Origin of the sequence: Mesorhizobium sp. M7A.F.Ca.US.008.03.1.1, from assembly GCF_003997495.1 — a bacterium.
Taxonomy (GTDB): domain Bacteria; phylum Pseudomonadota; class Alphaproteobacteria; order Rhizobiales; family Rhizobiaceae; genus Mesorhizobium.
Map to the genome: position 1 here is coordinate 285,356 of NZ_RZRU01000001.1, position 114,800 is coordinate 400,155.

The window sequence follows — 114,800 nt, forward strand, 5'->3', positions numbered from 1 at the left end:
TCGCCGACATCGGTAAGGAGATGCGTCGTATGCAGCCCGAGCAGGAACCAGACGATCGATCCGTAAGCGTTCTGATCCCAGGAAATCCGCAGAGCCGGAAATTCCCAGATGCGAACGATCAGCGGAAGAATCCCGACGATCGACATGACGACCATGCCAAGGCGAACTTTCGCGAGATCCTGGCGACGTGCCCAAAACTCGATCATGTGGTTGGGCACGACGCTCGCAACCAGAATAGCCAGTACTGCCGTGCCCGGCAGCAGATCTGGCGCCGGGGCTCCAATGGGCCAATGCCGCGCCAGCACAGCCAGATAGAAGTAAGTTCCGATGGCCAAGGCAAAACCTGTTGCCTCGAGGGCAATGAAGGCAAGGGTTCCCCACCACATCGGGCTCGCCGACCCGAAATCGTATGTGGGCAGGTGGCTGATGTCGGCGACGGGGCGGTGCCTCACTCCTCGTCCTCCGGTTCGCCTTTCGGCCAGAACCAACAGATGAAGCCGATCGAAACCGGTATCGCTCCCCAGACCACCGCCCACGGCGTGTATATCGAACCGAAAAATGCGCCGCCGACCGCGATGGCCGACAGCAATGGCCAGATCGAGTTGTCTGCCGATGGCACCCTTACTTGCGGCACCGCATCGGCGACCGTGCCCGCGAGCACCTCGCGGGCGTCGACACGCAGACCTTCGACCACTGGGAGCACATCGGGCTCGGCCCAAAGGGGCTCGCGGTGAGTTACGACGGGCAGCCGCGAAAAATCGTAGGAGGGCGGCGGCGACGTCGTCGCCCATTCGAGCGTGCTCGCGCCCCAGGGATTGTCTCCTGCAATGCGGCCGTTGCGGAGGCTGAGCAGGAGATTCAGGAAGAACAGCGCAAAGCCGGCGAACACCACCAGCGAAGAGAGGCTGATGAAGAGGTTCATCTCGCCCCAGCCGCTCGCCGGCGGATACGTATAAACGCGGCGCGGCATGCCTTGCAGACCGAGAATATGCATGGGGAAGAAGGTGAGATTGAACCCGAGGAAGACGAGCCAGAAATTCCAGCGGCCGAGCCTCTCGGACAGCATGCGTCCGGTGATCTTGGGAAACCAGTAATAAACGGCGCCGAGCAGGGGGAAGACGGCGCCCCCGACCAGTACATAATGGAAATGGGCAACCACGAAATAGGTGTCGTGCACCTGCAGGTCGATCGGCACCGAAGCGACCATGACCCCGGTCAGGCCGCCGATCACAAAGGTGAAGATGAAGCCGAGCACGAAAAGCATGGGCGTGGCGAAGATCGGCCGCCCGCCCCAGATCGTCGCAATCCAGCAGAAGATCTGAATGCCGCTCGGAATGGCGATCATCATCGAGGAAGCGGTAAAGAAGCTCTCGCCGAGCTGCGGCAGGCCGGTAGCGAACATGTGGTGCACCCATAGGCCGAAGGAAAGAAAACCGATCGCGATCAACGACAGCACGATCCCGAGATACCCAAAGACCGGGCGGCGAACGAAGGTCGGCAGGATCGCGGAGACGAAGCCGGTCGCCGGAATGAAGATGATGTAAACCTCGGGATGACCGAAGAACCAGAACAGATGCTGCCACAGCAGTGCATCGCCGCCTGCAGCGGGATCGAAAAATTTTGTGCCGACCAGACGGTCCAAGATCAGCATTGTGCTCGAGACCATCACGGCGGGCATGGCGAACAGGATGACGAAAGCCGTGACCAGGACGGACCAGACATAGAGCGGGATGCGGTCGAGCGACATGCCGGGAGCACGTTGCTTGAACACTGTGGCGATGATCTCGACAGCTACCGCGAGTGCGGACACTTCAGTGTAGGTCACCATCTGCGCCCAGAAATCGGGGCGTTTGCCGATGCCATATTCGGGTCCGGCGAGCGGTACGTAGGAAAACCAGCCGGCATCCGCACCGGTTTCGAAGGCGAAGGCGATCCAGATCATCAGACCGCCGGAAAGATAGACCCAGTAGCTGAATGCATTGAGCCGGGGAAAGGCGACATTGCGAGTGCCGATCATCAGCGGCACCAGGTAAATGGCGAAAGCTTCCATCACGGGCACGGCGAACAGAAACATCATCGTCGTGCCATGCATGGTGAACAGCTGGTTGTAGAGATCGGGGCCGATGTGGCCGGCCTCAGGCTGGGCAAGCTGGAAACGCATGGCGAGCGCTGATAGACCCGCAAGGATGAGAAACAGGAAAGCCGTCACGATATAGCGCCGCCCGATCAGCTTGTGATCGACCGTGACCAGCCAGCCGTAAAGGCCTTTCGGCGTTCGCCAGGCAGGCGCCAGAAAGGTGCGCAGCCTCACCTCCTCGAGACCAGTGTCACGGATGCCTTTCAGGGCTTCCTGGGTATGCTCGGCCGGTTTTCCCGCAATGCCACTCATTCGAGGCTTCCGAGATAGGTGACCACTGCGTTGAGATCGTCGGCGCTAAGGGCAATGCGCGGCATCTTGGCGCCGGGCTTTATCGACTGTGGATCGGCAATCCAGGCGGCGAGCGCGCCAGGGGTCATGGCCAGCGTATCCGCGGCCAGTGCACGTCGGCTGGCGAGATGGGTAAGATCAGGTCCGACCGTTCCGCTGGCAGGCGTGCCTCTTATCGTATGGCAGAGCGCACAGCCGGTGGAAAGAAATGCCTGTTGGCCGCGGCGTTCTTCTTCGCCGCCAGGTGCGGATGCGACGGCGTTTTGCCTGGATTGCCATGCTTCGAACGCTTCGCGGCTTTCCGCGATGACGGTGATGGCCATATGGGCGTGCTGATAGCCGCAGAATTCAGCACATTGGCCACGATAGGTGCCGGGCTTGTCGGCGATGAGGGTAAGCTGGCTTGGCCGGCCCGGAATGAGATCGCGCTTACCGGCAAGGTTAGGCACCCAGAAGCTATGAATGACATCGAGCGAATCGAGTTCGACCTCGACCGGTTCGCCAACCGGGACATGAATTTCATTTGCCGTGACGATCGATTGCGACCGATCATCTCCGGGATACCGGACCTCCCACCACCATTGGTGCCCTGTGATCCGCACGGCAAGCGTTTCCGTTCCGCTCAGCGATGCAATGGATTTGCCGGCGAAAAAACTCGCTGTCGTCATCATGACGAGCGCCAGAACGGTCAACGCCATGGCGCTGCCGACAGCTTGGGCAAATCGGCGTTCCTGATGAGAATCGATCTCAAGCGGCGAGCGCGTTGTTTCGGACAGGCGGCGACGCAAAAGCGCTGCCGCCAGGACCAGCATGACAAGCAGCCACGTGGCCCCGGCGACTGCGCTGAAGGACCAGATCAGATCGAGGATTCTCCGGGCGTTCGCACCGTGTGCATGGAGGGCCGACTGCCGATCGCCGCATCCTGCCAAGACCAACATCGGCGCTGCGCTGACCCACCTTAAACACTGTTGCGCGGCCTTTCCCGGAACAATGCCGGTCAGGATTTGCGTTGGACAGGTAAAGGCAAGCGACATTCGGGGTCGTGTCAGCATGCGAGAGCTGGCCAACAGACTCATGCACCTCGCCATGAAGGACCCACCATCGTTGCCAAGGCCATAACGCGGCTGGGTGAAAAAGGATGCTTGGCCACACCGCCCGGCTGAAAACCGACGCGAAGCGGTGCGGTTAGACGATGCGCAACTCCGGGGAATCCTGTTGCCGCCGACTGCTCGTTTGAATCCAGAGAGCGACCAAGAGCAGTGCGGCTCCGCCATAGATCAGGCCGGCGGAATCCACGTGATCAAGCCTGCAAGTTGCTGGTCCTCGAGCGGGCCGAGCCCTCACAAATCCGAGCCGATGGCATTATCCGGATACCACAGTTTTGGCGAGACGACGAGCAACACCCCGAGCAGCCCGGTGTGGAGCGAGGTGAAGAAAAGATGCATCACGGCATTGCCGCAAGCGTGCTCGCGGCCAGGGCGATGCAACAGCACCACCAGAACAAAAGCCCGGTGCCGAGGAAACTCGCGTGCTTGGCATAGTGCAGGAAACCCTGCTGGAGGGCAGCCTCGAACAGCCGGGACATGCCAGATCGATATCGCGCTCCGTGCAGGACGGTCGCGACCACAGGACGGCTGATGAACGCCCAGATCACCCGGAGCACGTTTGCATGTCCCGCCGCTGCGAACGTCTGACGCAGCTGTACCGGCAGGGCCACATCATCGCGGCCGTCGGGCGGGAGGCAACCAGCATAGGCGCTGCGACCGCCATCAGCAATTCGTGCTCGATCATGTGCGCCGCAAACACATGTTCGCCCAACGCATGGATCGGGCCTACAAGCGGCGTCCGCGTCCGCTCCGTCGCCACAGCCGCCCAGCGCCGGCAACATACAGCAAAAGGATTGCCGCCAATGGTAATGTGATGGGGAGCGCCAGAGTCCAACCAGCCTGCAGAGCGCCGTTGCCGTAGCAAATCGAGGTCGAAAAGAGCGCGTCGAAGCTCACGACCCGCATCCGTCACCCGGAAGAGCACCGGTTCATTTGGAAAGATCCAGAATGAAGCCACTGAGGCGCGCTGTTCCACCTCCTAGCGCTGCCCCTAGGCGTCCATCATCGATTTCGCCGGCTCCCGGGCGATATTTTCCTCTATGCGTTCGTGTCCCGGTGTCCCCGGCAGGGCCTGGCGGAAGTTCTTGGCGTAATCCGCCGGCATTTTGGGCGGCATCAGCGGTTCATAGGCATCTACCAGCGCTTCGATCACGACAGGGCCCTCCGTGGCGAAAGCCTGGTCGAGAACCGTCTCGATCTGGTCGGCCCGCTCGATGCGAAAACCCGTTGCGCCCATCGCTTCCGCCGCCTTGGCAAAATCGATCGGCTGCAATTCGCAACCGAATTGCGGATTCCCCAGAAACATCATCTGCTCCCAGGCGATCTGATTGAGCATGTTGTTCTTGATCACCAGAACCTTCAGTGGAATCTTGTAGCGCACCGCCGTCGAGAATTCGCCGAGCTGCATGGCAAAGCCGCCGTCGCCGACGATGGCGGCAATCGGTCGACCGGGGAATGCTATGCCGGCGGCGATGGCGTAGGCGAGTCCGCAAGCCATCGACGCCAGCGATCCGGACACCCCAAATGCCTGGCCGCTGCGAAGATCGACATGGCGGGCGGCCAGCTCCGTGTTCTGACCGGAATCCGTGGCCAGCACCGTGTCGTCGGCCAATCTTCGTCCGAACGCCCGGGCAATCGCCTGTGGCTTCAAGGGTTGCGCCTGCATGTCTTCCGACTGCCGCATCATCTCGCGCCATCTTCTCATGGTCTCCTGGGAACGGTGCAGGAATTCATCGGAGGGCTTCTGCGTCAGACGTTGGTTGAGCGCGCGCAATGTCTCGGCCGCGTCGCCGACAAGGCCGGCCTCGACCGGAAAGCGCAAGCCGATCCGCTGCGCATCGCAGTCGATCTGGACGCCACGAGCTTGCCCGGGCTGCGGGTAGTATTCGATATAGGGAAAGGTCGAACCGACAATCAGCACCGCGTCACAGCTCTCCATCGCCTCTTGCGAGGCCAGGGTTCCAAGAATACCGATCCCGCCGGTGGTGTAGGGATGGTCGTCCGGCAGTACCGCCTTGCCCAGCAAGGCCTTCGCGACAGGCGCCTGCAGCAGGCGCGCCGTATGTTCGAGTTCGGCGGCGGCGCCGATGGCGCCGCGTCCGGCCAGGATCGCAACCCGCGAAGCGTCATTGAGAATGGCGGCGGCTTTGTCGAGCTCAACGTCCAGCGGTACGCTGTGACCGGCGAACATATCCTGCGGTGTGTGCGCCGGGCGATTGCGCTTGGAGCGCTGCGATGGATCGCGCTCCTGCTCCTGGATATCGCTGGCAATCGAAAGATGGGCGACGCCCTTGCGCGCCAGCGCGGTTCGGCAGGCAAGGCTGGCGACGTTTTCCATATGCGCGGCATCGGCGACATGGGCGTTATAAACGGAGACATCATTGAACACGCGCGTCAGATCGACATCCTGTTGCGTGAACGTCTCGATCAGGTCGTGGAACTGCATGCCCGTAATCGCCAGCACTGGAGCCTGGTCGAGCTTGGCGTCATAGAGGCCGGTCAGAAGATGTGTTCCGCCGGGACCGGACGTCGCAAGGCACACGCCCAGCTTTCCTGTCCACTTGGCATACGCACATGCCATGAAGGCAGCCGACTCTTCATGCCGAACCTGAACGAAGGCAATCTTGTCGCGCCGAGTCCGCAACGCTTCCATGACGCCGTTTATGCCGTCTCCCGGCAAGCCGAACACCACCTCCACGTCCCAGGCGACGAGTGTATCGATGAGAATTTCTGCTGCATTTGGCATGTCAGGGTAGCTCCGGTGGATGGTGTCCGAACCGGTGAATCCCGAGTTGGTTCCTTCGACACGAAAAATCGTGACAGGTTTCTGGAAGCGCTTTTCCAGGAGCGGTCTATTCGATCTGCTCGAACGTGCATTGCCGTGGCGCCTTGTCGGGGCGCCAGCGCAGCAGTTTGGTACCGTGGCGAAACCGATTGCCGGTGACGTGGTCGAAGCGGACCTCCACCACCAGTTCAGGTTTCAAAGGTTCCCATTGTCCGCTGCGCTCCGTGCTCCAGCGGCTCGGGCCGCCGGGCGCCTTGCCGGTGAATCCGGGCTCTGACCGCAGCCCTTCCAGCCGGCGCGTGAGCGCTCCTCTGTCGGCTCTGGCGATGGTCGACGTGAAGCCGACGTGATCGAGCTTGCCGTCGTCGTTGTTGTAGAGGCCGAGGAGCAGCGAGCCGACCTCACGACTATCCGCGAGATAGCGGAAACCGCCGACAACGCAATCGGCGGTGCGCCTCGGCTTAACCTTCACCATCGCACGTTCGCCGCACAGATAATGCTCATCCAGCACTTTGGCCACGATGCCGTCGGTCGAGGCATGGCCGGCGCCGTTTAGCCAGCGAGCCGCCGTGGCTGCATCATAAGTGCACTTCGACAGGCGAAGATCTGGATTATTTGAGGAGATCACGAAGTCCTCGATCGCTCGCCGCCTTTCGACAAGTGGTTTGCCCGTGATGACCTCGCCGCCCGGGCTGGCAAGCATGTCGAAGAGGATCAGGCTGGCAGGCGTCTGCGAACTCAGTTTGCGGATTCTGCTTTGTGCGGGGTGAAGGCGCATCTGCAGCGCCTCGAAGGAAAGCTCACCGTCAACCTCGATAACAATCTCGCCGTCGATGACGAAATGCCCGCGCTTGAGGTCACCCAAAATCCCCATGATTTCTGGAAAATAGCGGCCGAGCGGCTTGCCGGATTTGGCGCGCAGGTCAACGGTGTCGTCGCTCTTGAAAGCAAGGCAGCGAAATCCGTCCCATTTGGGCTCGTACTGCCAGCGGTTCCCGTCCCTGGGGATTTCATCGGCAAGCCTGGCCTCCATCGGAGAAGTGTCCAGCGGGAGCGGGAAGGCGTTTATTGGATCATGCACGGGTCCGGCCTCCAAAACCGGTTAAGGAACGGCTCCGGCTTTTCAACTTCCAGGACTGGCCCGCGTTCCATCTGACGGTTCATGCCTGGTTCTTCGCGATGGGACAATTTTATTTGCCACCGGAACCCGGATGACGGCTGGCCGCTTTGATGTCATCGGCAACGCGAGCGGAGATGTCCCATCGATCCCTCATTGTGGACAGCTTTTGTCGGAACCGTCATTCTCATGCAGGTGCCGCCAGGTCCCGACAGCATGCTGGTGATGGCCCGCGGCATCGGACAGGGCCGCGGCGTGGCGCTGTTCACGGTACTCGGCATGACGCTGGGCGCCGGACTGGTGCAGCTTCCGCTGATTGCATTTGGCCTGTCCTCGCTTGTCCACGCCTCGCCGCTGGCGTTCAATCTGCTTCGATGGGCCGGGGCGGCCTATATTGTGTGGCTGGGCGTCCGGCTGCTGCTTTCATCTTCGGCAACCATTCCCATGGGTCACCTCGATGCCCTGCGGCCGCTCGCCGCCGCCCGGGAAGGAATGATTGCCAATCTGAGCAATCCCTGGCCTTTGATGTTCATGGTTGCGTTCTTGCCGCAATTTGTGGATCCGCATAGGGGTTCCGTCACGTTGCAGCTGGTGCTGCTTGGAGCAACACAGAAGATAACCGGTGTGCTGGTGCTGGGGGCCTACGCCTTGGCATCGGGCGCGGTCGGCGCATGGGTCATGCGGCACCCTCGCGCAAGGCTTTGGCAGCAGCGGCTCGCGGGCTGCCTCATCATCAGCCTCGGCGTGCGGATGGTGATCGGCGGCGGTACGAGCCGCTGACGAAGTGGATGAACGGCCCGGGCCGAACACTCGACTTTGGCGCCGCTGGATATTCTTTCAAAGAATAATTTTGTGCCGCGTCGCCTGAATGACAGGCATCGACACAAGCATGCTCTTCTTCAGGGGAACGGAGCATTCGCTTCGATGTTCGGCTCCGCCGAAAGAACCCGCATCGGATGAGCCGCCGTCGCGGGCCGGGACTATGTCCAGGAACAAAAATCCTGACCAGAGGTTCGAGCCTCGATCTCAATGCGGCTTGAAACGCTGCTTCATCGGCATCCGATTGGAATGTTCGTCATGATTTCTTGCGTGGCCCCGGTAAAGACGCACCTTCAATGAACAAGCCGCCTGACAATGCCGGCCAAAGGGAAAGCAAGCGAAAAGACGGCAACGTCGTTCGGGCTCTCGGGCTTGGTCTGATCACCGGTGCGGCCGATGACGACTGCTCGGCCATCGGTACCTACGCGAGCGCCGGAGCCCGGTTCGGGCCCGACCTGCTGTGGACGGCACCTGTTACGCTGCCGATGATGTATCTCGTCGTCTATCTTTCATCCAAACTTGGCCAGGTTTCGGGTCGCGGGCTTTTCAAGGTCATATCGGACTTCTATCCGCGTTGGCTGCTATGGTCTGTGCTGGTGGGCGTGCTGATTGGCAACACGATCGAGGCAGCCGCCGACCTTGGCGCCATGTCGGCGGCCATCGTGCTGTTCGTTCCTCTGCCTGCTCCCTTGGTCGTCATTGTCGTCGCGATCGTCATTTTTGCCCTGCAGGTGTTCGGATCGTATAAATTGATCCGAAATGTGTTCCGGTGGCTGGCTCTGGCTCTGCTTGCCTATGTGGTCTCCGCGGTGCTTGCCAAACCGGATGCCGCCTCGGTCCTGCGCGGCACGCTGTTGCCAAACATCGAGTTCAGCCGCGAATACCTGTCCATCCTCGTCGCCATCGTTGGGACCACGCTCTCCGCATACCTTTACACATGGCAGTCCAATCAGGAGGTGGAGGAGGAGATCGCCAAGGGTCGTACGAGTCTCGAAGAGCGCAAAGGCGCCACCGAGGGCGAGCTGCGCCGATCCCGCCGCGATATCGTGATCGGCATGACGTTTTCCAATCTGATCATGTATTTCATCATCCTTTCGACAGGGTCGACGCTCTACAAGGCCGGGCAGACGCAGATCGAAACAGCGGCACAGGCGGCCGAAGCGCTGCGGCCGCTCGCCGGCGACGCTGCCGGCATTCTCTTTGCGGCCGGTGTAATTGGCGTCGGCTTTCTGGCCGTGCCGATCATGACCGCTGGCGCTGCTTTCGATTTCGCTCAGGCGATGGGATGGAAGAATGGCTTGCATGCCAAACCCCGGCAGGCTCCCAAATTCTACACCGTGATCGGGGTCATAACGTTGGTGGCGGTGGGCCTCAATTTCTTCGGTTTCAACCCGATGAAGGCCCTCGTCTGGTCTGGCATCGTGCAAGGATTTTCAACGCCGCCGCTGCTGCTTCTCATCCTCATCATGACCAACAACCGCAAGATCATGGGCGACAAGGTCAACAGCACCAGCACGAACATCCTGGGCGGCGTGACGACCCTGGCGATTTTTGCAGCGTCGGCGGGACTGGTGGCAAGCTGGTTGCTGTAGCTCGCATGTGAAGGATGTTCAGGCACGGTGGAACATCGGCGGTCAAATGTCGTTGAGACGCTTGCGGGAGAAAGGAGTTTGTCCATGTCAAAGTTGCAGGCCGCTACTCCGGATCGTTTAAGGCAACTCAGGCTTGAAGCTTCAGCACATTTCGCTCCGTTGATGCTGAACGAGGCCCTGTTGCGCCTTTCGCATGCCTGCGGAGGCGACAGCCTCGACCGCTTCGAGAAGGCCATGGTTGATCAAATCGAGGCGGCAAAGGACGATCGGGCCGATTTCGAATTGATCAAGGAATTCGCGATCGAGCAGCTTTACGCCCTGGTCCGGAACGCAAACGATTCGCCAAAAAAGAAACAGTCGCTTGAGAAGATAGACACGCGCAGAACGCCCGGCCGTTCCGAAGAACCACGCACGCTCGAGGACCAACTGCAGGCGGGGTTGGAGGATTCCTTTCCGGCGAGCGACCCGCCGTCGGTGGTGTCCACGACCATTTCAGGCGGAGCAAAAAAGCTGGTCGGGACCGACGAGGTCCTGGAAAAGCAGCGGCAACAAGCGTCTGGCAACGAAAGTAGCTCGTAGATCGCGGTGCCGGCTGGTTTGGCGGCAACCAAGGCCTGCGGGGACACGCCAACGGAAACAGCTGACGCATCGCATCAAAGCTTGACAGCCGCCTCCCGCGCCCAGAGCCGCAGTTTGCGACATGACTGCACAAACGCAGGTACCGAAGCTGCCGAATCCAGCCGCGTCAGCCCCTCATCGGCATCGGGAGCGACGCCTGCTTTGATCAGGAGCGGCTCGGCCCCCGGGGTGAAGCCAATGAACTTGCAATGCGCAAACGCATCAGACACGAAATCCTTCGCAGCGGCCTCCTTGACCAGCAGCTCGGCGCCCGCCTCGGAGAGGAGCAGCACCACCGCGTCGAACAAAACGGATGGACCGCCGTCGATCATGTACCTTGCCTCGATGTGGGTGCCGTCAGCGGCTTCGACGCCGCCCACCTTGGGCGCAACCACCTCCATCACCGCGCCCTCCGCTTCGATAGCGGAACGAAGTTCCTCGAACAGCGCGACATCGGCTCCATCGCTGAGCATGACACCGACTTTGCGGCCTTCGAAACTGTCGGGCCCGTTTTGGATGATGCTGAGCGCCGGCGACGGCGGCAAGTCATCGCGCGGCGGGACGGCGGCTTCGGCAGGTTCGGGCATGTCACGGATGCCGAGCTTGTCGGCCACCGTGGTCGCCAGCGTTTCATCGATGTTCAACAAATGCGAAACCATCCGCTCGCGGATCGCCGGTGCCTGGACCTTGCTCAATTCAAACGTCAGCGCCGTCGCGATGTGACGCTGCTCCGGTGGTGTCTGGCTGTTGAAGAATTGCCGGGCCTGGCTGTAGTGATCGGCGAAGCTCTCCGCGCGCAGACGTACTTTCTGCCCTTCTTCGGCATCGCCGAAAGAACGGAAGCCACGCTGCGGATCCTCGCGCGGTCCCAGTCCCCATGAGTTCGGCTCATAATTGGCGCGACCGGCCGGATTGCGCATGGCCATGTGCCCGTCCTGTTGAAAATGGGCGAACGGGCACTTCGGCGCATTGATCGGCAGATGGGTAAAATTCGGACTGCCCAGTCGCTTCAACTGGGTATCGAGATAGGAGAAGTTGCGGCCCTGCAGAAGCGGATCGTTGGAGAAATCGATTCCGGGCGGCACATTCTGCGTCATGAACGCAACCTGCTCGGTCTCTGCGAAGAAATTGTCCGGCATCCGGTCGAGCACCAGCCGACCGACCGGAATTGGTTCGAGGACCTCTTCGGGAATGATTTTCGTTGCGTCCAGGATATCGAAGTCAAAACTGTCGGCAAACGCCTGATCGAACAGTTGCACCGTCAACTCCCATTCCGGGAAATTGCCGGCCTGTATGGCGTCCCACAGATCGCGGCGATGGAAGTCGGGATCGGCGCCGTTGATCTTGACCGCCTCGTTCCAGACCACCGATTGCATGCCGAGCTTGGGTTTCCAGATGAACTTGACGAAGGTGGATTCGTCCTTCGCGTTGACGAGGCGGAACGTGTGCACACCAAAGCCTTGCATGAAGCGGAAGGAACGCGGGATGGCGCGATCCGACATGATCCACATCACCATGTGCATCGATTCCGGCATCAGGCTGATGAAGTCCCAGAAATTGTCGTGCGCCGTCTGTGCCTGCGGAAAGGCACGGTCGGGCTCCTGTTTGGCGGCGTGGATCAGATCGGGAAACTTGATAGCGTCCTGGATGAAGAAGACCGGGATGTTGTTGCCGACCAGGTCCCAATTGCCTTCCTTGGTGTAGAGCTTCACCGCAAAGCCGCGCACGTCGCGGGCGAGATCGAACGAGCCCTTGTTGCCTGCAACCGTCGAGAAACGAACGAACGCCGGCGTCTTTTCACCAGCTCGCTGGAAAATGTCGGCACGTGTGTGTTTGGCAAGTGATTCGTAAGTCTCGAAATAACCGTGCGCGCCATAGCCGCGGGCATGAACTACCCTTTCCGGGATGCGTTCGTGGTCGAAGTGGAAAATCTTCTCGCGAAAGTGAAAGTCTTCGATCAGCGCTGGTCCGCGCTCACCGATCCGCAATGTGTTTTGGTCGTCGGAGACAGGCGTTCCGAGCGCCGTCGTAAGGGCAGGCGTTTCGTCCCCCGCGACCTGGTGCAACTCGCCGCCATTTCCGCGCGCGCTATTCTGATCCAGTCCACTTGCCGATTGGCGAGCGGAGGGGCGAGCGGATTTGGCCATGACAGATCCTCGATCGATACCGGAAGGTTGAAGCGGTCAAGCCATCAAACTGCCGGTGAGCGGCTTTGTTCCCGGAAAAAATTGGACGCTGGAGACACCGCTGTCGGAGGAGCCGTGAGTGCTGCGGCGATGGTGTGCGTCAATCGGATGACAGATATCTCCGCCTGCGCAGAATTTATGAAGAGTTGTCTCCAGCACGAGGAACGAACCAAACTTCCATGCATTTAGCTGGGGCTGCGTTCACACACTCTTTCTTCTGGGAGCTGGACCATTGTCATCCGGAGGCTGCCTTTTGGCCGACCAGGAAACCAATGAAGTTTCCATCGTTGACCTGATACCTGCCCTGCGGGCATTCGCGCGCACCTTCTGCCGTGTCCCCGACGACGCTGACGATCTCGTGCAGGAGACACTGACCAAGGGTCTCGCCAACATTGACAAGTTCGAACCCGGTACGAGGATGAAGTCGTGGCTCTTCACCATCATGCGCAACACCTATTATACCCGGGTCAAGATCGCTGCCCGGGAGGCGCCAGGACTGCTCGATTGCGCGTCCTCAAGACCGATTTCGGAAGCCACCCAGGAATGGACCGTTCAGAGCAAGGAAGTTCACGGCGCCATTCAAAGGCTGCCTGAACACCAACGCGAAGTCCTGATGCTGATCGGCGTTTTGGGAGTGAGCTACGAGGAAACCGCCGACATATGCGGTTGCGCGGTCGGGACGGTCAAAAGCCGCCTGAACCGTGCGCGCGCCAACATCCTTGAGTTCCTTGGCGAGAGTTCGCTGGAGACATTGATGGAGAGAAGAAACCAGCTTTCGGACGGTCAGCTCGATGTCGAGGTTGGCAGCCGCAGATAGTCAGTTCCTCACGTCGCGCCGACGTTTCTCGACGAGTGCGTTCTGCAGGTCCATCGCCAGCTTGGTCAGGCGGTCTGGAACCTTTTCCTGCTCTATGGCGGCCAGCAGGGAAGCAATCTCCTGATCCACTGTCATCTCCACATGCGGATCCGTGGTATCGTCGCTCGAACGAGACATCATATTCTCTTGATAGCGGTCCCTTGATCCTAGTGTGGTGATAAGCGCTGGCATTACAAGGCGGTGTCCACCGCCGAGAAGCTCATCAGCGGACCCTTGCACAGGTTTATTCCTTGCTCCTTCGTCGCCGCCGGCTATGGATGCGGCGCGGTGGCGTTCAGTCCTTCGGCAATCGATTAGCGGCGTGATCCTGATATTGATCGGATTTGATCCGATTGCCGTCCAGCCCGCGCTCCTGGCCATGCTGCTTCTTGTCGCGATTCGACAAAACCGCGTTTTCTTCGATCTTGTCCTTGTCCAGGGAGGTCATTGCGCCGACGCCGACACTCTTGCCTTGGCTGCCGCGACCGAAATGTTTTTTACCGCCAGATGCCATGATATCCTCCTTCGAAGCGAGGACACCCGTCGGTGCCCCTTGTTCGACGTCCGAACTGGCAGCGCGCTGTAATGTTCCGTCTCACCGAGCGAGCAAAAAGGCGCTGCCATCCCATGACCGAAACGGCTTCTCACCGTCGATGAGGACCTGCAATTGATGAGCTTGCGCCAGACGGCCGATGTCGTCGCGGTCTGAGAAAAGTGATCCGCGATAGGAATAGTTCAGCAAGGCGAGCCAGCCCGGCCGTTTCAGAACGCGCGCAATTTCTTCGAAATGCCGCTCTGCCATGCCGGCCAGAACCAGATAGGGAAAGCTGTCGACCGCCAGCACGCAATCGAAACTGGCATTGTCGAAATCGGCGAGATCGAGACCGGAGGTTTGTCGCAACTCAACATTGCCGAGTGCGGCGCATTGCTCGGAGGCGATGGAGATCATCCGCGGCGATATGTCGATGCCGACCATCCGTTTGAAGGATTTGCACAGCGCACGCTCGAAACGGCCGATGCCGCAACCGATGTCGAGAATGCTCCGTTCCCTTCCGGCGAATTCTCGCGCTTCCAGCCATGCAACGATTTCGTTGGTCGTGGCTGTGAGCCTTTCCTCATCGCCGAGGGATGTCAGTTGGACACTCGCGGCTCCCGAAATCGCTGCCGCGGCATCGAAGCTGGAGGCCAGCCGCATGACGACAGCGGCATCGGTCTCGTCCTCATCGCGCTCATGCCGAACGGCGCCGCCCGTCGCTCGCAACATGGCAAAGACGTCTGGTCTGCAGCGCAGCAGTCCGGCGACCTTTCGCAGTCTTGCCGCGTTGCCGGTATCTGCCGGACGGACTTTCAGCACGACCTCCGCCAACTCCGCTGCTCCAATTGTGGACGGCAGGTGGAGCGCCAGCCTGACGAGAACACCTTCGGCGCAAATACCATCGGCCATGCAGTCTTCAACCGCCAGCCTGACCGATGTCCGGCGCTGGGCAGCTTTCGGTGCGGTTCCACTCATGGATCAACTCCGCGTCCAGACCCTGCGCATCGTCCACCTGTCGACGGCGCCCCAGCTATATTTGTAGGCCTCCTGGCCGCGCAGGAAATCGAACTCGCGCGCATCTTCGCGGATCGACTCGGCGATTGCGTGGCCAATCAGGATCGCGCCTGGACTCTCCTCGGCATAGGCAGGATCGAAGCCACCCAGATAAGCATAGGCACGGCCGCGGTGGTGAAATCCGTAGTAGGCGCCGACGGTCCTGCCTCCGATCGCGAATAGCCAGCATCGCACCAGACCGTGAGCATCGAGCAAGGGAAGTGAGAGCCGATGGAATTGCTCGACGGCGGCGTTGGCCAACACACCGCCTCCGTGTTCGGCCCAGCGCGCATTGTGCAGGCGGATCAATTGATCGAGGAAGGTTTGCGGACTGCCGCTTGCCGATGACAGCGCGATCCGGCCGCATCTTGATGCGGCCTGGCGCGCCCGACGCAACTGGCGTCTGCGTCTTGGGGGGACGCAGCCTGCAAGCGTTTCGTCGCCGGCGATGGCGAGCACGGGGCAGGCGGCATGGGCGGTCGGCCGATCCATCTCGGGATGGGTCATCGCAAGGGCGACGCTGTCCTGCGGCAAGTCCGACAAGATCCATTGCGCCCACCCGATCGAGAGGATCGACTCGAGGACAATAGTGACAACCTCGGCTTCGATCCCAGGGACAGCCAGAATGTCCAGATAGTCGCTGAGCGAAATGCCGACGGGAAGGAGCTTCGAACCGGCCGTCCCATGCTCGAGGTAAAGCGGCGCCAGACCGACCAGATCGCCGCCGCACCAGACCGCGACCGTCGCCAGTTCACCGGGTGCGAATGCGTGCCACCATGGCACCAGCCAGGCGGGAGATTGAAACGGCGTCGCCGAGGGACTCTGCTGCCACAGTTTCCACCAGTGCGGCGTCAAGGCGTCCAATTGTGCGAGGTCACCGATTATTTCGCTGCGCAGCACAGCTTGGCTCACGGCGTCGCTGCGAAGCGCCGGCGATCGGTGCCAAGCTGTGCCAGCGCCTGATAGGCATCCATGTAAGACGAGATCATCCGTTCCAGCGAAAACCGCCGGCGCGCTTCGGCCCTGCATGTCTCGGCATCCAAGCTGGGCGCCGCAAGAATGGCTCGGGCCATCTCGTCGACCGTGTCGACGAGAAAGCCCGTTCTGCCGTGCTCTATGACATCGGGAAGCGCACCCTTTGGGAAGGCGACCACCGGGGTACCGCAGGCGAGGGCCTCCATGGCCACAAGCGAGCTGGTCTCGGCTGCCAGGCTCGGAATGACCAGACAGCGCGCTGCGTTGAGAAAGCGTCGCTTGGCGGTGAAGCCGAGCGGACCAAGGAAGCGGCGGCGACCGGCGAGACGAGGTTGGATCTCGTCGTGAAAGTACCGCGTATGCGTTTCGTAGGGATAGACCTTGCCGCCGATGACCAGCGGCACGCCTGCCTGTTTGGCTGCATCGAGCGCCAGGTGGATTGCCTTTTCCGGGCAAACCCGGCTTAGAACCAGGGCAAAGTCGCGCTTCGGCTGCGGTAGGTTCAGCGCTTCGGTGTCAACGCCGTTCGGAATCGGTGCCGCCAGTCTGGCGCCAGGTGGCGCGGTTTTCTGCTGGCTGGGCGAGACCGCATGAAGCCAGAGGTCGCCGCGCGTCGGGCGCAATGCCGCGGCCGGATACCAATCCAATGGCAGGTGGAGGGTCACCAAGGTCGGACCATCGTCGGGAAGATAAGCGTCGAAATCGATGCCGTGCAGATGAACCACATCGATGGGCCATCGGGCGCGGGCAGCGGCGATCGCTTTGCGATGGGCCTGTTGCGCGCGGCTCTTCGCCGCCTCGTCGAGCACGCCGCTTTCGGCCGGTATTTCCACAAGCGTGCCGCTCGTGCTGGAGCCACGGCAACCAATGACGATAGATCGATGACCGGCGTGAACCAGTGCCCGATCGAGCATCGACAGAACCTGTTCTGCACCGCCGACAGCGTCGGGTCCGACGGGCGCGAGAGGGTAGGCGACATTGAGAACAGTGAGTGTCGCGCCTGGTCGCGTCCCGGTGCCCTGCGTCGCATCTCCACCTGTCAACGGTGTCGCGAAGTCAGGCATCTGATGCATGGGCAGCATGGCAATTCACGCCGCCGAGGCCCGCTGCGTGGGGAGCGAGGCGGATGTCATGCCAGGCGCATAGCGGCGGATCATGGTTGAGCAGAATTCCGCGAACTCCTCCGGCACCAGCGGCGGGCTGGTATGGTGAGGCATCATTCCGCGGTGCTGAGGTGTGAAGCAGAAGGTGACCGTCACGTCGAAATCGGCGAGTGCTTCCATCTGCCGGTCGAACCAGTCGAGCGCATTCGGCCGAAAGCTGTCCGCCCAGGAAAGTCCGGTACGCATATAGGTGACACCCAGCCGCTTCATCCAGGCGACGGCGTCGTCCAGCCGCGGATCTTCGAAATGAAACCACTGCACCAGTCCCATTGCGGGTGTATGGCGCAGGAATTCCTCCAGCGCGGGCTTTGGCGTGCCGTCCTGGCGCAGCAGCCCCATATGGAAATGGCGGTAATAAGAGGAGCCCTCGGCTTCGCGGTGACGCGTCGTTGCTTCCCATTCACGCGGAAGATCGTAGAGGCTGTACCACTGGATGCGTGGTGCGTTGCCGAGCAGCAATTCAGCTGTGCGCTTGAGCCCCCAGACTTGGATTTCCTCGGCGCCGAAGGTCGATACGCCGACCTCGCTGACCCAGATGGGAAGGTCGGTGACGGCCGCTATCTCGCCGATCTTCTGCGGCCATTCCTGGATCTGCCACAGGTTCCAGTCAAGGGGAAAGCCGTGCACGGCGACGGCATCGACATGATCCAGCACGCCGAATTCCTTCATGCGGGTGATGAACCCCGGGTCTATCGGCGAGATGCCACCGAGCACTTTCGTCAATAGCGGATTCTCGGACGCGATTGCGTCCGCCGCCAGGGTCGCCATCCTGGCAAAGCGGCTCCAATCGGGGTCGAGTTCGGGGTCCCAATGCGATTTGTTGTTGGGCTCGTTCCAGATCATCGCGGCTTCAATCATGGCGCTGTCCTTTCGAGGGGTAGACGGGACCCCCGCTGGCCGGGTCGCCGGCGGCGCGGCAGAAATAGACCTCCTGCTCCGGATGCAGGACGATTTCAAACCCGGCACTGCGCAGCATCGCTTCGGTGCAGGCGCGGTTTGGTATCCACCAGTTGGTCGGGTCATCGGCATAGCGGTGCTCGATGAAATGGAGCTTGGGAAATTCCGGCCGATCGAACAGGTCATGCGTCCAGAAATGATAGTTCTCTTCCATCTCGGGCAGATTTGTGCTGCCGCGCTGCATGGACTGGAAGATCATCAGGTCACCGGCGACATGCTCACGGATAAGGTCGAGCGCGAGCAAGGGGTGGCGCAAGTGATAAAGCACCCCCATGAACAGCACGACATCGAATGTTTCACGCAGTGCGCCGACGTCGTAGACCGAAAGTTTCTGGAATTCGATCTCGCAATCGGCGATCTCGGCGGCAAAGCGGGCCTGCGCCAGATAAGCTTCATCGAAATCGATGCCGAGGACACGGGCAGCACCTCGCCGTTTCATCTCGATGGAATAGAAACCGGCATTGCAGCCGATATCCAGCACTGTTTTGCCTGTCAGATCCGCGGGAATGGCCTCGGCGAATTTGCGCCATTTGATCAGCGGATAATTGCCGAGAAAATGGTTGGGAGCGGTTTCGACACCCGCCAGTTCCATGTTGTGGAACCATGGGCCGAGAGCATCGATACGGCGACGGATTTCGGCATGGGAATGCAGCATGATCAGGCTCCTTCGCCGGGAACGACAGGCACATGCGAACGGGCACTTGGCGTAATCGTGGCGGGTTGGTGATGGACGGGTGCGGCGCCTTCTTCGAGCAGCCGCAGAGCCGTGCGATAGCCGTTGAACGTGCCGACATCGACATAGGCGGACCCAGCCTTGACGCCATGGGCCTCACCACCGGCTGCCAGATAGGCATTGATCAGCGTACCGATATATTCGTCGCAGCAGTCCCGTTCGCGCCAGAGTGCCGCCAGCTGGTGCAAGGTCCGGCCCGGCATCTTGAATGCCCCCCAGATCCAGTTCGTGGCAGCGTCTTGCCGCTTGACCTGGATTTCCTTCACCCGATCTCTTTCGTCGAGAACCACGGCATCGAAAAATTCCGGGCGGTCCACCGGAAAGAGCAGGAACGATAGGGAACTGTCGGGCAAGCACGAGAAGCCATCCTCGGGGAACCAGATCGTATCGGGCAAACCAATCAAAGCCGTCTCGTCGGGCGCGACGAGAGGCGCTGCCCGAAAAATCGCATCGCAAAGTCCAACGGGATTGGGCTGCACCACGAAGAGAGCTGCGGCGTCACCATAGCCGGCGGCGTAATATTCGAGAATGTCGGATTTGCCCGATCCAATGATGAAACAGATCTTGTCGACGCCGGCACGCACCATCCGCCGCACCAGATACTCGCTCACAGCGCAGGGACGCTCGGTCTGGCCATCGATCCGACTGCCGACCGGCAGCAGCTCTTTCGAGAAGCCGAGCGGTTGAATGCGGCTGCCGCGCCCGGCAGCGGGCACGATGCCCAACATCAGACTGCTTCCATCATCGGTTCGCCGGGAGATCTTTGAAAGGCGTCGTTTAGAATGTGGTCCAGCTCCGCCGCGCGCCGGGCAGAGGTGTGTTCGTCGAGAACCCGTTCGCGTGCACGGGTTCTGATGGCATTGAGTTCTCCTGCGGGTAAGGCGAGCGCCGCGACCACGTCATCGGTGTCGTGGGCCAGCAGGATCTCGCTGTCAGGTTCGAAGAAGCTGCTTAGGCCCGGCCAGGTGTCGGTTATGATAGGCACTCCACATGCCGCTGCTTCGAACAACCGACCTGAAGGGCACCAGCCCTTTTGCGCCATCGCCTCGCGGGTGACATTCAGCGTCAGACGAGAGGATGAGAAAAACGCCGGGTGATCGGCCGGCGGAAGGTGCCTGACGAAGAAGATGTTGTCGCTCCACGGGAACTCCTGCGGGTATTGTGCGCCGCCGATGATGAAGCGCTGGTCCGGCAAGCGCGCAGCTGGGCGAACCAGCAGATTTTCGACCGCCGCCTGGCGATCTGGCGCGTAGGTTCCGAGATAGGACAAATCGGCCCTGAAATCGGCACGCGGCGCTGCCGGCCGGTGTTGGTCGGGATCGACATGCCCATAGAGCGGCACCACGTGACGCGCACCCAGCACCGTCTTCAGCGCGTCGATCGCCGCGCCGCCTGTGTAACTCAGGACGAGATCGAAATCTGCAAGACCCTCAGGGCCGAAGTAGGGTGGACGCTCACCCTGTTCGATGCGGGCAAGCGTGACCGGAGTGTCCAGATCGTAGAAGACACGCGTTCCGCGGCCTGCCTGCTGCGCCAGCCGCGAGGCGTCCACGGCGTCGGGACAATAAGAGGTGACGATCACGACATCCGATTGTTTGATCGTTTGCTCCGCGACCCGGCGGATGTCCTCCCAGTCCGGGTAGAGCACGACGTTGCCGCCGTCCAGATGATCGAGATCACGCGTTCCGGCATAGTAGGGTGTGTCGCGTTCGAAGAAGGTAATGGACCAGCCGCGCCGGGCGAGGGCTCGGATCAGTCCCCTCCATAGGGTGGCATGGCCGTTACCCCATGAAGACGTGACAGTAAGACCGAAAATGACCATCTGCATCCGGCAAATCCTCGTCAGGCGACTTCGTTCAATCGGATCAGCTTCGCTCCCCAGTCCCCCGACACGATCGTCGTGATCGAAGCGGGATCGATGTCGAAGCGAAAGCAGTCACCGGCCGGCAAGCCAAGGACGTTGCAAACGGCGGCCTTGATCACATCGGCGTGGCTGACCAGGGCGACGCATTGGTTCTGATGCCGCTCGCGGGCCGCGGTCATCAGCGACACAATGCGTTGCTGGACATCCTGCATGGTCTCGCCGCTTGGCGTCCTTGCCTCCTGCCGCTGGTCATTCCAGGCTCGCCAGCTGGCGTCGCCATTCAACTCATCGAAAGTCTTTCCCGACCAGTCGCCGAAGTCGACCTCGTCGAGTTCGGCGCAGATCGCGATTTCCCCGACACCGCAGGCTAGCGCGATTGGCAGCGCCGTCTCCCGCGTACGCTCACGCGGGCTGCACAGGATCGCGGCGATAGGTTCCCGGGCCATGCGGCCGCCAAGCTGCGCTGCCTGTGCCTTGCCGGCATCGCCGAGGCAAACGCCGTCCATCCGGCCTGCAAGATAGGAGCCAACATTGTCGTGTGCCGCATGGCGGATCAGAAAGAAGGTCGTCGTCATTCTGCAGCATCGAGCAAAGGCTCGTCCTTGCCGGCGATGAATGCAAGCGTGCGCTGCCGCGCTTCGGCGTCGGTGAACTGTTCGGGAGGCGACTTCATGAAGTAACTGCAGGGACCGGTCAGGGCACCGGCTATGCCGCGATCGAGCGCCAGCTTGGCGCAGCGTACCGCATCGATCACCACGCCGGCTGAATTTGGAGAATCCCAGACTTCCAGCTTGAGCTCGGCATTGAGCGGCACGCCGCCGAAAGTCGTGCCTTCCACCCTTATATAGGCCCACTTGCGATCGGTGAGCCAAGGCACATGGTCGCTCGGGCCGACATGGATGTTGCCCGGTTCCAGCGGAACATCGAACTGGCTGGCCACGGACTGTGTCTTCGAGATTTTCTTCGATTCCAGCCGCTCGCGTTCCAGCATGTTGAGAAAATCGGTGTTGCCGCCGAAATTCAGCTGATAGGTGCGGTCGATGCGTACGCCGCGTTCGCGGAAGAGATTGGCCAGCAACCGGTGTACGATGGTTGCGCCGACCTGGCTCTTGATATCGTCGCCGACCAGCGGCAGTCCTCGCTGCTCAAAGCGCCGGCGCCATTCCGGGCGTGAGGCGATGAAAACGGGTATGCAATTGACGAAGGCGCAGCCGGCCTCGAGTGCGCATTCGGCATAGAAGCAAGTCGCCTCCTCGGAACCCACCGGCAGGTAGGAAACCAGCACGTCAGCGTTGCTGTCGCGCAGGATCTCGCTGACATTGGCAACCGGCTCCGGAGCTTCTTCAATCTCGTCGCGCAAGTATTTGCCGATCCCGTCCAGCGTCGGTCCGCGCTCGACGCGAACGCCGGTTGTCAGCGCGTCGGCAAAGCGGAAGGTGTTGTTCGGGGCGGCGTAGATCGCTTCCGCGACGTCGAGGCCAACCTTGCTCTTGGCGACATCGAATGCGCAGACAATCTCGATGTCGTCGACATGGTAGCCGCCGAGGTCGGCATGCATCAGCCCAGGGATTGGTTCGTTGCTTTTCGCGTGACGGTAAAAGGAGAGGCCCTGCACGAGGGAGGATGCGCAGTTGCCGACCCCAACGATACCAACACGAACCTTTTTCGATCCCACGAAACCGCCACCCTATGTTGTTCAAAGGTAAGTTCCTGGCGCCGAACCATCAGCGTGCCGGAATGTTCCTCCGCCCCATCGAAAAATTGCGCGACACAGCATGGATCGAAGCTGCATTCGATGCGTTGCCGCACGGCAAGCATTGGAAAACCGATCGATGATCGTCTACGGCGACCACAAGCAGACGCGGAACGCACAACAGCTTCGCGAAGCAGCAAGCGAAATGGCCGAAAGCCTGGATCAGATGTCTCGTGGCGTCCAACGCCATGCTGCATTGGTCGGACTGTTCATCAGCGTGTCGGAACTGGTTCAGGCGCTTGCCGATGTCGATTTTGAAACCAGCGGCATCGACATCTTTTCGACGCGACAACAGCAAGGCGCCAGGTTGCTGGTCGGACTTGCGGCAGAGGTGGCGAAGTCGTGGCGAAGTGGTTTTGGGGTCGGCGGTGGCATCGATCCGAGACTTCTCAAACTGCTTGCCGGGCTCGACTGCCAGGCTGAGGTTCTGACCGGCTCTGCCGAGGGTTATGCGCACTATGCGCTTTATCCCGAAAGCTATTTGGACGCGGCGCGGAAGTCAGGTCTCGATGCGAACACATGTGTAATCGGCGTCCGCAGCATTGGCCTTGGGCTGGCAGCTATGGTGGCGGCCTCGATTGGCGCGCCGGCGCCATTCAGCGTTCGCCCGATCGGCCATCCCTTCCGCCGGCATGTCAACGCCGATCCGCGGTCGATCGCCACCTGGAAGAACAATCCATCGGCGCGTTTCGCCGTTGTCGACGAGGGTCCCGGCCTGTCCGGCAGTTCGATGCATGCCGTTGTCGTGTGGCTGCGTGAACTGGATATCGATACGGACCGCATTCACCTGTTTCCCAGCCATTCAGGCGGCCCGGGCACCGAAGCGTCGGGGGAGACTCGGGAGACGTGGTCGCGCTGTCCGAAACATGTGGCGACGGCGTTTGAATGCACCTTCTCCGAAAGCTCGAAAATTCCCACGCTGCGCGATTGGGTGGCCGAGGCGGTCGGCAGGCCGGAATTAAGCCTGACCGAACTATCTGGTGGCGAGTGGCGGGCCGCCCACTACGCCGACGAAGGACGCTGGCCGCCGAGCCCACGCGGTACCGAGCGGCGTAAATTCCTTGCGTCTGCCGGACGTGACCGCTGGCTCGTCAAATTTGCCGGCCTCGGCGAAACCGGACTGCGCAAGAAACGAGCCGCGGCGATGTTGCATGAAGCCGGGTTCGGATCACAAGTTGTAACGCTTTGCCATGGCTTTCTGGTTGAACGGTGGATTGACGGCACCACGATGGATCAGGCGCCGCTGCCCAGGGAAAGACTGATCGCGGAGTTCACAAATTACCTGGCCTGGCGTGCGCTTAATCTTCGAACTTGCGAACCGGGTGCATCATTGCTCGCGCTTGCGGAAATGGCTGTTTCCAACGCGTCGGAAGCCTTGGGCGAGAAACGCGCGGCGACGTTGCGCGGTTGGCTCTCGAAAGAGACCCCCGCGCACGTGCTGCAGCGCGTTGAAGTCGACGGAAAGCTCCAACCGTGGGAATTTCTCGTTGGTGCCGACGGCAGGGTGCTCAAGACAGATGCTGTTGACCATTGCCGGGCTCACGATTTGATCGGCTGCCAGCCAATAGAGTGGGACATTGCCGGCGCCCGTGTCGAACATGGACTATCCGACAGCGATGTGAGGACCTTGGTCGAGGGAATGCAGCTTGCGGTCGGCAATGGCCACATCGCCTTTTTCGAACCGTGCTATTTGGCATTCCAGCTCGGACTCTGGAGCACGGCTGCGCAGTCCGAAAATGGCCGGGAAAAAACAAGGCTGGCCGCGACGGCAGACCGATATAGGATGCGACTGATACGGTTCCTGGAAGAATGCCGGGTATGATCGTTCCGATCAGTCCAGCCTTCTCAGTCCAGCCTTCGCAGCATGTCTGCTTCCTGCTCAAGAATAGTGGCCACTTCCTCCCGCTGCAGATGCGTCATCATCAGGCTGACGCAGCATTCGAGATAGGTGATCGAGGCGCGCCGCAGATAGGCAGCCGTCTCGCGTTCGGCCATCTGGTCGATATTCCGCGCGGATCGCTTGGGTTGCATGAGGATGATCCTCCGTATCGGGTCCTCCTGCCCAACCACAAGCTTGGGCGGATGTTCCGCACGATCTCGGGAAAGGTTCGGCCGCCGTCTCGCATCACGCCGGAAGGTTCTGCAGCCCGCCGGATGCTGGTCTCGCTCTTTTGGCAAAGCCTGTCATCTGATCGCCGATGCGACTGCCTTCAAGTGCCGCGAAATAATCGATCGTCAGCTTGAGCCCTTCGTTGAGGGGCACCTTCGGTGTCCAGCCGAGCAGCGCCTTTGCACGCGAAATATCGGGCTGCCTGCGCCGAGGATCGTCTTGCGGCAGCGGCAGAAATCTCAAATCCGATTTGGTCCCGGTCATCGCCTTCACCAACGCCGCCAGTCGCACGATGGTGAATTCTCCGGGATTGCCCAGATTGACCGGCTTGCCCGGATTGGGATCGATATCCATCAGGCGCCTCAATCCATCAATCTGATCGGAGACATAGCAGAAGGATCGCGTCTGCAAGCCGTCGCCGAAGATCGTCAGAGGACGTTTCTCGAGCGCCTGCATGATCAGGTTCGAGACGATGCGGCCGTCCGCCGGATCCATTCTCGGACCGTAGGTGTTGAAGATGCGTGCCACGCGGACGTCGGCTTTGCCGGCTCTCAGATAGTCGAAGCAAAGTGTTTCGGCGGTGCGCTTGCCCTCGTCGTAGCAGGCGCGTGGGCCGGTGCAGTTCACATGGCCAACATAGTCCTCCCTCTGGGGATGTTGCTCCGGATCGCCATACACCTCGCTCGTCGAGGCCTGTAGCAGTCGCGCGTCATTGCGGACAGCGAGTTCTAGCAGGTTGAGCGTGCCGATCACACAGGTTCGCGTGGTGTGAATCGGGTCGGCCTGGTAACGCGGCGGCGAGGCAGCGCATGCCAGGTTGTAGATACGATCCACGGGCTCGCCGAGATCCAACGGCCGGCAGATATCCTGCTCGATCAAACGGAAACCCGGCTGGTCCATGATCGAGATGATGTTCTCCATGCGTCCAGTCAGGAAATTGTCGGCGCAGATCACGCGCCAGCCGTCGCGGAGCAATGCTTCGCAAAGATGCGAACCGAGGAATCCCGCACCGCCGGCAACAAGCACTGCCTTTGCCCTTTGCGCGTTTCTTTTTTGTCGCATCGTCGTTTTCTCCTGTCTGCCGGTCATGCTGCGCTTCCGATGTCGAAATCGAGGGCCGCCGCCCTTGGCTGTGTCAACGCCGTCACGAATTCGCGGGCCCTGGCCGCACCGGTGTGGGATGCGAGGACGCGTTCGCGGGCTCGGTGGGCGATGGCGAGGCGTGTGCGCTCGGACTCGCCGAAGAGGATCTCGACGACATCGTTGGTTTCCCCGGCGGTGTGGATCGCCGATGCGGGAAAGAAGCTGTCGAGCCCCGGCCAGCCATCGCTGATGATGGGCGTGCCGCAGGCAGCCGCTTCGAACAGGCGCACACTGGGCGACCACCCGGCAGCGATCATGGAACTGCGTGTGACGTTCAGCGTGTAGCGCTGACGGCTGTAGAATGCGGCATGATCGGCCGGCGGCAAATGTTCGATGCGTTCGACATTGTCCGGCCAGATGATATCGGATGGATATTGGGAGCCGGCTACGACGAAACGGCGGTCCGGCATATGCCGTGCGGGCTCGAGCAACAGCGCGTTCAGCGTTGCCTGCCGGTCCGCGCTGTAGGTGCCGAGATAGCCGAGATCCCAGCGGATCGGATCGCCGGTCCGGTGGTGCCGTTCCGGGTCGACCGAGCAGTAGAGCGGTTCGGCGCGGCGCGCGCCGAAGTCCTCCACCAGACGGCCAAGCATCGGCCCGCCGGTGAACGAGAAGTAGACATCGAAATACGGAATCTGCCGCCAGCTCAGATAGTCGCAATCATCGGCCGAAAGCTGCGCCACGGTCACCGGCGTGTCGATGTCGTAGAAGCAGAAGCGCCCTTTGCAAAGTGAAGCGACGATGTCGATGACCACGCGCCCTTCCGGCACGAAGGAACCGATGACGACGATGTCGGCCTGCTCCAGCCGCCGGGCGTAGTCGCTTTGCAACTCCGCTGTGGTTTCGTAGTAGCGCAAGGCGCAGAAATCCGGATCGCGCAGATCGCGGTGGTTGGCATACCACGGCACGTCGCGCTCCAGAAAGGTTACGCGGTGGCCGAGTTCGTGCAGACCTTTCAGCAGGCCACGAAACGTCGTGGCGTGGCCGTTTCCCCAGGACGAGGACAGCGACAGGCCGAGAAAGACGATGTCCAATTGCTTGGTCATTCCGCTGCCTCCACGGTCCCCTGCTCGAAATGACGTTTGAAGACGGCATCGGCCACGTCCGCCCGCAGCGCGTAGGTATGGTCGGCCAGCACGCGGCAAAGTGCGGCCTGGCCGATTGCTTTTGCGCGACTCGAGGTCAGCGTGCGCATGATCTCGGCGACATCGCCGCCGTCGCGCGCCACCAGGATCTCCTCGCCTGGTTTCAGGAACAGTTCCACGCCCAGCCACGCATCGGTGATGAGGCAGGCACCGGCGCCAGCGGCCTCGAAGACACGCGTGGCCGGTGAAAAACCGTTTAGGGCCATGCTGTCGCGGCTGATGTTCAGCACCGCCATGGGTGTGACGTTGAAGGCATTATGATCGCGGGTGCCAACGTGACCGAGCCAGCCGACATTGGCGGGAAGCGGCTTGTCTCCCCAGCCCGATCCGCCGAGCAGAAAACGCTTTTTCGGCAGCTGGCTTGCGGGATCGAGGAAGAACGCTCCGACACGTGCCTCACGATCCGGCAGCCTGTTGCCGAGGAACGCCAGATCGCAAGCGAAACGCGCATTGCTGGTGACCGGATGATGCGTTTGGGGATCGAGCGCATTATAGATCGGCACGCATTCGTTCGCGCCCATGGCACGGTAGGCCCAAACAACGGGGTCGCCGCCGCCATAGGTCAGCACAAGGTCGATTTCTTGCAGGGCGCTATGGAGGGGATGGTCCGGTTCGTCGCGCAGTTGGGCAAGGGTTGCTGGAGCGTCCACGTCCCAGAATACCACCAGCGCGTCGCTGCGGGCGTGGTCGAGGACGGCGCGCAGCAGCGCCTCGTCCTCGAAGCCGACGCCACTCGCCTTGACGACGATGTCGGCGCTGGCGGCACGTGCCGCGACCTGCATCAGCGCGTGCTGGGTCGCTTCATAAACGACCACAGTGCACCAGTCAGGGGCCTCGATGTCGCGGTTCTTCTGCCGGTCGTAAACGTCGGGCTCATAGAAGGTGATTTCGTAGCCCAATTGGGCAAGCGCCTTCAGCAACCCGCGATAGTAAGTCGCGGCACCGTTCCAGTAGGATGACAAGAGACTCGATCCATAGAATGCCATCTTCATGCGGCGGCTTCCTTTGCGGTGGTCTTGTTGATGGTTTGTTCGGTTGTGCATTCCTTGAGCACCCCGAACAACTCGTCGACGCGGTGCTTGCAGGTGTGCCGCGAGCGGATGGTCTCGAGACCCGAAGTCATCAGGGAAGCCGCGAAATCCGCATCGGCCAATACCGCCCGCAGGTGTTGGCGCATTTGCGAGCCATTCTGGGCAAACAGGAAGTCGACGCCGGGCCTGAACAACTGCTCGACATCGGACCATGGTGCTGAAATCAGCGGAATGCCGCAGGCGAGCGCCTCGAACATGCGTATTGTCGGAATTCCGGGCAAACCTTCACGATATGGGCGCCGTGGGATGTGGACGGTGACACGATGCGCGGCGAACGCCTTCGGCACGTCGGCATTGGCGATCCATCCATCATAGCGCAGTCCGGCGGTGGCCAGATCCGCAAGTGCGGGCTTGGGATAGCGTACGCCGTGGACAGTGGCCTCGAGACCGAGATCGTGTACCGGCTCGAGTAGAAACTCCTTGAGTTCGGCAGTCCGCTCATCGTCGCCCCAATTTCCAATCCAGACCAGATCGGACGTGGAATGGATCTCCGGGTGCGGCCTGAACAGGCGATCGTCCGCGGCTTCATGCCAGGTGAAGACGCGCTTGCCCCAGCCGGCGCGCAGATAGCTCTCGCGCAAGGCCTCGCCAAAGGCGAGAACGCCGTCATAGTGCTCCAACCGCAGCGCCGAGATTGCCTCGGTCGCCGATACGGCCCGGTGGTGGGTGTCATGAAACAGAAGGATGAAGTTGCCGCCAGCGGCCCGGGCACGGCCGATGCGTGCGACAAGCTCCGGATCCGTCCACTCATGAACGATCACAACGTCGGCCTCAGCGATCCAGGCTTCGTGATCGAACCCGGCATCGTAGGTGACCGGCATCAACTCAGGGAAATCGTTGCGGAAGCGTTCGATGGCGAAGGATCCCTTCTCGGCCAGCAGGTTCGAACGACTCCAACCGTCCGCCGGTTCCAGCGCGACTGCCTGGTGCTGGCGCGCGACCAGTTCCCGCATGATACCGCGCAGGAAATGGGCATTGCCGTGGTTCCAGTCGGAAACGACCGAGTGGGTGTAGAACAGAAAGCGCATGGTCAGCGCCCCGCCATGGCTAGGGCCGCCTTGTCGTAGACGCCTCGCATGGCCGCCGCTTGCCTGGCCAGTGTAAACCGGCGGCTCCGTCGCATGGCTGCCTGGCCGAGCTCCCGCCTGAATTCGGCGTCGCTGGAGAGACGATTGAGGCAGGCAGCGAGGTCGTACGGATTGCGCGCGTCAAAGAACAGCGCGGCTCCATCCCATAGTTCGCGATAGGTTGCGATGTCGGAAAGCACCAGGGGCGTCGCCGACATGGCAGCTTCCAGCGCGGCCAGACCGAATGGCTCATAGATTGATGGCGACACGAAAATGCCGGCGCGCGCCATCAAGGAGCGCACCTCGTGAGACGGCAGTGCTCCCAGAGGAACAGCATAGCTGAAGCTGGTATGCCCGCCGTTCGGACCGTGCATCGAACCGGCGACAAAGACGGGCCATTGCGTCAGCGACGCGGCTTGGTCGACCACCGCCGCATTCTTGCCCTCGTCCCACCAGCGGGCCGCGGCGAAGACGAGCGGTTGACGCTTTTCGGCATTCGGGACGGGACGAGCGCCATTTCCAACAACATGCAGGCGCGCGATCGGGCCATAGCAGGTCTCAAGCATGTCGGCATGGCTGCGACTCGGCACGATGACTGCGTCGGCCCGATCCAAGCCGCGCCTGTTGCGCTCCTTCTGCCAGGCCCATGCGCCATCCACCGCCTGTTTCCTGACGGCGTGGAACCATGTCGTCACGCAGGAATGGGAGACCACCACGGTTGGGCACGGCGCATCGAATCCTGCTGCCTGCGTCGGCGCGTTGAAATGGACAAGGTCGATGGCGTGGTCGCGCATGGGCGCAAGCAATTCCCGCGGCAGTGTGTCGAGGTCGCCGCCGTCGCGGGTCATCCAATCCGGCGGCGTGTTCAACCAGATCAGCGTCGTGAAAGCCTCAGCCTCCGCAGCCTGCTGCCCCGACGGTTGCGGACCGAGGCCGGCAAGCACCACACTGTCGCCGCCGTTCACAAGTTCCCGTGCCAGATCACACGCATAGCGCCATACGCCGCCCACGGCATCGACGGTCATCAGGATGCGCCGCGAGCGCGGCGTCAGTGTCCGCAACATGTCGCCTCCAGTTCCGCCAGCGGCCGCGGCCGCCTCTCCTGGATGTCACTGAATTTCTGGAAGGATGCGAGGTAGTGGTCATGGGCCCGCTCCCAGGCATGGTCGTCGGGTTCGCCCCAAAGCTCGCGGTAGCTGGGCGAACTCGGATACGGGTAAAGCGGCACAGGTTCGTTGGCCCATACGCCGTGGTCGATCAGGTGGGTTCGCCAATGCTCGACCAGGGCGGGATCATCCTCGACCACGCCGATCAGATTGGCCTGGACGAATGGAACGTGACGCCTGGCGTCGACGAGCAGCGCGGCGAGTTCCTCGGTGCCCAGCCGGCAGCGCTTGGCCAGCATCGCCCGGCCTTCAACCGTCAGGCTTTCGAGACCGGCTTCAATTGAGACGCAGCCTGCGGCGCCCAGCAATTCCAGCAGCTCGGGCTTCCACAGATCGATGCGGGTCTGTACGCCGAATTTCACATCGCGATCGACCAAGGCTTCCAGCAGCGCTTTTTGCGGCAGGAAGATTTCGTCGATGAAGTAGATGTAGCCGACACCTTGGGTAATCAGCCGATCGATCTCCGCTACCACCGCTTCGTGGTTTCGACGGCGATAGGCATCACGGAAATCGATCTTGGCGCAGAAGCTGCAATTGTAGGGACAGCCGCGCGACGCCTCGACTTCCGCACCGAACCCGACCTGATTGTCATCAAACCTGTGATGGTGGTGCGAATGGGCTGCGATCCATTCCCCTGGCCATTCGAGAGGCGGATGATCGGCAAACGAGCTGGCGTGGACGCCGCCGTTCGAAACCACCTTGGCATCCCGTAGATAAGCGGTTGAGGGCACCGCGCTCCAATCGTCGCGACGGGCAAGTTGCTCGACGACTTCTTCGCATTCGCCGCGCACGACGATGTCGACGCCGAGCTTGCGCAAGGTTGGCGCCGGCGTCGCCGAGCCGTGTGGCCCGACCGCGACCGTGCGTCCACCGCGCCCGGCGAGACGGTTGAGGAAATCGGCCGGCACACGCAATTCCGGCGGTGCGCAGCGCCAGAACAGATAGGTCGGGGCGGTACTGACGACGGTCATAGACGGCGAGAAATCAGCCACCCGCTCGCAGAGACCGGAATTGTCGAGCTTCTGCAACTGCCCGTCCAGCATCAGCACCTCATGTCCGGCGGCTTCGAGCAGGGCCCTCGAATAGCCGAGTTCCAGCGGCAGATGCGGTTGGCGGCAGCCGAAATAAATGCTGTCGTCATACGTCCAGGACGGGTTCACCAGGGCGATTTTCATGCAACGTACCTCACGGCTTCAGGGCGAGGCTCGAGTCGATGCCGCTGCAGCCAGTCGGCGAGGTCGCGGACCCCTTCGCGCCATGAAACATGGGCCACCCAGCCAAGCGCGGTTTCGATCTTGCGGGTGTCGGCGACGAAGAAGGGCTGGTCGCCGGTGCGTTCCCCATCATGGCGGATTGAAAGCTCATGGCCGGTCAGGCTACGGATCTCGCTCAACAGCCTGCGCAGGCTGAGCGCATTTTCCGGGCCGCCGCCAAGATTGAATGCCTGGCCCTTGGTGGTCTCGATGCGATCGAGCACGGCCCTGTAGGCGGCGACAGCATCGGAGACATGCAGGATATCGCGCACTTGCCTGCCGTCGCCGTAAATGGTGATGGGGCGCCCCGTCAGCGCGCTGAGCAGGAAGTGCGCGACCCAGCCCTGGTCCTCGGTTCCGAACTGGCGCGGTCCATAGATGCAGCTCATCCGCAGCACCGCCGTCGGCATGCCGTAGGATTTGGCATAGTCGAGCACATACTGGTCCGCCGCGCCTTTGGAGCAGCCGTAGGGCGTGCAGAAGTCCAGGCTTCGAGCCTCATCGATGCCGTTCGCCTGGATGACGCTGTCGCAAGGAACATAGCGATCGCCGTCCTCGCGGACCGCGACGTCGGGCAAGCTGCCGTAGACCTTGTTGGTGCTGGCAAAGATCACAGGGATGCGCTCACCGCTCAGTCGCGCCGCCTCCAGAACGTTGAACGTTCCCCGAAGGTTGATGTCGAAATCCTCGCCCGGCTGGACCAGGCTTGTGGTGACGGCGGTTTGCGCGGCCAGATGGAAGATCGCCTTCGAGCTCATCAGAGCCGGCGCCAAGGCGTTGGCGTCCCGCACGTCGATCGTCTCCATCGTGAGGCGACCGCCGTGTTTTTGCGCCAGCCATTCAAGGTTCTGCTCGACGCCCGGACGGCTGAGATTGTCGATCACCAGCACCGGTTCGTCATCCGACAGCAGGCTGTCGGCGAGATTCGATCCGATGAAGCCGCTGCCGCCCACGATGGCGACCGGCGCGTCGCGTCGATTGCGTGTGTTCATGACACCAGCCCGCGTTCTTCAAGCTCGCGTTTCATGTCGGCGCCACGGTCGACGGCGGACGTGTTACGCACCCAGGAAACGAAATCTCCGAGCGAATTCTCCAGTTGCCGCACCGGCTCGAAACCGAGCAGCTCACGGGCCTTGGAAATATCGGCGAAGCAGTTGCGGATATCGCCCGAGCGCGCTTTGCCGAGCAGTTCCGGCGAGCGGTTCGGTGTCCCCATGGCCTCGGCCAGCAGTCGCGCGACTTCGCTGATCGCATAGGCTCGGCCGCTGCCGATATTGATGACATGGCCCTTTGCCTGGCGTTGCTGCAGCGCAAGGCGAAAGGCGCGGGCGACGTCATGCACATGGACGAAATCGCGCTTCTGTTCGCCATCCTCGAAAATCATTGGCCGTTGGCCGTTGGCGAGACGCGAAGCGAAGTTGGCAAGCACGCCGGTATAGGGATTGGATAACGCCTGGCCGGCGCCGAAGACATTGAACAGGCGCAGCGCGACCGCATCGATGCCATAGGCTTCGCCGAAGATCAGCACGGCGCGCTCCTGGGCGTATTTTGTCAGCGCATAGATGGAGGCGAGATCGACCGGCTTTTCTTCGTCCGTCGGCAGCGGCGAGAGGGCATCTCCCGCTGGCGACAGCGGGTCCCATTGCCCACTCCTGATGTCGCTCGCCTTGCGCCGAGCATTGTCGACACGCCGGCCGTCGGACGTGGCATAGAGGCCCTCGCCGTAGACACTCATCGACGAGGCAACGACAATGCGCTCGACCGGGTGTTTGATCAGCGCCTCAAGCAGCGTTGCGGTGCCGAGATCGTTGCTGCCGACATAACGCGCGATCTCGTACATCGATTGTCCGACGCCGACTTCCGCCGCCAGATGAATGACCGCGTCAATGCCTTCCAGCGCACTGGCGACCGCCTCCCGGTCGCGGACGTCACCCTTGATCAGTTCGGTCCCGGCGGGAAGCGCGACGGCTTCGCCTGCATGCACCTGCTCCAGTAGCGCATCGAGGATGCGAACCGAATAACCCTGCTCGACGAGTTCCTGTGCGACATGGCGGCCGATGAAGCCGCAGCCTCCTGTAACCAATATGCGTTTCACGACGACTCCTCAGACAAGTAACCTCGGCGCCCCGAACTTTTCGGCAAAAGGTTTGTTCCCTTGCTTCAACAAAGTTCCCTTGGCCGGCCCCGTTGGAGGCTGACGCATCGCAATCACCGCGCGGTGCTGGAACATTGGCGCCCTTGTGCTGTTAGGACGCCCGACGGCCCGCGTGTCCCATGTGGCAACGCCGATGATCAAAGGAGATTTCAATGTCTCAGTCGCAAACGACCACCAACCACGACGAAATTCGCAAATGGGCCGAGGAGCGGGATGGCCGGCCGGCAGTGGTGCGCACCAAAGGCGAGGGCGGCATCCTGCGGATAGACTTCGGCGAGCCCGAGGAAGCATTCGAGCCCGTCGAATGGGACGAGTTCTTCCGGATATTCGACGAGAATGATCTGGCCTTTCTGTATCAGGCCAAGACCGGTGAGGGAAAAGCCAGCCGTTTTAACAAATTCGTCGAGCGCAATCAGAAGGGCTGATGACGCAGGCCCAGGCGACTGATCGGTCGACACGCCTTCCGGCCAATTTTCGAGATGGGATGAACAATTGATGGGCCCGCGGCTTAGCACTTCAGCCTGAGAACGCCTTGGAGGCTAAACTAATGCATCAGTTTTGCGCCGCGGGTTTTTGCCATCTCTCGCATGATGCTGTTGAGCCAGCTTTCAGTGGATTGACCAAGCTGTCTGCGGTCGACAGCCCGGATTGCTTGCTCGAGCGTCCGCTCGACGAGCCGATCCGATGCGTCGACGTCTCCCAGCAAAAGGCGCGCCGCAAGTCGCAGCTTGGGCAAAAGCGCGAAGACGTCGTCGGACGGATCCGGCACGGGGGTCGCCCACCCAGATGCCTGCGCGGGAAAGAGCGCGTTGAACACCGCCTGGCCGCCCGAGGATTTCCGCAAATTGCTGGCGTAGCGGAGATGATCGGGAATGGCGATGTCGTCATCGCCGCTGAAGAACACGAAGGGGACACCCCGGCGCAGCAACTCATCGGCGATTGGAAACACGCGTCGGCCATTGAGATTGACGTCGAGGATTGCAGCTTCGGCCGTCCCGGTGTGTTTGGATGCCTGTTCGACGGTTGCAGCGGGACCGAGGATAATGGCGCCCATATTGCTGAAAAACCGCGCAAGGTCTCCCGCCATCGTCCATTCGTCTTCGACTATCAGAATATGCAGCCCCCGCAGGTCGCGCACGTCGTCATCCTTTCTTGGAACGGAGGTTAGAGTGCAGCGGATTTGCTTTCCGAATTCTGTCATCCAAGGCCGCCTGCAACCGTTTCGCAAGCGTCAGCATGGAATCCGGGACGGCCCCTGCATCGGAACCTCCAAGCGATCCAGGCTCCCCTGATACCACCGGCGTCGGGAGTTTTATGTCAGCAGATCGTTTTGCCATTGAACCACCATTGATATCGGGTTCAACGTCATCCCTGACGTCTTGTTCCATCCGTCTTGCGCGCTATATGGTTGTGTCCTGTTCGATCCGGCCTTGAGGGGCCTTTATGTCGGGTCGGCGAAAAGGGGGACATGCCGTGACTGCCCGATCGACTAGATTTCCCATCGTCGGCATCGGCGCGTCGGCGGGTGGCATTCCCGCGATGGAAGGCCTGTTCAAGGGCGTGACCAGCCAGCCTGGTATGGCTTTCATCATCATCACGCATCTCAGTCCCAAGCGCGAAAGCCTGTTGCACGAGGTCATCAGCCGCTACACGGACATGCCTGTCATTGTGGTCGAGGACCGCATGGTGGTTCAACCTGACCACGTCTATGTGATGCCGCAAAACGTGACGTTGGTCATTGAATCGGGGGTGCTGCACCTGCGCCGGCCCAATGGGCTTACCCAGGAGCGCAAGCCCGTCGATATCTTCTTCAGCGCATTGGGTGAAGACCAGGGCGAATATGCCGTTGGCGTCATCCTGTCGGGCGGCGACTCCGATGGAACCCTGGGCGCCAAGGCCATCAAGGAGCGGGGCGGGTTTACCGTCGCGCAAGCGCCGGACGGCTACGGGCCGCGCAATCCCGACATGCCGCAGAGCGCTATTGCCAGCGGACTCGTCGATGTCGCTGTGCCCGCCGAGGAGATCGGGGCGAAGCTGGAGGCTTTCGCCCGTGGCTTCGACCCGCTGGAAGGGCTGGCGGAAGAAGATGGCGACCATACCGCCGAAATCGATAAGGTGCGAGAACAGATATACGCCATTCTGCGCAGCCACTCCGGCCACGACTTCTCGGGCTACAAGACCAAGACCTTCCTGCGCCGCGTGAAGCGGCGCATGCAGATCGCCCAGGTCCATTCCATCAGCGCTTATATAGACTGGCTGAAGAAGGATCCTCGCGAGGTGATGAACCTCTTCCGCGATCTGCTGATCAATGTCACCAATTTCTTTCGCGACCCCGATGCCTTCGAGTTGCTCGAGCGAAAGATCATACCGCAGCTGTTCGAAGGCAAGACCGCCAGCGACACCGTCAGGGTCTGGGTTCCCGGATGCGCCACGGGCGAGGAGGTGTTCTCCATCGGCATCCTGCTGCGCGAACACATGGAGAAGCTTACGGTCGTTCCGCGCGTCCAGATATTCGCCACCGATATAGACGAGCCGGCGCTGGCGGTGGCGCGGGCGGCACGCTATCCGGAAGCCTTGCTGCAAGGTCTTTCTCCCGAACGCAAACAGCGGTTTTTCAACGGCGATGGCGAAAGCTATGTCATCAGCAATGCGATACGCGAACTGTGCATTTTCTCGCCGCACAGCGTCATTCGCGATCCACCCTTCTCGCGCATGGATCTGGTCTCCTGCCGCAATCTGCTGATCTATTTCGGTCCGATCATCCAAAACCGCGTCATCCCTGTCTTCCATTATGCGCTGAAGCCCGGCGGTTACCTTTTCCTCGGCACCTCCGAAAGCATCGGGCAGCACGACGATCTGTTCGCCACCGTCGACAAGAAACATCGCATCTTCCATGCGCGGGAGCATGCCTCGCCGCACATCAGACTGCCGGCCCTGATCGGGGAAAGCCATTCCACCGTCTTCCCATCCGAAAGCGCCGGCTCGAAGAAGGGACTTGTCGGCTATCCCCTGCGGCAGGCAGTGGAAGCGCAGGTGCTGGAACGGTTCGCGCCGCCGCATGTCCTGGTCAACGCCGAGGGCGATGTCGTCTATTATTCGGCCAGGACCGGCAAATATCTCGAAGCGCCACAAGGGATTCCCAGCCGGCAGTTGCTGACGATGGCAAGGCGTGGGCTGCGGCTGGACCTCCGCGCCGCACTGCGCGAAGCGACGACCACGCGCCGCACAGTGGTGCGGGAAAACCTCACCGTGGAGGAAGACGACGAACGGGTCCAGCCGATCAGGCTGACGATCGAGCCGCTCGCCGAACGCGGCAACGGCGAGCCGCTTTACCTTGTCCTTTTCGAGCCGTCGGGCCCGACGCAGGCTCGCTCAGAGGAAGATGGCGGCAGCCGTGACAGTGACAGCACCGCCGATCTCGAGCGGGAACTGCGCGATACCAGAGAGCGCCTGCAGTCGACGATCGAGGAATACGAGACCGCGCTGGAGGAGGTGAAATCGTCGAACGAGGAACTCGTCTCCGTCAATGAGGAGGCGCAATCCACCAACGAGGAACTCGAAGCCTCGAAGGAGGAGATGCAGTCGCTCAACGAGGAGCTCAACACGATCAACGCCGAGTTGACGGCCAAGATAGAAGAGCTCGACCACGCCAACGGCGATCTGCGCAACCTGTTCGAAAGCACCGATATCGCGACCATTTTCCTCGACCGCAGCCTTGTGGTCCGCACCTTCACGCCGGCGGCGTCATCCTTCTTCAGCCTGCGTCCCTCCGATGTCGGCCGGCCGCTGACGGATTTGTCGAGCCAACTCGACTACCCAGAGTTGAAGCAGCACATCGACAATGTGTTCGAGACAGGCGAGATCCTGAATCACCATCTGGCGCGCGATGCCAGGGGCCTCTTCCACATGGTCCGTATCAATCCCTATCGAGACAAGGGCAACAGGATCCAGGGCGTGGTGGTGACACTTGTCGATGTCACCACGCTGGCACAGGCGGAAGAGCATCAGCAGGTGCTCATCTCGGAACTCAATCACCGGGTCAAGAATATGCTTGCGGTGATCGCCAGCATTGCAAGCCGCATGCGGGAAAGTTCTGATACGAAGGAGGAGTTCGCGGATGCGCTGATCGCCCGCCTGCATGCCATGTCGCGGGCCTACGGCCTGCTGACCCGGGAGAGATGGAAGGAAGCCTCGGTCAGGGAATTGCTCCAGCAGGAGCTCGAACCCTTCGGCATCGAGCGGGTTGAACTCAATGGCGAAGACGTGAAATTAGGTCCGCAACAGGGGCTTTCCCTCAGTATGGCCATTCATGAACTGGCCACCAACGCGGCCAAGTATGGCGCTTTGTCAAAAACCGACGGTAAGGTCAGTGTGCAATGGTCGATCGAGGATGACAGTTTCACATTTGGCTGGCGAGAGAAGGACGGTCCCCTTGTCAAGGCGCCCTTGGACAACGGCTTTGGCCTGACCTTGTTGCAAGGAGAAATCGGTTACCGGCTCGGCGGCCATGTCGAGACAGTGTTCCACAAGGACGGCCTCAGCGTCCAGATCGCGTTTCCGGCAAACCACAAGGAGGCGCCGTGAGCGACGACAGGCCGCGCGTTCTGGTGGTCGAGGACGAATGGCTGATCGCCGAAGACGTCGCGTCACGCCTGCGTGCGGCGGGCTATCCGGTGATCGGCCCTGTCTCCTCGATCGCCGCGGCTCGTCGGCTTATCGACGCGGGCAAAGTCGACGTGGCGCTGCTCGATATTCAATTGAACGGTGAAACAAGTCTGCCCATAGCTGAAACATTGCTGGCGCGCGGCATCCCCTTCGCCTTCATGACCGGATTTGGACCGCGTGACGTTCCCGAACCCTTCCGAAACTGCAAATTCGTGCCGAAGCCGGCAGGCGAGGCTGCCCTTCTCAACACCCTGGCCGACCTGGCATCGCTTCGTCCCGACAAACACTTGTCGTGACTTCAAGAGAGGCCGGTTTCGCTCAGTCCAGGGGCTTGTCCGTCGGCCGAGGCGTGGTGCTCGCCTGACGCGGCCGTCCGGCGTTTCGATTGGCAACCGGATTGTCCAGCGGCGGGGCCGATGGCGGGGATGCGCCGGCGGTTTTCGGCGTCAGCGGCTTGGCACCGGCATTCGTGTCATTGGCATCCCGTCTCGGGTGCGGCAGACCATCGGCGTTTGGAGACCGGACGCTGGGTTTCGATGTGGAATTCTCATTGCTCATGGTGGCAGCTTTCTTCACAGCGGGCGGGCACGACAGTCTCGCCGCCCTGAGTTTATTCTGCGGGTCAACCGCCGCCACGGTCGAAAGTTCCGGGTTCCCCAGCAGCGTCGGTGCCATCCCTGGCGGAAAATTCGCGCAAAGTGGACCCCGCGCAAGATGCCGACGTCTCAGCCATGCGGTCGCATTACCACCTTGATGCAGCCATCCTGCTTGTCGCGGAACTTTTTGTAGAGATCCGGTCCCGCTTCGAGGTCTGCCCTGTGCGTGATCACGAAGGAAGGATCGATATCGCCCTTCTGCACCATGGCCAGGAGCGGTTCGAGATAGCGTTGCGTGTGCGTCTGGCCCATTCGGAAGGTCAGGCCCTTGTTCATGGCGGCGCCGAACGGGATATGGTCGACGAGGCCGATATAGACGCCGGGTACCGAGATGGTGCCGCCTTTGCGGCATGAGTAGATTGCTTCGCGAAGCACATGGGGCCTGTCGGTGCCGAGATAGACGGCAGCCTTAACCTTGTCGAGCATGGAGTCGGCACTGGCGCCGGGATCGGACTCGGTACCGACACAGTCGATGCAGCGATCCGGACCGCGACCATCGGTCATCGCCATCAAGGCGTCGTAGATATCGGAGTTGCTGAAGTCGAGCGTCTCGGCCTTGCCGTGCTCGCGAGCCATCGCCAGCCGCTCCGGCACCTTGTCTATGGCAACGACGCGGCCGGCGCCGAGCATCCATGCGCTCTGGATGGCGAACTGGCCAACCGGACCGCAGCCCCAGATAGCGACGGTGTCGCCTGGCTCGATGCCTGCGTTTTCAGCCGCCATGTAGCCGGTCGGGAAGATGTCGGAGAGGAACAGCACCTGTTCATCGTCCATTCCCTCGGGCACCTTTATCGGACCGATATCGGCGAAAGGAACGCGCAGGTATTCGGCTTGCCCTCCCCAATAGCCGCCGACCAGATGCGAATAGCCGAACAGGCCAGCCGGGGATTGCCCCATCACTTCGGCTGCCTGTTTGGCATTGGGATTGGATCTGTCGCAAAGCGAGAACAAGCCCTTCTGGCAAAACCAGCATTCGCCGCATGAGATGTTGAAAGGCACCACGATGCGGTCGCCTTTTCTGAATTTCGAATGGCCGCTGCCGACTTCGACGACCTCGCCCATCGTCTCGTGTCCGAGCACATCGCCCGATTCCATCGTCGGCATATATCCGTTCATCAGATGCAAGTCCGAGCCGCATATGGCGCAACAGGTGACTTTGATGATGACGTCACGATCATCCTCGATGGCGGGATCAGCCACCTGGTCGCATCGAATGTCGCCTTTGCCGTGCCACGTGAGCGCTTTCATGAAGGTGCTCCTGCCTTGGAGAAGGTCGGCGGAAGAGTCCGCCGACATTTGTGGTTTGCTTGAAGGCCGAAGGTCAGTCTTTGGACGCCGAACCCGGCTCGGCCATCTTGCGGTGCTGTTCGGCCAGCGTGCCTGCCGGCGTCACATGCGCTGCGGTGACCTGCAGCTTGTTTTTCCAACCGCTGATGACCTGTTCCTCACCGTCCATCATCGCCTCGTAGCCGGCCTCGGCGACATCGGCGGGATTGTCCTTCTCGTCGGTGCCAACCTTGGTATCCATCATTTCGGCGCGTTCGAAGAACCGCGTGTGAGTTGCCCCGGGCATCAGCACGGTGACTGTGACTCCTGTGTCCTGCAACTCATGACGCAGTGCGATCGAGAAGGAATCGATGAAAGCCTTGGTGCCGTTGTAGACCGCCTGGAAAGTGCCGGGCATGAAACCAGCGATCGATCCTGTGAAGAGGATGCGGCCTCGGCCGCGGCGTGCCATCCTGGCTCCGAGTTGATGCGCGAGATAGACGGTCCCGGTGATGTTGGTGTCGATGATGCGGCGGACCTTTTTCCAATCCTGATCGACGAAACCACGGCCGAGCCCACGTCCGGCATTCAGGAACAACAGGTCGACATCGCGATCGCCGATCCCGGCGATCAAACGATCGACACCCTCCTCGGTCGCCAGATCGGCCTCGATGGCTTCGACAGTCACGCCATGCGAACCGAGCGCCTCGGCAGCCTGCTGGATCGCGGGTTCGTCGGCGGCTATGATCAGGTGGTAGCCGTCCTTCGCGCACAGTTTGGCCAGTTCCTTGCCAATGCCGCTTGAGGCGCCCGTCACCACGGCCAACTTTTCATTCGTCATCACGTCCTCCGAACCTCGCTTCGGCCCAACCACTATCGGGGCTGATTGTTCCGTGCGGGTTGATGCGCGGCCGTATGCGGGCCGTGGCAACGATTTGTCCTTGAGTTCATCCGAGCCATGAACAGCGGCGTGTGGAGAGGTGGAACAACTCAGGTCGATGCGAGTTCGATGTCCGTGCAGCGTCGTTGCTCCCCTCTTTGATGCTGCATGATCGGGTCCCCTCAGCTTGGTCCAGCCCGCGCGTGCCCTGTCCGGGAGGCGCGGGCTTTTCGTGATGGAGACTGTGATGTTTTGAGATCCCGGAGGGAACAACAAACCCGTTCGGCAGTTCGGCGGGCAGGAGGAACAAAATGCAATACGCCGAAGAAATAGCGCTCAGGCGCGTGAAAATGCTGGTCGAACAATATGTCGTCGCCAGGAGCAGGAGATATGATTTCGTCTCGACCGAACTTGCATGCAAGGCCATTCGCCAGGTCGTGCGAAGCCCGATCGAAGACGCCGAACTGGACCATTTGCTGGCCAGAAGCGCGGTCAAACAAGGGCTCTCGGTGCGGTTCGACCGGATAGGCCATTGGCAGGCGGCTTCGCCCGGACTCAGCCAGGAGAAATCAGCATGAGAGCAGTGCTATTGATGTCAGCGGCATTGCTCGCCTTGGCGGGGTGCAACGACAATGCCGATCCAGCCAAGTCCAAGACGGATACTACGAACAGCCAGCCGGTCGATAAGAATCCCACGACGGACACCAACCCGACGCCGCAGACCAGCACCGGCGGCGACCAGCAGGGTACGCAGCCAACTCAGCCGGCGTCTCCCAAGCCAAGTGGCGGTTAGGCCTATGGCGCGACGCAACGCAATAATCTCGCTGGTCATAGCGGCGGTCATCATTGTCGGTTTCGTCGTCGGCTTTTTCTACGTTGATATGGGCTGGCAGACCTCGCCGCTGAAACGCGCGCCGGAGCAGAACCAGGGCGGCAATGCCCCGGCGGATACCGCCCCGGCTGCGGGCGTCCAGAAAAATCCCAGGGAAAACACCGAAATGCCGGGGCAACAGTGATCGACGGCCGGCAGCAACAGAAGAGGGCGACCTCGCGGTGACGCTGCCGACTGAGATCAACACAGCACCGATCTGGAGCGTGGATGATGGGCATCCTTTCCGACCTCGACAAGAAGCTGACGGACAATATGTACGAGCATGGCAGCGAACTCACCGACCCGGTTTCGGATCTGCCGGAAGCAGTCGTGGAAGCGGTCGAACGGCTGATGTCTTTCATACAGCCCGACGCGCGCGACACCGTCAGAAGTCAGGTTCTCGGCCTCGTTCACGAATACAGAATCCCAGACGCTTCCAGCGGGGATCGCCCCGACTGACCTTCAGCAAGAATCGAAACCCGATTTAGACCGCCTCGTGCGCGGATCGGGAGCCGCGGTTGTTGACGGACCCGACGAGCGCTCTAGATCAGATTCACGCCGGTGGTTTGTTGGGTCGGGGAGACTATTCTGTGGCGCACCAAACGCCGGATTTGATCGTCAGAGGCCGCTATCTCAGGCTCGACTGTTTGTGCCTGCTTTTGCTGATGTTGTCGGCATGCTCATCTTCCGATCAGATCGAGCAGCAATCACAAACTGCGGCCTCCGCATCGCAGACCGTGTTGATGGCGCTGGACGCCTGGGCGGCAGGGGCGGCGCCGACTGCATACACGATGGATACGCTGCAATCGATCGGGCAGACGCTTGCAGATGTTGGGGCGCAAATCCGGTCCGCCGAAACCAGTGAACCCACCGAGCAAGCTTCCCTTACAAAAGCAGTCAACGATTTGTCGGTCGCGGTGGCGCGTGCCGAGGCCGGATTGCGGGCAGATGACCGGCCGGAAGTCCAGAGCGCGCAACAGGATCTACGGCTGGCATCGCGTTCGCTCGCTACCGCCTACGCCAAGTATTTCGCGCCGAAGCCATGAAGAAGCTCATGGAAATATCCCTCGGCGTCGTCACCAGCGTCGGCGGCTTCCTTGAAGTTGGGTCCATGGCGACGGCGGCGCAGGCAGGCGCTATGTTTGGCTTCCAATTGATCTGGGCGGTGGTGCTCGGCACCATCTGCATAATCTTCCTTGTCGAAATGTCCGGCCGGTTCGCGGCTGTGAGCCATCACACGATCTCCGACGGCATCCGTGAGAGATTCGGCTTCAACGTCTTTCTATGGCCGTTGCTTGCCGCCCTGCTGGTCAATTTCCTGGTGCTGTCCGCCGAGATCGGCGGCGTTGCCATCGCGCTCGAATTTGCCACCGGCATAGGCTTCCAGTGGTGGGCACTGCCGGTGGCTTTGCTGGCATGGCTGCTGCTCTGGAAAGGCACGTTCGGCTTCATCGAGAAGGGCGTATCGATTCTCGGTCTGGTGACGCTGTGTTTCGTCGTCGGAGCGGTGATGCTGAGGCCCGATTGGACGGCAGTCGCAAGGGGCGCTGTGCCTTCGTTGCCAGTTCACGATGCCGCCAATTACTGGTTCATGGCGGTCAGCATTCTCGGCGCTTCGATATCGCCCTATCTCTTCATGTTCTATTCCTCGGGGGCCATCGAGGACCGGTGGGACAAAAGCTATCTCGGAGCCAATCGGGCCATAGCGGGGTTGGGCATGACCTTCGGGGGCACCATCTCGATCGGCGTGTTGATCGTGGCCGCTCTCGTGCTCGCCACGCATGGCGTCACCCAGGTGGACGACTATCACCAATTGCCGTTGATGCTGATCCCCATATTCGGCTTCTGGGGCTTCGTGCTGTTTGTTGCTTCTCTCGCCATCGCCTGCTTCGGCGCCGCACTAGAGGTCGGGTTGCAACAGGCCTATCTTGTAGCCCAGGGTTTCGGCTGGAATTGGGGCGAGGATCGCAAGCCGCGCGACGATCCGGGTTTCAGTGCCACCTACACGATATCATTGCTTTTGGCGGCTATTCCCATCGCGCTTGGTCTCGATCCGCTGAAGCTCACCATCTTTTCCATGGCGCTGACGGCAGCCAGCCTGCCGCTGACGGTGGTTCCATTCCTGTTTCTGCTGAACGACGAACGCTATGTCGGTGAGCATCGCAACGGCATTATCTCGAATGCCGCGGTCATCTTCATCATCGCGCTTGGCTTTGTACTGGCCGCGGTGACCATCCCGCTGCAGATATTCGGAGGTACATGATGAAGTTACTGCGTGATCTCCTGGACAAGCAGGTGGTCGATCGCGAGCAGGTCAAGATCGGCAAGGTCGACGGGTTGGTGGCGGAGTTGCGGCCTGGCAAGCCGCCTCGGATCATTGCGATCGAGCTCGGCTCCATCACCCTGGCGCGTCGCCTCGGCGCACGGCCTGGGCGCTGGATGGCGCGGCTCGCGGTCAAGCTGGGTGGCAAGCAGCATGGCCAGCCCCATCGGGTCGCCTGGCACAAGGTGAAAGATATCGGCGTCGATATCGAGTTCGACATCGACGTGCGAGAAACGTCGATCTTCGTCTGGCAGGACTGGTTGCGCGACCATGTCATCGGGCGCATTCCGGGAGCTTGATGATGACCACGGTCAATCTCGAGCATCTGGCTGGGCGACGCGTACTCTCGCAACGCGGCAAAAATGTCGGCTATATCGAGGAGATCCGCGCCGAACGGGACGGTGACGATTTCGTCGTCACCGAATTCCATGTCGGGGTCTACGCCGCTTTCGAGCGTCTTTCGGCCTCGGCCATAGGCGTGGCGGTGCTGGATCTTTTCCGATTGCGCCGCCGCGACGGTCTATACCGCATCCCTTGGGACAAGCTCGACATCTCCGATCCTGCGCGACCGCGGCTGCTGTGCCCAATGACCGAACTCTCAGGCATGAAGGGCGCCCCAGATATCCAGGAATAGGTTGTGGGTGCTGGGATTGCCAGACATTCTCAGCGCAGCATGCTTGCCGCCAGGAAAACCACGGCTGCTGTCAAAACGACAGCTGCAATCACCAACACCGGCCAGTTGCCGCCAGGCCGCAACTCCGGCTCGCCTTCGATTGGGCGCATGGCATTGGCAAAGCTGGCATCGTTTTCGAATTTTGGGCGAGCCTGCGGCGGATTTGTCTCAGCGACCGGATTTTGTGTTCCCGCAGCCTCTGCGTCTGTCTCAAGCGGGGCAATGGAGGGATCGAACCCCGGCGTTTTATCCTGCGTTGCTCCTGCCTGAACTTCGCCTCTGGTTGTGGCAGGCGTGGGATTTGAAACATTGGCCATGATATCTCCCTTTCAACCACGTCCCGGCAGACTTGCATTTGTGAGCGCGGCGACACTGAAGCTTGCGTGCGCCGGGGCGGCCCCCGGCCACTTGCTCGCCATGCGGTCCCTCGTAGCGGATGCCAAACTTCTGCCGCCGCCGATTTGTTCCCGAGCAGCAATATCCACGGCTTGAGTCGGTTCACACGAGGCTGTGGCGCTCAAGAATTTAGCCGTCGAGCATGCGCGTCGCCAACTGGCGTTGGATCAGCCTTGGCAACTCACAGCAGATTTTTCCGAAGGAAGATGCGGGCATATCCAGGAATCCGGAATTCGACTTTGCCAAATTCCTCGAAACCATGGCGCATGTAGAATAGCGGTGCCTGGAAACTACTCGTCTCCACGACGGCCTTCTTACAGCCACGCCGGATGGCTTCTTGCTCGATCGTCCCGAGAAGTTGTGAGCCAAAGGATTGGCCACGCAACTGCTCAGGCAGGAAAAACATATCGAGAAACAGGAGCCCGAGTTCCGTTCTGCCCCAAAGCCCGCCCCAGGTTTTTCCTGACTGGTCGCAAAGCTCCGCTCCAATAGCAGCTCGGTCGTCGATCCCGGTCTGTGCGATGTTGTATTGATAGAGCGCTGCGGCGGCCTGCGCTCTGGCATCTCCACTGTGGGACAGAGCGATTTTAAATCCCTCGGCTCGGGATGACATGAGTTCCACTCCTGGCTTTGTAGGACACGAGATTAACCGACAAAGGCGCGTCCATCTTCTTGTTGAGGCTGGCCGCATCGAGGTCTGGCCATTCGACCCGCCGATTACCCGACAGCTGATCCTGGTGACCTCGTCGCAGCGACCGATGTCCTCGAACTTCCGGCTGCACTCCAACAGCCGTGACGACAACCGCAACCGTCGCGAGCTCCGGTCTGGGCCAACCGACCACATAAGTTTATTCGTTTTTGACCAATACGCGCGGGCGGATTCCTGTAATCTTCAGAAAAACACCGGGCTAACCGGGCCAACCAGAAAGGTCGGGGAATGAAATACGTCGTCGATACGATCGGCGGTCCCGCAGGCGGTGATGCCTGGCAAGCCGCTGTTACTGAAGCCTATTTTCCGCTCGACACCGAGTATCGGAACCGTCGCGAGTTTTCAGGCACGCTGGAAACCTTCTCTCTCGGGCTCGTCAGCGTGTCTAAAATGCGCTGCGATGCCGTGAGCTATCGCCGCCATCGCCGCCACTTCCTCAACGAGCGTGACGCCAGCCTGCTCATCACCATCCCGGAGATGTCGGAGGTGAACTTTTCGCAAGGTTCGAGAACCGTCAGTTGCAGTCCGGGGGGCTTCCTCGTTGAGAGGGGAGATGCGCCTTACGAATTCTGGCACGGCAAGCCAAACGCGCTGTGGGTCCTGAAGGTGCCGTCATCGAGCGTTCGGGCGCGGATCGGGTCTGCCGAACGGCTCAGTGCGCTCAGTTTCGACGCAACGCAAGGCGTCGCCGCGCTCTTCCTCGACACTGTGCGAACCACGATCGGCCATGTCGATGAGATCACTGAAGTCGCTCGCGAGATGATGGGCAGGCACATCCTGGAAATGCTGTGCCTGTCGATCGTGAGTGACGATCGCGTGCTTGACAGCAGCATCTCGTCGATCCGGGCCGGCCATTTGCATCGCGCCGAGCAGTATATTCGCGACAACCTGAAGAATTCCGACCTCGGCCCGCAGGCGGTGGCTGATGCCTGCGGCATCTCCCTGCGTTACCTGCAGGTTCTTTTTCAGGACAGCAACCAGTCCATCAACGGCTTCATCCGCGACGCCCGGCTTGAACTTTGCGCCGAGGAGCTGATGTCGGTGACCAACATCAGCAGCGTAGCCGAGATCGCTTACCGTTGGGGCTTCGCCGACCAGTCCCAGTTCTGCAAGCACTACCGGACCCGGTTCGGCTGCGCACCGACGGATACCCGTCGCGAAGCAGCGAACCGGGCAGGCGGCTCTTCGGCCTCGCGAGAGCGCCACTAGACCCGACGAAATCCGGGCCAATTCCACCATTCATTGCGACGTCTCCCCGGCAAGGGGCGACGAAGGCGGGGCTTTGCCCGCAAGACCTTGCGAAGGAACTGTCATGAGCCGAATCAGAGTTGCCGTCGATGTCGGAGGGACCTTCACCGACATCTGCATCATGGACGAAGATAGCGGAGCGATCCGCATCGAAAAGACCGCCTCCACGCCTGACAATCCCATGCAGGCCATCATGAATGGCGTGGAGCAGGGGCGCATCGATCTTTCGGAGGTGACGATGTTCTCTCACGGTACGACGGTCGCCACCAATGCGCTGATCACCCGCCGCCTGCCGCGCACCGCAATGGTCTGCAGCGAGGGTTTTCGTGACGTTGTAGAGATCCGCCGCGCCAACAAGGAAGATCTCTGGGACACCTACAAGGATGTCGCCAAGCCCTATATCCCGCGCCGCGACCGGCTGACCGTTCGGGAACGGGTCAGTGCCGAGGGCACGATCCTGGAAGCGTTGGACGAAGAGGCCGCGCGCCGTGTCGCCGAAATTCTCAGGAAACGACAGGTCAAGTCGATCGCCGTCTGCTTCATGAACTCCTATGTCAACGGCGCCAACGAGCGCCGCATGCGTGAGATCCTGAAGGAGGCAATGCCGGATCTGCCGGTCTCGATCTCCTCGGAGGTGATGCCAGAAATCTTCGAGCACGAACGTTTTTCCACCACCATGGCGAACGCCGTCTGTGCCCCGGTTGTCGTCGATTACGTGTCGCGTCTTGGAGAAAAGCTCGCGGCCGCCGGATACAAACGAGATCTCCTGTTGCTGCACAGCGGTGGCGGGGTCATGACGCCCGCGAGCGTCAAGGATTTCTCGGCCCGGCTCGCGGGATCCGGCATCGCCGCCGGCGCGATCGCAAGCCGCTTCATCGGAAATCTCTGTGGCTTCCCGAACTCGATCGGCTTCGACATGGGCGGTACCAGCACCGACGTCTCGCTGGCCTGGAACGGGGAGTCGCGCATCACAAAAGACTGGTACATCGAATTCGGATATCCGATACGCTTCCCCTCCATCGAGGTGCTGACCATCGGTGCGGGCGGCGGGTCGTTGGCATGGCAGGACGAGGGCGGCAGCTTGCGCAACGGACCGCAATCCGCTGGCGCCTTTCCAGGTCCGGCCTGCTACAAGAATGGCAACCGCATTGCCACCAATACCGATGCCAATGTCGTGCTCGGCCGTCTCGGCACCAGCCTTGCGGGCGGCAAGATCACGCTCGACCCCGCTCTGGCCACCCAGGCGGTTCAGGAGACGGTGGCAGAACCTTTCGGCATGGAACTCCACCAGGCGGCCGAGGCGATCATCGCCGTCGCCAACGCCAATATGGGCAATGCCGTCCGGCTTCTCTCCATCAGCCGGGGCTATGACCCGCGCGACTTTGCACTGGTCGCATTCGGCGGTGCTGGCGCTTTGCACGGAGCGGCCGTGGCCAAGGAGCTGTCGATTCCAACCGTGATCGTGCCGCCCAATCCCGGCGTCACCTCCGCGCTCGGTTGCCTTCTCGTCGACGTGCAACACGATTTCTCCGAAAGCTTCATGGCCGATGCTTCGACTGTCTCGCCCGCCGAGATGCAGACAGCCTTTGTTCTGATGGAAGAACAGGCGGTTGAGCGTCTGGCCCATGAGGGCGTGGCGCAGGAAGACATGGCGCTGCAGCGTACGGTCGAGATGATGTACCTGGGCCAGTGGCGCTCGCTTGCGGTGGCGGCGCCGACGCAGATCGAGAGCATCTGCTCGCTTATCGAGGCGTTCCACAACGAGCACGAACGCGAGTTCAACTACCGCCGCGAAGAGGCGCCGGTGTCGATCTTCCGCATCGCGGTCAAGGCGATCGGCATCGTCCCGAAAGCCGAGATACCGCGGCATGGAGTCCTGCCTCATGTGCCCGAGCCCCTCGGACGCCGCGGCGTCTGGTTCGACGGCGTATCTCATGACGCGGCTGTCTATGAACGCGACCAACTCAGCGCCGGCGCTGCCTTTGCAGGACCCGCCATCGTCGAACAGTTCGATTCCACCACCGTGGTCCCGCCGGGAATGAGCGCGACCGTCGACGGCTTCCTGAACATTCTCATCGTGACGAAAGGCTGAGACATGACAAAGCTGATTGAAACGAGCCCTGGCCTCGATCCGGTAACGTTCGAGGTGCTGAAGAACTCCTTCATCACCACCGTCGACCAGATGGCCGAACAGATGCTTCGCACCTGCTATTCCTTCGTCATCTACAACCGAGACTTTTCGAACGCGCTGCACGACGCCGATGGCAACTCCGTTGCCCAGGGCAACTACGACATCGCTGTCCATGTCGGCACACTGCACAACACGTGCAAGGAGGTGATCCGGGTCTTCGAAGGCGAAATGGCACCTGGCGACGTCTACGCAATCAACGATCCCTATGCCGGCGGTACGCATTTCAGCGATGTTCGGCTCGTCCGGCCGATCTTCGACGAAGACAAGCTGATCGGCTTCTCACAGTCGAACGGCCACTGGTCGGATCTTGGCGGCTCGGTGCCGGGTTCCTTCGACGTCACCGCCCGTGACATGTTCCGCGAAGGCCTGCGCATCACGCCGCTGCGCCTTTTCCAGCGCGGCCGCTTCTGCTCCGACGTCGCCAACATGATCGCGGCCAACACGCGCGATCCCGCATCGATCATTGGCGACATCCATTCCCAGGCGCAGGCGACGCAGGCCGCCGAGCGCGAGCTGTTGCGGCTGGTCAAGAAGTACGGGCGCGGCCAGGTCATGCGCGGTATGGAGGAGGTCCAGGACTACGTCGAACGTGCCGTGCGAAAGCGTCTCGCGGAGCTGCCAGACGGCACCTGGGAGACGGTCGACTACATTGACCGGGATCTCGGCGCCGGCGAAGGCATGATCCCGATCCGCATCAAGATGACGATCAAGGACGACACGATCCACTACGATTTTACGGGAAGCCATTCGACCATCGCCTCGATGTACAATTCCGCGCCGGGCGCGACCTTCTCGGCCGTGGTCGCGGGTATGAAGACCTTCTTCCCGGACCTCCCGCTCAACAGCGGGTTTTACCGGATGATCGAGGTGACCGCGCCGAAGAACAGCATCGTCAGTGCGGAATGGCCGGTGGCGGTGACCGGGTTCCTGATGCCGTTCGAAAAGATCATGAACGCGATCTTCGAGATGTGGTCGAAGATCATGCCCGAACGCGCTATCGCCTGCGCCTTCAACCTCGAATATCTGCTGGCCGGGGGACGGGACGCGCGCAAACCCGAAAAGCCGATCTTCATGTTCTACGAATGGCTGCCCGGCGGCTGGGGCGGGCGCAACGGCAAGGATGGTGCCGATGTCACCACCGCCTGCTTCGGAACCGGGCTGATGTCGCAACCCAACGAAGGCAACGAGCGGGTCAATCCCACTCGGACGATCGAGTTCCAGATCAAGCAGGATTCGGCCGGGCCCGGCAAATGGCGGGGCGGGGTCGGCGTGCAGAAGACCTCGTTGCTGCTTGAGGCTGAAAATGCCGTCATGTCCTATATTTGCGACCGCGAGCGTGCTGTCGTCTGGGGTGTCGAAGGAGGCCTGCCGTCGATGCCCCACGGCTTGACCATGAAGCGCGCCGGAGAAGAGACCGAGATCTGGCTCGGCTCCGTATTCTCCGATTACTCTGTCCGCACAGGCGACCAGTTCGCTCGTCCGACGGCCGGCGGCGGCGGTTTCGGCGATCCACTGCAGCGCGAGCCCCGCAAGGTGATGGAGGACGTGATCGACGACTACGTTTCCCTGGAACGTGCCAGGACTGACTACGGCGTGGTGATCCGCGAAATCGACCGCGACCTGTGCCAGTACGAAATCGACGAGACGGCGACCGAAGCCTGCCGTGCCGACATCCGGGCGAAACGGAAGGGCTGGGCACGCATGGATCCCGAGGAGGTCGCGCGCAAATACCGCTCCGGCGAGATCGATACGCTCGATGCGGTTCGGCACTATGCCGTGATCCTCGACTGGGAGACTGGTGAGCTCCTCCCCAAAACCACCGCCCAATTCCGTGAAAGCTTTGAGAAGCGGACGGTCGCTCACTGGGCCTGAGCGCTAACGAGCGCGCCGCAATCTTGCGGGCCTCGCGGATGCCTAAGTTATCTGTTTTTTCGATACCATATTCAAAGAATTACTATTTCACAGGAGCCCAAAGCTGGAGCAACAATGCTGCAGCGCCGTAAAAGTTGGCTGCTTCCGAGGGGTATGACAGATGGCACCAAGCGTGGAACGATCGTTCACCGCAGCCAGCACACTTGAAGAGGCAATGGCCGCACGCCGGCAAGGCGCGGTGGTGCTTGCCGGCGGCACCTGGATGATGCGTGATCCCCAGCGCGGGGTCGACCTTCCCGAGGCGGTGGTCGCCCTCCACCGAATACCGGCCTTGTCCAAGGTCGAAATCGAACCGGACCATGTCGTGATCGGCGCAGCCGTTACCCACGCAGTCCTTGGCCGCGCGTTGCACGGCGCAGCGGGCTTCGAAGGTCTGGTTGCCGCGGCGGAGAATGCGGCCAATCCCGGCATCCGAAGGGTCGCCACCGTGGGCGGCAACCTTTGTGCCCTCGACTTTGCCGCCGCGGATCTCGCCCCTGCGCTTCTCGTCTGTGAGGCGACGGTGGAGCTGGAGACGTTCGAAGGCCCAAAACTCCTCGGTATTTCGGATTTCCTCAAAGACAGGCATGCGCTGCTGGCCGAAGCGATTGTGACGAGAATTCATCTGCGCCGCGACCTTGTCGCAAGCGCGCATATCCGCCTGCCGCTTCGAAAAGCCGGCGACTACCCGGTCGCCATCGTCTCGCTCGCGGTGGACAAGGACAAGCGATGTCGCATCGCCGTCGGCTCGGTGGAGCCGGTAGCGCGGCGCTGGACGACGCTCGAACAGGCCATGAGGGCAGGCCAGGCCTCCGCGCTCGATCCGGAACGCGCTGCAGGGCTTGCACTGGAGCACAATGATTTTCAGGGCCGCGACGGCAGGGAAGCGGAGGGCTGGTACCGGCGCCAGGTTCTCCCGCCGCTGGTCAAGCGCGGTGTTGCCGCACTTCTCAAGACCGGGGGCCTGGCATGACCGTGACATTCCAGCTGAATGGTGAGGACTGCAGCTTTCACGGCGATCCGATGACACCGCTCGTCGACATCCTGCGTCGGGAACGATTCCTGACGGGGACCAAAGCCGTGTGCCGCGAAGGCTTCTGCGGCGCATGCACGGTGCATGTCGACGACGAAGCGGTGCCGTCCTGCCTGAAGCCGATTGGCTTGGTCCAGGGATGCGCGGTCACGACCATCGAGGGATTGAGTTCCGGAAACCAGGCGCTGCACCCGCTCCAGGCCAATTTCGAGGCTGCCGATGCCGTGCAATGCGGCATGTGTTTCCCGGGAATGGTTATGAGCCTTTCGGCGTTCGTGCGTGACAATCCGCATGCGAGCCGTCCCGAAATCAAGGCCGCGATGGTCGGCAACATCTGCCGCTGCACCGGATATGAGCGGATCGTCGACGCCGTGGCCGACTGCCTCGACCAAGCGCGGAAGGCTGGCCAGTCGGTGGGAGGCATCCATGTCTGAGCTGTCCGCCACCGTGATGAATCTTCCCCGCCGCGATGCGCAGGACAAGCTGCGCGGGCGGACGAAATACACCAACGACCGGGTTCGCCCCGATATGTTGCATGCCGTGCTGCTGCGGTCGCCCGTTCCCGCGGGGCATATCCGCAAGCTCGATGTTTCGGCGGCACTTCGCTGTCCTGGTGTGCGCGCGGTGGCGACCGGCGCCGACGCGCCGGGGCTCTACGGCATCGGCATTGCCGACCATCCGCTTCTGGCCATCGACACCATCCGCTATCATGGCGAGCCAATCGCCGTCGTTGCCGCCGAAACGGAGAAGCAGGCGCGGGCGGCGCTTGCGGTCATCGTGCTCGAGGTCGAGCCGCTGGCACCGGTGTCCACCATGGCCGAAGCGCTCCAGCCCGCCGCCCGTCTCGTTCACGAGGGCTGGCGCGGCTATGAGGTGATCACCGAGGGCGGTGCACGTGCCGGCAACATCGCATGGGAGGCAAAATCCAGCCGGGGTGACGTCGATGCCGCCTTCGCCCGTCCCGACATACGCATTGTCGAAAGCAGCTTTACCGTCGGCCGGCAGAGCCATGTGCCCTTCGAACCGCGCGTTGCCATCGGCTCCTGGGAGGACGGGCGTGCTCACATCCAGACCTCGACGCAGGTGCCTTGGACCGTGCGCAACGTCACCGGAAGGGTCATGCAGCTTGCGCCCGGGCGCGTGCGGGTCACCGTGCCGCCTGTCGGCGGCGGGTTCGGCCTGAAATTCGATGCGTCCATCGAGCCGATCACGGCACTTCTGGCGCGGATGACCGGGCGCACGGTGGTCCTGGAAAACACCCGGCAGGAAGAGATGGCAACCTGCCTCTGCCGCGAGAATGCGGAAATCCGCATTCGGTCCGCAGTCACCGCCGAAGGATACATCGCCGGGCGCGAGGCGGTCGTGCTGATGGACTGCGGCGCATATGGAGGCGAACAGGTTTTTCTGACGACGATGACGGCGCACACGCTGGCCGGCAATTACAGGGTTGGCGCAACACGGCTCGTCAGCCGCGCCGTGTACACCAACACACCACCCAACGGCGCTTTCCGAGCTTGCAACGGCGTCTACAACACCTTCGCGCTGGAGCGACACACTGACGAAATCTGCGATGCGCTAGGCCTCGACCCAATGGAGTTCCGAAAGAAAAATGTCCTGGGAGATGGCGATCTCGGTGCCACGGGCCAAGTTTTCGAGGCCGACGTGTTGGTTCCGATGCTCGATCGCATGGAGGCGTTGCGTGCCAGTACCGGCACATCAGAAGCGAAGGCCGACGGCAGGCTCTATGGAATTGCGACCACGGTCGGCACATGGTTCGTTTTCGTCGGGCCTTCGACGGCGACGGTGAATTTGAACGCCGACGGTAGCGCAACGCTGGTCACCTCGGGTGTGGAGATCGGGTCCGGCACGATGGTGCAATCCCTGCCGCAGATCGTGGCCGGGCAGCTCGGCCTTGCTCCCGACCAGGTGATCGTACGCGAAGCCGATACGGATGCCGCCGGTCTCGATGTGGGTGTTGGCGGCGGACGAACCACCGTGTCCATCGGCGCCGCAAGTTTGGCCGCCTGCGCGGAGGTGCGGGAGAAGCTGCTGCGGACCGCCGGCGAGATGCTGCAGACCCGACCGGAAGACCTGGTGCTGCGGGACGGTCGTGTCGAGATCACGGGACGTCCCGGTTCCGGCATGTCGATCCCCGCTGTCGTCGCCCATGCGCAGGCGACCACTGGCCCGATCACAGGAAGCGGAGCCTTTACCGCCAGAAACACTCCGGCGATGTCCGGCTGCGCGATGGGGCATTTCATCGATGCGCTCGACATTCCCGTCTTCGTCGTTCACGAGGCCGAGGTGGCGGTTGATCCGGACACCGGCCATGTCGAGGTGCTGGCCTATCGCGTGGTTCAAGATGTCGGCCGCGCGCTCAACCCGCGCGCCATCCTGGGCCAGATACAGGGCGGCGTGGTGCAGGGGCTGGGCTATGCGTTGCATGAGGAGGTGACGCTCACCGCCGACGGACGCATCGCGCAGGACGATTTCGAGACTTATCGCCTGCCGCTGGCGCAGGACGTGATTCCGGTCGCCGCCGATCTCTACGAGGGCGCACCTTCGATGGGGCCTCTAGGCACCAAGGGCGCGGGCGAGGTCCCGATCCTGGCCGTGGGCGCGGCGATCGGCTGCGCAGTGGCACGCGCCATCGGCAAGCCGGTGCGGCAACTGCCACTGACGCCGCCGCGCGTGCTTCGACTGCTGCATGAGCGCGAACCACCGCCGGAATTCCCGCACATCGCCCCCGGCTGGGCGTCGAACACTCTGGGCTGAGGCAAGCAAACCATGGTCACCCTGAACTGCGACATGGGCGAAAGCTACGGCAACTGGCGCTTCGGCGACGATGCCGGCATCATGCCTCATATCGATTGCGCCAACATCGCCTGCGGCTTCCACGCCTCCGATCCATGGACGATGCTGAAGACCGTGCGGCTCGCGCTTTCGTATGGCAAGCGGGTCGGCGCGCATCCCTCCCTTCCCGATCGTGAGGGGTTCGGCCGACGCGAAATGAAACTTCAACCGGAGGAACTGACAGCCGCCTTCCTCTACCAAATCGGTGCGCTGACAGGGATGCTGGCCGCCGAGGGCGGGGAGCTCAGCCATGTCAAGCCGCATGGCATCATTTACGGCATGGCCGCGCACGACGTGGACACTGCCCGGGCAATTGCCGCGGCGGTCAAGCCGTTCGGCGTCCCTCTCTTCGGCATGGCGGGAACCTGTCACGAGACGGCGGCAGCCGAACTCGGCGTTGCCTTCGTGGGCGAGTTCTTTCCCGATCTTGCCTACGCTCCCGGCGGGAGCCTGATCATCCCGCGCGTCCAGTCGGCCATCGACCTGACGCTTGCCGAGCACCGCATGGTGGGGGCGCTTACCCGACGCGAACTCGTCACGACAGACGGCACGATCCGCCCGGTCGACTTCGACACCGTCTGCATCCACTCCGATCCGCCGAATGCGCGCGACGTCGCCGCGCTGATGCGGCGGATCATCGACACCCATTCCAACGGCCTCCCATGATTCATTCTCCCGAATCGTGAAAGCTCCACGCACGGGATCGAGGACTATGTCGAACGCACTGCCCGAACCATTTTCCCCAAGCCGCTGAGGACTTCCATGGATGCGCTTTCCAACTCTCTCGCCGCCGCCGACATCGCCACCACCATGCACCCCTACACCAACCTGCGTCAGCACGAAGAAACCGGGCCGCTGATCATCAGCCGCGGCGACGGCATCCGTGTGTATGACGAACGCGGCAAGGAATACATCGAAGGGCTCGCCGGGCTGTGGTCGGTGGGCGTCGGCTTTTCGGAAAAGCGGTTGGCGGACGCTGCCTATCAGCAAATGCTGCAGCTGCCCTACTACCACACCTTCTCCTCCAAGGCGCATGAGCCATCCATCCGGCTCGCGGAGAAACTCGTGGAGATGACGCCGGAAAACCTGACGCGTGTCTTCTTCACGTCGTCGGGCTCGGAAGCCAACGACACCATCGTCAAGATGATGTGGTTCATGAACAATGCGCTGGGCCGGCCAAAAAAGAAGAAATTCCTGGCACGGACCAAGGGCTATCACGGCATCACCGTCGCCTCCGGCAGCCTGACAGGCCTGCCGGTCAACCACCGCGACTTCGATCTGCCGGCGATTCCCGTTCGCCACCTGACCTGCCCGCACTTCTATCGCTTCAGCATGGAAGGCGAAGACGAAGCCGCCTTCACGGCGCGTCTGCTCGCCGAGCTGGAAGCGGTGATCGCGGAAGAAGGGGCTGACACCATCGCAGCCTTCATAGGAGAGCCGCTTATGGCAGCCGGCGGCGTTCTGCCCCCGCCGGTCGGGTACTGGGAAGGCGTGGAGAAAATCTGCCGGGCAAATGATATCATTCTGATAGCAGACGAGGTGATCTGTGGTTTCGGGCGGCTTGGTACGCCCTTCGGCGCTCAGAAATACGGCTTCACGCCTGATATCATGACGGTCTCCAAGCAAATCACGTCGTCTTATATGCCGCTTGCCGCCGTCATTTTCTCCGATGCGATCTATCAGGCGATCGCCGACAACACCGCCACGATCGGCAATTTCGGCCACGGCTTCACGGCGTCGGGCCATCCGGTCGCGACGGCAGTGGGTCTCGAAAACCTCGCCATCTTCGAGGAGCGGGACCTGATCGGAAACGCGGCCCGCCTTGAGACGTCGTTCCAGGCCGGCATTCGCTCATTTGCCGATCACCCGCTTGTCGGCGAAGCGCGGGGCACCGGTCTTATCGGCGCCGTTGAGCTGGTGGCGGACAAGGCGACGAAACGCCCCTTCGCCAAGTTTGGGCGCGCAGGGAGTATCGCAGCAGGGATCGGCCACGAGGAAGGCCTCATCTTCCGCGCCATCGGCGATCAGCTCGCGCTCTGCCCGCCGATGATCTCGACCGAAGACGATGTGAAGGAAATCATGATGCGCATGGGCCGGACGCTTGAGCGCCTGACCGGTGCGGTTGCCAAGGAGGGACTTGAATGACCCGCATGAAAGCCGAACCGGTCGTCCATATCGACGACGAACGCTTCCGGGTCACCGAATGGCGCTTTGCCACCGGGGCCGAGACCGGCTGGCACATCCATGGACATGACTACGTCATCGTGCCGCTTACGGACGGCAAGCTCGATCTCGAAGGCCCGGACGGTGCGCAATCGCAAGCCGCTCTCACCCAAGGGGTGCCCTATTCGCGGCGGACGGGTGTGGCCCATAACGTCATCAACGCCGGCGATGCGCCACTCGCCTTTCTGGAGGTCGAGGTCGTTGAGACCGGCGACCTCGCAGCCAGGCGGCTCGCCGTACTCGACCGTTTCCTCGCGGCCTGGAACGCCCGCGACGTGGGCGCGCTGATGGACTGCATGGCTGAGAATTGCGCTTTCCACGGCTCGGCTGGACCCGATGCCGAAGGGCGCAGGCATATGGGGCGTGACGCCGTGCGTGCCGCCTATGCAGCGCTGTTCGATGCTTTCCCGAAAGCCGCGTGGACCAGGGGACGGCACGTCGTGACGGACGACACCGGGCTTTCATCATGGCGCTTCGTTGGCACCACGGCAGCGGGGCAGCAAATCGAAGTCGACGGCTGCGATATCTTCGCTTTCTCGGGGGAGCTCATAGCGCTCAAGGATTCCTACCGCAAAGCGCGAGGGTAGCGAAAATCTGAATTCATCGGGCGACGAGGGCGATCCAAGCGGGCCGCCCTCATTTTTTGTCCAAAGGCAAGATCCTCAAAAGACGAAAGGGCCGGGCTTACCCGGCCCATCTTCTCCTACTTGAGCAAGGCTTCCATCGGTACCGGCTCGGAAATCGTCCAGTTGCCTACAACGCCCGGCTTGCCGGCCTTGGTCTCGACGATCAGGTACCGCGTCTGGTTCTGGTGATGCAGTTCCGGCGTGAAGGTACGAGGGCCGAACAGCGTCGGCTCATTCTTCATCTTTTCCAGTTCCGCGACGACGGCGTCGGCATCGGTCGTGCCTGCACGCTCCACCGCCTTGGCCCAGACGTCGACCATGACGTAACCCGGAAAGACATACTGGCTCGAGGGATCGGCGCCTGTCTTCTGCTTGTAGGTGGCATTGAACTTCAGCACTTCCGGATTGGGATCGTCGCCATAGATCGACCCCTGAACGGGGACGTAGAAGTTCGTCAGATCGGGCACAGCCGAGAGCCAATAGCTGCCGTCGACGCCCGAGCCGTTCAGGATCATGGAGTTGATGCCCGCGGCGCGAAGCTGCTTGATGGCCGAGACGGCGCCCGGCATCATCGTGCAAAGCATGATCGCATCCGGCTCCTTCGGCAGAGACTTGATGCGGGTGATCTGCGCGGCGATGGAGGCGTCTTCGTTCTTGAAGGTGTCTTCACCGACAAGCTTCGCGCCCTGGGCTTCGAGCTTCGGCATCATCCAGTCGAAGCCGTCACAGATGCCCTTGTTGTAGGCCGTCCAGGTATCGAGCAGACGGTAGAAGTCCTTAGCGCCCTTTTCCTTGAATGCCCACTCGGCCATGGTTGCGCCCTGCACGGCCGCCAGCACCGACGCGGAGAAGCTGTGCGGGCCGACACCCTGGATGCCGGCCTTGACCGATTCCGCGCACAGGAAGAAAGAGATACGGCCCGCGTCCTCGGCCGCGAGCGCAGCCGGCGATCCGAAGTCGTAGTCACAGGAGACGACCACGAGATCCGCACCCTGGTCGAGCACGGAGAGACCCGCCTTGGCGCCTTCGGCCCGGTCGGACTTGGTGTCGGCCTTGACGACCTTGATCTGCTTTCCAAGCAGACCGCCAGCCGCATTGATTTCGTCGATGCGGATCAAGGCCGCCTCCTGCGCAGGCTTGTCATAGGCTTCCATGAAGCCCGACTCCGCAGTGGCGAAGCCGATGACGATGGTCTTGTCATCGGCGAGGGCCGGGTATGCGATGGACATCGAGGCTAGAGCGGTTGCGACAATTCTCATTTTGTATGTCATGCACGTCTCCTTTTTTGTTTTCCGGTCGGGCTTGTGCCGCCGGTCACTTGTTGCGACTGCTGCGGGGTAAGGTGAGCTCGCGGTTGCCCATGAGTCCGGATGGGCGAAGCGCGAGGATCACGATCATGATGACGCCGAGGGCTATTTCCTGAACCCCTTTCGGGAGGGCGAAAGTGGACTCGCCGAGCGATACGCCTGCCTCCAGCCAGCGCAGCGCCTGGATGAGGGCGGACAGCAGGAGGACACCCACCACACCCCCCGACAGGCTGCCCATGCCGCCGACGACGAGCATGGAAAGAGTGATGAAGGTGAGACCGAGATAGAAGGTGTCGGGTGTGACCACGCCGATGGAATGAGCCATGAGCGCACCGCCTAGCCCCATCACCGCGCCTGATACGACGAATGCCACCAGTCTTTCCCTGGGAATATCGACTCCGGAAGCCGCAGCAGCGGTGGGCTCGTCTCGGGCAGCACGAAGGGCCAGGCCGGACCGGGAGATCGCGTGCGCCCAGGCGATGAAGATTGCGACCACTGCGCCGATGAGATACGGCCAGATCACGCGCACGATCGGAATGCCGACGACCGATGAGGTCGCTCCGGTCACGCTCTCCCAGTTGGAATAAATTGTGTTGATCATCGCGAGCATCGCGAAGGTCGCAATCGATGCTGCGATGCCCGATAATCGCATCAGAACCCGCCCGAAAATGAGAGCGGCGAGGGCGGCGAACAATGCCGCCAGCACAGCCGATTGCCAGTACGGCAAACGGGTCGCCAGCAGCCATTCGGGCAGTCCCGGCAGCGAACCGCGTTTCATCATCGGATTGATGGTGAGCCACGCGGCTGCGTAGGCGCCAAGACAGGTGAAGCCGATATGCCCGAAGCTGAGGACGCCCGAATTTCCGATAAAGATGTATAGGCCCACGACGAGGATGACACGGACGAACACGTCGATCACCGTCTGGTTGAAGGGCCGCGATCCGGTCATCACCGTGATCAGCGCGATGGCCAGCAGCAGCAGAGAAAGCAGGACCGGAGTCAGGATTGTGCGGCGGGCAAGCGCGAAGCGGGCGGGCTTTCGCTCGGCAACCGCGGCAGAGTTGGCTAGGGAGGCGGCGACAGCCATTAAATCAGACCCTTTCCTTGGTGCCGCGCGCGGCAATAAGCCCTTGCGGGCGGAAGAGGAGAACGAGGATGACCGCTCCATAGACAAAGGCATCGCGGAATGGCCGGGCGTCGATGGGCAGCATGACCTGCATGATCACCGAGGCGGCACCCAGCAGGAAGCCGGCGAGCACGGCTCCCCCGAGGCTGCCGAGGCCGCCAATGACGGTAGCGATGAAAGCCATCAACATGATCGAGGCGCCCATCTGGATGTCCAGCGTGCCTGTCTGGGCGCCAAAGATCAGTGCAATGGCGGCGGCCAACGCACCGGAGAGGGCGAACGCGCCCATGATAACCCGGTTCGCACGCACACCCAGCATGCGGGCCATCGAGAAGTTCTCGGCCGCCGCCCGCATCTCCAGGCCGAAGCGGGTTTGACGCAGGAACAGTGTCAGGCCGATCAGGATGACCATCGTGGCGACGATCGTTATGAGCTGGAGGAGGGGAAGCCTGGCACCAAGTATCTCCACCGGCTGGGACAGTTCGGGCAGCAGCGAGATCGATTTCGGCCGACTGGAGAAAAGCATGAGCAGGAAGTAGCGAATTACGAAACCGAGCGCGAAGGAGGCGATCATCATGGTTGCCGGATTTGCCTGGCGGAACCGCCTGAAGACGACGATTTCGCACAACACCGACAGCCCGGCCCCGCAGAGCAGCACGAAGGGCACCAGCAGGTACCACGGCAACTGGCCGGCGAAGACGATGGCCATTGCGTCCGTAGACGGCCACAACAGGGCGAAGACGCAGAAGGCGATGACGTCGCCATGCGCGAAGTTCACGAGCCGCATGACGCCGAAGATAAGGGCAATGCCGAGCGCCCCGAGCGCGTAGAGCGAACCAAGCGAGAGTGCGTCGAACAGGATCTGCAGCATCTCAATTGTCCTCGTAGCCGAAATAGGCAGCCTGGATCGCCTCGCCGTTGCCGAGCGTCCGCGCGTCGCCATCGAGCACGATCTGTCCGCCACGCATCAGGATCATCCGCCCGCCCACCATCATCGCCCGGGCCGAGCTCTGCTCAACGATCAGGAGCGTGAGCTGGCGCTGCGCACGCAGCGCGATCAGCCGCTCGTAGACCTGGTCGTTGATGTTGGGGGCGAGGCCCAGCGAAGGCTCGTCGATGGCTACAAGCCGCGGATTGGTCATCAGCGCGCGTCCGATAACCAGCATTTGCTGCTGCCCGCCGGACAGCAATCCCGCCTGCCCGTGCCGCCTCTCTTTCAGCATCGGAAAGGTTGCGTAGACGGCTTCGAGTTCGTCGGCCGCTCGGCTGCGCCAGCCGCGTTCGCGGGCGTGCATGCCGGTTCCGACCAGAAGGTTCTCTTCGGTCGTCAGCGAGCCGAAGACATCGCGCCCCTCCGGCACCATGGAGAATCCGAGCCGGGCGATGTTCTCCGGCGCCTGGCCGGTGATCTCATGACCCGCGAGGTCGATCCGGCCGCCCGCCACCGGCGTAACACCGGCGATCGCGCGCAGCAGCGAAGACTTCCCGGCTCCGTTCGGGCCGGTGATGAACAGGATTTCTCCCTCGTCCATGGAGAAGGAGACATTTCGGACCGCTGTGAGACGGCTGTAGCGGATGGTGATATCGGAAAGGGCGAGCAGGCTCATTCCATCGCCTCCAGCACAGGCAGGTCGGTGTTCGCGGCCGTGCCCATATAGGCGTGGCGCACCTTCTCGCTGTCGCGGATCGCGGCAGGCGGGCCTTCCTCGATGATCGCTCCGGAATCGAGCACGACGATATGCTGGCAAAGGCCGAGCACCAGCCCGACATTGTGCTCGATGAGCAGGACACCACAGCCGAGATCGGCGGCGATGTGTCTTATCAGAGCCGAAAGCTCCCGCGCCTCCAGTGCGCTCATGCCAGCCGCGGGCTCGTCGAGCAGGATGTATGCGGGCCGTCCCATCAGGGCGCGGCCAATGGCGACGCGGCGCTCGTCCGTATATGGCAACGTTCCGGCGATGCGGGTGCTCAGCGCGCCGATGCCTATCCAGTCGAGCATCGCTTCCGCTTCGGCGATGGCAGCGCGCCTGCTCATTCCCAGACCAACGCCGGTTACCTCCAAATTGTCCAGCACAGGCAGGTCGCGGAAGAGCCGCCCACCCTGGAAGGTGCGGGCGATGCCGCGCCGCCGGACCTGATGCGGCTTGAGACCCGTGAGTGCTGCCCCGTCGAGCTTGATGGTGCCTTCGGTCGGTGCCTGGAAGCCGGTCAGCACGTTGACGAGCGTGGTCTTGCCAGCGCCATTCGGGCCGATGAGGCCACTGATGCGGCCGGGCGTAATTTGGAGGTCTACCGATGACAGGGCCTTCAGCCCCGCAAACGATACCGAGACGTTCTCCGCGCTCAGATGACTCATGACCCTTTCCTTCTTTATACCGACGGAAAGGCGCGAAGCATCCGGCCTTGCGGCCAGTCACGTTGCAAATGTCTTCCCCTGTCGGTTCCGGCGGTCTCTAGCGGACTGCTCGGGTGCCAAATTCACGCCGTTGCCCGGCGTCGTCTTGTCGTTTCGCGCACCGGATTTTGTCTTCCGCCACGCACGGTCGGTTTTCGCCGACCGATCTCCTCGCCTCCGGCTCCTCCGCCGGCATTTTCCCGGCTGACGTCAGCCGGCCAAATGCCCTTCAGCAAGCGCCAGCGCGGCGCGCTGTTCGGTTCGCGCGGCAAGCGCGTCTTCCAGCGTCACCGGAACGAAGCGCGCCGGGGTGTGCGGCTGGAGTTGGGCGATAAGGTCCATGTCGGCCGATATCACCACGCCCAGCATCATGTACCCGCCACCCGAAACCGCATCCCGGTGAAGAACGATCGGCTCCGTGCCACTCGGCACCTGGACGGATCCGTAGGGATAGCAGGCATCGACGATGTTCGAGGGGTCGGAGCCCGCACCGAAAGGCTGCTCGCGCTCGACGAACTCCAGCGGCGTCCCGCCCCGGAAGCGATAGCCGATGCGGTCGGCTTCGGGCGCGACCTTCCAGGTTTCCTCAAAGAACCGATTGCCGGCAGCCTCAGTGATCCGATGCCAGTACATGCCGGGAAGCATTCTGAGTTCCGCCGGACTATTGCGCGCGCGGCGCAGATCTGCAGGCAGTGAAAGACCGGCTTTGCCGGAACCTTCGCCGAGGGGAAGCTCATCACCCGCCTTCAGTGTGCGGCCCTGATGGCCGCCAAGTGCGCCCAGAATGTAAGTCGAGCGCGAACCGAGAACCACGGGTACGTCGATGCCGCCGGAAACGGCCAGATAAGCGCGCGCGCCGCCCTTGAGGAAGCCGAAGGAAAGCCGGTCACCGGCCTTCACCGGAAAACTTTCCCAGGTCGGCCGTTCCTCGCCATTGAGTTTGGGTGGGAGCTCTCCACCCGTGACGGCGACGACCGCGGATTGGGTGAATTCGAGTTCGGGGCCCATGAAAGTGGCTTCGAGCACCGCGGCACCCGGATCGTTGCCGACAAGCAGGTTTGCGATGCGTGTCGCAAAGCGGTCCATGCCGCCGCCTTCTGGAATGCCGACATGATAGTGGCCTGGTCGGCCAAGGTCCTGCACGGAAGTGGAGAGGCCGGGAGAGATTACCTTAACGGCCATTGATAAGCTCCATCAGCCTTGCATTGGTGCCGTAAATGTCGCTGTTGAAATCCTTCAGGCTGAAGGTGCACTCGCGAACCGTCGGCTGCCACCGATTGGCTTCGATCTCCTCAAGCGTGGCGTCGTAGTCATCGCGGCCAATGGCCTTGAACTTGACGATGTCGCCTGGCTTGAACAGGCACATGTCATCGGCGAGGTAGCGCACCTTCCTGGTCGGGTCGTAGATCGGGGCCGGGGTTATGCCATACATCTGGTAGCCGCCAGCGCCGCGTACCGAATAGATCGCTGCAAAGCAGCCGCCATGGCCAATGGTGAGCTTGGGAGTGTCGGTGCGTGGACGCAAGTATTTCGGCGCCTGAATCTGTTTCTTGCGCTCAACCATCTGGTACAGGAAGGGCAGTCCGGCGACGAAGCCGACCATCGACACGAACCAAGGCTGGCCGGAATAGGCCGCGATAAACTCTTCCACCGTGGCGTAGCCGTTGATGCGTGCCGAATATTCAAGATCGGTGGAGGAGGGGTCCTGATGGCGCTCGCGGAAGCGCAGGCAGGTTTCACGCGTCCATGGATCCTGGAAGTAAACCGGCAGTTCGATGATCCGGGTCTTCAGCACCGGGTCCGCCTTCGAGGCCGCCTCTTCCATCGACTTCAGTTCGCTGAGCAAATCCTGCGGCTTGACGATGTCGGGGTTGAAGCGAATCTGGAAGCTGGCGTTGGCTGGGCAGATCTCGGTGACACCTCGGATGCCTGCCGTACGCACCGCATTGGTCATCGAAAGACCGGTAAAGAAGGAGGTGAGCGACATTTCCTCGGACACCTCGCCGAAGATATGTTCGTCACCGCCGAAGTTGAATCGTATCGACATCGGTGCTCCTTAACCCGCCAATGCTGCGGCGTTTTCGATGAGCCAGCCTTCCAGCCAGCGGGTATGTACGTCTCCCGCCCGCACCGCCGGATCGGCGGCCAGCGCAAGAAACAGCGGCTTGGTGGTCTTGAGCCCGCCGATCTTCAACTCGTTGAGCGCGCGGATCAGGCGCGCTATCGCCGCATCGCGCGTCTCTGCATGCACGATCAACTTGGCAAGCAGCGAGTCATAAAAGGGCGGCACCTGATAGCCCTGGTAGAGCATCGAATCGAAGCGTACGCCCGGACCGCCGGGAATGCGAAGCTCGGCCACCTGCCCAGGGAATGGAGCGAACTCCTTCGCCGGGTCTTCGGCATTGAGCCGGACTTCGATCGCATGCCCCTTGACGGAGACATCGCCTTGCCGAATCCGCAGCTTCTCGCCGCCGGCGATGCGAAGCATCTCCGCAACGAGGTCGATGCCGGTGATCGCTTCGGTGACCGGGTGCTCGACCTGGATACGGGTGTTCATCTCGATGAAGTAAAAGCGGTCTGCTTCATCGTCATAAAGATACTCTACCGTGCCGGCACCAGAGTATTTGACCGCCTTGGCCAAAGCGACCGCCGAAGCGCAGAGCTCTTCGCGCAGCCTGTCTGAAAGTGCGCGCGACGGCGCCTCCTCCCAAACCTTCTGGCGTCGCCGCTGCAGCGAGCACTCGCGCTCGTAGCAGTGGATGGCATCGCTTCCGTCTGCCAGCACCTGCACCTCGATATGGCGGGCCTTGCCGATCACCTTTTCAATGTAGAGACCACCGTCGCCAAAGGCGGCGAGGGCTTCTGCTTCGGCCTGAGGAAAGGCTTGTTCGAACTCGGCGAGCGAGTTCGCGATGCGGATGCCCCGCCCGCCGCCGCCTGCCGCGGCCTTGATCATCACCGGAAAACCGGTTTCGGTCAGCACATGGCGGCCGGCCCCGAGGCCCTCGACCCGGCCAGTCGAGCCGGGCACCACAGGGACACCTGCAGCGGCAGCGGCCGATCGCGCCGAGACCTTGTCTCCCATCATCCGGATCGCATCTCCCGACGGGCCGACGAAGACCAATCCAGCGCCTGTGACCGCGTCGGAAAACGCGGCATTCTCGGCAAGGAACCCATAGCCTGGATGAACGCTGTCGCAACCGGTGTCGCGGGCAGCCTTCAGAAGTGCTTCGACATTGAGATAGGACTTCTTTGCTGCTGGTGGGCCGATGTTGACCGCTTCGTCCGCAAGCTGGACGTGGAGTGACTCGGCGTCTGCCGCCGAATACACTGCCACGGTGGCGATCTCCAGATCTTGCGCGGCCCGGATGATCCTGACCGCTATCTCGCCCCGGTTGGCAACCAGAAGCTTTTTCAGCATCAGTCGAGATCCGCAATAGGTGCGCCGGCCATGATGGGGTCCTCATTGTCGGCAATGAAGCGGATGTTCGTACCGGCAGTCTCGGCCCTCACTTCGTGGAACGACTTCATCACTTCGATGAGACCGATTACGTCTCCGGCGGACACCGCGTCGCCATCCGCCTTGTAGGGCGGCTGGTCTGGCGAAGCGCTTCGATAAAAAGTGCCGGGAAGAGGCGAAAGAATCTGGGCCATAAAAAGCTCCGAAAAACTGCAGACAGACTAATTCAGAACCGCCTGTGCGGGCGGTTTCGTCGACTTCAGTGCCAAGGGGCGATTGCGGTGCGCACGGCCCTGGCGATTTCGATGGCGTTCGGCGTATCGGAATGCACGCAGATGGTTTCGCAGCGTACGGGGAAGAAACTGCCGTCCTCTGCCGTACCCTCGCCCTCCCTGATGGCGCGTACGCACCGTTCGGCCATCTCTGCGGGGTCCTTGGCGTCATGAACGCGTGTCAAGATCAGCTTGCCGGAGGCATCGTAGTCGAGATCGGCATAGAACTCGGCGACGAATGGGATACCGCGCTCTTGGTAGATCTTCTCATGCAGGGTGCCCGTCATGCCGAAGAGGGGTACGCCGAAAACCTCTGCCGCGTCGCACACGCCATGGGCGATTGCCTCCTGCTGCATGGCCATGAAGTAGAGGCTGCCATGCGGCTTGATGTGGTGGAGTTCCACACCCTCGGCCTTAAGGAAGCCGGCAAGCGCTCCCACCTGGTAAATGATGGTGTTCCTGACTTCTTCGCGGGTCATCCGCATCTCGCGCCGGCCGAAACCCTGAATGTCGGGCAAGCCTGGATGGGCACCGATCTTTACGCCACTCGCCTTGGCGCTGCGGACGGCGGCGTGCATGTGATCCGGATCGGAGGCATGAAAACCACAGGCGACATTGGCAACGTCGATGATGGGCATCATGCCCATATCATCGCCAACCTTGTAGAGGCCAAAGCTTTCGCCCATGTCGCAGTTTAGCGTCACCGCCATCACATTGTTACCCCTCGAAGCTGCCGTCTTTGCGGCGTTGCAGCATTTTTTGCGCATGCGAGGGCGTTTGTGAAATAGTAGTTTATTGATTGTCATATCAAAAAAACAGATAATGCTTCTGGGCCGGAGCGCGCCATGACCATCACCTTGAAACAGCTTGATTATTTTATCGCGACCGCCGAGAGCGGACAGGTCAGTCATGCCGCGGTGGAACTCAACATCTCGCAATCGGCGGTCACCGCGGCGATAAAGACCCTTGAGGCTGACCTGGGCGTACGGCTTTTGGAGCGTAACCACGCTGGCGTAAGATTGACGATGGAGGGCGCGCGGTTTCTTGAACATGCGCGTGTCATCACCGGGGCCGTCGCTGCTGCCGTCCGAAGCCCGTTGCGCGATAGGAAAGGCCTGGCGGGCAAGCTGCGGCTGGGCATGACTTACACGGTCGTCGGCTACTACATGTCGCGCCACTACGCGCGGTTTCGAAAGACCTATCCCGAGATCGAGGTCGAGGTGCTGGAATTGCCCCGGGACGCTCTCGAAAGCGGCTTGATGTGCGGGGACATCGACATGGCCGTGATGCTGGTGTCCAACCTGGAGCACACCAAGGAGTTGGCGCAAGAGGTCTTGATGCGATCGAACCGCCGGCTCTGGCTTTCGGCTGATCATCATCTGCTCGCGCGGCGGGAAATCAGCCTCGCCGATGTGGCGGCGGAAGATTATGTCATGCTGACGGTGGACGAGGCACGTACGACGGCCGCCCGTTACTGGGATGCCGCGGGCCTTTCGCTCCGTGCCGTCCTCACCACCAGTTCGGTCGAGGCCGTGCGGTCGCTCGTGGCTGCCGGCATGGGGGTCACTGTCCTGTCCGACATGGTTTACCGCCCCTGGTCCTTGGAGGGGCAGCGCATCGAAGTGCGCGGGCTTGTCGAGCCCATCCCTACCATGGACGTTGGCCTTGCCTGGTCGCGTGACAGATCAATCGAACCGGCGGCGGCGGCCTTCCGGGCCTTTATGTCCGTGACCATGGGCGGCGGCGGCTAACCTCGTGCCGCCAGTCAGGCGCTATGGCTCAGGCTCGGAACGGTGGCGACGACGCGGGCGCGGTTCTCTTCGCCGGAGCCGATGAAGGTGGACAGAAGCGGCGTGTCGACGGCAACCGGGTTGATGGCATTGACGCGGATGCCGAAGGGGGCGAGTCCCACGGCCATGGCCCGGGTGGGGCAATCGTCCAGCCTTCGGAAGCACTGTACCACGTCAAATTCGGGCGCGGCGAGATGCCGCCGGTGGAGGCGACGTTGAGGATGACACCCGATTTGATGGATTTGAAATGCGCAACGACCGCACGGGCGCCATTATAGATGGATCTCATATTGACGTTGGCGATCCGGTCTAACATCTCTTCGTCCATCGTCTCGAGCGCCAAGGGCGGTTGGGCCACGCCGGCATTGTTGACCAGCATGTCGAGAACCCCAAAGGCCGAGCGGGCCAGGTCGGCCGCCGCTTCGAAGCTTCCGAGTGTCGACGTGGGAGTCATAGTCGCCACGGAATTGTAGGAGGAAGGGATGACGCTGAATTTCGACCCGCGGGCGAAGGCCACGGCGCTCTACCACGGCGAATTCCGGCCGATGTTCGTCGGCGGCAAGTGGGTTCCGGCACGGTCCGGCCATGAGATGCAGGCGCTCAACCCGGCGACTGGCGAAGTGCTGGCCACCGTGCCGCGTGGCTCGGCGGCCGACATCGATGCGGCGGTGGCCGCTGCGCGCACGGCTTTCGAAGGGCCGTGGTCAAAATTCTCGCCCTATGAGCGGCAGTGCGTGCTTCTGCGCATCGCCGATCTCTTCGAGACCCATTGGGAAGAACTCAGCGTTTCCGACACTCTCGACATGGGACTGCCGATCACGCGCACGCTCGCCAACCGGCGGCGCGTCATCGGCATGCTGCGCTTCTATGCGGGCATGGCGACCGCGCTGCATGGCGAATCCATAGACAATTCGATCCCTGGCGAGATCGTCAGCTTCACAAGGCGCGAGCCGGTGGGCGTTGTCGGCGCGATCATTCCCTGGAACGCTCCGACCGCCGCGTCGATCTGGAAGATCGCACCGGCGCTCGCCACCGGCTGCACCATCGTGCTGAAGCCCTCGGAGGATGCCTCGTTGACGCCGCTGCTGATCGCCAGGCTGATGCAGGAGGCAGGCGTTCCCGACGGCGTCGTCAACGTCGTCACCGGCACCGGCGCAGAGGCCGGTGCTCGGCTTGCTGAACATCCCGATGTCAACAAGATCGTCTTCACCGGCTCGACGCTGACCGGCCAGGCCATCGCGCGGGCGGGCGTGACCAACCTCAAGCGCGTTTCCCTGGAGCTCGGCGGCAAATCGCCGATCATCGTCTGCCGTGATGCCGACATCGACAAGGCGGTTCCTGTCGCCGCGATGGCTGTGTTCGTGCATTCGGGCCAGATCTGCATCGCCGGTTCGCGGCTGTTCGTGGCGCGCGAAATCCATGACGAATTCGTGCGCCGGGTCGCGGAGTTTGCCGGCAGGCTTCGCATTGGGCATGGCATCGAGGCGGAAACCGAGATCGGCCCGCTCATCAATGCCAGGCAGGCCGGCAAGGTGGTGGACTATATCAAGGCTGGCAGCGACGAAGGCGCCGAACTGATAGCGGGCGGCTCGCGACTGACCGGCGACCTCTACGACGGCGGCAATTTCATCGCGCCGACTGTCTTCGGCGCGGTGTCGGACAAGATGACCATCGCGCGTGAAGAAATCTTCGGTCCGGTGATTTCGGCGATGCCGTTCGACACGCTCGACGAAGCCGTGGCGCGGGCCAATGCGACGCCCTATGGCCTGGCGGCCGGCATTTTCACGAGTCATCTGGGCACCGCCCACAAGCTCGCCCGCCGCATCAAGGCCGGCTCGGTGTGGGTCAACATGTACCACGCCATCGATCCGGCGGTGCCGTTCGGCGGCATGAGGATGTCCGGCTACGGCCGCGAGGGCGGCATCGAACATCTGCATGAATATCTGGAGACCAAGTCGATCTGGATCCAGACCGACTGAGCGTGCGCTGATATTCAGCTGAGGCCGGACTGCCAATGGCCGTGTTCCCACGCACCATTCTCGGCGCTCGTGCAAGGTGCCTGTCCGAAGGCGCGATGTTCAGTTTGCCAGTTCGCGCAAATTGGTGCGGATGAGGTTCATCAGCTGTTCGGAGAAGGAGTGGTGCACATAGCCCCGCGCGGTGATGATGCCGACCGAGCATGGTCGATCGGCTCCACCCGCATGCGGTGTGGAGAAAGAGGATGAGGAATCGTCGGCTGTGTCCTCTGCCGGATCTCACCTGCCGCAAAGCTCAGCCCGATGCCGGTAGTGTGCCGCGATCCCCGTGACGGTACTTTCTTGAGTGACGGGAGTGTCAAGCCAGGCAGTCAAGCGGGCTCGGCTTTCCCTAGGTTCCGTCCTATAGGCCGTTTCCCTCGATCATCGCCATCAGGCAATCGCCAGCTTGTGTGCCGCTGATGCCCAAATCACGCACGCTGTTCATGTGGTTTCGGTCATTCAGGCGTAGGTCGCAGACAAGATGCCCCTGCGCGCGCAAGCGCTTTCCGAAGTCGGCGGCCTGCTGGTGAAAAGGTGACGTTTCCTGGTCTCCGACGAGAATGGTCGCTGCCGTCTCCGGGTCATGCCACCGCGTCATTGGGGTGAAGGCAGTTGCCTCCTCATCGGTGATTCCGATTAGCGGCCGGAGGAAGGACGTCTGAAGGGGCTTGAGGTCGTAAAGCCCGCCTAGCAGCAGCGCCGCACGTATGCCTGATGGCATTGGCGTCTTTTCGAACAGGAATGTGGCCAGGTGCGCACCCGCCGAGTGACCACTTACGCTTAGCCGGGCAGGGTCGCCGCCATGGGCGACTATATTGTCCAGCACCCATTGTTTGGCACGCCGGATCTGCTCGACGATTGCCGCCATCCTGAATTCGGGCATCAGCGCATAGTCGACGATGACCGCGATCGCCCCAGCTTTGGTGACTGTGTTCGCTACATAAGAATAGTCGCTCCTGGAGAACATGCGCCAGTAGCCGCCATGGATGAAGATGTGCACGGGAAGATCCCGGCGCGCGCCGGGCGGAAAGAACAGGTCCAACCTTTCGGCCTCGCCCTCGCCATAGGCGATATCAGCCGACATCGGCAGGGTCGCCCGGGTTTCGGCGCTGCGAGTCACTATGTCGGCCACGATATCGTCAAAATCGGCCACATGGTCGCGCGTGCGGAAAGGGTCCTTTGACATGACTGCCGGTTTAGAAGGTGACGGCAATATATTTAGCCTCCATGAACTCGGCGATGCCGTGGTGCTGGCCGCCTTCGCGGCCAAGGCCGCTCTGCTTGACGCCTCCGAATGGTGCGGCCGGATCCGACATCAGTCCCCGGTTGAGGCCGATCATGCCGGCCTCGATCCCCGACGCCACCCGCATGCCGCGCCCAACATCGCGTGTGTATATATAGGCGGCCAGGCCATATTCCGTGTTGTTAGCATGTGCGATAGCCTCGGCCTCGGTGTCGAAGCGTGTGATAGGTGCCACCGGGCCGAAAATCTCCTCGTGCGCCATCTCCGCATCGGGCGGCACATCGGACAGCACTGTGGGCGGATAGAAGAATCCTTCTTCCTCTGAAATCGACCCGCCGCAAAGCACCTTGGCTCCCCGGCCCACCGCGTCCTTGACCAGGCGGTCGATCTTGTCGACAGCCTTTCTGGTGATCATCGGCCCGCACTCGGTGTCGGCATTCGGACCCGCCCCCACCTTGAGTGCCGCCATGCGCTTGCGGAGCCCGTCGGCAAAAGCATCATAGATTCCCGATTGCACATAGAGGCGATTGGCAGCGGTGCAGGCTTCGCCGGCGTTGCGCATCTTGGCGATCATCGCGCCGTCGAGGGCGGCGTCGAGATCAGCATCGTCGAAGACGACAAACGGGGCATTGCCGCCGAGTTCCATCGAACAAGAAATGACATGCTTTGAAGCCTCGCCGAGCAAGGTTCGGCCGACACCCGTCGACCCCGTGAAGGACAGTTTCCTGACGCGCGGATCGGCGAGCATGGCCGAAGTCAGCGGCCCGGGGCTGGTCGTGGTCAGCACGTTGACGACGCCGGCAGGCACGCCGGCTTCGCTGTAGAGTGCCGCCAGCGCATAGGCCGTCAGCGGTGTTTCACTGGCCGGCTTCAGGACGACAGTGCAGCCTGCCGCCAGCGCCGGCGCGATCTTGCGGGTCGCCATCGCGGCCGGAAAATTCCACGGCGTGATCAGCACGCAAATTCCGATCGGCTCATAATCGACCACGATCCGGTTGGTGCCGGATGGCGCAGTGCCGAATTCACCGGTGATCCGGACCGCCTCTTCGGCATTCCAGCGGAAGAACTCGGCAGCATAAGCCACCTCGCCACGCGCGTCGCGCAACGCCTTGCCATTCTCCAGCGAGATCAGCATGGCGAGCGTTTCTGACCGTTCGACCATGAGCTCAAAACAGCGCCTGAGGATTTCCGAGCGCTTGCGCGGCGCCGTCTCCCGCCATCCTTTGGCCGCCTTGGCCGCCGCCTCGACGGCGGCGGTGGCGTCCTCGACCGTCGCATCGGGAACCGCTGCGATCACCGCCCCGGAGGAGGGATCGACGACATCGATGAGCCGACCGTCGGAGGACGGCCGCCAAGTGCCGTCGATGTAGAGTCCGTGCGAAAAACCGCGCACGTCATAGCCATCCTGGTCGAGTTGCTGAGCGTTCAAATTCATCGCTTTGTTCCGTTTTTTCACATAACGCAGGCGGCGAGGTCGCCGTCATGGGCAGCCTGGACGAGGCGTCGCATCGTGCCGAGATCGAAGGCACGCGGATTGTTCTTGATCAGGCGGTCGATGCCGAGCGCTTGCTCGGCCGTCCAGTCAAGCTTATCGGCAGGGAGGCCTAGATCCGCCAGTGTTGGCGTAATACCGATCGCCGCGAACAATCGCCTGATCTCCTCGATTGTGGCGGCTGCCATCTCGGCGGCGGTTCTGGCCTTGGTCTCCAAGCCAAGTGCCGCGCCGATCTCTGCCATCTCGTGAGCGGCGACGCGGCTGTTATAGGTCATCACGTAAGGCATCATTGTCGCCACGCCCAAACCATGGGCGGTGTGGGTGAGGGCGCCTGCCGGATATTGCACGGCATGCGCCGCCGCCGTACCGGCGGTGCCGAACGCGCAGCCCGCTGCCAGAGCGCCCATCATGACATCGGCACGCGCGTCGGCATCGGTGCCGTCGCTGCAGGCTTTCTCCAGGCTCCGGCCAAGCAGTTTTATCGCGAGCAACGCGAAATGGTCGGTCAGCGCAGTCTTCCCGATGAAGACGTGTTGTTGCGGCAGGTTGGGGTCTTCTCCGCGCCGCATGGCGGTGAAGGCTTCGATCGCATGGGTCAGCGCGTCGGCGCCGGCTATCGCGGTCAGGGCAGGGGGGCAGGTCATTGTCAGTTCGGGGTCGCACAAGGCAGTCGCAGCGATCAGATAAGGGCTCGATATGCCGACCTTGAGCGTCCGGTCCGGATCCGAGATCACCGCGACGGGTGTCACTTCGGACCCGGTGCCGGCCGTGGTGGGCACGGCGATCAGCGGTAGCGTCGGGCCCGGCACCTTGAACTCGCCATAGTAGTCCTGGAGCTTGCCGCCATGGCTGAGCAGCAGGGTGGCGCATTTGGCGAAATCGAGACAACTGCCGCCGCCGATGCCGATCACCATGTCCGGCCTGAACCCCTTCGCTTCCTCGACACAGATGCCGACCGTGTCGCGTGGCACGTCGGGCAGAACACGATCATGCACCAGGACCTCGATCGAGGCTGACTGAAGGGACTTGATGATGTCGGCGAATACCGTTGTGCCCGCGAAACGCTCATCGGTGCAGACCAGCGCGCGTCGGCCGAACCGGGCGGCGACCGTCGGCAGCACATGGCGCTGCCCCTTCCCGAACAGGATTTCACGCGGCAACCGCAGGGCGGCGAAGAGGGTCATGATCGGTCCTTTGACGGCGGCTGACTGGAAACGGAGGCATTGAGCTCGGTCTGGATAGGACGGTCTAAGCGTGTGTCTCTCGCACTTAAAACATATCCGCTTTAAAATCGTATAGGATATAGGATTGCATCTGCGGAACCATCGTGTTAGCAGTCCTCACTGTCAAGAGGCAAAATATGCAGACCGCAAACTTACCCGACCCAAGTGACGCCAGCATTGGAGCTGGTCGCATCCAGCGCGCCAACAGTCTCGTCGAAGATGTCTATGAAGCCATCTTCGGGCAGTTGATGGCGCTGAAGATCCCGCCAGGCTCGCGCATTACAGTCGACAGCCTGGTCAAGGAATTCAACGTCTCGCACACGCCGATCCGCGAAGCCCTCGGCCGGCTCGAAGGCGAAGGTCTGGTGCTCAAGACGCATTTGATCGGTTATCGTGCCGCGCCCCAGATCACCCGGCGCCGTTTCGACGAATTATACGAGATGCGTCTGCTGCTCGAACCGCATGGCGCCGCAAAGGCCGCCGCAACGATGGACGAGGCCAAGCTCAATCTGTTGCTCGAAGCCGCCGGCGTGATGTCACGCCGCGAAGGCAAGGACGACCGCGTACGCTATTCGAACTTCGCCAGGCAGGATGCGATCTTCCACGACAAGATCATGGAGTTTTCTCAAAACGAACTCATCCGCGAGACGTTGGGCCATCAGCACACGCACTTCCACATCTTCCGCCTGATGTTCCATGCACGCGTGACCGAGGAGGCGCTTGACGAACACGAGGCGATCCTTGCCGCGTTCGGCTCGGCCAATCCCGATGCCGCCGAAAAGGCGATGCGCATTCATATAGAGCACTCGCGCGATCGCCTGCTCCCGGCATTCGATTGAGGTCGGAACGGATGTCCATTGCCGTGAATATCGCCGGCGAGGGCGGGAGCACGTTGTCCAGCGATGCGTCCGGTTCGCCTGAACCGGTGCTGCGCGCTCAGGAACTGTCCAAGCAATACGGCCCGGTGACGGTGTTGTCGGGCATCACCCTGGACGTCCTGCCCGGTGAGATCCACGCCATCATTGGCGAGAACGGTGCCGGCAAATCAACGTTGATGCGGCTGCTGTCCGGCTATGTCGAGCCAAGCCAAGGCACATTGTCGATGAGCGGACACACGGTGAAATTTGCCAAGCCCAGCCAGGCACAGGATGCGGGTATCGCTTTGGTTCATCAGGAGATCCTGCTCGCCGAGGGGCTCACGGTCACCGACAATCTGTTTCTCGGGCGAGAGCTTTCGCGTGGCCATGTCGTGGATGACCGCACCATGCGCCGGCTGGCAACCGAGAAACTGGCGCAGATCGGCTGCGCGGTCTCGCCAAGGGCACTGGTGCGCGACGTCTCGCTGGCAGACCGGCAGATGGTGCAGATCGCTCGCGCCCTGCTTGACGACCATAAGGTGGTTATCTTCGACGAGCCGACCGCCGTTCTGACCGGTGGCGAGGTCGAGCGCCTGCTGGAGATCGCCCTGCAACTGAAGGCTCATGGCACCGCCGTGCTCTATATCAGTCACCGATTGGACGAGGTGCAACGGGTCGCCGACAAGGTGACCGTTCTGCGCGACGGCAAGATGGTTGGCACCTATCCCGGCAGGACGCTGAGCCAGATGGATATGGCGCGGCTGATGGTCGGGCGAGAACTGGCAGCACTCTATCCCGAAAAAACCGTGGCGCCTTCGGATGTGCCGATGCTGAGCGTCAGCAACGCCTCCGTTCCCGGCTATGCAGAGGACGTGTCGTTCACGGTCCACAAGGGCGAGATCCTTGGGTTTGCCGGCATGGTCGGGGCGGGCCGCACCGAACTCTTCGAGGGCATTATCGGCCTGCGCCCGGCGACCGCCACCGTTGAACTCAAGGGCAAGTCGGTCCATTTCCAGTCGCAACGCGCGGCGATCGACGCCGGCGTCGGTTACCTGACCGAGGATCGCAAGGGCAAGGGACTGCTGCTGCAAGAGCACCTGGCGCCTAACCTGACGCTGTCGGCGCTCGGTGTGTTCCATCCCGGCCTCTCGATGGGTCGGCGCCGCGAAGCGGAGGCCTTGGAACAGGCCGTGGAGACATATGACATCAGGCTGAAGAGCCTCGGCGCCAAAGCGGGCCAGCTTTCCGGAGGCAATCAGCAGAAGCTGCTGCTGGCGAAGGTGCTGCTGACCGATCCTTCGGTGGTCATTATCGACGAGCCCACGCGTGGCATCGACATCGCCAACAAGGCGCAGATCTATGCCTTCATCCAGGAGCTTGTGGCCAGGGGCAAGGCTTGCATCGTCATCTCTTCGGAGATGCAGGAATTGATCGGCATCTGCGACCGCATCCTGGTGATGCGCGAAGGCCGCATCACGGGCGAGGTCAGTGGCGCCGAAATGACCGAAAGCAATGTGGCGGTACTGGCGACCAGCGGCCCCAAGCCAGGGCCAAAAGCCAAGGGAGGCACAGAATGGCTGTCATGACCGAATCCGCGCCCAGGCGTCGCCCCCTCGATCTCAACATCAGTTGGACCGACATCGGACCCTTCCTTGCGCTGGCGGCCCTCCTGGTCGTGGGTTACCTCATCAACCCCGATTTCCTGTCCGCCACCAACCTCGCCAACGTCATCACCCGAAGCGCCTTCATCGCTATTATCGCGGTCGGCGCGACATTTGTGATCTCGTCCGGGGGGCTCGATCTTTCCGTCGGCTCGATGGCCGCCTTCATCACCGGCATCACCATCATGTTCATGAACGCGGTGGCGCCGCATGCCGGCATCTGGGCTATTCCCGCCGGCATGGCGGTGGCGATCCTGGTCGGCCTGCTGTGTGGGCTTGCCAACGGCCTCATCGTCACGGTCGGCAGGATCGAACCGTTTATCGCCACGCTGGGCACGATGGGGATTTTCCGGGCGCTGATAACCTATCTGACCGACGGCGGCACGATACCGATCGACCGGTCGCTGCGCGAGGCCTACCGGCCTGTCTATTTCGGCACGGTTGCCGGCGTCCCGGTTCCAATTCTCATATCCATCGCCGTGGCCGCGGTCGCATCCTTCATCCTTTACAAGATGAAATATGGGCGCAAATGTGCGGCGGTCGGCGCCAATGAGGATGTCGCCCGCTATTACGGCATCTCGGTGATCAGGACACGGACCGTGGCCTATATCGTCCAGGGTGTCTGCGTGGCGATTGCCGCGATCTGCTACGTGCCGCGCCTGGGCGCCGCAACGCCGACGACCGGACAGCTTTGGGAACTGCAGGTCATCACAGCCGTGGTGATTGGCGGCACCGCATTGCGCGGCGGCAAGGGTCATGTGTGGGGAACAGTCGCCGGCGCCGTCATCCTGGAGCTCATCGCCAACCTCATGGTGCTGTCGGACTTCGTCTCTGAATACCTCGTTGCCGCTGTTCAGGGCGTCATCATCATCATCGCCATGCTCATCCAGCGGTTTTCGAATTCGAAATAGCGCCGCGTCCGGACCACGCGGATTAACGTTCTTGTAGGTCCAAGGGAGAAGACAATGTTCAGTAGAAAATGGATTGCGGCGGCGACACTTGGCGCGCTGCTGCTGGCCGGCCAGGCCATGGCGCAAGACAAGAAGGTCATCGCGGTGTCGATACCGGCAGCTGACCACGGTTGGACGGCGGGCATCGTCTACCACGCACAAGCGGCGGCCGAGGAAATCAACGCGGCGTTCCCGAACGTCGAAGTGGTCGTGAAGACGTCGCCGTCCGCGGCGGAGCAGGTCAGCGCGCTTGAGGACCTGTCGGCCAGCCGCAAGCTGGACGCTTTGGTGATCCTGCCTTACAGCTCGGAAGAGCTGACTCAGCCGGTCAAGGCCATTAAGGACATGGGCACGTTCATCACCGTCGTCGATCGTGGTCTGACTGACGCCTCCGTCCAGGATCTTTACCTCGCCGGCGACAATATCGCGGTTGGCACCAACACAGCCAAGTTCATGATCGACAAGCTCGGCGGCAAGGGCGACGTCGTTGTGCTGCGCGGCATTCCGACCGTCATCGACGACGAGCGCATCAAGGGCTTCCAGGACACGATCAAGGGCACCAACCTGAAGGTCCTCGATATCCAGTACGCGCATTGGAATAGCGACGAAGCCTTCAAGCTGATGCAGGACTATCTGGCCAAGTACCCGCATATCGATGCGGTGTGGGCCAATGACGACGACATGCTGCTTGGCGTGCTCGAGGCGGTCAAGCAGTCGGGCCGGACCGATATCAAGTTGGCGCTCGGTGGCAACGGCATGAAGGACATCGTCAAGAAAGTGATCGACGGCGACGCCATGACGCCGGTCGAGACGCCATACCCGCCATCGATGATCAAGACCGCGATCTACATGACCGTTGCCAACCTGATCGGCCAGGCACCCGTCCGTGGCACCGTCAAGCTCGACGCGCCGTTGATCACCCAGGCCAACGCCAAGGAATACTATTTCCCGGACTCGCCATTCTGACCCTATCCGATTTCACAGAAAGGCAGGGCGCGGTCTGCGCCTTGCGTAGCTCAAAACAGTGAGAGGAAAAGAGCCATGCCAGGCAAAAAGATACTGATGCTGACCGGTGAGTTCACCGAAGAATACGAAATCTTTGTCTATCAGCAGGCGATGGAAGCCGTCGGTCACACCATCCACGTGGTATGCCCAGACAAGAACGCCGGAGATCTGATCAAGACCTCGCTGCACGACTTCGAGGGCGACCAGACCTACACCGAAAAGCTCGGCCACTATGCGCTGATCAACAAGACCTTCTCGGAAGCCGAGCGGCAGCTCGATCAATATCATGCCGTCTACTGCGCGGGCGGCCGCGGCCCGGAATACATCCGCACCGACAAGCGCGTGCAGGCGATCGTGCGCCATTTTCACGAGGCCAAGAAGCCGATCTTCACCATCTGCCACGGTGTGCAGATCCTGATCGCTGTCGACGGCGTGGTGCGTGGCAAGAAGGTCGCAGCACTCGGCGCCTGCGAGCCTGAGGTGACACTGGCGGGTGGCACCTATATCGACCTGTCGCCGACCGAGGCCTATGTGGACGGGACAATGGTTTCGGCCAAAGGCTGGACGGCACTTGCTGCGTTCATCCGCGAATGTCTGAAGGTGCTGGGAACGGAAATCCGCCACGCATAAGCTTCTGGAACCGACGCATTCGCCAAGGGATGCGTCGGTTCCCTTCACAGCGCCTCCATATCCGTCAATTCCGTCGGGATCGCGGCTGCCGAGCGCAACGATATAGGCGAGATGCTCGAGGATTGCCGCCTGGTTGCGCCGCTTTTCGTCCTGCCCACGCAGTGAGGCGCTCCGGGCTTTGCTCGTTCAGATTTCAAGTTGCTGGCACCAGTCAACAGCTGCAACGGCGCGACGCCACCAGTAAATCGTGGTGCGTTTGAGTTCAGGCCCGCGCCAGTGAATCTGGCATCGCGGATAACCCAATAATGTCCTGGCGTCCGGGGTTGGTCATCGGCCTGACGAAAAGAACGACGTCCAGGAACGATTTCAGCCGGCTGTCGTTGCCTAACATTAGGCATCCCTTATGGAAGTTGCGAAATGCCGCTGTGTCAGAATCTATGCCCTCTTGAAATGACATTCAAATGTCCGCGTTGCGGATTGGCCCTGCTGAAACCCGGGCGCTGGTTCCAGGTTGCATCCAAATATCGCTGCGAGGGGTGTCACGGCGAAATCCGGATTACCTATCCCGACAAGATTGCACTATTCCAGAAGTATGCGGCTTCGCAGCGCGAGGGTCCATCTCCGCCAAACATAGCTCAGTCCTGACCAAGTCATTCAGCGGCTAGGGCCACGGTCCTGCCAGGGGCGGTCTGAGCGCTGACTACCGGCATAGTGTTGCCTGTGGCATGGAACGAAATCCGTTCCTCGCGGTTGGGAGTTCATGCCTCCAGCTACACGCAATTGAACCGGCCATGCCCTGCAGTCAGGAGCAGTGATGCAAACATACCTGGTAGAACAAATGGAGGGGGACGACGTGGTCGCGTCGAGTAATGTCAATGCGTCCAGCCCGTTCACGGCGGCGACTACGTCAACGGGACGCCAGGTTACCCTGCGGATATGGGAAAACAATTGGGTTCGTGTCACGGATGAGCTTGGAGGGGAAGTATTCGCATACTGCTTCGTTTTAGGCACTGGCGAAGCGGACGGCAGCGCACAGCCCGACACTTCGGCAAGGTAGCACAGCCGAGCGAGCGCAGGCTGGCATGCTCAACTTCGAACGATTCAAGCGATCAAGACCGCTTCGCGCATCATCCGAATGATTGATGAAAAGATCATGCCGCGGGGCGATAAGCGGCAACAATCCTAGCGTGGGGCCCTTATGTCTCTGGCGCATTTAGAATCTTCTAGGGCGATTCAAACGGTGCAGGCTGACTACCAAGCGGTGGTCTCTTGTCGATGGTCAAAAGCTCCCGATCATGCTCTCGACCATGGCGGCCCTGTTCTACGTCTGCATCAACGGATGGGAACTGGCTTCGCCGACGTTCCTGTCTTTGATCACCTGAGGGAAATCGCCGGGCGTTATTCCGAAAAATTAGCCGCCAGCGACGGCACCAATCGACTGACCTATTCCGAGCTTTTTCGGGCGGTCGAGGCATTGGCCGGCTGGATTGAAGCCGTCGTTCCCGACGGAAATGCGGTTGGAATACTTCAGGCCAACTCGGTCTGGTACACCGTTGCGATGCTGGCCAGCATGGCATCTGGTCGACCGTCAGTGCCGCTTAACGTGCGAGATCCGGACTCGCGCATCAACGAAATCGTCGCCGATGCGAGGCTCTCCGCCATAATTGGCGACAAAGGCATCCACGGCCTTGATCTGCCCCAGCACGTTGCCCGGATCGAGATGGCGCAATCGTTGCAGGCAACGCCTCGTCCAGCCGCACACCGTATCGTTTCTGTCGATGCACCGGCAATCGTGCTTTATACCTCCGGCAGCACGGGCCGCCCCAAGGGGATTGTCAACAGCCAGCGGAACTTGCTGTGCCGAGTGCAGCAATATGTCGACGCGTGCCACATCAATGCACAGGATGTTTTCCTGCCCCTGACCGGCCCGGCAACCATCGCCGGTTGTCGGGAAATCCTTGCCGCTCTTCTCACGGGTGCCACGTTGCAGCTTGTGGAGGTCGAAGCCGTTGGCCTGCGCGCGGTTCGCGGCCGCATGCAATCGGAAGGCGTGACGATCACCTATCTGGTGCCGGCATTGCTTCGCGCTCTCCTGGCGGATGAGCCCGCGGACGCCTTTGGTTCGCTCAGGGTCGCCCGAATTGGAGGCGAGAAGGTATCTTCGGCCGACATCCGCCTCGTGCGCAAGGCTGTCCCGCCAAATTGCTTGGTGCAGATCGGCTATTCATCGACGGAAACGACTGGATCGCAGTGGTTCTTGCCGCACGATTGGCCGGAATTCGATTCTTCAGCTCCCGTCGGTTGGCTGCTTCCGGGAATCAGCTTCGCAGTGGTCGATGAAGAGGGTTATCCGGTTCAGCCTGGCAAGATCGGAGAACTGTTGATCAGAAGCCCGTATGTCGCGCTCGGATATTGGGAAAACGGGGCAGTTGTTCCGTTTGAAGCAGATCCCGACGACCAGACGCTTCGCGTCTTTGCGACGGGCGATCTTGTGCAAATTGGGAGTGATGGCCTGTTGCGGATCATCGGTCGCAAAGGGCGCCAGATAAAGGTCAATGGACGGCGCGTTGAGCCGGCCGAACTCGAACGGGTTCTGCGTGGCGCGCCGTCGGTGAAGGATGCCGTGGTTATCGTCACCGCAGCCAATGAACTGGTTGCGTTCGCCGTACCGCACGGCGGGGGGGGAGCCAGTTTTTGCGACGAGCTGCGCCAACTTGCCAGGACAAAATTGCCGCCGGCGCTTTGCCCGCTGCGGCTCCATGCAAGCGCCGAGATACCGCGACTGGCCAGCGGAAAGATCGATATGGCAATGCTGGCTGCAATCGACCTTTCGGTTCGGGAGACAGCGCCTCCAACGCAAATCCCCCATGCGGGAAATGAAGTTCCTGCTCATCAGATCGTACGGCGTGCCTGGACCAAGGTCCTCAAGACGCGGGTCGCCCTGGGCTGCTGGGACGAAGCGGGCGGAGATTCGCTGAAGCTGCTGCATTGCGTCATGGAAATCGAAAGCGCGATCGGGCAGGAGCTCGGATTGGAAGCCTTCACGGTTGGAATGAGCTTCGATGAGATGGTTGCAGCGGTCATTTCCGCTCAAGGGGGCGGCGAGCATTCGCCCGCTTGGAAACACGAGCCTCCGCTGCTTTTCCTTTTCCCCGGATCGGTCGGCTATGGTCCGAGCCTTGCTTCGTTCGCATCAGCAATAAGCAAGGTCGCCAGGGTGTCTCCCATCAGATATCCGGCCCTGGGCATGATCCTGCAAGGTCAGAACACTGTCTCCGCAATGGTCGAAGCTGCAATCGATCATATCAACCGCGTGCAGCCGACCGGCTGTGTTCGCCTGCTTGGTCATTCGCTCGGAGGAGCGGTCGCTTTTGAGGTTGCCGCGCGTCTGCTTGATCAAGGGCGGGCGGTAGCGTTCACGGGCATTCTGGATACCAGCCTGGTTGGCGAGCGCAGCAAGCGTTGGGAGACCATTACCCGGACATTTCACCGGATTCGAACCAATCGTATATCGGCTAGTCGGGTGGCGTGCCGCGCGCTTGCCAAGGTCGCGGTCAAAATGCACTGCGAATTCCGGCTTGCCAGCTTCCTCGACCGCCATGCCGAGGGTCAGTTCAACCCGACGAGCTTCAGAACCAAACTGGAATTGCAGGAAGTTCTGCGGGCGCGCGCCTTCTTCCAATGGCTGACAGAACCCAGGCCGATACTGCCGATCACCGGCACCTTGTTCCGTTGCGCGCGGCCCGGAATGCCGCTTGCACTTGGGTGGGATCGGGCATTCGTCCATCTGGACGTCATTCCGATCGCCGGCACCCACATCGACATGGTCGTGGAGCCTCATTTGACCGTCAATCGCCCGCTCATCGAAAACGCTGTGACCGAGACCTACTCTTCAAGCGAGTCACGCAAACAGGAGGCAGTGTCATCGACCTGATCGGCGAATTCAGCAGCGACGTGCTGGCGCTCGATGCCCGGCTGGAGATCGATCGCATCGTCGAGACCTTGCGCGAACAGGTTCTCGGCATACAACGGCGTCGCGGAGTGGTCGTCGGGCTCTCCGGAGGCATCGACAGTTCGGTCGTCGCAACGCTGTGCGCACGGGCGTTCGGCAGGGACAAGGTACTGGGCCTGTTCATGCCGGAGCGCGATTCGTCCGGCGACTCGTTGAGGCTTGGCCGCAGCGTCGCTGGGCAACTTCGCATCGACACAATCCTTGAAGATATCCAGCCGGCGCTCGAGGGCATCGGCGCCTACGTCCGACAGATGGAGGCCATCCGAACTGCCGTCCCTGGATATGGCGAAGGCTGGAAATGCAAGCTGGTCATGGCATCGGTGCTGGAGAGCAGCGGCCTCAATATCACGCGCCTTACGGTCGAGGATCCGGACGGAAAGATCGACACCGTGCGTCTGTCGCCGGCGGCTTACCTGCAGATCGTCGCTGCAACCAACTACAAGCAGCGGGTTCGCAAGATGACTGAATACTATCATGCGGACCGCCTCAACTATGCAGTGGCAGGCACGCCAAACCGGCTCGAATATGACCAGGGCTTCTTCGTCAAGCAGGGCGACGGCGTCGCCGACGTGATGCCTATCGTCCATCTCTACAAGACCCAGGTTTACCAACTGGCGGAATATCTCGGTATTGACAAGGAGGTCCGAACAAGGCCGCCGACCACGGACACGTTTTCCATGGCGCAAACCCAGGAGGAGTTCTACTTCGCCTTGCCCTATCAGCTGATGGATTTGTGCCTCTACGGAATGAATCACGGAATTTCGGCCGGCGTGGTTGCCGCCGCCGCTGGCCTCACGGCCGGGCAAGTCGAGAAGGTCTATAAGGATATCGTCAGCAAACGCCGCGCTGCCCGCTACCTTCATGCACGGCCGCAGCTGTCCGCCGCGATGGACAGGGATTGACCCATGTGCGGCATCGCCGGAATTGTGGCGCTGAACGCTGCTGCGGAGCCTCCGTCACGAGCCGCGCTTCTACGAATGGCAGCAGCACTCTCCCATCGAGGCCCGGACGAGAGCGGCCTTTACCGCGACAGGCGGGCGGGGCTGGCGCATACCCGTCTGTCGGTCATCGATCTCTCGACCGGACAGCAGCCCCTCGCCGACACAGGCGATACCACCTGGATCGTGTTCAACGGCGAGATCTTCAACTACGTCGAGCTGCGTGAACAACTCATGGCCCTGGGACATTGTTTCCGCACCCGCAGCGATACGGAGGTCGTCGTGCACGCCTACCGCGCCTGGGGCGTGGCTGCGTTCGAGCGGCTGAACGGGCAGTGGGCACTCGCCATCTGGGACTCGCTGACAGGCCGCCTCGTCCTGTCGCGCGACCGGTTCGGCATCTGCCCGCTGCATTTGTGCGAACACGCTGGCCGCCTTCACTTCGCCAGCGAAGTGAAGGCCATTTTCGCAGCCGACCCCGCGATACCGCGGGCCTTCGATCCGGCGGGCGTCGACCAGACTTTCACGCTCTGGACGGTCGTGCCGCCGCAAGGCGTATTTCAGGGAGTAAAGGAACTTACCCCCGGCCATGTACGCATCTACGACAATGGCAGCGTTCGTGAGCACGCTTTCTGGAAACCTCGCTATCCCGAGATCGCGGACCCGGCTCACGGCACCTTCACGGGCTCACTGGACGATGCGGTGGACGAAGTGCGCAGCGCCTTGCAGGCCGCGACGGCGCTTAGAATGGTGAAGGCGGATGTGCCGGTCGGCTGCTACCTTTCCGGCGGGCTCGACAGCTCACTTGTCGCCATGCTCGGGAAGCGCTTCGCCGGCGCGCCGTTCCAGACCTTCTCGTTGCGTTTTGCTGACGCCGAATATGATGAAACCCGTTATCAGCGGCTGGTTGCCGGTGCGAGCGGCGGCGAACACCACGAGGTGATGGTTTCGCGCGGTGACATCGCCGACATCTTCCCAGATGTGATCCGTCACGCCGAGCGTCCAATTCTCAGGACTGCGCCGGCGCCGTTGTTCCTTCTCTCGAGACTGGTGCGCGAACATGGCATCAAGGTCGTGCTGACCGGCGAAGGAGCCGACGAGATGTTCGCCGGCTACGACCTGTTCCGTGAAGGTAAGGTCCGCCGCTTCTGGGGACGGCAGCCCACATCCGCCCGCCGCGCGCGACTGCTGGAACGCCTCTACCCTTATCTGAGCCGCTCGCCGGTCAAGCAGCAGGCGATGGCGCGCCAGTTCTTCGGACACGGTATCCATGCATTTGGCGCGCCCGGCTTCGCGCATGACACCCGCTGGCGCACCACCAGCGCCATCAAACGGCTGTTCTCGGCCGACATGCACGCCGAAGCGGCGCGCCACAACGTGGTGGCGGACCTGCTCGGTCGCCTGCCCGAAGAGTTCCAACGATGGGGTTCTCTCGCGCAAGACCAGTACCTTGAGATCAGGACGCTGATGTCGGGCTACCTGCTTTCCTCGCAAGGAGACAGGATGCTGATGGCCCACTCCGTCGAGGGGCGCTTCCCGTTCCTGGACGACAAGCTCGTGGCCTTGGCGAATTCGCTTCCGGCCGACTACAAGCTGCGCATTCTGGATGAGAAACACGTGCTGAAGCGTGTGGCGAAGTCAATCGTGCCCGCGGAAGTCGTGGCACGCAAGAAGCAACCCTACCGGGCGCCCAACGCACTTTGCTTCACGGGCGATGGCGCACCCGCCTATGTCCGCGAAGCACTCTCGGAGACTGCCCTGCGCGCGGCGAATGTCTTTGATCCGAACTCGGTCGCGCGCCTGCTGGGCAAATGCGCTGCCAAGACCGGCGATGGGGATCTGTCCAACTCGGACAACATGGCGTTGGTTGGCGTGCTGTCGACGCAGCTCCTCCATCAGCAGTTTGTCGCAAGCCGTCCATCGAGCGGGCGTGCGATCGACCTCAGGACAGATATCGATCACCTGCACAGGGAAGAGGTGCTGGTATGATGCATGGCGCCGTACCTCTGCTGGACGATTACCTCAGCCATTCGGCCGGCCGGCTCGGCGACAAGATGGCTCTGGTGTGCGGCGAACACCGGCTCACCTATGACGAGCTCGAGACACGTTCCAGCGCGGTCGCCTATCATCTTGTCGCGTCCGGAGTCACCCCCGGTGACCGCGTCATGATCTTTGCAGACAACACCGTCGAGACCGTGGTCAGCTTCTGGGCGGTTCTCAAGGCGAGCGCCGTTGTATGCGTCGTCAATCCGCTCACCAAGAGCGACAAGCTGGGGTATTTGCTCAACGATTGCCTTCCGGCAGCATTGATCACCGACAAACATTTGCAGCTGATCTTTACTGAGCCGGCGCGTAACTGTCCGTCGCTGCGGCGGCTCATCGTCTCCGGTCCGGTGGACGACGCCGAGCTTCGGGGATTGCCGCATGCCGTGCGCTGGGATGAGGCGGCTGCCGGCCACGGCAAAGGGCCGGCCCGCCGCCGCATCGATATCGATCTCGCAGCCATCATCTACACGTCGGGCTCGACCGGCGAACCCAAAGGCGTGATGCTGACGCACAGGAACATGATGACAGCATGCACGTCGATTGCCTCGTACCTTGAACTTGGCGAAGACGACGTGATCCTCAATGTCTTGCCCCTGGCTTTCGATTACGGCCTCTATCAGATGATAATGGCATTCCGTGCCGGGGCGCGGTTGGTCCTCGAGCGCTCGTTTGCCTTCCCCGCACAGATACTTGCGATCATTGAAAGGGAGAGAGTTACAGGCTTCCCCGGCGTGCCAACCATCTTTGCCGCGCTGTCGGATCTCAAGACGCTGAAGGCAAATGATTTTGCAAGCATAAGGTATGTCACCAACACGGCCGCGGCCCTGCCGCTCAAACACATTCGCCTGCTCCAGGAGCTGTTTGCCGACGCCCGCATCTATTCGATGTACGGCCTGACCGAATGCAAACGCTGCACCTATCTTCCGCCGGACGATCTTGTTCGAAAACCCTTGAGCGTGGGGATCGCCATCCCGAACACCGAAATGTGGATTGTCGATGAGGATGACCGAAAGGTCGGTCCCAATGTCGTCGGCCAGCTGGTCATTCGCGGGGCAACAGTCATGAAGGGCTACTGGGGTAAGCCGGAGGCCACCGCGAGGAAGCTCAAGCCTGGCCCTTTGCCCGGCGAGCAGGTTCTGTACACCGGCGACTACTGCCGAATGGACGAGGAAGGGTACCTCTATTTTGTCGGCCGCAGCGATGAGATCATAAAATCGCGGGGAGAAAAGGTGGCGCCTAAGGAGGTCGAAAATGTGCTGATGGAAATCCCGGGAGTACGGGAAGCCGCGGTTGTCGGAGTTCCCGACGACCTGCTGGGGCAAGCAGTGAAAGCGTTTGTCGTCATGGAGCAAGGAACGATCATGGGCGAAAAGCAACTGCGGATGGAATGTCAGAAGCGGTTGGAGAACTTCATGATTCCGAAGTCCATCCAAATTGTGTCCAGTCTACCGATGACGGACACGGGCAAGCTCAAGAAAATAGCGCTGTCGTAAAGCGATTCACGGAAATTATTTGGATCGGAGGCCAATTCAATGCTGAGCACGAACAACAGAATTGACACCTACAGCGATCAAATCCGCGCCTTTCTGGCGTCAAACTTCTACGTAGCCGACCCGCGTGCGCTGGAAATTGAAACGTCGTTGCTCGACCAGGGCATCATAGACTCGACTGGAGTGCTTGAAGTTATCGGCTTCGTCGAGGAGACATTCGGCATCACCGTCGAGGACAGTGAACTTCTGCCTGAGAATTTCGATTCCATCCAGGGAATTGCACGTTACGTACTCAGCAAGGAAAACTGATCGCCGGGCTAAGGTTTAAGGGCGTCTTCCCCACCGAGCGCGCACCCATGGCGCAACTCACGCTGGCGCTTTGGCCCGTGCACAAACCACCCTGGCTTCACCGGCTTTGTTCGCAACCGTGCGAATGCTCTCATAGGCTTTGGAACGCTCAACCAAACTCATGACCTGCCGGTCCTGGCCAAGCCCGACCTCGAAAAGCAGCATACCACCTTGCCGCAGATAGCGCTGCGCCTCCTTGATCACCCGCATATGAATGCTCAGGCCGTAGGGCCCGGCAGCGAAGGCCTCACGCGGTTCAAGTTCCATCAGATGCGCGCGGTCATTTTCGAGCCGCTTCTCCGAGATGTAAGGCGGGTTGCAGACGACCAGATCGATCGTGCCTTCGAGTTCCAGACCCGAGAAGGAATTGAACAGGTCGCCCTGCAGCACCGAAATGCGTCCGGCCAGGCCAAGATGGGCGACGTTCCGGCAGGTGGTTTCGACACAGCTGTCAGTTAGATCGCTCGCCCAGACACGCGCGGTGGGGATCTTGAATCCAATGGCGCAGGCGAGATTGCCCGCCCCGCAGCACATGTCCACGACACGCGATACCGGCCGATTAAGTTCACGCAGCACATTGAGGGCGGTGCTGCCGAGCAGTTCGGTCTCCGGGCGAGGGACGAGCACGCCGGGCGCGACAACCAACTTCAGTCCCATGAAGTCGGTGCGGCCGGTGCTGTAGGCGCTGGCGACATCTATTTCACCAATCACGGCAAACCCGCTTTCTTGATTTTCCCTTGTTGACTTCTCAGGCGCCCGGTCTTCACGCCGTGAGGCGAGCCATCAACCACGTGGTTCGGGCTCGGTTCACGTTCGCGCAACTACTGGATCGCCGCGCTCTGCAGTTCACTGCTGAACCTCACCTCGATGGTGTCTCCAGGTGCGACCTCAGTGTCCTGGTCGACCGGTCGACCTCTCGACGCGTCGCCGGCTCCACCGGTTATTGTGATCCGCGCCTGAAAGGTTTCGCCGGCGACCGGCAGTGGAAGAGCGGACGCCCCTGATGGCTGAAGCTTCTGGCTGGCTGCGTGGAGCCTTGCAGTGGTCTCGGCGAGACGAAGGTCGGTGTCCCTCAACTCGTTCAGAAGGCCGATCCTTCTTTGATTTTCATTGCGTTCCTGCTGCCTAACGAAGTCTTCCTGCTGGCGCCGCGTTCTCATGAGTTCGACCGAGGTCTCGAGCGCCCGGCTCGACGACATCAGCACGGCACGCCTGACGTCAGCGAGCCTGCTGTTGGTCAGGTTGCCCGATTCGAACGATTTGGTGACCCGCGCCAGATCGTCCTCATCCTGTTTCACCGCGGCCGCTTCCGTCTGCTCGCGCTTGAGCAGAACCTCGACCTGAGCCTCGGCATCCTTGGCGGTCTTGTCGAGATAGCTTTGCTCCTGTTGAAAATTGTTCAGTGAAATTTTGAGACCTTCCGCTTCCGCCTGCGCCACCGCCGACACCAATGCATTCGACAGGGGCGAGCCTTGCGGCGGCTGCATGTCAAACTCTGCCTGGTTCTGAAGTTCGGCGCGGGTGCGGGCGCCATGAAAATAGTCCCTGATGTAATCGCCCCAGATCGATTCGTAGTCGCGTCGCAGATCAACGGGATCAGGTCCGCTTTGGCTTGCCCGCGACCGCAGAAGGCTGAAACCGCCGGCAACCGCAATTGCCTGCCGGACAGTCATGAGTGGTCGGTAGGCCTGCTGCCCTGGCGTCAGCACATCACCAGTCACATAGATCGGGCGGTACTCCGCGATCACGGCCGTGACGTCGCTCGGCTTGATGACGATCATTTGCTCCCGGCCATCAGGCAGGCGCTGGTGGACTATTTTGGTTGGCAGCACGGCCTCCATGCGCGTCTGCAATTCGGCCGGCGTCAGCCCGCCAACCGGGATCATCCCGAACTCGGGCAGCGCGATCGAGCCATCCATCTGTACAATTGCGCGTTGCGTTCGTTCCGATATTGAGGCAATTCCTATCTCCACCGTATCGCCGGGCGACAGCTTATAGGCGACCGGCGCTTCAGCCGCGGCTGCGATATCCAGGGACAGGCAGCCGGCAAGCGCTGCAAAGAAAATTCGACTAACGAAGGCCATTGATGGCAATCTCCCTTTAATTTAAGCCCGGCTGCTGCCGCCAATCGAGATGGGCGACGAATTCGTAGACCGGCCCACCAGGCACCCCCCAATTGCTCGACCAGATCACTTGCGACCCATCAGGGGACGGTGAGGCATGTGTCTCGCTCCAATAGTCGAACGGAGCGTTTCGCGTCTGCACGATGCGTCGGACCTCCTGACGGCCGTCGACACGCAGCGCGATCACTTCGCGCGTGTATGGTGCCCAGTCCGGGTGTTTCCGGACCTCATCGGGATTGCCCCCGTAACTTATAAATGCCCATTCGGGCCTGTCCAAAGCACGCAGCGACGTATGCTCGGCCTCACCGTACTTCGTGAGCGACGTGACCTTTCCATCGGACAGCCGACGCTTGATCACCTGATATTCGTCCGGAGCGGATTTGCTGGTTCCGACGTAAATTTCGCTGCCATCCGCATCGAGAGTCAAATCGCCATGGCCGGGTCGATGATGGTCCTTCCACCTCTGGCGCAGGGTGCCGTCGACTGCGAAAATGGCTCGCTGCTCGGTGCCGTCGATCAGGTTCTGGAAACACAGGATGTTCTCTCCGAGCGGAGAAATGGTGCAGGCACTGGTCGTTCCGGCAACCTGGGCGAGATCGATGTCCGGGTATTTCAGACGCCGGTCGATGTCGTATGCGAAGACGACGGCAGCTCCATCATCGCGGGTCGCGCGTACGGCAATACGGTTGCCGTCACGACTAGGATTTCCCTTGGACGGGCCGAATTCGAGATCCCGATATTTCGTTGCGGCATACACTATGTCCTCACGATTGGTGCGGGGAGCCCATGTCGAGATCTTTTGACCCTCGACACAGATCATCATCTCCGCGTTTCGAGGGCGCCATTCGCACTCACCCGACTTGTTGCGATGAAACAAAGGGAGGTAGGTTTTCCCGTCGAGGAAACACATGCCGTTGCAGCCGTTCATGAGGACGAGGAGGCTCTGATCCGCATTCCAGGCTTGCGCGATCGAGTAACGATGACTGCAATAGATTTTGCCGCAGACAATTCCGCCGCCAAGAGCTCCGGGCTGTGTGATCCGAGTAAAGCTGATCCCTGTCGCCGGATCAGTTGCAGGTTTGAGATAAGCGGGCAGATCCATTGCCGGCTCCGTGCCTGCCGCACCGCTCGGCCGGTTCCCGGCTGTGTGGATCGCCAACAGAGCGGCCATCAACAGCATGGCTGGTATGAGCCGCGGAAAGGTCATGTCATATAGCTCATTTCGCGCCGGACGCGGCCTTCGCTGAGGCGCGAGCGCCACCACTCGATGGTCCTTTCCAGACCATCACGCAGGCTCGTACGTGCCCGCCATCCGACTTTATTTTCAAGGTTCGAGGAATCGGCGAGCAACGCGCGAACCTCGGAGTTCTGCGGCCGCATCCGGCTTTCATCGCGGCGGACCGGTTTCCTGGTGCCACTCAACTCGAGCACCAACTCCAAGACGTCCGAGACACTGACGGCGCGCTGGCTGCCGGCATTGTAGGCATGGCCAAATTCAAGCTCGGCCGCCCCTGCCGCCACAAATGCCGCCGCAGTGTCTTCCACAAAGGTAAGGTCACGAATAGGGCTGGTGTCGCCGACCATGATCGCCGGACAGTTCTCGTCCAGAGCCTGCCTTATGATGGTCGGCACGATGGCCCGCTCGCTCTGGCGCGGCCCGTATGTATTGAACGGCCGCAGGATGACCACCGGCACATCGAAGGACCTGGCATAGGACGCCGCCATCATGTCCGCCCCGATCTTGGATGCAGAGTAGGGGGACTGTCCCTGCAACGGGTGGGATTCCTGGATCGGCATGGTCAGGGCGGTGCCATAAACCTCGCTTGTGGACGTATGCACAATGCGCTCGGTTTCCCAGTGGCGTGCCGCTTCAAGGACATTCACGGTGCCCAGCACATTGGTTTCCACATAGGATTGGGCAGCCGCGTAGGAATAGGGAATCGCAATCAGCGCAGCCAGATGAAACACCACCGCCTGGCCGCGCACGATCCGGTTGATGAACGCGCTGTCACGAACGTCCCCACGAATGCATTGCAACTGGCTTCGAACGTGGTCGGGCAAATCATCCAGCCAGCCATGGCTGTCGAACGAGTTGTAGAGGGCCAGGGCCGTGACATCGGCACCTTCGTGCACCAGCGCTTCCGTGAGATGGGATCCGATAAATCCATCCGCACCCGTGACCAGGACCTTCCTGCCGTGATAGCTCACGACCGTGCACTCCTTCGATCGTGTGAGCCGTCAAACTGGCGAACGAACAACAATCCATTCATGCCAAACTCTCCTCACTTGCCAACTCTACCCACTTGCCGCGGGAGGCAGGGACACGCCGAAAACCGCCCTGAAGCCTCGCATTATCCAGACGAGGTCCGATACAATCGTGCGCCGCGGGTAGTAGGCGAGGTCGATCGTTGCCTTGGCCGGGAACAGGACCTCTCGATAAAACAGGAGCGGATCAAGGGAGGGCGGGTAAAAACAGGCTTCGTGACGGAAGAGAACCTGGGTTGGGCCGAGCAGGCCAGGCTTCCACTGTAGAACAGCTTCATTGCCGCCGCGGAAACAGTCGGCGAAAGCAAGGCTTTCCGGCCGCGGGCCGACAATTGCCATGTCTCCCGTAAAAACGTTCCACAGTTGGGGCAGCTCATCAAGTTTCGTTGCCGCGAGAAAACGACCTATCCGCGTCATGCGGCTGTCATCGTTCATGGTCAGCGCGAGGCCGAAAGGGTCGGCTGTCGTCTTGAATTTGCGGAACTTGTACATGCGAAACGGTTTTGCGCCGGCACCCAGGCGCGTCTGTGCGAAAAGCACGGGCCAACCACCTTCGACAAAGAGTGCAACAGCAATCAATAGCATCAGCGGAGCGAGTGCCGTTCCCGCTGCTGCAGCGAGGATAATGTCCATCGCGCGTCTGGCAATTCCGTGGCTGGTGCCAGCTACGGCGGGCCGATGCATCGTCATGTCGAGTGCGTTCATGCCGCGGCTCCCGCGCGCCCGCTGCTTTCAATCGCGGTGGCCAACGCAACAACCACCGACTCGATCGCACTTGCCGTAATTTGCGGGTGTAGTGGAATCGTCAACTCCCGCTGCGCGAAATCCTCGGTCTTCGGCAGATGGATTTCAGTGAACATTTGGCGATAGAGCGTCATCTGGTGCACGGGCGTATAGTGGATTGTGGTCTGTATTCCCTTCGTTCGCAGATGGTCGATCACCGTTTGCCGGTCGACGTCATGGGGCAGGAGGACAGGCATGATGTGGTAGGCCGAGGTCCGCGGTTTGCAGAACGGGACTGTCACGGCCGAGCAATAGTCTGCGATCAGACGTCGATAGAGGACGACCAATATGCGCCGGATTTCATTCCATTCTTGCAGGTTCTGAAGCTGGACCAAGCCAATAGCGGCGCGCAATTCATCCATGCGATAATTGAAACCGAGCATCGTCACATCGTATTGCGGCGTGCGGCTGTTCAGCCGCTGATGTGTGCCACTGGTCATCCCATGTCCGCGAGCCTGGCGGATCGCTTCACGGAGCCGTGCATCCCGGGCGATAACGGCCCCACCTTCCGCGGTGGTCATGTTCTTGTTGCCGTAGAAGCTAAAGGCCGCGGCGGCACCGTACGTCCCCACCTCCTTAAGGCCGGGAGCATGCGCGGCATCCTCGACAATATGCAGTCCTCGCACACGGGCAAATCTCTGCCATTCTTCCCGGTCGGCGAGGTAGCCGGCAAAATGGACGAGAATGACAGCCTTGGTACGTCCGGTGCACTTGGCTTCCGCGTCGCTTAGGGACATCAGTGGCACTTCGGCCGACTCTATGTCGACGAATACCGGTGTTGCTCCTACGTAAAGCACTGCATTCGCGGTCGCCACGAAGGTCAGCGAGGGGACCAGCACTTCGTCTCCGGGGCCGATCCCAAGTGCATGGAGAATGAGATGCAGGGCGGCGGTGCAAGAACTGACGGCAACGCAATCGACCGCATCATGCACGGCCGCGAAGGCCTCTTCAAAGGCTCGTACCTGGTCCCCCATCGTCAGCCATCCACTGTCGACAACTTTGGCCAGGGCCGCCTTTTCCGGAAAGCCAAGAATAGGAGCGCTGACCAAGAGCATAACGACCTCCTCATGTTGGCGCGGTCGAGCGTTCAGCCCAGCCCTTAAGCGGCCGCTGCCGAGACCTCGATCGATGCGGACTGCTCTTCCCAGGCGATGGTTTGTGCGTTTTGAAAATCTTCAACGCGTCCGATATCCAGCCAAAGCCCGTCATGTTTGTAGACGTGGACATTCGTCCCGTTTTGCATCATCTGCAGCATGAGGTCGTCGAATCCGAAAGCGATTCCGTCAGGTATAAAGCGGAAAACGTCTGGATTCATACAATATATTCCCATGCTTACGAGATGAGATAGCGTCGGTTTTTCGCGAAATACTTTTACAGTATTGTCGATCTCGTCGATTACGCCGAAGTCCATCTTGATGACGCGGGAAGCGGTGGCTATGGTGACTGGATCCGTGTGAGCGCGATGTGATGCTACAAACCGGCTGAGACTGAGATCGGTAAGTACGTCCCCATTGAGAACAATGAACGGCTCGTCCAATTCCTCCCTGATCAGGGAGAGTGGGCCAATAGTGCCCAGAGGTTCCAGCTCCTGGGTATAGCGTATCCTTAGGTTCCACTGGGATCCGTCTCCGCATACGGTGCGGATCAAGTGCCCCAGATAGCCGGTCGTGACGTAGACGTCCTGAATGCCGTTCCGTCGCAGCCACTTCAAAAGCAATTCAAGAACCGGTCGAGCACCGATCGGCATGAGAGGCTTGGGCAAAATGGATGTGAAAGGCCGAAGGCGTGTTCCCATTCCACCGCACTGAATGACCGCTTTCATCTCGTCCTCCTATTGATACGACTGTCGCGGTGTGATGGGTCCAGCCCACCGGCCGGAAGGTACGCCAGTGTTGGTTTCGCCTCTCCGGAGTGCAACGATGGTAAGTGGCGCCCGAGAAGGCGTCGTCGTGCATTTGAATGGCACTTTCCCGGCCTTTTGATTTCAATATTCCAGCTGGCAGGGCATGGGCGCGGCAACGCGATCAATCAGAGCTGGGGAGCTGTATCCGCTCGATTGGCAACTACTGCGCACATGTCCGGCGCCGGTAACGACCTTCCCGGAAGGGCATCGCTACCGTTCGTACGAAAAAAACACTTCGCTATCTGGCCCTGAAATGTTTGCGATTGTAAGCTATATTAGCAGGTTGATATGTGCGGATGGGCGGCGGCGAGCATCGGCATACGGGGGATCAGCGGGCGGCTGATCTGTGTTGGGTCACCGTATAGTCCATCCAAAGGGAGGTTTCGGCAGCTAGGGACACATGCGGGCTGCCAAAGGTGGGTGGTTCATGTATCGAATTATCATCGCCGATGATCACGGCTTGTATCGCCGTGGGCTGCGACTGGCATTGACGGCCGGCATTCCAGACTTGGAAATATTCGAAGCGGCGTGTTTTGACACCGTCATAAGCCTGCTTGAAGATCAGGCGCCCGTTGATCTCGCCATCATCGACCTGAACATGCCGGGACTGTCCGGTCAGGATGATCTTCGCGACATCTTACCGGCTCATCCCGACACACGGTTTGCAATTGTCTCGGGGACGGATTCACGCGCCGAGATTCTGACTGCCCTTTCGATTGGGCTTCATGGCTATATCGTAAAGTCCCAAACGGACGAGGAGGTGGTCCTGGCGGTGAACGAAATCCTGGCCGGCCGTATTTACGTTCCGGCACTTCTTTCACAAAGGTCCAAGGAATCGGTACGCCTTCCATCCGAGGCTCCCACGCAAGTGCCCCACAGGACCATCAGCGTCAACAATCTGGGCAGGCTTACGTCCAGACAGAGGGAAGTCCTCAGGTTGATGGCCGAAGGTTACTCGAACAAAGAGATTGCCCGCTCTCTTGAAATTGCAGAAGCGACGACGAAGATTCATGCTGCCGCCGTCCTGCGCGAACTTGGAGCGCGAAATCGGACGGAAGCCGCGGTCTTGCTGAAGACATGGGCCGCCAGAGACATCAACTAGCGCCGATTGCTTTTGGCGGCAGCCGGACCGAATATTTCAGTCCGTGATCCAGCATCTCAAGCTTGGAAGAGTGGCCCACGATAGGCTCACCTTCGGCTCCAATGATCAACGACCCAAAACCACGCCGCGCCGAGGTGGAGACCCGGCGCTCTCCCGATTCCGACCATTCAAACACTATGTCGGCGCCGGGCTCCTGCGCTGCGAATTGCCACACGACCTCGATCCGGCCTGCCGGAGTGCCGAGAGCCCCGTGCTTCACGGAATTGGTCGTAAGCTCGTGAACGATCATTGCGAAGCTCTCAGCCGAACCCTCTGCCATCTTTACTTCGGGTCCACTGATCGAAATGTTGTGCGTCCCCATATAGGGCTGCAATTCCTGAGCAATTAGGTCACGCAGGGAAGCCGACAGGCTGCCATCGCGTGAAAGAAGCAGATGCGTCGCTTGGAGTGCGCCGATTTTTTTTATCAGTGTCTGCTTATAACGGGCGATATCGTTGTCGGGGGCACCAACCATATTTACAAGCGCCGTGATCACCGGAAACAGATTGTTGAGCCTATGGCGCTGTTCAAGCAGGGCCCGCTCTCGCTTCTTCGCCGCAGCCCGCAGCAGAATGGTTATGCGCCGATCGGTGAGATCCGCGGCGACCCCTATTCGCTGTGCACGACCATCGCGCAATTCGTCCCGTCCCCGAAGAGCAATCCAGCGGACATGCCCGCCAGCTCGCCTGATGCGGATCTCCGCGTCATAGTTGGCGCCTGATGCAAGCTCTCCCGGGGCCGTCAGATTAGGCAAGTCGGCCGGGTGAACGACCGCGGCCAATTCCTGCAATGGACGGCTCGGCGCGGGTGCCAGTCCCATCATCTCCCAGAACGCCGCCGAGCCGTTCACGGACCCGCTCTCGAAATCTATGCGCCATGTTCCCAACCGGCTGGACGACAGCGCCAGGTCCAGCCATTCCTTCTGAGCCTTGAGTGCCTCGCGGACGGTTCGCTCTCCCGATATGTCGTCCACCATTACAAAGATGCTTTGAGGGAGAGCATCGGCTGGCACGGCCAAAGACAGTGCCAATCTTGTCCATAAAACCGTGCCGTCTTTTCTCATGAGACGGATCTCCGAGCCGAACGAAGTGGTGTCTTTGAGGCGAGTCAACGCTTCCGCCAAAATGTGGTTGTCGTCAGGGTGGACGAGTGCGCTGAGCGGCAGACTTGAAAGCTCCTCCTCGGCATACCCTGTCATCTCACAAAGACGTTTGTTGGACCGCTGCAACTCTCCGTTCCCGCTCATGTTGGCAAAGCCAATGGCGGCACGTTCGAATGCCCAGCGATAACTGTTTTCGGTTGCCTCCAAGGCCACGAGTCTAGCCTCTGCAACCTGCAAAAGGGTGCGGTAGTCCTGCCTCTGCCGGTGGAAAGTCAGGGCGATCATCCCCCCTGCAACCAGCAGCAGAATGGCCCGAATCCAAACCTCGACGTCGGTTGGATTGTGCAGGACATCCCGCGCCAACAAGCCGACAGCCGCCATCACAAACGTTGCCGCAAGGGCGACCAGGCGATCTTCGAGATATGAGATGGCAATAGTGGTGGGAACAAATTCAAAAAAGCCGATGTCGTATGCCATAGACGCCGGCAGCGCTGTCTCCACTGCAAGTGTCGCGATCAGGAGCGACATCGAGGCAAGGTGGGTTAGCAACTTGCTTGAGCTGTTCGGATGCAAACTGAGCGAATGCAAACGCATGTGCCAGACTATAACCTTCTGACTAGTCCGTCGAGATTAGACCGAAAAGCGTACAGACTAGTCCGACCGCAGGATTGTTCCCCGGGATTGTAGCGCGCATTTTGTCCGATGTCGGGGGCGGATCGGACCGCAACTCTCCAAGCGACCTGACTGACATGTTTAAGGCACCTCCTTTTGACTGGGAGGCGTTGCCGTTTTGTGGGAGGTAAGAAAATGGCATTGGTTGGTAGGCAAGATGGAGTTCCTGGTCGCCAATATGGAAGTTTCGGGGGAAAGCCCGTCTCTGCCTTGAGAACGCAAGGTGGCCATGGGTCCCCGTGGCATCAAGCATCACAAAGGTTCGACGGCGTGGCTGTCGAGCCACGGCAAAGCAGCCTTGCATCTGTTGTGAGAATGCTTGATCGCATCGGTTGCGGCTATCTGATCCTGAACAGCGACAGGAAGGTTATGGAGTGGAATTCAGCCGCTCAAAACACCCTGGAGCGCGAGGGCGAGGCAGCTGATACGGCCGGCAAGGTGTCTGTTGCTCTGAGACGGCTGATCGCAAACGTGCCGGGCAATTTTCTTCCTGGCACGCTTTCATGGGTGGTGATCCGCGGCATGGGCGACAGGCCTCTGATCCTGAACGAGAAGGGCATAGCAACGCCTGACGCGACAAGTATCGTGGCGCTGCTGGATCGTGAAAACAGGTCCGGGCCTAATCCCCAGACGCTGCAAAGAATGTTTGGCCTGACCAGTGCCGAAACGCAGCTTGCGCTGCGCTTGGCGCAGGGCGATGCCCCTTTGGAAATAGCTCGTAAGCGGCGCTTGAGCCGGACCACGATAAGGTCGCAGCTGGCGTCGCTGTTCGCCAAGACCGATACACGGCGCCAGGCGGAACTGGTAGCTCTTCTTGGGCGCATATGCGTCTTGCCGTGAGGTAAATGCCCGCACCATGCGCGCGCACAAGAGGCTTGTGCGCGCGCAATCTGTCGCTGGTGTTGCTTGTCCGCCCAGCTCCGCCTTACCGCCGTCGTGTGCGCACCCGGCCCAATCTTGGGCGGATTGCAAACACGTGGTTGAGCACGTGCCAGCCCGCCACCTTCATGACGGAAGGCCGGAAGATCTGAATCCCATCAAGGAACGTGGCCAACCAGGACTGCTGGTGGAACCGCATGGGAATACGAGCAACCCGCAACGCCCGCAGCAATGTCTCGGGAGGCGGGAGATGGCTGCGATCCTTGATGAGATTCCAGTTAAGCTGCTTGACGGCGAGGGTCACTTCGTCGACCTCGCGGAAACTCTTTGACGTGGTAATGCTTGGATGGTTCGTTGCATCGTAAAAGGTAAGCGGATCGCTTATCGCCACCATGTCCCCATGGCTGGCTAGATCGACGAAGAACAGTTGATCCACTCCGGCCGGAATTTCTTTGTGCGTGCGCATCAAGCAGCCGGCACGAATGACCTCGCTGTTGATCAACAATGTGGATGGAATGATCCCCAGGCAGCGTGTCGCGCGCACCAGATAGAGGTCCATCAGGCACTGCTGGCTGGAATAAAGGGAGATCGGTTCCTGCTCCTTGGGGACTTGGCGAAATCTCACCCGCTTGTCCTCGATTATGTTTGCTGCAGAGGTCATGAAGGCGACTGAGGGGTGCTGTTTGGCAACTTCGGCGAATGTCCTGAGTGCACCTGGCGCAAGCCAGTCATCGTCATGCAGCAACTTGATCCACCGTCCGGAGCAAGCCAGCATAGCGTTGTTGGTGTTCTCCACCTGACCGCGACCTCGGCTGTTTTCGATGATGCGGATGCGAGGTTCGCTTCGTGCATAGTCGGTCACGATAGCCCAGGTCTCGCCCTCCGGTCCCTCGTCGTCGCTCACGACCAACTCCCAATCGGAGTAATCCTGGCCCAAGACGCTGTCGATCGCCCTGCGGATCGTATCCGGTCGGCGAAAGGTTGGTATCCCGACCGAGATAAAAGGGCATGACCATGAGACATCGGCACGGTCATGCTGGGTGACCGCAACTGCCGTTTGAAGGTTGTCAACCGACGAATTCATGGTGTTTTTTCCTCGAGACATTCATGTTGGATGCACGTTGCAACGCCTGCTGGTTGAGGGTCGTGGGTCAACAGATACAGCGATGCTGCCAGTTTCAGAGCGAAACCCGACGCGCCGCCCGCGGCCATGAAATAGATGACGGTGACTGGCTGCCAGCCCGCCTGCGCACCGGCGAGCAGCGGGCCAAACACGAGAACCGCTCGTACGAGGTCGATGACCAGTCTTGTTCCTTGCCGCCGCAACAGAGCGGGAACGTCACTAAGGGGAGTTGATAAAGCTTGTGCCGCGCCCATCAGCGCCAGTGCGGTCATGATTTCCGCGGTTGGCATCCAAGGCTCGCCCAGGAGCGGAACGACCACATAGGGCGCGGCAAGTCCGAGCAGCAATATCGGCACCGCGGTAAAGCCGGCGGCCAGCAGGAGAAGCCCGCGGGCCACACCAAGCAGGTGTCCACGATTGTTGTTCTGGTTTGCTTCGGCGACAAAAACATTGCTGAGCGGTGAAGCGATCAGCGTCACGGGACCGGTAACCAGGCGCGTTGCTACGCCCAAATACCCGGCAAATGCGGTGCCGAACAGCCCACCGACAAGAACTGCCGGAAGATTGTTGATCGCTATGCTCGCGAGTGTTGCGGGAATATCGAACAGAGGAAATTTGTATTCCCGCCGAGCCTTTTCGAACACCGCACGCCAAGGTGCCCGGGCGATGCCGCGCAAATCCTCCCAGCTCGTCACCCGATAACCAATATACCCGATAAAGACGAACTGGCTCAAAATATGGGCATGGATCATCGCTTCGCCGCCGAGGTTGGCGATGCCGAAAACCAATTGCAGTGCAGCCATGCTCGCCGGCAGGATCAGCCGCCCAAGAGCAAAATCGCGCAGAAGGCCGGCACGCAGACTCCAGCAGTTCATGGCTTCGACCAGACCTGCGCCTCCCATTCCAATCGGGATGAGCCAGACGAGGGAGCCGAGACGATTGGGAGCAAGGTTCGACAGCATCTGTCCGGCGGAAAAGGCCAAGACGGTGGTCACAAACACGGCCAGGAGAATTAGCTTGACCGTTACATAGGCCTGCGCGCTCCCCTTCACCCCGTAGAGCGACGCCTCGAAGCGCAATGCCGCGACCCCGGCGAGTATGTTCACGATCGACAGATAAATCGTAAAGATGCCGAAATCCGTAGGCGAATAGAGCCGCGCCAAAACCGGAATTGCAGCAAGAAGGGTGAGTTGGCCGGCAATTGCCATCGCCGACACTTCACCAGCTGCACGAATGATCGAACCGATCGTGCTCGTCCGAACAACGATGATGGCTGTGTCGGCCGCGGGAACCATCTTGGGTCTCAGAAGGTCGCTTGTTGCCATCGGTTCGCGCTTCCGAGGGAGGCAAATATCGGGGATTGCCGCAGCCTACGATGCACACCGGACCTTGCCATCATTCACCTGAATGACGCACTCTGCGGACAAACTGCACCGCGAATCGTCCTAGCCTCTCCCTGGATGAACCGCCCCCGGATTGTCCGCAGCCCAAGGACGAGCCTGTGCTTCGTCATGCTATTTGCTCGCGCAGGAGGTCGGCGCTATCCTCGAGCCGATATCCGGCATGTTTTTTCAAGTTCACTTGCGTGAGGACACTGCCGACAGGTGTCGCAAGAGACCCGTTCGCCTGAAGGAGTTCCAGCACCCCGCGAGCGAGGGTGCGTGGCGTTTTCCTCCACCGAACGGCGAAAAGCACGGCATCAGCCCATCCAGCCAGAAATTTGGCTTCCGGCCGCCCGAGCGCCGACGGCAGGTTTATGATGACGATGCGATAGGTCAAGTGCAGATCCGCCATCACTTTGCCCCCATCCTCGCAGGACAACACCGCCAGCAGATCGTCCGACGGAGCAGCGGTCATCACGTCGATGCCGATTTCATGCAGACTGGCGACGGCATTTTCCAGATTGCAGCGATTGCAGACATAGTCAGCGAAGGAATGGCGGCTCTTGCGCTCGCTGAACTGATGCAGGAACTCGAGCGTGAGCTGAACGCCCTTGCGTTCAAGATCGATCAGGAGGACTCGCCCGCCCATCCTCGTGCCGGCCAGTGCCAGACTCCATGCGAGCTCGGTCCCGCCATCCTCCGGGACGCTGGAGGTGACAAGCGCCGTGTACGACGAACGAGCCCTCAGCGCATTGGGCGCCGCAGCAATCAGCAACGACGTCACGGCGCGGCTATAGGCGGAGCTGCGCTCGCCCAGGACAAGGGTTCGCAGTTGTTTGGCATGCACCCTGCCTGCTTCGGGAATTTGCCCTATGCATGGAACCTTGAGCACCGCTTCCGCCTCGGCCTCGCCGCGGAAAGTCCGATCGAAGTGATTGCGCATCGTGACGAAAATCGCCCCCAGAATAGCGAATACAATCATCCCGGGCGGGACAAGGAAGATGGCAGGCAAGGTCTGCGGGATGGTCGGCGGCCACGCCGCCGATAGGATGGAAATTCCAGCCGAGGGAACTCCGATACGCCGCGTCAAATCCTGTTGCCGGCCAAGAAGCTCGTTGTATCGCTGGGTCAACAGACTGACCTGCGGCTCGAGAGCCCGCAACCCGGAAAGCCGGCCGGCGGTGTCCGCCATGACCGCATCCAAAATGGCCTTCCGGCTTTCAAGAGTGGCGATCTGGGCACGGAAAATGTTTGCGTCCGCAGCAATCTTGTCGATGCCTTGTTCGACCTTGCTTTCGGTCGTGTTTCTGAGTTCCTGGTCCGCAGGCGCGCGAGCCTGTCGAGCCGCAAGGTCGGCAAGTTCAGGCCCGCCAATAGCTTCAGCCACAGAGGCGAAAGAAGCCCCCTGCTTTCGAAGCTCCTGAACATGTCGCAGCCGAGCTTCCACAGCGGCGAGATCCGCGTTTGACATCGACAATTGCTGGCTGAGGTCAGCCCGTTCCCTGGCTGCATTGTCCGCCGAGCCTTGGTCGATGGCTCCGTGGCTCAGCCGATATTTCTCGAGGCGGTCGGCCGCTGCTTGAAGATCGTTTTGCAGCATGGGCAGGCTGGTGGTGATCGCATCGAGTTCTTGCTGGTCGGATGCTTGCCTTCTCCTTACTAGATTGTCGACATAGACCTGAGCGAATGTGTTGGCCACGAGCGCCGCCCGCGCGGGACTGTCATCGGCGAAAGCGACGGAGATTACTCTCGATCGCAACTCCTGCCCGACCCGCATTCCTTGCCGCAAGGCTCTCAATTCGGAGGCATCCTTGGCTTGTGAATCGTTGATTGTTTTGTCCGCTCCTGGCCACAGCCGGTCCAGTAGACCACCGGCAAGTGAGCGTGTCCTCGGGGGAGGGATGGCAGACGGCTCAAGCCGGGAACTCCTGCTAGCGGAATTGTCCTGCCCGGTTTCAGCCGCACCTGTCTTGCGCAGTGCCGCCATGACGCGGCGCAGGTGATCTTGCGACGATAGCATCGTGATGTGGTCATCTATGCTTGAATCAACGAGGTCCTGCGAAGACGGGGCGCCGACGGGCAGTGAACCGCGCGAGGGGGCATCGATGATAAGCTGGGTAGTTGCCTCGTAGAGAACCGGCCGAAGGCTTCCCAGCAACCCCGCCAGCAGGCCGCCCAACACAGCGAAGGCAACAATGGACCATTTTCGCCTTGCTAGAATCACGAAGAGTTGGCGCGACGCGGTGGGCGGCTCGACATATTCACGCAATGACCGCACGTGCGCTCTGCCTTCGAGAACCGGTGCCGGCGGTTGATTGACCCGTGGCAGCTGGATCGGGCTGATTGCGGAACCTACCATTGTCACACTCCTGCCAGGTCGAGTTCATGAGTTGGGCCGGTTTGCTGTGCTTGCCGGTTGGCTTGGCTCCGCCAGGCCTGGAACATCAACGCGGACCACAATTCGCGCGAGCGGTTTTGACCATCAATGTGATCGCGCCAGCAGGCGTCGATCTTCGCAGGGTCCAATACGTCACTGCTTTCGGTTCGCATGTCGGCGAGAAGATCGGTGGCCCAGTTGCGCAGCGGACCCCGTAGCCATGCAGCGATAGGGACATCGAAGCCCTGTTTCGGACGCTCGATCAGGTGCTGCGGGAGATAGCGGCGCAGCAATTGACGAAGGATCCATTTGCCGGCGCCATCACGAACTTTCATGTTGGATGGCAGCCGCCAGGAGAATTCGACAACGCGGTGGTCAAGCAGAGGACACCGGCCCTCAAGGCCGTTGGCCATGGTGGCACGGTCCAGCTTCACCAAGATATCGCCAGGCAAGTATCCCGCCATGTCATCGCACAGAAGACGGGAGAGCAGGTCGTCAGGCGGCGGACCGCCATAGCCGTGGATTGGTTCGGTCGGGCGCTGATGCCCGAGGTTTTCAGCCTGTGGCCGCGCCAGCCGCTGAAACAATTCGTCTTCATCCGATGCCGCGAGCAGCCGGGCGAGACGTTCCATTCGGTCGCTCCGGATAAAATGCCTGGCACTTGCAGAGAGCGGCAATTTGCCAACGACATCGTCACGTCCGGCCCGCGCGAGTAACCCTGCGCCCGCCGCCAGGGTTCGGCGCAATTGTCGGGGCAGGCGCAGGTGTTGTTTCAGCCGCTCCGCCATGAAGTGGCGGCCATATCCCGCGAAGCATTCGTCACCACCGTCGCCCGACAGCGCTACTGTGACGTGCTGACGAGCGAGCCTGGCAACGAGCAGGGTCGGTATCTGCGATTCATCGGCGAAGGGTTCATCCCAGACCTGCGGCAATTCGGGAATGACGTCACGTGCGGCGCTTGGCGAGAGGTGAAGTTCGGAGTGGTCGGTACCCAGATGACGGGCAACGGCCGCTGCGTATGGAGCTTCATCAAAGCCGCCCTCCGCGAACGAGATCGTGAAACTGCGAACCGGCTTGCAGGATTGGGCCTGCATCAAGGCGATCACGGCTGAGCTGTCGATCCCCCCTGACAGGAAGCCGCCTAGAGGGACGTCGGCGATCATGCGTTCCCGCACGGCCAGCCGAAGCCGGTTGTCCAGTTCGTCAACCAGATCTTCGTCGGTGCCGGTGGCGGGGTTCCGTCGCCCATCGGCAGCAACGTCAGCCAGTGACCACCAGCGGTGAACGCGTTGGGAAAGACGGTCCGCGCTGCGGTTTTCGGCAAAATTCGCCGCGGTGACGGAAAGGACAGAACCGGGCGGCAGTTTGAACACGCTTCGCCAGATACAGCGGTGGTCCGGCACCCATCCCGTTGAAAGCATTGCGGCCGCGGCATCAAGATCAAGGTCGGGAGAAAAGCCCGGAAAGGAGTTGATCGCCTTCAGCTCAGAGGCGAAAACCAATGCGTCTCGGGTCGAAGCAACATAGAGGGGCTTTTTGCCCATCCTGTCGCGGGCCAGATAAAGGCTTCTTGTCTTCAGATCCCACAATGCGAACACGAACATTCCGGCAAAGCGTTTGAGGGAGGTCTCAAGCCCCCAATGCTCGATTGCGCTGAGCATAACTTCAGTGTCGCTGGCACCTTGAAAGGTTTGGCCCGCACTCTCGAGTTCGCAACGCAAATCGCGGAAATTGTATATCTCACCGTTGAAGGTGATCACGTACCGTCCGCTGGCGGAATGCATCGGCTGGTGCCCGGCGGCTGACAGGTCGACAATTGCCAATCGCCTGTGGCCCAGTGCGATTCCAGCTTCGCGATCGGCCCAGAGCCCTTCGCCATCCGGGCCCCGGTGACGCAGCGATGCGGTCATCCGCCCGATCGCTCCGAGCGGCTTTATGTCCGTGGCGTCGGAAGCCAATAGAATTCCCGCGATCCCGCACATTAGGACACCCTCGGTTCAGCAAGCTGGCGCCGAAGTGCGGTCGGATTTCCGGCTACGAGGCAGAAAGCCAGCGAAAACCACACGATCGGATGGCGGATGATCAGGTGAGGCATGCTGAAGACTATCGTCGACGCACCGAGCACCAGCAGCGCGTCGAATCCCGCTCGCCAGGCAAGCGACATGGCGGCTCCCACGATCCAGACCAATGCCATCACGGCAAGCAATCCGCCCTGCAGGTAAAGGTCGAGAACGGTATTATGGGCCTCGAAGGGTCGCTGCAGAAATTGACGGTCGGCGACGGGCGGGCGCTCGAGGTGGGGGCCAGGGCCCAATCCCAGGGACCCGGATTTCAACCCTTTTTCCACGGCCTCCTGCCACAGGTAGAGCCGGAGTTCGAACGTTTCGAGTGTCGCTTCCCCACCCTGGTCCTTGGTAAGGCTCTTGGCAAAATGGGCGACGCTGGCCTCTTCGGTGAGCGCGTACGGCGTCATCGCCAGCGCCAGAGGCAAGGAACCCGACAACAGCACAATTGCTGCCAGGCGAGACAGGCTGGCGCGACCGCTCGTTGCGATCCATGCACGAAGCCGCAATCCGAGAAAGACGAGGCAACTCAGGATACTGGTGTAGAGATAGGTGTCGCTCTTCGTCAGCCGGCCGACATAAAAGGTCAGGATCAGGCTGGAGAATGCGAGCAAACGGCGCCATGGGTTGCGGGTGGTCGTGGCAAGGTGCAAAGCCAGGGGGCCAAAAAGCGCGCAATAGAGCGCAAGTTGGTTTGGGTTCTCGGACCAGCCACGGAACCTGTCCCAGAACCAGGGGTCGACGCCGGACTGGTGGGCTACCCCAAATGCCAGTCCCAGCTGAATTACGAAGCTTCCATTGGCGATGGCGATCACCCACCAGGCACTGCGGCGAAGGTGACGATCGGCGTCGGGCTCCGCGGCCGCCAGGCATGTGAAGCCGGCCAGCAGCATGTAGGCCATCACGTCATGTACCAGCCCGGTCAGGTAAAGGACGGTGGTCAGGTAGCCGACGATCGTGCCGATTCCCAAAGCCAGCGACAAGATCAGCCAGAAGCTCGCCAGTTGGACAAAAGCGGGTGTGACCTGGAGACGACCCCCGGCGAATATTCGTCCAATCGCCAGAACGATCCAGATCGCGATGAACAATTCGCCATAGCCGAGCGGCAATCCCGGAACGCCCAGTTGCGTCGCATAGGACATCGCAACTCCCAGGGCGAGCAAGGCGTCCCGGATCATTGACGTGCTCCGCCCCGGTGATCTGCAAGGCTGCCCTCGAGTGCGACAGCAGGTAGCGGTCGCGGAAGCCCCGCGCGGAGCGTGTTTTCGTACAGGTCGCAGTACTGATCGACCACCAACGGCAGGGCAAATCGCTCCCGCACAAGTTCAGCGGAACGGGCGCCCATTGCCTTGGCCGCAACGCGGTCGGACAGCAAGTCTATTGTTCGCGAGGCAAGGGCATCGGCATCATGCGGTGCAACCAGATAGCCATTCCACCCGTCTTCGACGACGTCTCTGCAGCCTGGCATCCTGGAAGCCACGATTGGTAGTCCCGCAAGCCCCGCTTCCAGCAACACACGCGGTATTCCTTCGCGATACTGGGTGGGAAAGGCGAATACATCGGCCATGCCAAGGAGATCAGCTACATCGCGTCGTGGCCCCAAGGCCAGCACATGAGGTGCGTGCCGATCGATCTCCGACTTGTCGATTGCGAATGAGCCTTCGGATTCTCGCGGACCGACAAGCACAAACCGTGCTGCGGGTCTTTCAGACAGGATGCGAGGGATCGCACGGAGAAGGGTCGCCACGCCTTTCTGGCGCGTCAAACGGCCGACGAAGATCACCACTTCGGCGGACTGAAGGCCGAGTTCCCTACGCATCTTCGTTGCCGAGGACCCGAGATGGCGCACCGTTGCGAACGCATCGACATCGATTCCGGAACTGCGTATCAGTCGTGAGCTTCCGCGACCGATCAGCCGAAAGCGCTCGAAGAACAGTTGGTCGTCGCGATTTTGGAAAACGGTCGCTGCCGTCCAGGAAGACGCAAGCCATTGCAGTGCGCAATAGATCGGACGCAAGGCCAAGGCGCGAGGCTCCAGCGATGAGAACGTCCAGCCCAGCCCGTTGATGGTGCGGATGACCGGGACGGTTCCCCGTACCGAAAGGGGCGTCAACAGATTTGGCTTGGTGTCGAAACTCTGGATGATGTCAGGCTGAAGCTCCCGCATCAAACGGCGCATCGTTCCGAGGGCCCGCCATTCCCCGCCGCCAGATGCAAACCGGTCGAAGGAGAACCTGTGATGCGAAATGTCATGCCGTAAAAACGGTACTGGAGACCCGCTGGAGACCGCCGTAACGCGAAAGCCTTTCTCTCGCAGCGCTATGAGGAAGGGAACTCTCAAGGCGTGATCCTCGCCTCCCACGCAGACCAGATGCGGGTTCATCTGCCTCTCCCACGCGCACATGGCAGTCAAGTCGAGGAACCGATCGGCTCTCGATGCTGCCATCGCCCGGTTTCACCACCTCTGAGCGGATGCGCCCGAGTGCACGCTATGGGGAGGCCAGGTTCCTGTCCTCGTCCGTTTGAATGACACCCATGATGTTGGAAAGGATAGCGACTGGTGGGTGCTCAACTGGAGCAAGACGTGATGCCTGAGTTTTCGCGGTTGGCCGATGAACGCAGAAGTTCCCGACGCTTGATTTGCGTGGCACCGTGCAGACGAAAGTCGGCGAGGCCCCAGCGCCCCGCCGACTTTTTTTAAGGCATTCGCCGTTGGGCTGGTTCAGGTGACCAGGAAGGACGATGCGGTAATCGACAGATGTGGAGAGAGGGTCGCGAAATGGATCTGGTTTGCCCCTCCGACGCCGTCGCTGTCGAATGAAAGAGCTCCCGTCGCACTGTTGTAGACAATGTGATCGGAACTGTCGTGCGCAGCTTTGCCGGCGAAGAAAGCCTCCGACGAGAGCCCACCCTGATCGAGACCGGCAAAGATGGAATGATCGAGGTGGATCTTGTCCTGGGCTTTGTTGAAATCGGTGATCCTGTCGACATTTCCGTCGCCAAGAGCGGTGCTGAAAACGAAGACATCGCTGCCGCCGCGGCCGGTCAAAGTGTCGGCTCCGCCGCCACCGTCGATCTTGTTGGCGCCGGCGTTGCCTTTGACGGTCTGAGCGAACTCATTGCCCGTCAGGTCGATTGCGGCCTTGCTTGACGCCTTGCTGGTCGCGAGTTGCTCGATGTGCGAGCCAGCCGATAGGGCGAAACTCACAGAAGCGAGGACTTTATCGATGCCGCTGCCCTTCTGCTCCACCACTTTGTCGTGAGCATTGTCGACGGAATAGGTGTCATTCCCACCATATCCGGTCATCTTGTCGGCGCCACCGCCGCCATTGATCTTGTTGGCGCCGCCATTCCCATAGATGGCTTGACCGAATTCGTTGCCGGTCAGGTTGATGGACGCCCTGCCACCCGAATTGGCGGTGGAGAGCTGTTCGACATGTGATCCCGCCGTAAGAGCGTAGCTCACCGAGGCCGCGACCTTGTCGAACCCCCCGTTTGGCGCTTCCATTACCTTGTCATGAGCATTGTTGACGAGATATTTGTCATTGCCCGTGGTTGCGTGAAAAACATCTGCGCCGCGCGTGCCATGGAAGACATGATCGCTGCCCGACGGGGCCGGCGCTGCGGGAGCAGGGGCGCCGGCGTTAGTTGGAGGCGTGGCCGGTGTGCCGACCGGATCACCGACCGGCGCGGTGACAGGATCACTAACCGGGGGCGAGGCCGGGGCATGGGTGCCCTCGAGATTGTGCTGAAGGAAAAAGGCTTTCAGTTCCGAGGCGCTTTCAAGCGCGGTGTCGCCATTCTGCGTTCCCCATTTATAGGTATAGTCAAAGGCCGGTGACGGAACCAGTGCGGCCCAACGATCAATCATGGCCTGCTCTTGGGCAGCGGTGGGCATGACAAACTTGCCGCCGGCGCTGGTTTCCCAGTTGCCACCACCGAACGCCTGGTAAAGCGGGACGATCTTGTCGATCGGGATGCCCGCTTCACCGGCAGCCGCTACCATCTTGTCGATATGAGAGTAGTCGGGAGCCGAGGTGTTATTGATGGGGTAATAGCCGATGCCGTAGAAATCGATGCCCGTATTCGCCGGATTGTAAGCGGCGTGGGCCGGGTCATTCGGGTTCATGTAGCTCGGGGAGCCATCCGTGCCCAGGTTCATCATGGTGATGAAGGTCTTGGCGCCGGGAAAATGAGAATGGATCCAGTCGGATTCCGCCTTTAGGTTTGCAGCGGTTGCGTAGCTGCCCCACTTGCCTGTCGGATCAGGCTCGTCGCTAAGGTAAAATCCGAACACATCCGGATTGCCTATGAAGGGAGTGACTTTATCAATGAAAGACGAAGTTACTCCGTCGTGCTCACCGAGATAAACCAAGCCTTTCATGCCATCCGGCAAAGCATTGACTTGCGAAACGTATTGAACATCAGCCAGATTGAATCCGGCGGTTGCGATCTCGGCGGCTGATCCACCGGACGCGTAGTGGAGTGTCATCCAAAAATCCTTTGGTTGATTCGGTTATGCCCCATGTCTGCTTAGTTGACGGCGCATATTAGGCCCAAATCAAATACGACACCCGCTGGATAGAATCTTTGATCGCCGGCAGGATTGCTGCACAGCAGGAATGTCCTGCTTCGGCCAACCGAAGTCTTTTAAAACGGTGCCGCAACAACAACATAAGCCCTCTCATCCGGCTCATTGTTGAGCGCGTGATTGGGAAATATCCGCCTTTCCCGACCGAGTTATCCCCAATTAGAGGAAAGCCATGGGGGTGCCTCGGCACATGAACCGAGGCTTACGCCCTTGCGGCTCAGCCGCCAACTTGGCGGTCGAAAGATCGTGCCGCTTGCGGCGTGAAGCGGCCACCTATCGCTGCTTTAGGAACACTTTCTGCCTTGATCCTATTTAAAAAATCTATGGCCCAACTCTCGTTTGAAATATGATCCGATCCAGCGCATGGAGAAAAGGTCATCTCTCCAAAATATATGTCCCCATTAACACAGTACAAATCAACCCTGACAAACTCAACATCTCTAGATATCGTCTCCGCAATCTCAGTCATTTTTTCGAGATTTTCGGGCCTTTCTACGTTTTCTGGTATGTCATAACCGTACATGACATCAATCTGCTTAAAATCCGGAAGAGAAAAGACAGCTCTCTTATGATCAACAAATCTACCGACGTCGACTTGAAGATAGAGTGCCCTGCCGCGAATACAAAAGAATTTGTAATCGCTTAGTTCTGCTCCCGTAGAAATATTATCTTCGATAATTATCTTCTTTTCCATCTTGTAATATTGCGTCTCTCGTCCAATATTGAAATAAGATCTCTTGGAAAAAATTAAGAATTCCTCTATGGTTTTCCTATTGAGCGGCTTGTCGAGGAATATAATTTTTCCGGAGGAGTGGGTCGGCTTCATCACGAAATGACGTCCGATGAAGGGCTCGATCCAAAGTTGAATATCATCTGCCGTTGTATTTCTATCTATCTTGAAGACAGAAATCGTCTTTGGGATTTTAAGACCTCCGATTCCATCAACTATGTACTTAGCATAATGCTTATCAACGCATATCTTCTCTAGATAGCCCCATCTATTCCGTATCATTCTGTCAAAGATAAAATCATTTATCGTGGCAGATTGGCTGGAAACCCGTCTTGGGAACCTATTGTTTCCGTTAAAGAATCCGGCGGCTGCTATGGGGTAGTTCAGAACGTAAAAATTCGGGGTTATCAAGCTGACCCTATATATCGTTTCCCAGACAGCTCTTCTTAATTTTCGATACTTCTTTTCCACGCAACACCCCACTACGTTTCGATTCAACGCGCCGACCAACGCAGCCTCCGCTCTGATAACGACGATGGCGAAGGCGCGATCAGGCTTCTTGGCAGATTGGCAGCCGTCGCAGCCGAGGCGGGTTCGAGCCCGTCGGCTAGCGCGCCCCGAGGTGAACGAGCCTTTTATCCAGTCGCCATCCTGCGCATGAGCTAAACCCAGAATACGGTCAGGCTCGATCACTGTCCTCGTCCGTTTGAATGACGCATGCTGCGCGCCGGCCTGACGGTCGTCCACTTGCCGCCGCTGAAGTCTGGGGGACTGGATGATCTTGTCGATCGGAATGCCGGACTTCACTGCCGCACCCATGGCCCTATCTTACGCAATGGAGTGCCAACCAAAGAACATTTGGTTGATTCGGTTAAAGCGCTGTCTGCTCAGGTGATTGGTGTAATCAGGACGAAATCAAATACAAAATACAGAACGATAAAAGGTTTGATTGATCTAGGTTGTTGCTCCGTATCAGGTATTTTGCGCCGCGGACCGCGGCGTCTTTGAAAGTGTGTAGAAGCAAGGACATAGGCCTGTTTCGCGTGTTCCGTTCTGGACTGCGTTACTAGCGCGAATTGCCGCTTTTTGGGAAGTTATCCCCAGCCTGTGCACGCTCCGGGTCGCGTTGCGCTGGTCCCGCGCCACGAATCCGCTGCATTTTCCTCAAAGTCGACGTATGTAAGCAGAGCGTAATAAGGGGGCGACGGATAGCGGCTGCTATGCGCACCAAGAAAGGTTTGAGCCATCACAACTTACGGAAGTAACGGCGCGGCAGTGTCGCGCGAACGACCGCTGGTCATGAAAACATCGGGGGCCGGTTCTCCCGAGCTACGTTCCGCCATTCTCGCCTGCATGCCTGGGCTGCTTGGCGTGGCGCTGTTCTCGGCAGTGATAAACATTCTCGCTCTGACCGGTTCGGTCTATATGTTGCAGATATACGATCGCGTTCTGCCGTCGCAGAGCGTTCCCACCTTGGTGGGGTTCACGATCGGCATGCTGGGCCTGTATGCGGTCTACGGGCTCCTGGATTTCGTGCGGCTTCGCGTGCTGGTCCGCATCGGCAGCCGGCTCTACAGGAATTTGCAGCAAAAGGTGTTCTCCATCTCCCTGTCCCTGCCACTCAAGGCGGGGCGTGATGCGGGCCGTTTGCAGCCTTTGCACGATCTTGACCGACTGCGCGGCTTTCTTTCCGGAACGGGACCGACGGTCATCTTCGACGCCCCGTGGATCCCTTTTTATCTGGTGATCATTTATTTGCTCCACCCTTCGCTCGGCCTGCTGGCAACCGTCGGCGCGATCGCCGTGGTCCTCCTGACGGCGGTTGCGGAAGTCTTCAGCCGTGGTCCGGCCGCGCGCGCCTCCGAGGAGCTGTCTTCGCAACGGGCGCTTGCCGACTCCGCCCGTCGCAACGCCGAGGTCGTTCATGCAATGGGGCTTTCTGGTCGACTGGCTCGACGCTGGAGTGACGTCAGCCGCGCATATCTTGCCCAGCAGGAACGCCTCTCGGATGTCGTCGGTGGCGCCAGTTCCTTCTCGAAGGCGCTTCGCATGGGTCTGCAATCCGGCGTTCTGGGGCTCGGTGCTTACCTGGTCATCGGCGGTGAAGCTTCTCCTGGGGTGATCATCGCATCTTCCATATTGCTCGGCCGGGCCTTGGCGCCGGTTGACGCGGCGATCGCAAACTGGAGAGGCTTTCTTTCGGCCCGGCGCAGCTATAGCGAGCTGGCAGCTGTCATGGCTGCATTTGGCAGTCAGGACGACCCGATGGAATTGCCTCGTCCACAGACACGATTTGCCGTCGAGCAACTGACAGTCGCGCCGCCCGGCCTGACAAGACCGACCGTTGTAAATGTAAGCTTCCACCTGTCGAGGGGCGCTGGAATGGCCGTCGTCGGCCCGAGCGGCTCCGGCAAGACGACGCTGGCCCGTTCGTTGGTCGGGGTGTGGAAGCCGCTCCACGGCTCGGTGAGATTGGACGGCGCCTCTCTCGATCAATGGAACTCGGAACAGCTTGGCGCCCATATCGGCTACATGCCGCAGGACGTGGAGTTGTTTGACGGCACGGTAGCAGACAACATTTCGAGGTTCCGAGGCAAGACGGATCCGAAAGGCGTCCTTGCGGCGGCAAGAGCAGCTGGCGTCGAGAAAATGATAATGCAACTCCCTCAGGGATTTCAGACCCGCATCGGGGAGGGGGGAGCTGCCCTGTCGGCAGGGCAGAGGCAACTCGTGGGCCTCGCTCGAGCACTTTACGGCGAGCCGTTTCTTGTCGTGCTCGACGAACCGAACTCGAACCTCGACGTGGACGGGGACGCTGCCCTGGCCGGCGCCATACGGGCAGTGCGTCAGCGCGGAGGCATCGTCATTGTCGTTGCGCATCGTCCCTCGGCACTCGCGAACATCGATCAGGTGCTGGTTATGTCGAATGGAACGGTTCATGCCTTTGGCTCGCGCGAGGAGGTCTTGGCGAACGTGCTCCGACCTTCACCGCCTGTTTCACCTCGGCCATCTTCTTTGGCGCCGATACCGGGGGTTGCCGGGCATGCATGAGGCTCTGCTCGAAACATTCGTCACCTTCTCGTCGTATGCTCGGACCCTTCGTGGCAGCAAACAGCCTGCCGTGAGCTCGCCGGATCTGCCGGACGGTATACGAGCCAACCTGATATTCGGTTTGGTGATTACAGGTCTGCTGGTCCTTGGCGGCG

The 114,800-nt window shown here is 60.9% G+C and carries 105 protein-coding genes and 1 pseudogene (2 of these 106 running past the window's edge); 42 read left to right on the top strand and 64 right to left on the bottom strand.

What is annotated here, in order from left to right; all coding sequences use genetic code 11:
• From EOA16_RS01270 to EOA16_RS01295, 7 genes are all read right to left on the bottom strand, one after another.
• Positions 1 to 452 carry the 5' portion of a cytochrome c oxidase subunit 3 gene (locus tag EOA16_RS01270; RefSeq protein ID WP_127254974.1) on the bottom strand. 151 nt of this gene lie to the left of the window's left edge, so the window shows 452 of its 603 coding nt (coding positions 1-452); it begins with the start codon at positions 450 to 452; the stop codon falls past the left edge of the window.
• Positions 449 to 2,389: a cytochrome c oxidase subunit I gene (gene ctaD, locus EOA16_RS01275; protein ID WP_127254975.1), complete on the bottom strand. Its 1,941-nt coding sequence runs from the start codon at positions 2,387 to 2,389 to the stop codon at positions 449 to 451. Before ctaD ends, EOA16_RS01270 begins: the two co-directional genes overlap by 4 nt.
• Positions 2,386 to 3,462 (bottom strand): cytochrome c oxidase subunit II, encoded by a 1,077-nt coding sequence (coxB, locus tag EOA16_RS01280; RefSeq protein ID WP_245455820.1) that lies wholly within the window; start codon positions 3,460 to 3,462, stop codon positions 2,386 to 2,388. The genes ctaD and coxB overlap by 4 nt, the downstream gene beginning before the upstream one ends.
• A 410-nt stretch (positions 3,463 to 3,872) precedes the next feature.
• Positions 3,873 to 4,091, bottom strand: coding sequence for a cytochrome c oxidase assembly protein (locus tag EOA16_RS33005; protein ID WP_245455821.1), 219 nt, complete (start codon positions 4,089 to 4,091; stop codon positions 3,873 to 3,875).
• Positions 4,079 to 4,219, bottom strand: coding sequence for a hypothetical protein (locus EOA16_RS33010; protein WP_245455835.1), 141 nt, complete (start codon positions 4,217 to 4,219; stop codon positions 4,079 to 4,081). Before EOA16_RS33010 ends, EOA16_RS33005 begins: the two co-directional genes overlap by 13 nt.
• Positions 4,220 to 4,525: 306 nt before the next feature.
• Positions 4,526 to 6,280: a thiamine pyrophosphate-dependent enzyme gene (locus EOA16_RS01290; protein WP_127254976.1), complete on the bottom strand. Its 1,755-nt coding sequence runs from the start codon at positions 6,278 to 6,280 to the stop codon at positions 4,526 to 4,528.
• 106 nt (positions 6,281 to 6,386) lie between these two features.
• Positions 6,387 to 7,400 (bottom strand): ATP-dependent DNA ligase, encoded by a 1,014-nt coding sequence (locus tag EOA16_RS01295; RefSeq protein WP_127255325.1) that lies wholly within the window; start codon positions 7,398 to 7,400, stop codon positions 6,387 to 6,389.
• 225 nt (positions 7,401 to 7,625) lie between these two features.
• On the opposite strand from EOA16_RS01295, the gene EOA16_RS01300 reads away from it, so the two are divergent.
• From EOA16_RS01300 to EOA16_RS01310, 3 genes are all read left to right on the top strand, one after another.
• On the top strand, positions 7,626 to 8,216 hold the full coding sequence (locus EOA16_RS01300) for a LysE family translocator (RefSeq protein WP_127254977.1): 591 nt from the start codon (positions 7,626 to 7,628) through the stop codon (positions 8,214 to 8,216).
• 335 nt (positions 8,217 to 8,551) lie between these two features.
• Entirely contained in the window at positions 8,552 to 9,847 is a 1,296-nt protein-coding gene (locus EOA16_RS01305) for an Nramp family divalent metal transporter (protein WP_127254978.1), read from the top strand.
• An 84-nt stretch (positions 9,848 to 9,931) separates the two neighbouring features.
• Positions 9,932 to 10,426, top strand: a complete 495-nt coding sequence (locus tag EOA16_RS01310; protein ID WP_127254979.1) for a hypothetical protein — start codon at positions 9,932 to 9,934, stop codon at positions 10,424 to 10,426.
• Positions 10,427 to 10,500: 74 nt separating this feature from the next.
• Here the strand turns inward: EOA16_RS01310 and EOA16_RS01315 are convergent, their stop codons facing one another.
• Positions 10,501 to 12,612 (bottom strand): catalase, encoded by a 2,112-nt coding sequence (locus tag EOA16_RS01315; RefSeq protein ID WP_127254980.1) that lies wholly within the window; start codon positions 12,610 to 12,612, stop codon positions 10,501 to 10,503.
• Positions 12,613 to 12,904: 292 nt separating this feature from the next.
• On the opposite strand from EOA16_RS01315, the gene EOA16_RS01320 reads away from it, so the two are divergent.
• Entirely contained in the window at positions 12,905 to 13,468 is a 564-nt protein-coding gene (locus tag EOA16_RS01320) for a sigma-70 family RNA polymerase sigma factor (RefSeq protein ID WP_127254981.1), read from the top strand.
• Here the strand turns inward: EOA16_RS01320 and EOA16_RS01325 are convergent, their stop codons facing one another.
• The 11 genes from EOA16_RS01325 to EOA16_RS01375 all read right to left on the bottom strand — a co-directional run bounded on the left by EOA16_RS01325 (position 13,469) and on the right by EOA16_RS01375 (position 22,462).
• Positions 13,469 to 13,645, bottom strand: a complete 177-nt coding sequence (locus EOA16_RS01325) for a hypothetical protein (RefSeq protein ID WP_127254982.1) — start codon at positions 13,643 to 13,645, stop codon at positions 13,469 to 13,471. It abuts the gene before it with no gap.
• A 157-nt stretch (positions 13,646 to 13,802) separates the two neighbouring features.
• The gene (locus EOA16_RS01330) at positions 13,803 to 14,021 is read right to left on the bottom strand and encodes a hypothetical protein (RefSeq protein ID WP_127254983.1); all 219 of its coding nucleotides are present in this window, start codon (positions 14,019 to 14,021) and stop codon (positions 13,803 to 13,805) included.
• Positions 14,022 to 14,102: 81 nt separating this feature from the next.
• On the bottom strand, positions 14,103 to 15,017 hold the full coding sequence (locus EOA16_RS01335; RefSeq protein WP_127254984.1) for a class I SAM-dependent methyltransferase: 915 nt from the start codon (positions 15,015 to 15,017) through the stop codon (positions 14,103 to 14,105).
• A gap of 3 nt (positions 15,018 to 15,020) precedes the next feature.
• A complete protein-coding gene (locus tag EOA16_RS01340) occupies positions 15,021 to 15,995 on the bottom strand; it encodes a GNAT family N-acetyltransferase (RefSeq protein ID WP_245455823.1) in 975 nt (324 codons plus the stop codon).
• An 8-nt stretch (positions 15,996 to 16,003) separates the two neighbouring features.
• Positions 16,004 to 17,113, bottom strand: a complete 1,110-nt coding sequence (locus EOA16_RS01345) for a glycosyltransferase (RefSeq protein WP_164754081.1) — start codon at positions 17,111 to 17,113, stop codon at positions 16,004 to 16,006.
• 45 nt (positions 17,114 to 17,158) lie between these two features.
• Positions 17,159 to 18,091: a beta-xylosidase gene (locus EOA16_RS01350; RefSeq protein WP_127254987.1), complete on the bottom strand. Its 933-nt coding sequence runs from the start codon at positions 18,089 to 18,091 to the stop codon at positions 17,159 to 17,161.
• A complete protein-coding gene (locus EOA16_RS01355) occupies positions 18,084 to 18,845 on the bottom strand; it encodes a TIGR04290 family methyltransferase (RefSeq protein ID WP_127254988.1) in 762 nt (253 codons plus the stop codon). The genes EOA16_RS01350 and EOA16_RS01355 overlap by 8 nt, the downstream gene beginning before the upstream one ends.
• A gap of 2 nt (positions 18,846 to 18,847) precedes the next feature.
• Positions 18,848 to 19,651: a sugar phosphate nucleotidyltransferase gene (locus tag EOA16_RS01360; protein ID WP_127254989.1), complete on the bottom strand. Its 804-nt coding sequence runs from the start codon at positions 19,649 to 19,651 to the stop codon at positions 18,848 to 18,850.
• The gene (locus EOA16_RS01365; protein WP_127254990.1) at positions 19,651 to 20,751 is read right to left on the bottom strand and encodes a glycosyltransferase; all 1,101 of its coding nucleotides are present in this window, start codon (positions 20,749 to 20,751) and stop codon (positions 19,651 to 19,653) included. Before EOA16_RS01365 ends, EOA16_RS01360 begins: the two co-directional genes overlap by 1 nt.
• Before the next feature lie 14 nt (positions 20,752 to 20,765).
• Positions 20,766 to 21,362: a histidine phosphatase family protein gene (locus EOA16_RS01370; RefSeq protein ID WP_127254991.1), complete on the bottom strand. Its 597-nt coding sequence runs from the start codon at positions 21,360 to 21,362 to the stop codon at positions 20,766 to 20,768.
• Positions 21,359 to 22,462, bottom strand: coding sequence for an inositol-3-phosphate synthase (locus EOA16_RS01375; RefSeq protein ID WP_127254992.1), 1,104 nt, complete (start codon positions 22,460 to 22,462; stop codon positions 21,359 to 21,361). Before EOA16_RS01375 ends, EOA16_RS01370 begins: the two co-directional genes overlap by 4 nt.
• A 14-nt stretch (positions 22,463 to 22,476) precedes the next feature.
• On the opposite strand from EOA16_RS01375, the gene EOA16_RS32510 reads away from it, so the two are divergent.
• Both EOA16_RS32510 and EOA16_RS01380 read left to right on the top strand, forming a co-directional pair.
• On the top strand, positions 22,477 to 22,623 hold the full coding sequence (locus EOA16_RS32510) for a hypothetical protein (protein ID WP_164754058.1): 147 nt from the start codon (positions 22,477 to 22,479) through the stop codon (positions 22,621 to 22,623).
• The gene (locus EOA16_RS01380) at positions 22,620 to 24,362 is read left to right on the top strand and encodes a hypothetical protein (protein ID WP_127254993.1); all 1,743 of its coding nucleotides are present in this window, start codon (positions 22,620 to 22,622) and stop codon (positions 24,360 to 24,362) included. Before EOA16_RS32510 ends, EOA16_RS01380 begins: the two co-directional genes overlap by 4 nt.
• A 23-nt stretch (positions 24,363 to 24,385) precedes the next feature.
• Here EOA16_RS01380 and EOA16_RS01385 read toward each other — a convergent pair whose 3' ends face one another.
• The 9 genes from EOA16_RS01385 to EOA16_RS01425 all read right to left on the bottom strand — a co-directional run bounded on the left by EOA16_RS01385 (position 24,386) and on the right by EOA16_RS01425 (position 33,610).
• Positions 24,386 to 24,571 carry a hypothetical protein gene (locus tag EOA16_RS01385; RefSeq protein ID WP_127254994.1) on the bottom strand — a complete coding sequence of 62 codons (186 nt, stop codon included), beginning with the start codon at positions 24,569 to 24,571 and terminating at the stop codon, positions 24,386 to 24,388.
• Between the two features lie 94 nt (positions 24,572 to 24,665).
• The gene (locus tag EOA16_RS01390) at positions 24,666 to 25,712 is read right to left on the bottom strand and encodes a UDP-glucuronic acid decarboxylase family protein (RefSeq protein WP_127254995.1); all 1,047 of its coding nucleotides are present in this window, start codon (positions 25,710 to 25,712) and stop codon (positions 24,666 to 24,668) included.
• Positions 25,713 to 25,735: 23 nt separating this feature from the next.
• Complete coding sequence (locus tag EOA16_RS01395) at positions 25,736 to 26,839, bottom strand: glycosyltransferase (RefSeq protein ID WP_127254996.1); 1,104 nt, start codon at positions 26,837 to 26,839, stop codon at positions 25,736 to 25,738.
• Entirely contained in the window at positions 26,836 to 27,930 is a 1,095-nt protein-coding gene (locus EOA16_RS01400) for a glycosyltransferase (RefSeq protein WP_127254997.1), read from the bottom strand. Before EOA16_RS01400 ends, EOA16_RS01395 begins: the two co-directional genes overlap by 4 nt.
• A complete protein-coding gene (locus tag EOA16_RS01405; protein WP_127254998.1) occupies positions 27,927 to 29,057 on the bottom strand; it encodes a glycosyltransferase in 1,131 nt (376 codons plus the stop codon). Before EOA16_RS01405 ends, EOA16_RS01400 begins: the two co-directional genes overlap by 4 nt.
• A gap of 2 nt (positions 29,058 to 29,059) precedes the next feature.
• Positions 29,060 to 30,160: a glycosyltransferase family 4 protein gene (locus EOA16_RS01410; RefSeq protein WP_127254999.1), complete on the bottom strand. Its 1,101-nt coding sequence runs from the start codon at positions 30,158 to 30,160 to the stop codon at positions 29,060 to 29,062.
• Positions 30,145 to 31,437, bottom strand: coding sequence for a TIGR04295 family B12-binding domain-containing radical SAM protein (locus tag EOA16_RS01415; protein ID WP_127255000.1), 1,293 nt, complete (start codon positions 31,435 to 31,437; stop codon positions 30,145 to 30,147). The genes EOA16_RS01410 and EOA16_RS01415 overlap by 16 nt, the downstream gene beginning before the upstream one ends.
• Positions 31,434 to 32,507, bottom strand: coding sequence for an NAD-dependent epimerase/dehydratase family protein (locus EOA16_RS01420; protein WP_127255001.1), 1,074 nt, complete (start codon positions 32,505 to 32,507; stop codon positions 31,434 to 31,436). Before EOA16_RS01420 ends, EOA16_RS01415 begins: the two co-directional genes overlap by 4 nt.
• A complete protein-coding gene (locus EOA16_RS01425) occupies positions 32,504 to 33,610 on the bottom strand; it encodes an SDR family NAD(P)-dependent oxidoreductase (protein ID WP_127255002.1) in 1,107 nt (368 codons plus the stop codon). The genes EOA16_RS01420 and EOA16_RS01425 overlap by 4 nt, the downstream gene beginning before the upstream one ends.
• A 212-nt stretch (positions 33,611 to 33,822) precedes the next feature.
• Here EOA16_RS01425 and EOA16_RS01430 point away from each other — a divergent pair, with 212 nt between their 5' ends.
• Positions 33,823 to 34,095: a hypothetical protein gene (locus tag EOA16_RS01430; RefSeq protein WP_127255003.1), complete on the top strand. Its 273-nt coding sequence runs from the start codon at positions 33,823 to 33,825 to the stop codon at positions 34,093 to 34,095.
• 119 nt (positions 34,096 to 34,214) lie between these two features.
• On the opposite strand, the gene EOA16_RS01435 is transcribed toward EOA16_RS01430, so the two are convergent.
• Entirely contained in the window at positions 34,215 to 34,871 is a 657-nt protein-coding gene (locus EOA16_RS01435) for a response regulator (RefSeq protein WP_127255004.1), read from the bottom strand.
• Positions 34,872 to 35,113: 242 nt separating this feature from the next.
• Between EOA16_RS01435 and EOA16_RS01440 the strand changes: the two genes are divergently transcribed.
• Both EOA16_RS01440 and EOA16_RS01445 read left to right on the top strand, forming a co-directional pair.
• Entirely contained in the window at positions 35,114 to 38,254 is a 3,141-nt protein-coding gene (locus EOA16_RS01440; protein WP_164754060.1) for a CheR family methyltransferase, read from the top strand.
• Positions 38,251 to 38,631 carry a response regulator gene (locus tag EOA16_RS01445; protein WP_127255006.1) on the top strand — a complete coding sequence of 127 codons (381 nt, stop codon included), beginning with the start codon at positions 38,251 to 38,253 and terminating at the stop codon, positions 38,629 to 38,631. Before EOA16_RS01440 ends, EOA16_RS01445 begins: the two co-directional genes overlap by 4 nt.
• 429 nt (positions 38,632 to 39,060) lie before the next feature.
• On the opposite strand, the gene EOA16_RS01450 is transcribed toward EOA16_RS01445, so the two are convergent.
• Together EOA16_RS01450 and EOA16_RS01455 are read right to left on the bottom strand one after the other, a co-directional pair.
• A complete protein-coding gene (locus EOA16_RS01450) occupies positions 39,061 to 40,239 on the bottom strand; it encodes a zinc-dependent alcohol dehydrogenase (RefSeq protein ID WP_127255007.1) in 1,179 nt (392 codons plus the stop codon).
• Between the two features lie 73 nt (positions 40,240 to 40,312).
• Positions 40,313 to 41,098 (bottom strand): SDR family NAD(P)-dependent oxidoreductase, encoded by a 786-nt coding sequence (locus EOA16_RS01455; RefSeq protein WP_127255008.1) that lies wholly within the window; start codon positions 41,096 to 41,098, stop codon positions 40,313 to 40,315.
• A gap of 350 nt (positions 41,099 to 41,448) precedes the next feature.
• Here EOA16_RS01455 and EOA16_RS01460 point away from each other — a divergent pair, with 350 nt between their 5' ends.
• From EOA16_RS01460 to EOA16_RS01495, 8 genes are all read left to right on the top strand, one after another.
• Positions 41,449 to 41,715, top strand: coding sequence for a hypothetical protein (locus tag EOA16_RS01460; protein WP_027036323.1), 267 nt, complete (start codon positions 41,449 to 41,451; stop codon positions 41,713 to 41,715).
• Positions 41,712 to 41,930 carry a hypothetical protein gene (locus EOA16_RS01465; protein WP_127255009.1) on the top strand — a complete coding sequence of 73 codons (219 nt, stop codon included), beginning with the start codon at positions 41,712 to 41,714 and terminating at the stop codon, positions 41,928 to 41,930. The genes EOA16_RS01460 and EOA16_RS01465 overlap by 4 nt, the downstream gene beginning before the upstream one ends.
• Positions 41,931 to 41,934: 4 nt before the next feature.
• The gene (locus EOA16_RS01470; protein ID WP_127255010.1) at positions 41,935 to 42,153 is read left to right on the top strand and encodes a hypothetical protein; all 219 of its coding nucleotides are present in this window, start codon (positions 41,935 to 41,937) and stop codon (positions 42,151 to 42,153) included.
• Positions 42,154 to 42,239: 86 nt separating this feature from the next.
• Complete coding sequence (locus EOA16_RS01475; protein ID WP_245455825.1) at positions 42,240 to 42,467, top strand: hypothetical protein; 228 nt, start codon at positions 42,240 to 42,242, stop codon at positions 42,465 to 42,467.
• Between the two features lie 131 nt (positions 42,468 to 42,598).
• Positions 42,599 to 43,054 carry a hypothetical protein gene (locus tag EOA16_RS01480; RefSeq protein WP_127255012.1) on the top strand — a complete coding sequence of 152 codons (456 nt, stop codon included), beginning with the start codon at positions 42,599 to 42,601 and terminating at the stop codon, positions 43,052 to 43,054.
• Positions 43,051 to 44,271: a divalent metal cation transporter gene (locus tag EOA16_RS01485; protein ID WP_127255013.1), complete on the top strand. Its 1,221-nt coding sequence runs from the start codon at positions 43,051 to 43,053 to the stop codon at positions 44,269 to 44,271. Before EOA16_RS01480 ends, EOA16_RS01485 begins: the two co-directional genes overlap by 4 nt.
• Positions 44,271 to 44,630: a hypothetical protein gene (locus tag EOA16_RS01490; RefSeq protein WP_127255014.1), complete on the top strand. Its 360-nt coding sequence runs from the start codon at positions 44,271 to 44,273 to the stop codon at positions 44,628 to 44,630. Before EOA16_RS01485 ends, EOA16_RS01490 begins: the two co-directional genes overlap by 1 nt.
• Positions 44,631 to 44,632: 2 nt before the next feature.
• Positions 44,633 to 44,965, top strand: a complete 333-nt coding sequence (locus tag EOA16_RS01495) for a hypothetical protein (RefSeq protein WP_127255015.1) — start codon at positions 44,633 to 44,635, stop codon at positions 44,963 to 44,965.
• A gap of 29 nt (positions 44,966 to 44,994) precedes the next feature.
• On the opposite strand, the gene EOA16_RS01500 is transcribed toward EOA16_RS01495, so the two are convergent.
• Positions 44,995 to 45,321 (bottom strand): hypothetical protein, encoded by a 327-nt coding sequence (locus EOA16_RS01500; RefSeq protein ID WP_127255016.1) that lies wholly within the window; start codon positions 45,319 to 45,321, stop codon positions 44,995 to 44,997.
• A gap of 260 nt (positions 45,322 to 45,581) precedes the next feature.
• Positions 45,582 to 46,013, bottom strand: coding sequence for a GNAT family N-acetyltransferase (locus EOA16_RS01505; protein ID WP_127255017.1), 432 nt, complete (start codon positions 46,011 to 46,013; stop codon positions 45,582 to 45,584).
• Between the two features lie 324 nt (positions 46,014 to 46,337).
• On the opposite strand from EOA16_RS01505, the gene EOA16_RS01510 reads away from it, so the two are divergent.
• From EOA16_RS01510 to EOA16_RS33465, 9 genes are all read left to right on the top strand, one after another.
• A complete protein-coding gene (locus EOA16_RS01510) occupies positions 46,338 to 47,318 on the top strand; it encodes a helix-turn-helix domain-containing protein (protein ID WP_127255018.1) in 981 nt (326 codons plus the stop codon).
• Between the two features lie 103 nt (positions 47,319 to 47,421).
• Positions 47,422 to 49,449, top strand: a complete 2,028-nt coding sequence (locus tag EOA16_RS01515; RefSeq protein WP_127255019.1) for a hydantoinase/oxoprolinase family protein — start codon at positions 47,422 to 47,424, stop codon at positions 49,447 to 49,449.
• Between the two features lie 3 nt (positions 49,450 to 49,452).
• Positions 49,453 to 51,420 carry a hydantoinase B/oxoprolinase family protein gene (locus tag EOA16_RS01520; protein WP_127255020.1) on the top strand — a complete coding sequence of 656 codons (1,968 nt, stop codon included), beginning with the start codon at positions 49,453 to 49,455 and terminating at the stop codon, positions 51,418 to 51,420.
• Between the two features lie 160 nt (positions 51,421 to 51,580).
• Positions 51,581 to 52,432, top strand: a complete 852-nt coding sequence (locus EOA16_RS01525) for an FAD binding domain-containing protein (protein ID WP_127255021.1) — start codon at positions 51,581 to 51,583, stop codon at positions 52,430 to 52,432.
• Positions 52,429 to 52,926, top strand: a complete 498-nt coding sequence (locus tag EOA16_RS01530; RefSeq protein ID WP_127255022.1) for a (2Fe-2S)-binding protein — start codon at positions 52,429 to 52,431, stop codon at positions 52,924 to 52,926. Before EOA16_RS01525 ends, EOA16_RS01530 begins: the two co-directional genes overlap by 4 nt.
• Positions 52,919 to 55,267, top strand: a complete 2,349-nt coding sequence (locus EOA16_RS01535) for a xanthine dehydrogenase family protein molybdopterin-binding subunit (RefSeq protein ID WP_127255023.1) — start codon at positions 52,919 to 52,921, stop codon at positions 55,265 to 55,267. Before EOA16_RS01530 ends, EOA16_RS01535 begins: the two co-directional genes overlap by 8 nt.
• A gap of 12 nt (positions 55,268 to 55,279) precedes the next feature.
• Positions 55,280 to 56,011: a LamB/YcsF family protein gene (locus EOA16_RS01540; protein ID WP_127255024.1), complete on the top strand. Its 732-nt coding sequence runs from the start codon at positions 55,280 to 55,282 to the stop codon at positions 56,009 to 56,011.
• Between the two features lie 96 nt (positions 56,012 to 56,107).
• Positions 56,108 to 57,490 (top strand): aspartate aminotransferase family protein, encoded by a 1,383-nt coding sequence (locus EOA16_RS01545; protein ID WP_127255025.1) that lies wholly within the window; start codon positions 56,108 to 56,110, stop codon positions 57,488 to 57,490.
• Positions 57,487 to 58,155 carry a nuclear transport factor 2 family protein gene (locus EOA16_RS33465; RefSeq protein WP_127255026.1) on the top strand — a complete coding sequence of 223 codons (669 nt, stop codon included), beginning with the start codon at positions 57,487 to 57,489 and terminating at the stop codon, positions 58,153 to 58,155. The genes EOA16_RS01545 and EOA16_RS33465 overlap by 4 nt, the downstream gene beginning before the upstream one ends.
• 116 nt (positions 58,156 to 58,271) lie before the next feature.
• Here the strand turns inward: EOA16_RS33465 and EOA16_RS01555 are convergent, their stop codons facing one another.
• The 10 genes from EOA16_RS01555 to EOA16_RS01600 all read right to left on the bottom strand — a co-directional run bounded on the left by EOA16_RS01555 (position 58,272) and on the right by EOA16_RS01600 (position 67,464).
• Positions 58,272 to 59,465 (bottom strand): ABC transporter substrate-binding protein, encoded by a 1,194-nt coding sequence (locus tag EOA16_RS01555; protein WP_127255027.1) that lies wholly within the window; start codon positions 59,463 to 59,465, stop codon positions 58,272 to 58,274.
• Between the two features lie 43 nt (positions 59,466 to 59,508).
• Entirely contained in the window at positions 59,509 to 60,588 is a 1,080-nt protein-coding gene (locus tag EOA16_RS01560; protein WP_127255028.1) for a branched-chain amino acid ABC transporter permease, read from the bottom strand.
• Positions 60,589 to 60,592: 4 nt separating this feature from the next.
• Positions 60,593 to 61,498: a branched-chain amino acid ABC transporter permease gene (locus EOA16_RS01565; RefSeq protein ID WP_027036291.1), complete on the bottom strand. Its 906-nt coding sequence runs from the start codon at positions 61,496 to 61,498 to the stop codon at positions 60,593 to 60,595.
• 1 nt (position 61,499) lies between these two features.
• Positions 61,500 to 62,234, bottom strand: a complete 735-nt coding sequence (locus EOA16_RS01570) for an ABC transporter ATP-binding protein (protein WP_013533157.1) — start codon at positions 62,232 to 62,234, stop codon at positions 61,500 to 61,502.
• Positions 62,231 to 62,983 (bottom strand): ABC transporter ATP-binding protein, encoded by a 753-nt coding sequence (locus EOA16_RS01575; protein WP_023808980.1) that lies wholly within the window; start codon positions 62,981 to 62,983, stop codon positions 62,231 to 62,233. The genes EOA16_RS01570 and EOA16_RS01575 overlap by 4 nt, the downstream gene beginning before the upstream one ends.
• Positions 62,984 to 63,232: 249 nt before the next feature.
• Complete coding sequence (locus tag EOA16_RS01580; protein ID WP_127255029.1) at positions 63,233 to 64,204, bottom strand: biotin-dependent carboxyltransferase family protein; 972 nt, start codon at positions 64,202 to 64,204, stop codon at positions 63,233 to 63,235.
• A complete protein-coding gene (locus EOA16_RS01585; RefSeq protein WP_127255030.1) occupies positions 64,194 to 65,069 on the bottom strand; it encodes a carboxyltransferase domain-containing protein in 876 nt (291 codons plus the stop codon). Before EOA16_RS01585 ends, EOA16_RS01580 begins: the two co-directional genes overlap by 11 nt.
• A gap of 9 nt (positions 65,070 to 65,078) precedes the next feature.
• Positions 65,079 to 66,443: an acetyl-CoA carboxylase biotin carboxylase subunit gene (locus tag EOA16_RS01590; RefSeq protein WP_127255031.1), complete on the bottom strand. Its 1,365-nt coding sequence runs from the start codon at positions 66,441 to 66,443 to the stop codon at positions 65,079 to 65,081.
• Positions 66,443 to 66,676, bottom strand: a complete 234-nt coding sequence (locus EOA16_RS01595; RefSeq protein ID WP_013533152.1) for an acetyl-CoA carboxylase — start codon at positions 66,674 to 66,676, stop codon at positions 66,443 to 66,445. The genes EOA16_RS01590 and EOA16_RS01595 overlap by 1 nt, the downstream gene beginning before the upstream one ends.
• A 65-nt stretch (positions 66,677 to 66,741) precedes the next feature.
• Positions 66,742 to 67,464, bottom strand: a complete 723-nt coding sequence (locus EOA16_RS01600; protein ID WP_127255327.1) for a LamB/YcsF family protein — start codon at positions 67,462 to 67,464, stop codon at positions 66,742 to 66,744.
• Positions 67,465 to 67,599: 135 nt separating this feature from the next.
• Here EOA16_RS01600 and EOA16_RS01605 point away from each other — a divergent pair, with 135 nt between their 5' ends.
• Positions 67,600 to 68,505 carry a LysR family transcriptional regulator gene (locus tag EOA16_RS01605; protein WP_023808975.1) on the top strand — a complete coding sequence of 302 codons (906 nt, stop codon included), beginning with the start codon at positions 67,600 to 67,602 and terminating at the stop codon, positions 68,503 to 68,505.
• Between the two features lie 14 nt (positions 68,506 to 68,519).
• Here the strand turns inward: EOA16_RS01605 and EOA16_RS33025 are convergent, their stop codons facing one another.
• A complete protein-coding gene (locus EOA16_RS33025) occupies positions 68,520 to 68,666 on the bottom strand; it encodes a hypothetical protein (protein ID WP_245455838.1) in 147 nt (48 codons plus the stop codon).
• Positions 68,667 to 68,761: 95 nt separating this feature from the next.
• A pseudogene (locus EOA16_RS33030) lies at positions 68,762 to 68,998 on the bottom strand (SDR family NAD(P)-dependent oxidoreductase); the annotation flags it as partial.
• Between the two features lie 28 nt (positions 68,999 to 69,026).
• On the opposite strand from EOA16_RS33030, the gene EOA16_RS01615 reads away from it, so the two are divergent.
• Positions 69,027 to 70,523 (top strand): aldehyde dehydrogenase family protein, encoded by a 1,497-nt coding sequence (locus tag EOA16_RS01615; protein WP_127255032.1) that lies wholly within the window; start codon positions 69,027 to 69,029, stop codon positions 70,521 to 70,523.
• Positions 70,524 to 70,923: 400 nt separating this feature from the next.
• Here the strand turns inward: EOA16_RS01615 and EOA16_RS01625 are convergent, their stop codons facing one another.
• Genes EOA16_RS01625 through EOA16_RS01635 form a run of 3 tightly spaced genes read right to left on the bottom strand, consistent with a single transcriptional unit; the run spans position 70,924 to position 74,484 of the window.
• Complete coding sequence (locus EOA16_RS01625; protein ID WP_164754082.1) at positions 70,924 to 71,748, bottom strand: alpha/beta hydrolase; 825 nt, start codon at positions 71,746 to 71,748, stop codon at positions 70,924 to 70,926.
• 10 nt (positions 71,749 to 71,758) lie between these two features.
• Positions 71,759 to 73,240 carry an NAD-dependent succinate-semialdehyde dehydrogenase gene (locus EOA16_RS01630; protein ID WP_027036272.1) on the bottom strand — a complete coding sequence of 494 codons (1,482 nt, stop codon included), beginning with the start codon at positions 73,238 to 73,240 and terminating at the stop codon, positions 71,759 to 71,761.
• Positions 73,241 to 73,257: 17 nt separating this feature from the next.
• Complete coding sequence (locus EOA16_RS01635; protein WP_127255033.1) at positions 73,258 to 74,484, bottom strand: iron-containing alcohol dehydrogenase; 1,227 nt, start codon at positions 74,482 to 74,484, stop codon at positions 73,258 to 73,260.
• 176 nt (positions 74,485 to 74,660) lie between these two features.
• Between EOA16_RS01635 and EOA16_RS01640 the strand changes: the two genes are divergently transcribed.
• The 10 genes from EOA16_RS01640 (at position 74,661) to EOA16_RS01695 (ending at position 88,421) form a co-directional block, all read left to right on the top strand.
• On the top strand, positions 74,661 to 75,362 hold the full coding sequence (locus EOA16_RS01640; protein ID WP_127255034.1) for a GntR family transcriptional regulator: 702 nt from the start codon (positions 74,661 to 74,663) through the stop codon (positions 75,360 to 75,362).
• Between the two features lie 11 nt (positions 75,363 to 75,373).
• The gene (locus EOA16_RS01645) at positions 75,374 to 76,966 is read left to right on the top strand and encodes a sugar ABC transporter ATP-binding protein (protein ID WP_127255035.1); all 1,593 of its coding nucleotides are present in this window, start codon (positions 75,374 to 75,376) and stop codon (positions 76,964 to 76,966) included.
• On the top strand, positions 76,963 to 77,952 hold the full coding sequence (locus EOA16_RS01650) for an ABC transporter permease (RefSeq protein ID WP_245455837.1): 990 nt from the start codon (positions 76,963 to 76,965) through the stop codon (positions 77,950 to 77,952). Before EOA16_RS01645 ends, EOA16_RS01650 begins: the two co-directional genes overlap by 4 nt.
• 54 nt (positions 77,953 to 78,006) lie before the next feature.
• A complete protein-coding gene (locus EOA16_RS01655) occupies positions 78,007 to 78,957 on the top strand; it encodes a substrate-binding domain-containing protein (protein ID WP_127255037.1) in 951 nt (316 codons plus the stop codon).
• Positions 78,958 to 79,032: 75 nt separating this feature from the next.
• Positions 79,033 to 79,626 carry a DJ-1/PfpI family protein gene (locus EOA16_RS01660; protein WP_013533129.1) on the top strand — a complete coding sequence of 198 codons (594 nt, stop codon included), beginning with the start codon at positions 79,033 to 79,035 and terminating at the stop codon, positions 79,624 to 79,626.
• A gap of 1,198 nt (positions 79,627 to 80,824) precedes the next feature.
• Positions 80,825 to 83,560, top strand: a complete 2,736-nt coding sequence (locus tag EOA16_RS01675; protein WP_245455827.1) for an AMP-binding protein — start codon at positions 80,825 to 80,827, stop codon at positions 83,558 to 83,560.
• Positions 83,557 to 84,540 (top strand): NAD(+) synthase, encoded by a 984-nt coding sequence (gene nadE, locus EOA16_RS01680; RefSeq protein WP_281035699.1) that lies wholly within the window; start codon positions 83,557 to 83,559, stop codon positions 84,538 to 84,540. The genes EOA16_RS01675 and nadE overlap by 4 nt, the downstream gene beginning before the upstream one ends.
• 3 nt (positions 84,541 to 84,543) lie before the next feature.
• On the top strand, positions 84,544 to 86,565 hold the full coding sequence (gene asnB, locus EOA16_RS01685; protein WP_127255041.1) for an asparagine synthase (glutamine-hydrolyzing): 2,022 nt from the start codon (positions 84,544 to 84,546) through the stop codon (positions 86,563 to 86,565).
• Positions 86,562 to 88,115, top strand: a complete 1,554-nt coding sequence (locus EOA16_RS01690; protein WP_164754061.1) for an AMP-binding protein — start codon at positions 86,562 to 86,564, stop codon at positions 88,113 to 88,115. The genes asnB (EOA16_RS01685) and EOA16_RS01690 overlap by 4 nt, the downstream gene beginning before the upstream one ends.
• A 39-nt stretch (positions 88,116 to 88,154) precedes the next feature.
• Complete coding sequence (locus EOA16_RS01695) at positions 88,155 to 88,421, top strand: acyl carrier protein (protein ID WP_127255042.1); 267 nt, start codon at positions 88,155 to 88,157, stop codon at positions 88,419 to 88,421.
• A gap of 57 nt (positions 88,422 to 88,478) precedes the next feature.
• Here the strand turns inward: EOA16_RS01695 and EOA16_RS01700 are convergent, their stop codons facing one another.
• The 7 genes from EOA16_RS01700 to EOA16_RS01730 form a co-directional block, all read right to left on the bottom strand.
• Entirely contained in the window at positions 88,479 to 89,171 is a 693-nt protein-coding gene (locus tag EOA16_RS01700; protein WP_127255043.1) for a class I SAM-dependent methyltransferase, read from the bottom strand.
• 110 nt (positions 89,172 to 89,281) lie between these two features.
• The gene (locus tag EOA16_RS01705) at positions 89,282 to 90,544 is read right to left on the bottom strand and encodes a polysaccharide biosynthesis/export family protein (RefSeq protein ID WP_127255044.1); all 1,263 of its coding nucleotides are present in this window, start codon (positions 90,542 to 90,544) and stop codon (positions 89,282 to 89,284) included.
• A gap of 16 nt (positions 90,545 to 90,560) precedes the next feature.
• On the bottom strand, positions 90,561 to 91,790 hold the full coding sequence (locus tag EOA16_RS01710; protein WP_127255045.1) for a hypothetical protein: 1,230 nt from the start codon (positions 91,788 to 91,790) through the stop codon (positions 90,561 to 90,563).
• A complete protein-coding gene (locus tag EOA16_RS01715) occupies positions 91,787 to 92,791 on the bottom strand; it encodes an SDR family NAD(P)-dependent oxidoreductase (protein WP_127255046.1) in 1,005 nt (334 codons plus the stop codon). Before EOA16_RS01715 ends, EOA16_RS01710 begins: the two co-directional genes overlap by 4 nt.
• An 87-nt stretch (positions 92,792 to 92,878) precedes the next feature.
• The gene (locus tag EOA16_RS01720) at positions 92,879 to 93,553 is read right to left on the bottom strand and encodes a sugar transferase (protein ID WP_127255047.1); all 675 of its coding nucleotides are present in this window, start codon (positions 93,551 to 93,553) and stop codon (positions 92,879 to 92,881) included.
• Complete coding sequence (locus EOA16_RS01725; RefSeq protein WP_127255048.1) at positions 93,550 to 94,686, bottom strand: DegT/DnrJ/EryC1/StrS aminotransferase family protein; 1,137 nt, start codon at positions 94,684 to 94,686, stop codon at positions 93,550 to 93,552. The genes EOA16_RS01720 and EOA16_RS01725 overlap by 4 nt, the downstream gene beginning before the upstream one ends.
• A gap of 44 nt (positions 94,687 to 94,730) precedes the next feature.
• Positions 94,731 to 95,453: a sugar phosphate nucleotidyltransferase gene (locus tag EOA16_RS01730; RefSeq protein ID WP_127255049.1), complete on the bottom strand. Its 723-nt coding sequence runs from the start codon at positions 95,451 to 95,453 to the stop codon at positions 94,731 to 94,733.
• Positions 95,454 to 95,961: 508 nt separating this feature from the next.
• On the opposite strand from EOA16_RS01730, the gene EOA16_RS01735 reads away from it, so the two are divergent.
• Complete coding sequence (locus tag EOA16_RS01735) at positions 95,962 to 96,636, top strand: response regulator transcription factor (protein ID WP_127255050.1); 675 nt, start codon at positions 95,962 to 95,964, stop codon at positions 96,634 to 96,636.
• Here the strand turns inward: EOA16_RS01735 and EOA16_RS01740 are convergent.
• Positions 96,629 to 98,371 carry a PAS domain-containing protein gene (locus tag EOA16_RS01740; protein WP_127255051.1) on the bottom strand — a complete coding sequence of 581 codons (1,743 nt, stop codon included), beginning with the start codon at positions 98,369 to 98,371 and terminating at the stop codon, positions 96,629 to 96,631. The two genes, EOA16_RS01735 and EOA16_RS01740, sit on opposite strands and share 8 nt — an antisense overlap.
• A gap of 393 nt (positions 98,372 to 98,764) precedes the next feature.
• Here EOA16_RS01740 and EOA16_RS01745 point away from each other — a divergent pair, with 393 nt between their 5' ends.
• On the top strand, positions 98,765 to 99,289 hold the full coding sequence (locus EOA16_RS01745; protein WP_245455828.1) for a helix-turn-helix transcriptional regulator: 525 nt from the start codon (positions 98,765 to 98,767) through the stop codon (positions 99,287 to 99,289).
• An 85-nt stretch (positions 99,290 to 99,374) separates the two neighbouring features.
• Here EOA16_RS01745 and EOA16_RS01750 read toward each other — a convergent pair whose 3' ends face one another.
• The 8 genes from EOA16_RS01750 to EOA16_RS01785 form a co-directional block, all read right to left on the bottom strand.
• Positions 99,375 to 100,412 (bottom strand): glycosyltransferase family 2 protein, encoded by a 1,038-nt coding sequence (locus EOA16_RS01750; protein ID WP_127255053.1) that lies wholly within the window; start codon positions 100,410 to 100,412, stop codon positions 99,375 to 99,377.
• Positions 100,409 to 101,776, bottom strand: a complete 1,368-nt coding sequence (locus tag EOA16_RS01755; RefSeq protein WP_127255054.1) for a lipopolysaccharide biosynthesis protein — start codon at positions 101,774 to 101,776, stop codon at positions 100,409 to 100,411. Before EOA16_RS01755 ends, EOA16_RS01750 begins: the two co-directional genes overlap by 4 nt.
• Before the next feature lie 184 nt (positions 101,777 to 101,960).
• Positions 101,961 to 104,192: an exopolysaccharide transport family protein gene (locus EOA16_RS01760; protein WP_127255055.1), complete on the bottom strand. Its 2,232-nt coding sequence runs from the start codon at positions 104,190 to 104,192 to the stop codon at positions 101,961 to 101,963.
• Positions 104,193 to 104,194: 2 nt separating this feature from the next.
• On the bottom strand, positions 104,195 to 106,192 hold the full coding sequence (gene asnB / locus EOA16_RS01765; protein WP_127255056.1) for an asparagine synthase (glutamine-hydrolyzing): 1,998 nt from the start codon (positions 106,190 to 106,192) through the stop codon (positions 104,195 to 104,197).
• On the bottom strand, positions 106,192 to 107,451 hold the full coding sequence (locus tag EOA16_RS01770; RefSeq protein ID WP_127255057.1) for an O-antigen ligase family protein: 1,260 nt from the start codon (positions 107,449 to 107,451) through the stop codon (positions 106,192 to 106,194). Before EOA16_RS01770 ends, asnB (EOA16_RS01765) begins: the two co-directional genes overlap by 1 nt.
• On the bottom strand, positions 107,448 to 108,656 hold the full coding sequence (locus tag EOA16_RS01775; RefSeq protein WP_127255058.1) for a glycosyltransferase family 4 protein: 1,209 nt from the start codon (positions 108,654 to 108,656) through the stop codon (positions 107,448 to 107,450). The genes EOA16_RS01770 and EOA16_RS01775 overlap by 4 nt, the downstream gene beginning before the upstream one ends.
• Positions 108,657 to 108,995: 339 nt before the next feature.
• Entirely contained in the window at positions 108,996 to 110,765 is a 1,770-nt protein-coding gene (locus EOA16_RS01780; RefSeq protein WP_127255059.1) for a calcium-binding protein, read from the bottom strand.
• Positions 110,766 to 111,081: 316 nt separating this feature from the next.
• A complete protein-coding gene (locus EOA16_RS01785; protein ID WP_164754062.1) occupies positions 111,082 to 112,413 on the bottom strand; it encodes an ATP-grasp fold amidoligase family protein in 1,332 nt (443 codons plus the stop codon).
• Positions 112,414 to 112,893: 480 nt separating this feature from the next.
• Between EOA16_RS01785 and EOA16_RS01790 the strand changes: the two genes are divergently transcribed.
• Positions 112,894 to 114,645 (top strand): type I secretion system permease/ATPase, encoded by a 1,752-nt coding sequence (locus tag EOA16_RS01790; protein WP_164754063.1) that lies wholly within the window; start codon positions 112,894 to 112,896, stop codon positions 114,643 to 114,645.
• A protein-coding gene (locus tag EOA16_RS01795; RefSeq protein WP_127255061.1) for an HlyD family type I secretion periplasmic adaptor subunit crosses the window boundary here: on the top strand, positions 114,638 to 114,800 show its start. 1,214 nt of this gene lie beyond the right edge of the window; 163 of the gene's 1,377 nt are visible here — the first part of the coding sequence; it begins with the start codon at positions 114,638 to 114,640; its stop codon lies beyond the right edge, outside the window. The genes EOA16_RS01790 and EOA16_RS01795 overlap by 8 nt, the downstream gene beginning before the upstream one ends.

Bases quoted from the DNA above. Each gene is read 5' to 3' on its own strand.
- ctaD (WP_127254975.1), bottom strand. From the start codon at position 2,389: ATGAGTGGCATTGCGGGAAAACCGGCCGAGCATACCCAGGAAGCCCTG.
- coxB (WP_245455820.1), bottom strand. From the start codon at position 3,462: ATGTCGCTTGCCTTTACCTGTCCAACGCAAATCCTGACCGGCATTGTT.
- EOA16_RS33010 (WP_245455835.1), bottom strand. From the start codon at position 4,219: ATGATCGAGCACGAATTGCTGATGGCGGTCGCAGCGCCTATGCTGGTT.
- EOA16_RS01290 (WP_127254976.1), bottom strand. From the start codon at position 6,280: ATGCCAAATGCAGCAGAAATTCTCATCGATACACTCGTCGCCTGGGAC.
- EOA16_RS01300 (WP_127254977.1), top strand. From the start codon at position 7,626: ATGCAGGTGCCGCCAGGTCCCGACAGCATGCTGGTGATGGCCCGCGGC.
- EOA16_RS01305 (WP_127254978.1), top strand. From the start codon at position 8,552: ATGAACAAGCCGCCTGACAATGCCGGCCAAAGGGAAAGCAAGCGAAAA.
- EOA16_RS01310 (WP_127254979.1), top strand. From the start codon at position 9,932: ATGTCAAAGTTGCAGGCCGCTACTCCGGATCGTTTAAGGCAACTCAGG.
- EOA16_RS01315 (WP_127254980.1), bottom strand. From the start codon at position 12,612: ATGGCCAAATCCGCTCGCCCCTCCGCTCGCCAATCGGCAAGTGGACTG.
- EOA16_RS01325 (WP_127254982.1), bottom strand. From the start codon at position 13,645: ATGTCTCGTTCGAGCGACGATACCACGGATCCGCATGTGGAGATGACA.
- EOA16_RS01330 (WP_127254983.1), bottom strand. From the start codon at position 14,021: ATGGCATCTGGCGGTAAAAAACATTTCGGTCGCGGCAGCCAAGGCAAG.
- EOA16_RS01335 (WP_127254984.1), bottom strand. From the start codon at position 15,017: ATGAGTGGAACCGCACCGAAAGCTGCCCAGCGCCGGACATCGGTCAGG.
- EOA16_RS01350 (WP_127254987.1), bottom strand. From the start codon at position 18,091: ATGATTGAAGCCGCGATGATCTGGAACGAGCCCAACAACAAATCGCAT.
- EOA16_RS01355 (WP_127254988.1), bottom strand. From the start codon at position 18,845: ATGCTGCATTCCCATGCCGAAATCCGTCGCCGTATCGATGCTCTCGGC.
- EOA16_RS01360 (WP_127254989.1), bottom strand. From the start codon at position 19,651: ATGTTGGGCATCGTGCCCGCTGCCGGGCGCGGCAGCCGCATTCAACCG.
- EOA16_RS01365 (WP_127254990.1), bottom strand. From the start codon at position 20,751: ATGCAGATGGTCATTTTCGGTCTTACTGTCACGTCTTCATGGGGTAAC.
- EOA16_RS01370 (WP_127254991.1), bottom strand. From the start codon at position 21,362: ATGACGACGACCTTCTTTCTGATCCGCCATGCGGCACACGACAATGTT.
- EOA16_RS32510 (WP_164754058.1), top strand. From the start codon at position 22,477: ATGTTGTTCAAAGGTAAGTTCCTGGCGCCGAACCATCAGCGTGCCGGA.
- EOA16_RS01380 (WP_127254993.1), top strand. From the start codon at position 22,620: ATGATCGTCTACGGCGACCACAAGCAGACGCGGAACGCACAACAGCTT.
- EOA16_RS01385 (WP_127254994.1), bottom strand. From the start codon at position 24,571: ATGCAACCCAAGCGATCCGCGCGGAATATCGACCAGATGGCCGAACGC.
- EOA16_RS01390 (WP_127254995.1), bottom strand. From the start codon at position 25,712: ATGCGACAAAAAAGAAACGCGCAAAGGGCAAAGGCAGTGCTTGTTGCC.
- EOA16_RS01395 (WP_127254996.1), bottom strand. From the start codon at position 26,839: ATGACCAAGCAATTGGACATCGTCTTTCTCGGCCTGTCGCTGTCCTCG.
- EOA16_RS01400 (WP_127254997.1), bottom strand. From the start codon at position 27,930: ATGAAGATGGCATTCTATGGATCGAGTCTCTTGTCATCCTACTGGAAC.
- EOA16_RS01405 (WP_127254998.1), bottom strand. From the start codon at position 29,057: ATGCGCTTTCTGTTCTACACCCACTCGGTCGTTTCCGACTGGAACCAC.
- EOA16_RS01410 (WP_127254999.1), bottom strand. From the start codon at position 30,160: ATGTTGCGGACACTGACGCCGCGCTCGCGGCGCATCCTGATGACCGTC.
- EOA16_RS01415 (WP_127255000.1), bottom strand. From the start codon at position 31,437: ATGAAAATCGCCCTGGTGAACCCGTCCTGGACGTATGACGACAGCATT.
- EOA16_RS01420 (WP_127255001.1), bottom strand. From the start codon at position 32,507: ATGAACACACGCAATCGACGCGACGCGCCGGTCGCCATCGTGGGCGGC.
- EOA16_RS01430 (WP_127255003.1), top strand. From the start codon at position 33,823: ATGTCTCAGTCGCAAACGACCACCAACCACGACGAAATTCGCAAATGG.
- EOA16_RS01435 (WP_127255004.1), bottom strand. From the start codon at position 34,871: ATGACAGAATTCGGAAAGCAAATCCGCTGCACTCTAACCTCCGTTCCA.
- EOA16_RS01440 (WP_164754060.1), top strand. From the start codon at position 35,114: ATGTCGGGTCGGCGAAAAGGGGGACATGCCGTGACTGCCCGATCGACT.
- EOA16_RS01450 (WP_127255007.1), bottom strand. From the start codon at position 40,239: ATGAAAGCGCTCACGTGGCACGGCAAAGGCGACATTCGATGCGACCAG.
- EOA16_RS01455 (WP_127255008.1), bottom strand. From the start codon at position 41,098: ATGACGAATGAAAAGTTGGCCGTGGTGACGGGCGCCTCAAGCGGCATT.
- EOA16_RS01460 (WP_027036323.1), top strand. From the start codon at position 41,449: ATGCAATACGCCGAAGAAATAGCGCTCAGGCGCGTGAAAATGCTGGTC.
- EOA16_RS01465 (WP_127255009.1), top strand. From the start codon at position 41,712: ATGAGAGCAGTGCTATTGATGTCAGCGGCATTGCTCGCCTTGGCGGGG.
- EOA16_RS01470 (WP_127255010.1), top strand. From the start codon at position 41,935: ATGGCGCGACGCAACGCAATAATCTCGCTGGTCATAGCGGCGGTCATC.
- EOA16_RS01475 (WP_245455825.1), top strand. From the start codon at position 42,240: ATGGGCATCCTTTCCGACCTCGACAAGAAGCTGACGGACAATATGTAC.
- EOA16_RS01485 (WP_127255013.1), top strand. From the start codon at position 43,051: ATGAAGAAGCTCATGGAAATATCCCTCGGCGTCGTCACCAGCGTCGGC.
- EOA16_RS01490 (WP_127255014.1), top strand. From the start codon at position 44,271: ATGAAGTTACTGCGTGATCTCCTGGACAAGCAGGTGGTCGATCGCGAG.
- EOA16_RS01495 (WP_127255015.1), top strand. From the start codon at position 44,633: ATGACCACGGTCAATCTCGAGCATCTGGCTGGGCGACGCGTACTCTCG.
- EOA16_RS01500 (WP_127255016.1), bottom strand. From the start codon at position 45,321: ATGGCCAATGTTTCAAATCCCACGCCTGCCACAACCAGAGGCGAAGTT.
- EOA16_RS01505 (WP_127255017.1), bottom strand. From the start codon at position 46,013: ATGTCATCCCGAGCCGAGGGATTTAAAATCGCTCTGTCCCACAGTGGA.
- EOA16_RS01510 (WP_127255018.1), top strand. From the start codon at position 46,338: ATGAAATACGTCGTCGATACGATCGGCGGTCCCGCAGGCGGTGATGCC.
- EOA16_RS01515 (WP_127255019.1), top strand. From the start codon at position 47,422: ATGAGCCGAATCAGAGTTGCCGTCGATGTCGGAGGGACCTTCACCGAC.
- EOA16_RS01520 (WP_127255020.1), top strand. From the start codon at position 49,453: ATGACAAAGCTGATTGAAACGAGCCCTGGCCTCGATCCGGTAACGTTC.
- EOA16_RS01525 (WP_127255021.1), top strand. From the start codon at position 51,581: ATGGCACCAAGCGTGGAACGATCGTTCACCGCAGCCAGCACACTTGAA.
- EOA16_RS01530 (WP_127255022.1), top strand. From the start codon at position 52,429: ATGACCGTGACATTCCAGCTGAATGGTGAGGACTGCAGCTTTCACGGC.
- EOA16_RS01535 (WP_127255023.1), top strand. From the start codon at position 52,919: ATGTCTGAGCTGTCCGCCACCGTGATGAATCTTCCCCGCCGCGATGCG.
- EOA16_RS01540 (WP_127255024.1), top strand. From the start codon at position 55,280: ATGGTCACCCTGAACTGCGACATGGGCGAAAGCTACGGCAACTGGCGC.
- EOA16_RS01545 (WP_127255025.1), top strand. From the start codon at position 56,108: ATGGATGCGCTTTCCAACTCTCTCGCCGCCGCCGACATCGCCACCACC.
- EOA16_RS33465 (WP_127255026.1), top strand. From the start codon at position 57,487: ATGACCCGCATGAAAGCCGAACCGGTCGTCCATATCGACGACGAACGC.
- EOA16_RS01555 (WP_127255027.1), bottom strand. From the start codon at position 59,465: ATGACATACAAAATGAGAATTGTCGCAACCGCTCTAGCCTCGATGTCC.
- EOA16_RS01560 (WP_127255028.1), bottom strand. From the start codon at position 60,588: ATGGCTGTCGCCGCCTCCCTAGCCAACTCTGCCGCGGTTGCCGAGCGA.
- EOA16_RS01565 (WP_027036291.1), bottom strand. From the start codon at position 61,498: ATGCTGCAGATCCTGTTCGACGCACTCTCGCTTGGTTCGCTCTACGCG.
- EOA16_RS01570 (WP_013533157.1), bottom strand. From the start codon at position 62,234: ATGAGCCTGCTCGCCCTTTCCGATATCACCATCCGCTACAGCCGTCTC.
- EOA16_RS01575 (WP_023808980.1), bottom strand. From the start codon at position 62,983: ATGAGTCATCTGAGCGCGGAGAACGTCTCGGTATCGTTTGCGGGGCTG.
- EOA16_RS01580 (WP_127255029.1), bottom strand. From the start codon at position 64,204: ATGGCCGTTAAGGTAATCTCTCCCGGCCTCTCCACTTCCGTGCAGGAC.
- EOA16_RS01585 (WP_127255030.1), bottom strand. From the start codon at position 65,069: ATGTCGATACGATTCAACTTCGGCGGTGACGAACATATCTTCGGCGAG.
- EOA16_RS01590 (WP_127255031.1), bottom strand. From the start codon at position 66,443: ATGCTGAAAAAGCTTCTGGTTGCCAACCGGGGCGAGATAGCGGTCAGG.
- EOA16_RS01595 (WP_013533152.1), bottom strand. From the start codon at position 66,676: ATGGCCCAGATTCTTTCGCCTCTTCCCGGCACTTTTTATCGAAGCGCT.
- EOA16_RS01600 (WP_127255327.1), bottom strand. From the start codon at position 67,464: ATGGCGGTGACGCTAAACTGCGACATGGGCGAAAGCTTTGGCCTCTAC.
- EOA16_RS01605 (WP_023808975.1), top strand. From the start codon at position 67,600: ATGACCATCACCTTGAAACAGCTTGATTATTTTATCGCGACCGCCGAG.
- EOA16_RS01615 (WP_127255032.1), top strand. From the start codon at position 69,027: ATGACGCTGAATTTCGACCCGCGGGCGAAGGCCACGGCGCTCTACCAC.
- EOA16_RS01625 (WP_164754082.1), bottom strand. From the start codon at position 71,748: ATGTCAAAGGACCCTTTCCGCACGCGCGACCATGTGGCCGATTTTGAC.
- EOA16_RS01630 (WP_027036272.1), bottom strand. From the start codon at position 73,240: ATGAATTTGAACGCTCAGCAACTCGACCAGGATGGCTATGACGTGCGC.
- EOA16_RS01635 (WP_127255033.1), bottom strand. From the start codon at position 74,484: ATGACCCTCTTCGCCGCCCTGCGGTTGCCGCGTGAAATCCTGTTCGGG.
- EOA16_RS01640 (WP_127255034.1), top strand. From the start codon at position 74,661: ATGCAGACCGCAAACTTACCCGACCCAAGTGACGCCAGCATTGGAGCT.
- EOA16_RS01645 (WP_127255035.1), top strand. From the start codon at position 75,374: ATGTCCATTGCCGTGAATATCGCCGGCGAGGGCGGGAGCACGTTGTCC.
- EOA16_RS01650 (WP_245455837.1), top strand. From the start codon at position 76,963: ATGACCGAATCCGCGCCCAGGCGTCGCCCCCTCGATCTCAACATCAGT.
- EOA16_RS01655 (WP_127255037.1), top strand. From the start codon at position 78,007: ATGTTCAGTAGAAAATGGATTGCGGCGGCGACACTTGGCGCGCTGCTG.
- EOA16_RS01660 (WP_013533129.1), top strand. From the start codon at position 79,033: ATGCCAGGCAAAAAGATACTGATGCTGACCGGTGAGTTCACCGAAGAA.
- EOA16_RS01675 (WP_245455827.1), top strand. From the start codon at position 80,825: ATGTCTCTGGCGCATTTAGAATCTTCTAGGGCGATTCAAACGGTGCAG.
- asnB (WP_127255041.1), top strand. From the start codon at position 84,544: ATGTGCGGCATCGCCGGAATTGTGGCGCTGAACGCTGCTGCGGAGCCT.
- EOA16_RS01690 (WP_164754061.1), top strand. From the start codon at position 86,562: ATGATGCATGGCGCCGTACCTCTGCTGGACGATTACCTCAGCCATTCG.
- EOA16_RS01695 (WP_127255042.1), top strand. From the start codon at position 88,155: ATGCTGAGCACGAACAACAGAATTGACACCTACAGCGATCAAATCCGC.
- EOA16_RS01705 (WP_127255044.1), bottom strand. From the start codon at position 90,544: ATGGCCTTCGTTAGTCGAATTTTCTTTGCAGCGCTTGCCGGCTGCCTG.
- EOA16_RS01710 (WP_127255045.1), bottom strand. From the start codon at position 91,790: ATGACCTTTCCGCGGCTCATACCAGCCATGCTGTTGATGGCCGCTCTG.
- EOA16_RS01720 (WP_127255047.1), bottom strand. From the start codon at position 93,553: ATGAACGCACTCGACATGACGATGCATCGGCCCGCCGTAGCTGGCACC.
- EOA16_RS01725 (WP_127255048.1), bottom strand. From the start codon at position 94,686: ATGCTCTTGGTCAGCGCTCCTATTCTTGGCTTTCCGGAAAAGGCGGCC.
- EOA16_RS01730 (WP_127255049.1), bottom strand. From the start codon at position 95,453: ATGAAAGCGGTCATTCAGTGCGGTGGAATGGGAACACGCCTTCGGCCT.
- EOA16_RS01735 (WP_127255050.1), top strand. From the start codon at position 95,962: ATGTATCGAATTATCATCGCCGATGATCACGGCTTGTATCGCCGTGGG.
- EOA16_RS01740 (WP_127255051.1), bottom strand. From the start codon at position 98,371: ATGCGTTTGCATTCGCTCAGTTTGCATCCGAACAGCTCAAGCAAGTTG.
- EOA16_RS01745 (WP_245455828.1), top strand. From the start codon at position 98,765: ATGCTTGATCGCATCGGTTGCGGCTATCTGATCCTGAACAGCGACAGG.
- EOA16_RS01750 (WP_127255053.1), bottom strand. From the start codon at position 100,412: ATGAATTCGTCGGTTGACAACCTTCAAACGGCAGTTGCGGTCACCCAG.
- EOA16_RS01755 (WP_127255054.1), bottom strand. From the start codon at position 101,776: ATGGCAACAAGCGACCTTCTGAGACCCAAGATGGTTCCCGCGGCCGAC.
- EOA16_RS01760 (WP_127255055.1), bottom strand. From the start codon at position 104,192: ATGGTAGGTTCCGCAATCAGCCCGATCCAGCTGCCACGGGTCAATCAA.
- asnB (WP_127255056.1), bottom strand. From the start codon at position 106,192: ATGTGCGGGATCGCGGGAATTCTATTGGCTTCCGACGCCACGGACATA.
- EOA16_RS01770 (WP_127255057.1), bottom strand. From the start codon at position 107,451: ATGATCCGGGACGCCTTGCTCGCCCTGGGAGTTGCGATGTCCTATGCG.
- EOA16_RS01775 (WP_127255058.1), bottom strand. From the start codon at position 108,656: ATGAACCCGCATCTGGTCTGCGTGGGAGGCGAGGATCACGCCTTGAGA.
- EOA16_RS01780 (WP_127255059.1), bottom strand. From the start codon at position 110,765: ATGACACTCCACTACGCGTCCGGTGGATCAGCCGCCGAGATCGCAACC.
- EOA16_RS01785 (WP_164754062.1), bottom strand. From the start codon at position 112,413: ATGGGTGCGGCAGTGAAGTCCGGCATTCCGATCGACAAGATCATCCAG.
- EOA16_RS01790 (WP_164754063.1), top strand. From the start codon at position 112,894: ATGAAAACATCGGGGGCCGGTTCTCCCGAGCTACGTTCCGCCATTCTC.